The organism is Naasia lichenicola (genome assembly GCF_004801885.1).
GTDB classification, from domain to species: Bacteria; Actinomycetota; Actinomycetes; order Actinomycetales; family Microbacteriaceae; genus Naasia; species Naasia lichenicola.
The window spans coordinates 1-111,509 of sequence record NZ_SSSM01000004.1; the positions used below are offsets into that span (position 1 = coordinate 1).

Here is a 111,509-nt window from a genome sequence, read left to right on the forward strand (position 1 = left end):
CGGTCACCGACAACTCCGGCTACACCGGCACCTGGAGCTCCCCCGTCTCGATCGTCGACCCGACGGCGGCGACGAGCCCCGGCGCTCCGACGTTCAGCGGCACGACCGGCACCGCGACGACGATCAGCTGGACGGCGCCGCCCGGCGGCGCCACCATGTCCGGCTACAACGTGTACCGCGACGGCGTGCTCGTCGCCCAGACCACGGGCACCACCTACACCGACACGGGGCTGGCACTCAATACGACGTACAGCTACTACATCCGAGGCCAGGACGCGGCCGCGAAGGACGGCAGCGGGCTGACGACGCCGTCGCCATCGCGCAGCGTCAGCACCCTCGGCTTCGACACGACCCAGTGGTACCAGATCAAGAACGTGGGCAGCGGTCTGTGCCTCCGCGGCCCGGCGACGGCCAACGGCACCCAGCTCGAGCAGACCGCCTGCGCGACCGCGACCAACCAGAACTTCCAGCTGATCGCCACCACGAACGGCTATCACAAGATGCTCATCCGCACCGCGAGCGGCGTCGGCTGGGACGTCACCGACAACTCGACCGCGGCGGGAGCCCTCGTCCAGCTCTGGGGCTACACCGGCGGAGCGAACCAGCAGTGGCTCCCGACCAGGCAGAGCGACGGCAGCTTCCAGTTCGTCGGCCGGCAGGTCGGGCTGTGCCTCGACGTCGTGGGGCAGTCCATCGCCGAGGGCGCCAAGATCCAGCAGTCCACCTGCAGCGCGACGAGCACGTCGCAGCGCTTCACCCTGGTGGTCGCGCCGTGACCCGGGCGGCCGCGGCCGACCCGACAGTACGACGGCGCCGGTCCGTCGGCGCCCTGCTCGCCGTGCTGTCCACCGCGGTGCTGACCGGACTGCTCATCACCTCCGCTCCCGGGGCCGCCGCCGGTGTCACGACCAGCTCCTCGACACCGGGATCCGTGATGGTGAGCACCGATGGCATCACCTGGTCGCGCAGCCTGCCCGCCGGCCTCTTCGATGGATCACTGCTCGTGCCGGGAACCCCGCAGAACCGCACCCTCTACGTGCGCAACGACTCGTCCTCCTCTGCGATCCTCGAGATCGACGCGGTCGACGCGTCGAGTGCGTCCGCCGGCTTCCTCGACCAGCTCCGACTCTCCGTGGTCTCAGGGTCCACCGCGTCCGCGATCGCCCTCACGGCGGCGGAGAATTGCGCCCCGGTCACGGCCGGCATCGTGATGGAGCCCGGCGAGAGCCTTCCCCTCGGCCTCGCGCTGGAACTCGTCGACGCCGCGGGCGAGCACCACGGCAGCATCGCGACCGTCCAACTGCATGTGCTGCTCCGCGAGGCGGGAGCGGCATCCATCAGCGCATGTCCGACACCCGCTGCCCGCCAGTCGTTCCCCTTCGTCGGCCCCGCGGGGCTCGCTGCCACCGGCTCGTCGAGCGGCCCGATGCAGGCGCTCGCCGCAGGCACGGCGGTGGTGGGGATCGTCGGCGGTGTCGCACTGATGGTCGGATCGCGTCGAGTCCGACCGAAGTCGGCGGCGCGACGGTGAGCGGCCGGCATCGCCGCGAATCCCGACTGCCGTTCCGCGGCTCCGTGGCGGCGATCGGACTGGGCATCAGCTGGGGAGTGCTCGCCCTCGTCGTCGGGCTCGGACTGGCGACCGTCGTCGTGCCCTTCGCGACCGGGTCGACACCGCTGACCGTGCTCACCGGATCCATGCAGCCGACGCTGCCACCCGGCACCCTGCTCATCGTCCGGCCGACCGAGGCCGCCGACATCCGGCTCGGCGACGTCCTCACCTACCAGATCCGTTCCGGGAGCGACGAGGTCGTGTCGCACCGGGTCGTGGAGGTGCGATCCGTCTCGGACGGCAGCTTCGCGTTCATGACCAAGGGCGACGCCAACGACATTGCCGACGTCGAGCCGGTGACCGAGGGACAGGTGCGCGGCACCACGTGGTACAGCGTCCCGTTCGTCGGATACCTGGCCACCGCCATCTCGGGCGGCGGCCGGCAGTGGCTCGCGCCGCTCATCGGAGTCGGCCTGGTCGGCTACGCGTTCGTCCAGGTCACCCTCGGCCTGCTCACCGCGCGCCGACGTCGCATCCGCCTCCAGGCCGAAGCCAGGCGGGACCCGGCTGCGGTTGTCCCCGAGACGCCAGGGGCTCCGGCGACCCCCGCGCCCACGCCCGTTGCGGCGGCGACGACGACCACACGACCGATCGCGATCCTGCGGGCGTGAAGCGCATCTGATGCGGACGACATCGGCCCGTCAGCGCGTCACCGTGCTCGCGGACCCACGGCAGCGGAGGCGAGGAAGTCCTCCCAGCTGAGCCCCTGATCTGTCGCATGATCGGTGAGATTGGCTCCGGCGCTGAACGCCTTCGACGCGGTTCCGGGAGTGCCGACCCGCAGCAGCGGACGTCGACGACCAGGGCGGCGAGATATCCGCGCACCAGCTCCTCCATCCCGTAGGCCCGCCGGCCGCCGACCTCCGTGACGAGCCCTGCGGGTGCGCCGAGTGCCAGCTCCGCCAGGCGACGCGCCACCACATCGGCGTCAATCGGCTGGAAGCGCCAGCCGGCGGGCACGGGGACGATGGGCAGCGCCGCCATCGCGCCCACCGCCAGCAGGGTCAGCTCGTGGAACTGGGTGGCTCGCAGGGTGCTGTGCGGGATGCCCGACTCTGCGATAGCGACCTCCGCCGCGCGCTTCTGCTCGTAGTAGCCGAACATCCCGCGATCGATCGCGGACCGCACGGGGATCCGGTCGGCGCCCACGACCGAGATGAACACGATGTGCCCGACGCCTGCTCGGAGGGCGGCCGTCACCAGCGTCCGCGCCTTGAGCCCGTCTCCCTTTCCGCTGCCCGCGCAATGGATGACGGTTCGCACGCCGGCGATCGCTTCGGGCAGCCCCGCGCCGGACGACAGATCGGCGGGCAGGAAGTCCGCGCCGCTCAGACCCGTCCCTGCCGGCGTGCGGGCGGTGATCCTCACGGGATGTCCGTCGGCGATCAGGAGCCCTGCGACCCGGCGGCCGAGGTTGCCTGTGCCGCCGGTGATCAGAAGCGGGGTGGATCGGGTCATGGCCAGTGCTCTCCTCAGCGGCTCGGGATCGACTCGTCACATTCGCGCGACGGACGGGGTCCTAGAGGTATGACCCCGCCCGCGGAGAGAATGTGACGACATGGACCACACCGGCGACCTGACCGCCGCATTCGAGCTGCACCGACCACGGCTGCGCGCCATCGCCTATCGCATCCTCGGATCGTCCGGGGATGCCGACGACGCGGTCCAGGACACCTGGCTGCGACTCAACCGGGACGACCGCAGCGGTGTCGAAGACCTGGGGGCGTGGCTCACGACCGTCACCGCTCGCGTCGCGCTCAACCAGCTCCGCGCCCGCACGGCCCGCCGGGAGTCCTCGATCGAGCTGTTCGTGCCCGACCCATCGGTGCAGCCGTGGCCGGAGTCGCCAATGGGCGGGGATCCCGAGCGCGAGGCGGTGCTCGCCGACAGCGTCGGTCTCGCCATGCTCGTCGTGCTCGAGACCCTGACTCCGTCCGAGCGCATCGCATTCGTGCTGCACGACATGTTCGCCGTGCCGTTCGAGGAGATCGCGGTTCTGCTCGAGCGCAGTCCCGCCGCCGTCCGACAGCTCGCGAGCCGTGCTCGCCGTCGCGTGCACGGTGGAGCTCCCGCCGCCGATCCGGATCTCGGCCGCCAGCGGGAAGCGGTCGACGCGTTCTTCCGCGCCGCCCGTGCGGGAGACTTCCGCGCTGTGCTTCAGATCCTCCATCCCGACGTCGTGCTCCGATCCGACGGCGGCGCGAGCCGGACTGCGATGACGATGACCATCCGAGGCGGTTCCACAGTGGCGTCGCAGGCACTCATGTTCGGCCCGTTGTCGCCATTCGCGACGCCCGCTCTGGTCAACGGCGCAGCAGGCGTCGTGGTCGCCCGCGACGGCCGGCCGCTCTCGATCATGGCGTTCGGGGTCTCAGGCGGGCGGATCGGCACCATCGACGTGCTGGCCGATCCGGACCGCCTGGCGGATGTGCTTCGCGAGTGGCCGGGTTGAACGCCGACTCCTCCACGGGCCGCCGCTCACTTCTTGGGGTCGTTGCCCCAGTTCATCAGCGAGTAGCGCCACCGGGTCTCGGTGATGTCACCCGACGGGCGCTGGGCCGAGTGCCGCGAGACGTATCCGCTGACCTTCTTCATGTGCGCGTAGTCGTCATCGGTGAGATCCGCGACCTTCTTGCCGAGGATGCTGATGATGTGCCGGCCCGATGCGTGACCGACGGACTCGCCGCCGTCCTTCTGGCCGACCTCCTTGGACTCGTCCGTGTCGAGCCACTTCTCGAGTGCCGACGCGGTCATGTTGACCGCCTCGTGGAAGTCGGCGCGGATGCTCTTCTGCTCGTCGCTCTCGGTCATCCGACCATTCTGCAATCGCTCGAACCAGGCGGAAAGCGGTTCGCGGGCACTCTGCAGTAACGACAGATCCTCAGCACCTCGCGCTTCAACCGCCGACGCTGAAGATCGGTCCGCTCACTCGACGCGGGTGGCGACCCTCTCGCACAGGGTGACCCACTCCCCCTCTGGCCGGTGCTCCCAGTGGTGGGTCTGCTGATGGCCATGGGCGCTGAAGGTCACGGTGGCGCGCTCGTTCTCGCCGGTGAAGGTCCAGGTCAGCCCGTCCTTCGCCAGGGAGTACTGGTGGGCGAACCCGTGGTTCTCGACGCTCCAGGAGAAGTAGCCGCCGCGGTCGGGATCCCAGCCGAGAAAGCTCATGGTGTGGAAGGGGCCGTTGGCGCGCTCATCCTGCAGCACGAAGAACTCGCCGACGTGCCAGCGTGCGGAGTGGATGCTCTTCCAGGGCGAGGCGGTGCCGTCGGGAGCGTAGGAGGTACCCTCCGCATGCCATTCACCGAGGAACGGCGCCAGTGCGCGGTGGTGTTCGAAGACCTCGTCGTCTGTCATGGACAGATCGTGCGCCCGCAACCTGAAGCCCAGGCGAACGTCGCGGCCGCCCAAGGGCGATTCCTTCTCTGCCGCTAAAGTGCGGGGATGAAGGTCACAGGGGTCACCGTGAGCATCGGTGTGCAGGATCTGAAAGAGGCGGTCGAGTGGTACCGCCGGGCGCTCGCGATCGAGGATCCCGCGATCGAGCCCGCCCCCGGAGTGGTCGAGCTGGACCTGGGCGGCGGAAGCTGGCTGCAGTTCATCGCGGTCCCCGCCCTGCCGGAAGAGGGCCGGGTCACGCCCTACTTCACAATCGAGGACGTGGCCGGCGAGCACGGGCGGATGAGCGCGCTCGGCTTGACGGTCACCCCATTGACCGAGGTCGAGGGCGTCGTGGCGTACTTCGACCTGACCGACCTGCACGGGACGCAGATCGGCTTCGTCACCGTCTTCGACTGAGCCGGTCGAAACACGGTTGGCGGCTTCGCGCCTCGCGCTGCAGACACTTCAGCGACCCGCCGATGTTTGCATTTGTGTAACTTTGCGGTGGATGCAAGAATAGCCGAGCGATCGACTAGTCCGTTGGAACGGGACGTCCATCGCGGATCTTCAGTCGACCGCATCAACGCGCGGCTGGAGAGGACCTCCGCCCCGTGCGCACCCGTGCGCGCCGCGGCGAAGGAATGGATCGCCATCGGCCGCCGATCCTCGCATCAGGACGCGAGCCGCGCTCGCATGACAGAAGGACTGCGATGACCGAAGCAATCGCCGAGAAGGCGCTCCACACGGAGCCCGTCGGGCACTCCAACGGACGGCCACGTGCCAACAGCACGCTGATCATCATCTATCTGGCGCTCGGAGGCCTGTCCTTCGCCGTGCTCCAGTCCCTTGTCGCTCCGGCGCTGGCGACCATCGGGAACGACCTCGACGCCTCGACCACCGACGCCAGCTGGATCCTCACCGCATACCTGCTGTCCGCCTCGGTGCTGACCCCGATCCTCGGCCGACTCGGCGACATGGTCGGCAAGCGGCGGATCCTGATCGTCGTGCTGTCCCTGCTGCTCGTCGGCACGGTGCTCGCCGCCCTTGCACCCAATCTCGGCGTGCTGATCATCGCCCGAGCCCTGCAGGGCGCCGCCGGCGCGGTGATGCCACTGTCCATCGGCATCGTCCGCGACGAGCTGCCGCGCGAGCGGGTCAGCGTGACCATCGGCCTCCTCTCGGCCATCTTCGGCATCGGCGCCGGCGTCGGCATCGTCGCGGCCGGTCCGATCGTCGAGAGCCTCAGCTGGCACTGGCTGTTCTGGCTTCCGCTGGTCCTCATCGTCATCGCCCTGATCGGCGTGATCTTCGGGATGCCGGAGTCCCCGGTCCGCAAGCCCGGCCACCTCGACTTCCTCGGCACCGGCATCCTCAGCATCTCCCTCGTTGCACTCCTGCTCGCGGTCAGCGAGGGCGAGACCTGGGGCTGGGGATCCTTCGCGACCATCGGACTGCTCGCGCTCGCCGCCGTCGGCCTCGCCGTCTTCGTCATGGTGGAGCTGCGGGTCAAGGAGCCGCTGATCGACATGCGCCTGTTCCGCATCCGCGGCGTCTGGACCGCTCATGTCGTGGCGCTGGTGTTCGGATTCGCGATGTTCGGCACGTTCGTGCTCGTCCCGACGCTGCTGCAGCTGCCCACCCAGCTCGGCTACGGCTTCGGCTTCGATGTCTCGAAGGCCGGCCTCTTCCTGCTGCCGACCGTGCTCGCCATGATCGTCCTCGGACCGGTGACGGGCATCGTCGTCCGCCGGGTCGGCCCCAAGCCGCCCATGCTGATCGGCGGAATCGCCGTCACCGCCGCGTTCATCATCCCGGCGATCGGACACGGGGAGATCTGGCAGGTCGTGCTGTCCGGCATCCTCACCGGCGCGGGCATCGGCCTCGCCCTGGCCTCGACGTCGAATGCGATCATCGAGAGCGTGCCGGCCACGCAGACCGGCGAGGCGATCAGCGCCAACACCATCGCGCGGAGCATCGGCAGCAGCGTCGGCACCGCCGTGATCGCCGCCCTGATCACCTCGCACAGCACCCCGCAGGGCCTGCCGCTGGATGACGCGTTCACCATCGGCTTCTGGGTCTGCGCGGGCGTCGGCGTACTGGCCATCCTGGGCGCGATCGTGGGCCCGTCGCTCAGCAAGAGGCGCGAGCAGGCGCGCCTGCTCGGCATCGAGGACGACACCCTGGCGGCCGCGCACTGACCCAGCACTGATCACACACCGGCCCAGTGGTCGGACGCGGGAAAGCCCGGAAGTCGTGGAGGACTTCCGGGCTTTCCTGCGCCTCGCGGCAGCCGGTCAGCTGGTGGAGCGCTTGCGCCTCTGCCGCAACAGGTTGATGGCCAGCGAGCCGACGGACAGCACGACGATGCCGATGAGGATGATGTCGATGTAGCTCGACACGAAGTCCGCAACTCCCGGTATCTGGCCGAGGAAGTATCCGGCCACGATGATCAGCAGCGTCCAGGCGGCTCCGCCGACGATGTTGTAGATGAGGAAGCGGCGGTAGTGCATCCGGGCGGCGCCTGCTGCCACGGGCGCGATCGTGCGCACCACGGGGACGAACCGGGCGATGGTCACGGTGCGCGCGCCGTACTTCGCGAAGAAGGCGTTGGTCCGCTCGAGGCTCGCCTTGCTGATGAGCCCGGCCTGCTTCCGCTCGAAGACTGCCGGGCCGGCTCGATGGCCGATGAGGTACCCGAGCTGATCGCCGAGGACGGCCGAGACGATGACCGCGCCGATCACCACGGGCAGCGGCACATCCAGCACGCCGGAGAAGGTGAGCACCCCGGTGAAGAAGAGCAGGGTGTCCCCGGGCAGCACGAAACCGATCAGCAGACCCGTCTCGACGAAGATGATGGCGCAGACCACGAGCAGTCCCCACGGGCCACTGGATTCGATGATGCTCTGCGGATCGAGAATGCCTCGGATCATCAGGCTGCTCCTGGAAGGTCTGTGGTGGTCATCTGGGTCGTTTCGCGCCGCGCGCTGACGACGGCGACGAGGACGACGGTGATCGCCGCAGCGATGAGGGCGACGGCTCCCGAGCCGACGCCGAGGCCGCCGCGGCCGTGATCGACGCCGATCCAGTCCGCGAACGAGGCACCGAGTGGGCGGGTGACGATGTACGACGCCCAGAACGCTGCGACGGCGCCGAGCAGTCGCAGCCGGTGCGCGACGCCGGGCAGGGCGATGACGACGGCGAACAGCACGCCCGATCCCAGGTACCCGAGCTGGAGGCTGTGCGCCGTCCAGTCGCCGAGCGCCGTGCCCAGCGCGAAGGCGGCGATGACCGTCGCCCAGTAGAACAGCTCACGGCGGCGGGAGGTGATCGAGTGGATCGAGATGGTGCCCTCCACCCGCTTCCAGGCGGTGAGGATCGCCCCGACCAGGACGGCGAAGAACGCGGTGGATGCGAAATACGGGACTCCTGCGACGACATGCGCGACATCGGCGATCATCGTCCCGAAGATTCCCACCATCGCCACCACCAGCCAGTACTTCCACGCCACATATCGAGGGGCGCGCAGCTGCAGGACCAGGGCTGCCGCGAAGAGGGCCGCGGTGATGAGGACCACGAGAACCGGCTCGAAGCTGACGACGAGGTAGTCGGATGCCGCCTCGCCCATGCCCGTGGTGAGCACCTTGATCACCCAGAACAGCGCCGTGATCTGAGTGACCTTGCTGAGGAGGTCCGACCGGAGCGTGGACTCGCCGGATGAGGTGGACGCAGGCATCGGTCCCAGTGTGCCCGCCCCCGGCTGACGAACGGCCGCAGGGCGCGCTTCGAACCTGGCAGGGCTGGAGGGGCGCGTCATGCAAAGAGACCGGCTTCTTGTCTGGCTCCTAGCCTCTTGAACGGATCCTGTCGGCTTCGGCCGCGAGTCTTGCCCGGAAGGTCTGTGACCTCGAAGGCGAGCCGGCGGACGGAGTGACGAGGAGACGAGCTGCATGCAGACGGACCAGAGGGAGCGCACCACCGCGGCGCGCCATCGCGAGGCGACGGGCTACGAGCCGCAGGCGGCGGCGTCCGGATGGTGGCGAACCCTGCGCAGCGGGATCTCCGTCGCCGTCGCCGGCAGCGCCCTGGCCTTCGGGCTGTATCTCGGGATGACGGGGCCGCTCGTCTCTCCCGTCGCCTCCACCGCTGTCGACGCGTCAGCCCCCGTCGCGGGCGCAGCGGGCGGCGCGGCCGCCGACGCAGCGATTCCCGAGGCCGCCGATCAGGCGACGACGGATGGGTCGGCAACGACTCAGGCACCCGGACGCGATGACGACGACGGACGGATGCAGCTCGCCGACGATCGAGGCGACCGCCATCACGGCGGTGGCGGACGGTGAGCGCCTTCGACGGTCGCAGCGCAGTGCGCGACGGACGATCCGCCGCCGCGTCGGCACGGCCCGGACGGCGGATGTCGCCCGGCGCCCTGCTGACGCTGATCGGCACGGGGGCCGCCACCGCCGCGGCGCTGGGCTTCATCGGCGCTCCGACGCCGATGAGGCTCGACATTCCGCTCATCGCCCACCTCGCGGGCCTGCTCGCCGGCTACGGCGTCGTCGTCATGGTCGCTCTCATGTCACGGGTTCCGGCGCTCGAGCGCGGCGTCGGCGCGGACCGCATGGCACGGTGGCACGGTTGGGGCGGTCGCCTGGTGATCGCGCTCATCCTCATCCACGGGATCGCTGCCACGATCGGCTGGATGCAGCTGCGGGGCCTGGACGCCCTGAGCGCGATGGTCGAGGTGATCGGCTTGCCGTGGATCGGCGCCGCGACGGTGGCATCAGTGATGCTGCTGGGAATCGGCTACGCCTCGATGCGCGCCGCTCGCCGCAAGCTCGGCTACGAGAACTGGCATCTGATCCACCTCGCGACCTACGTGGCGATCGGGCTGTCCTTCCCCCACGAGCTCGCCGGCCCGGACCTCGCGGGCATCCCCGTCTTCCAGGTGTTCTGGAGCCTGCTCTACACCATCAGCTTCGGCCTCCTCCTCCGCTACCGGGTGCTGGAGCCGCTGCTGCAGTTCCTGCGCCACCGCATGCGAGTGGAACGGGTCGTCACCGAGGCGGACGGGGTCACCAGCATCGTCATCCGGGGTCGCCATCTGCCGGAGCTCCAAGCGGAATCCGGACAGTTCTTCCGATGGCGCTTCCTGACCCGGACGGGCTGGCGGGCGGCCAACCCGTTCTCCCTGTCAGCGCCGCCCAGCGAGCATCACCTCCGCCTGACCGTGAAAGCGGTCGGCGAGAGCACCCGCGCCATTCAGACCATGAAGGTAGGCACCCGGGTCTTCGCCGAAGGCCCCTACGGCGCGATGACCGAGCATCGCCGCACCGGCTCGGGAGTGCTCCTCATCGCCGGCGGGGTGGGCATCACCCCGATGAGGGCCCTGTTCGAGAGCCTCGATATCGACGGCGACCAGCTGACGCTGCTCTATCGCGCTTCGAATGAGGCCGAGATCATCTTCCGAGACGAGCTCGAGGAGATCGCGATCCATCGGGGAGCGCACCTCATCTACGTGCTCGGTCCGTCGGCCGATCCGGCGAACGCCATGTCGGGCCGCAACCTCGCGGGATGGGTGCCGGACCTGGCCGATCGGGACGTCTACATGTGCGCCTCGCCACGATTCTCGGAAGCCGCTCGTGCTGGGCTTCGAGAGGCCGGGGTGAGCGCCAGTCGGGTGCATCAGGAGGAGTTCGCGTTCTAGCGCGGACATCGAAGACTCCTGGGCTCGTGCACCCCGGGACATGAATCCGGTCACACGGTCGCGACGTCGATGGGGCGAGCACGTCTCCATTCCAGCCGTTCAGCTGGTCGGCGCACTGCCGTGCGCACTTGGCCGACTCGGACGAGCAGGCCGCCGCATCGAGCGGGATGCGGCGGCCCTTGTCGATCGGGCAACTAGCTCGTGAAGCCGATGTCCTCCATGTGCAGGCTCAGGGTGGGAGTGATGACCGATCCCGTCACGTTCTTGTTCATGAGGTAGTTGATGGTCTCGTAGTGTGTGAACACCAGAGGTGCATCCTCTGAGACGATGCCGCGGATCTGGGTGTACAGATCCATCCGCGCATCCACGTCATCGCTGGCGGCCGCCTGGTCGATGAGCGCATCCACGTCGGGGTTGGAGTACCCGGTCGTGTTGATCGGGCCACCGGACTTGATGACCAGAGAGTAGAAGTTGTCCGGATCGATGGTCCGCTCCTGATAGGCGCTCGTCATCTGATAGTTGAGCGAGCTGTAGTCGTCGTACCAGGCGGAGACGTCGACCGCGTTGATCGTCATGTCGATGCCGATCGCCTTCAGCTCGTCGCGGATGACCTGTCCGGTCTTCAGCAGCTCCGGATAGTCCGAGAGGCCCAGGTACTCGACGCTCAGTCCGTCCGGGTATCCGGCCTGGGCGAGCAGGTCCTTCGCCTTGTCGACGTCCGTCTCGGCGCCGAAGATGTTGCTGTCGTCGTACCAGCTGGATCCGGTCGGGACCTCTTCGAGCCCGTCCTCACCCGTGCCGAGGTAGGCGACGTCCTTGATGTCGTCCCGGCTGATCGCGAGAGCGACTGCCTGGCGGACCAGCGGGTCGTCGAACGGCGCGACCGTCGTGTTGAGTGCGAGGAAGTCGGGGATTCCGGCTGTCGCGCTCGTGACGTAGGTGAACCGCGAGTCCTTGCTCAGTGTGCTGACCTGCTGCAGCGGCACGGCATCCGACCAGTCGATCTCGCCGGCGGACAGGGCGTCGATGCGGCTCTGGTCGTTGGCGAGGAAGCTGAACGTGATGGTGTCGAGGTGCGGCTTGTCGGCCTTGAAGTAGTCCGGGTTCTTCTTGACGGTGATGTGGTCGCCCTGCACCCATTCGACGAAGATGAACGGTCCCGTGCCGACCGGCTCGCGGGCGGGGTCAGTGCTCTCGATCGCCTTCTGGTTCACGATCTCGCCGTTCGTGGCGAGGTTGGTGAGGAACGGACCGAAGGGCGCCTTGAGGTGGAACACGACGGTGGTGTCGTCGACGGCCTCGACCGAGTCGATCTGCTCGTACAGGCCGGCGTACGCGCTGGCCGTATCGGGGTTGAGGATGCGGTCGAACGTGTAGACCACATCGGCGGAGGTGAACTTCTCGCCGTTGTGGAAGGTCGCGTTGTCGACGAGCGTGAACGTCCACGTGGTCGGATCGGTCTGCTCCCACTTCGTCGCCAGGTCGGGCACGAACTCGCCCGACTCGTCGAGGTCGATGAGCTTGGAGAAGATGCCCTCGTACACCTGCGCGCCGGTGTAGATGGAGGAGGTGGCCGGATCGAGCACGTCCGGCTCGCCGCTCAGTGCGGCGCGCAGGTCGCCGCCGTCCACGATGGCGCCGCTTCCTGAACCGGTGCTGGAGGTGCCCGACGAGCTGCAGCCGGACAGGAGGAGCGCGGCGGCGAGAGCCGCGGCGCCGAGCGGTATTCCGAGCCGGGCCAGCCGGCGTGATCGGTGCTGTGTGTGCATGTGAGTGCTTTCTTGGTGGGGTCTAGCGCGAGGAGGTGCGGACGAAATCGAGGAACGCGGCGTTGAAGGGGTCGGGGCTCTCCCACAGGCAGGCGTGGCCGCCGGGAACGGTCCCCCACGCGGATCCCGGCAGGGCTTCGTGCAGACGACGCGAGAGTCGGACGGGAATGAGGATGTCCTCCTCACCCGCGAGCACGAAGGTGGGGACCGTGATCGCGGAGAGACGATCCATCGCGTCGTGGGTCTGGATGACGTGCAGCTGGGACAGATAGGCCTCGAGCGTCATGTCGAGCGCGGCCATGCCCTCGGCGAACTCGGCTGCATCCTCGGGACGCTCCTCGAAGAACGGGCCGGTGAACGCCCAGAGCGACACATCCCGCATCACGAACGGCACATCGACGACCGTTGCGAGGTCGGCCCAGAAGCCGAACATCTGCAGGCAGAACGCGTCGGGCGTGCCGTAGGTGCAGGCGAAGGTCGCCGAGACGAGATCCGTGCCGTAGTTGATCGCGTACTCCTCGGCGATCATTCCGCCCATCGAGACGCCCATGAGATGGAAGCCGGTGATGCCGAGCTCGTCGACGAGCGCCTTGGCGTCGTCGGCCAGCATGCGGGATGTGTACGGCCCGACCGGCTTGTCGCTGGCGCCGATGCCGCGATTGTCGAACCGCAGCACGCGATATCCGGCCTCGAGGAAGGCGGGCACCTGGAAGTCCCACGACTCGAGCGCATCGGCGAGGCCGTTGATGAGCACGATGGTCTCTGCGTCTTCCGGGCCTTCGAGCAGGTAGTTGAGGGTGATGCCGTTGACGTGGGCGGTGGGCATTGCGGTGCTCCTAGTTCTCTGGGGTGGGGGCCGGTGCGGCTATGGGGATGGCTGCGAGCAGGGTTCGGGTGTAGTCGTGCGTGGGGCGGCGCATCACCTGATCGACGTCTCCGGTCTCGACCACTACGCCGTGATAGAGGACGGCGATGCGGTCGCTGACGTGCTCGACGACGCCGAGGTCGTGCGTGATGAAGACCGAGGCCACGCCCAGGTCGTTCTGCAGATCCATGAACAGGTTGAGGATCTGCGCCTGCACGCTGACATCGAGGGCGCTCACCGGCTCGTCGGCGATGATCAGGTCGGGCTCGCTGGCCAGCGCCGCCGCTATGCCGACGCGCTGCCGTTGCCCGCCGGACAGGCTGCCGGGCAGGCGCGAGGCGAAGTCGGGGTTGAGCCCGACACGGTCGAAGAGGTCGAGTACCCGGCGATCGCGGTCCGCCGGGGTGCCGATGCGGTAGCTGTCCAGCGACTCCCGCACACTGCGCCCGACGGTCCACCGTGGGTCGAGACTGCCGTATGGGTCCTGGAAGACGGGCTGCACCCGACGGCGCACCGAGGACAGGGCACGCGGTCCGAGGCCCGCGATGTCCTGGCCGTCGAAGACGACGCGGCCGGAATCGGGCTTGGTGAGGCCGAGGATGCACCGGCCGAGCGTGCTCTTGCCGCTTCCCGACTCCCCCACGATGCCCAGGGTCTGACCCTTCTCGACCGTGATCGAGACGTCGTCGAGCGCGTGCACACGGCGGCGAGCCCACGGCGGACCTCCGGTGTAGAAGGTCTTGCTGAGGCCCTCGACCCGCAGCAGCTGATTTCCGGGGCTGCTCGCTGACCCATTCCCTCGATCGGTCACTGTGCCGCCTCCGCTTCTGCGACGGCTTCCGATTCGTGCAGGCTCTCGACGCTCCACTGGGCGGGGACGACGGGCAGCCGGGTGCCCCGCGCGACCCGGTTGGGCGATGCCGCGAGGAGCGCGCGCGTGTACGGATGGGTCGGCCGGGCGAACAGCTCGTGGGCTGTGCCGACCTCGAGCAGCCGACCGGCGTACATCACGCCGACCCGGTCGCAGACCTGCGCGACCACGCCGAGGTCGTGCGTGATGAGCAGCACGGTGGTTCCATGATCGCGTCGGAGACGGTCGATGAGCTGCAGGATCTGGGCCTGGATGGTGACGTCGAGCGCCGTCGCCGGCTCGTCGGCGATCAGCAGCTGGGGGTTGTTGGCGAGCGCGGCGGCGATGACGATGCGCTGACGCATCCCGCCTGAGAGCCGGTGCGGGGCGTCGCCATAGCGACTGGCGGCATCGGGGATGCCGACCTCGGTCATCAGCGCGATCGCCTGCTCCCTGGCCGCGCGTCGGCCGATCGCGCGATGGGCGCGGATCGTCTCGGCGATCTGGTCTCCGACGGGCCATGTCGGGTCGAGGCTGGCGGAGGCATCCTGGAAGATCATCGCGACCTCGTCCCCGCGCAGCGCACGCAGGTCGGATTCGCTGAGGCCGAGCACGTCGCGGTCGTTGACCCGCACGTGGCCGCGAACTGTCGCGGACGACGGCAGGAGTCCAAGGACGGTGTTCGCCAGGGTGCTCTTGCCGGAGCCGCTCTCGCCCACGATCCCGAAGATCTCGCCGCGACGCAGGGAGAGGGAGACGCCATCCACTGCCGGAGCGGAGGCCGTCGGCCCATCGCTCCGGAAGGCGACCGAGACGTCTGTGAAGTCGAGCACGGAGTCCGATGCCGTGGTCATTCGGCCACCCCCTCAGGATCGAAGGAGCGTCGCAGACCCTCACCGAGCAGCGTGAAGCAGAGGACGGCGACCACGATGGCGAGACCGGGGAAGATCTCGACCCACGGCGCCTGGAGCAGCACGTCTCTGCCGTCGGAGAGCATTCCGCCGAGCGACGGGGTGGGCGGCTGGGTGCCGAGGCCGAGGAAGCTCAGGCCCGCCTCGAGCTGGAGCGCGAACGCGGCGAGCACCGACGCTTGCACGATGACAGGGCCGAGGGCGTTGGGAGCGATGTGACCGATCAGCACCCTGAAGTGACTGGAGCCGCGCGCCCGCGCACCCGCGACGTAGTCGTTGCGGGTCACGATCAGGGCGCTCGTGCGCATCACGCGAGCCAGGATCGGCAGGTAGATGACCGCGATCGCGATCGCCGCGACGACGCTGCCCGGGCCGAGGATGGCGATGAAGGTGATCGCGAGCAGCATGGCCGGCAGCACGAGGATCATGTCGAGAACACGGGAGATCGCGGTATCCACCCAGCGGCCGAAGTAGCCGGCGAGCAGGCCGAGAGGGACGGCGATGATCATCGACGCGAGGACCGCCGAGATCGACACCGCCAGGCTGGTTCGCAGGCCGTAGATCACCCGGCTCAGCACGTCGCGGCCGAGGGCGTCGGAGCCGAACGGATGGGCGAGACTCGGGGCGCCGAGCACCTCGTCGACGACGACGGACTCGGGATCGTGCGGCGCGATGAGCGGCGCTGCGATGGCGATGAGCACGAGCACGCCGAGCACGATCGCCCCAGAGATCAGCAGTCGGGTGGAGGTGCGTCGCTTCGCGGGCCGATGGCTGACTGCGGTGGCGGCCACGAGCGGTGCCTGGGCGGTCATGTCGCCGCTCCGTCCGCGACTCGGGGATCGAGCCATCCAACGATCAGATCCGTGACGAGCGAGACCATGATGAACGTGGTCGCGATCGCGAGCACGCCGATCTGGACCGTCGGGTAGTTGCGCTGGGTGATGGCGGTCACCACGAGGCGCCCGACCCCGGGCAGCGCGAAGAGCTGCTCGACGATGATCGCGCCGCCGAGCAGCACGCCGACCTGGATGCCGATCACGGTGACGATGGCGGGCGCGGCGTTGCGCAGCGCGTGACCGGCGACGATGCGACGGGTGCGGATGCCCTTCGCCCGCAGGAACGTCACGAACGGGCGGTCGAGCACGGAGGTCACCGCGGCCCGCGTCGTGCGCAGGATGTAGGCGGCCTCGCCGATCGCGAGTGTGAGCACCGGAAGGATCATGTACCGGATGTTGCCGGCGGGGTCGTCGGCGAACGGCACGTAGCCCGATGGCGGCAGGATCACCAGGGTTCCGGCGAACACGAGGACCAGCAGGATGCCGAGCCAGAAGTCGGGAATGCTGATGCCGAAGACGACGAAGCCCTCCGTGAGCCGCTTCACCCACTTCCCGCCCGTCGCGGCCCGGACGCCGAGAGGCACGCCGATCAGCACGGCCAGCAGCATGGCGAGGCCGGCCAGCTCGAAGGTCACGGGCAGCCGCTGCGCGAGCAGGTCGGAGAGCGAGGCATGGCTCACGATGTCGGTGCCGAGGTCGCCGCGGAAGATGCCGCCGATGAAGTCGCCGTACTGGAGGAGCCACGACTGGTCGAGACCAAGCTGGTGACGCACCTGTTCCACGTTCTCGTCGGTGGCGCGGAAGCCGAGCATCGTGCGCACCGGATCGCCGGGAACGAGCCGGATGATGAGGAACACGATGATGCTCATCACGAAGAGCACCGGCACGGTGAGCGCCAGCCGGCGCAGGACGAAACCGAGGCGGGAGGTCACGACGGATCTCCCGTCGGCTCGAGCTGAGCGCGCGCGACGAGGTCGCGGATCAGGTCCTCCGACAGGGTGAAGTGGTGGGCGGCGATGTCTGCGGCGAGCTCGCCGTCTCCGCCGATAACCGCGGCCACGAGCTCCTGGTGCTGGACGATGGCCTTCCTGCGCACCTCGTCGGTGTACGGCTCCGCGCCGAGGTTGAGGCTGACGCGCGCCCGGAGGTCCTCGGACAGCTCGACGAGGATCGGGTTCTGCGTCGCCTCGGCGATCGCGCGGTGCAGAGCGGAGTCCGCCTGGCGGGAAGCATCGTGATTGGGGGCCGCCAGGTAGGCGTTCAACGCCTTGGTGATCGCCTGAGCGTCAGCGGGGGTGCAGCGCCTGGCCGCGGTGCGCGCGATCACCGGCTCGAGCAGGGTGCGGGCGTCGAAGAGCTTCTCGAACTCGTTCCAGGACGGCAGCAGGTGTCGACGCACGTGCTCCGCAGAGGTCGGCCCCCAGTCGGCGAGCACGAAGTAGCCGCCATTTCGCCCACGGCGCACGGCGAGGTAGCGCGACTCGGTGAGTTGCTTCAGTGCCTCTCGGACCGTTGTCCGCGAGACGCCGAGCATCCCCGCGATCGTTCGCTCGGGGGGAAGCTGCTGCCCGGGCACGTAGACGCCGAGAGCGATGGCCGTGACGAGGCGGTCCACGACATCGTCGGCGATGTGGCGCGCGACGATGGGCTCGCTCAGCGGGCCCAGTGGGATGGACGGGTCGATGGCGACCGTGGTCGGCGTCGAGGGTTCAGGCGTGGTCGTGCCGGAATCCGCAGTGGAGGTGCTCACGCGGTCGCCTCCGTCTCTGCGAAGCGGGCGAGGAGGAAGCGGGCGAGGGTCCGCGCGCCGTCGACGATGCTCTGGAGTTCGACGGATTCGTCCACTCCGTGCATGTCGTGCGCGATCGCGCCGAAGCAGACGGCAGGAGTGCCGAAGTGGTTGATATAGGTGCGGGCGTCAGTCGTGCTGCCCAGGCTGAACAGTCTCGGCTCGTCGCCATGAGCGTCCAGATGAGCGGCACGCAGATCCCGGACCAGCGGATCCTCCTCGTCGAGGAGGTAACCCGACGCCCGGAAGCCGGACGCCCGCACGACCGGCTGAGCGGGGAAGTCACTGTCCTCGTCGGTGACCTTCTGGATGAAGGCGCGCAGCTCGCGCTCTGCCCGAGCGGGATCCCAGCTTCGGGGGAAGCCCATCCGCAGGCCGAGCGTCGCCCTCGACGGCGCCGACGAGTTCCAATCGCCCGCCGTGATCCGTCCGAGATTGAGGTTGTAGGGGTGGTCCGTGTCTGGGAGCGCCGGATCGGGCTCCGCGATGGAGAGGTCGGCCGACCAGGCGCGAAGGGCTGCCACGAGGCGCATTCCAAGGTCGATCGCGTTGCTCGTCGAGTCGGCGGATTCGGCGTGGCTCGCATGGCCGGTGACCTCGACCTCGAGCCATAGCACTCCCACTCCGCCGAGCATGAGGCCGAGATCGGTGGGCTCGAGCAGGACGACCTCATCGGCGAGGACACCATGCTCACTGGCTGCGTTCAGCGCTCCGTTGCCGGTGCACTCCTCCTCGATCACGGCCAGGAATCCGAGACGACGTATCGAGAACAGGTCCGGGGCCACATCCTTCAGCGCTCGAAGCGCAAGCATCCCGATCGCGAAGCCGCCCTTCATATCGGCGGTACCTCGGCCGTACATACGTCCGTCCCGCCGATCCGGTTCGAATGGGGCCGTTCTCCACAGAATGGAATCCGTTGCCGGCACGACGTCGATGTGACCGTTGAGCAGAAGCGTGAGCGGACCATCCCCTGGGGTCCGGCCCACCACTTGGTAGCGGCCGGCGGCGTTGCCCGTCCCATACAGGTCCTGCGGGCGCGGGCTGACTCCCCCGCGAGGATCGCTGAACGGCTCGGCAGGGAAGGGCAGGAGCTGCACCTCCAGCCCTATAGCCGTCAGTTCGCGCGCGAAAACGTCCAGCGCCGTCTGCTCGGATCCGACCAAACTGGGTGCGCGCACCAGGTCCTCGAGAAAGGCGAAAGCCGATTCGGTGTGTGCGGCGATGGCCGCGTCGAGAAGGTTCAGCATCGTGTCCAAAAGGTCTAGTGTCTGGACGTTATACCGTTACCCATCCTCGCCGGGCAGCCTCGCCCAGGAATTCACGACGCCGAAACAGTCGGATACATCGGCGAAACACAAGCCGATCGAGCCTGGCCGTCGCGCACTGGCACTCGCGCCCCGGTGCCTTTGGGGAAATGCAAAAAGCCCGGAAGTCGTGGAGGACTTCCGGGCTTTCGTGCACCCCCCGGGACTTGAACCCGGAACCCACTGATTAAGAGTCAGTTGCTCTGCCAATTGAGCTAGAGGTGCGTGCGGTGCCACTCGGGCGAACCGACCGTCAACATTACCATGCGCGAGAGCCGCAAATCGCATGCTCGACGGCGCAGGATGCCGGGCTTCGTGCTGGATAGAGTGAAATCTCGACACCCGATCCTGTGGATCAGGGTGACAGGCGAAGGGACGATCCATGACGGACACCGCACGACTCGAGGTCGGCGACGCGGCACCCGAATTCGCACTGCCCGACGAGACCGGCAGCACCGTCTCGCTGGATCAGCTGCGCGGCCAGAAGGTCGTCGTCTACTTCTACCCGGCGGCCATGACGCCCGGCTGCACGACCGAGGCCTGCGACTTCCGCGACAATCTCAACTCGCTCGCCTCCGCCGGCTACAAGGTGATCGGCGTCTCGAAGGACGAGCTGCCCGCGCTGGTGAAGTTCAAGGAGCAGGAGAACCTCAACTTCCCGCTGCTCAGCGACCCCGACCTGGCGGTGCACAAGGCGTATGGCGCCTACGGCGAGAAGTCCCTGTACGGCAAGACCGTGACAGGTGTGATCCGCTCGACCTTCGTGCTGGACGAGCGCGGATCGGTCGTCCTCCCCCTGTACAACGTGAAGGCAACCGGACACGTCGCCTCACTCCGCAAGAAGCTCGGCATCGACGCGTAGCCTGCGACCTTCGGGGCCGCGTGCCTGTGCATCTTCTCCTCGCCCGAGGGTCAGGCGATGGACTCCACCACGGCATAGCGTCGACTGCGGAAGTGTCCGACCAGGGCGAGCAGCACGCCGGCCGCCGCCCACACGGCGAGCACGGTCCACGGGAACGCGGTGTCGGCCTTGGGGAAGTAGGACAGGTCCCGTAGGAGCGTCGCGCCGGCTCCCGGCGGGAGGTACTGACCGACGGCACCCCATGGCTCGGGCAGGAACTGCACCGGCGAATTGGACGACGAGATCGGATTGCCGATCAGCAGGAACAGGACAGGACCGATGGCGATGCCGGCCCGTCCGACGAGGGCCGCGACGCCGACGATGGTGCCGCCGATCGACAGGAACGCCAGCGCGAGAGCGGCCATGTTGACGAGTACGTCACCCTGCAGGATTCCGAGCCAGCCCTGGAGGATGCCTCCGGCCACGGCGCCCGCCGCGATCACGTAGATGGCCAGGGCGACCAGTCGGCGCGCGACTCCCGCCACGGCGAGAGTGAGGCCGATGCCGCCGATCATCCCGCCGATCACCATCGGGAAGGAAGCAGCCGCGAGCCCGACGCCGCGCGGGTCCGTGTCGGCGAGGGGCACGACATCGGTGACGGCGACGCTGATGACCGGCGCCTGGGCGCCTGACGCCGCGGCCTGCGCCTGGGCTGCGGCGTTCGCCTGAGCCTGGATGGAGCCGGCGATCCCGGTGAGGAGCTGGCTGACGACCGCGCTGCCGGCGGATGTGGTGAGGACCTCGGGCTCCTTGCCCAGGACGATCGCGCCATAGACCGCACGGGTCTCGATCAGCTCGCGGGCCTCGGCCTCGTCGTCGGCCGTGCGGAGGTCGAGCACACCGGGCTGATTCTCGTCGACGGCCGCGGTGAAGGCCTCGACCTGAACATCGGGGCCGACGATCGCGACGGGCAGGTCTTTCACCTCGGAGGTGACGCCCGGCCAGCTGAAGGCGAGGACGAGCACGCCGACGATGACCGCCATCAGCAGTCCGACGACGGGGATGCGCTTCCATGGTGTGGGCGCAGGTGCCCGATTCGCTGTGGTCGGTGTCGCGTTCGACATCCTGGTCTCCTCACTATAAAAAACGAATGCTCGTTCTTTATAGTGAGGATGGCGAGCCCCGTCAAACTCGCCACATCCCATCGACAGAATGGACCGCATGCCCCGCGTCACGGACGAACATCGAGCTGCTCGGCGTGAGCAGATCGCCGAGGCAGCGCTGCGCGCCTTCGCCGAGCGAGGGTTTCAGCACACCTCGATGGCCGACATCATGGACGAGGCGGGACTGTCAGCGGGTGGCGTCTACGGCCACTTCGCCAGCAAGCGAGAGATCGCGATCGAGGTCGCCGGGCGCGTGATGAGCGCACGCTCCGCCGAGATCGAGTCCGCGCGGGTGTCCGATCCCCTGCCCGAGCCCAGCGAGCTGATCGGCAGAGTCGTGCGATCGATGCGCGGCGAGCTGCGCGACAGCCGGCTGATCCTCCAGCTCTGGGCCGAATCGTCCATCGATCAGGAGATGCGCGAGATCGTCGCCGCCACCTTCGCGCGGCATCTAAGGCAGTCGATGACCGGCTACTTCACGGAATGGGCCCGCCAGAACCGCAGTCTCCCCGACCCCGAAGCAGTGCGGTGGGCCGACCTCGTGACGCCCGCCATCATCGGGATGATCCAAGGCTTCATCGTGCAGAGCGCGCTGCTCGACGACTTCGACGAGCAGGGCTACCTCGCCGCGATCGCGGAGCTGCTCCCCCACTGAGGCGGCGGCGCGACAGATCAGACGCGGCGGGTAGCCGCCACGACGCTCGGCGTGAACAGAAGAACCAGGGCGATCAGCGCCGGCACCAGCAGCGCCCATCCGACCGACGGCACGGCGAGGATGCCCTGAAAGCAGCCGATGGCGCACGCGATCTGGATCAGCTGCCAGGTGACGACGGCGCCGCGGATCCACGGCCGGGCTCTGAAGGTCGCGATGGTCAGCGCGACGAGGAAGATCGCGGCGATGACGGCGATCCCGATGAGAGCGATCGAGCCGCCCGAGACGGCGGCTCGACCGTCGATAATCTCGAGGATCAGGTAGCCCACGAGCGCGATGGAAGCGATCGCTTCGAGGCCCAGAACCACCCCCAGCGCCTTCAGGAGGACGGGCGCGACGACCCCGTCCGACATCGGTTCAGTTCCACTCACAGCGGGATCCCATACAAAGCTATTGATACAACGTTGCCCATATGCAACCATAAGTGAGGTCGTTTTCGATGCCCACACAGACGTGGGGCGCTCGGATCAGATGGTTTACCGAACATTCCGTCGCCGAGACAAACGACTGATCACCCCCCGATCTCCGGTCGATCGACCGTTCTGTCCGCACGTCTGAAGGAGCACCACCGCATGGATTGGCGCGACAAGTCCGCCTGCCTCACCGCCGACCCCGAGCTGTTCTTCCCCGTGGGGAACACCGGGCCGGCCGTCGACCAGATCGACAAGGCGAAGGCCGTGTGCGCTCGTTGCACCGTCACCGAGACCTGCCTCCAGTACGCACTGGAGACCGGCCAGGACTACGGCGTGTGGGGCGGCCTGTCGGAAGACGAGCGTCGCGCCCTCAAGCGCCGCGCAGCGCGCGCCCGCCGCGCCTCCTGACACCAGGCCCGCCAGCCCCTCCGCGCCCGCCTGCTCTGCTCCGCATCTCCACGGATCAGGCGATCCTCACCGGTCAGGCGATTCTGCGATTTCGAGCCCGCTTCAGGCGATTCTCACCTGAACCGCGTCCGAAGGCCTGAACCGTGAAAACGGCAGGTCGGATCCCGCGGGCAGCCTAGGCGGCGGTGACCCAGCGCATCGGGATCTCGATCGTGACCTCCGTGCCGCGGCCCACCATGGTGTGCCAGTCGATGGAGCCACCGAGCTCGCCCTGGATCAGGGTGCGCACGATCTGGGTTCCGAGGCCGGATCCGACCTTGCCCTCGGCGAGGCCGTTGCCGTTGTCGCGCACGAGAACCGTGAGGGTCTCGTTGTCCCGGGTTGCTCGGATCTCGACGGTGCCCTCGCGACCGGCGAGTCCGTGCTCGACCGCGTTGGTGACCAGCTCGGTCAGGGCGAGCGCGAGCGGTGTCGCCGATGAGCTCGGCAGCACGCCGAAGGTGCCGACCTTCTGCGGATGCACCTTGGTGCTGTGACTCGACGCGACCTCGGCGACGAGCAGCAGCACACGCTCGAAGACCTCGTCGAAGTCGACGTTCTGGTTGAGGCCCTCGGAGAGCGTGTCGTGCACGACGGCGATCGAGCCGACCCGGCGCATGGCCTGGATGAGGGCATCGCGCGCCTCATCGGTCCGCGACCGTCGGGCCTGGATCCTCAGCAGCGATGCGACCGTCTGCAGGTTGTTCTTCACCCGGTGGTGGATCTCGCGGATCGTCGCGTCCTTGGTGATGAGCTCCTGCTCCTGATGCCGCAGCTCGGTGACGTCGCGGCAGAGCACGATGGCCCCGAGGCGCTCGTTGCGATGTCGGATCGGGATCGCCCGCAGCGTCACGGTCACCCCGCGGGAGTCGACATCCGTGCGCCACGGAGCTCGCCCGGTCACCACGAGCGGCAGGGTCTCATCGACGGTGTGCTGCTCCTCGGCGAGCTCGGTCGTCACCTCGGCCAGCGACTCCCCCTCGAGCTCGCCGGTGAAGCCCATCCGGTTGAACGCGGACAGGGCGTTCGGGCTCGCGAAGGTCGTGATGCCGTCGACGTCGAGCCGGATCAGCCCATCGGACGCGCGTGGCGCCCCGCGACGCGGGCCGGACGGTGCTCCGAGGTCGGGGAAGTCGCCGGCGGCAATCATCCGAAACAGGTCGTCGGAGCACTCGTTGAAGGTGAGCTCCTGCCGACTCGGCATGCGCGTCTCGCTGAGGTTCGTGTGTCGGGTGAGGACTGCGATCGGCACGTTCGTGATCGCGAGGCCGCTCGGCGAGATGCGTCGCTGCACCGGGACCGCGCGCACCCGGGTGGGCGTCTCCTCGAACCAGTCGGGAGCGGACGAGTCGATGATCCGACCGCTCTCGAAGGCGTCGGTGACGAGCGCCTTCCACTCGGACTTGATCCGCTGCCCGACGAAGTCACGGTAGAAGAGGGTCGCGGAGCTCGACGGACGGGCGTGCGCGACGGCGATGAACGACCCGTCATCGGTCGGCACCCAGAGCACGATGTCGGCGAAGGCGAGGTCCGAGAGCAGTTGCCAGTCTCCGACGAGCAGATGGAGCCATTCGACGTCGGCGGCGTTCGAGCGGCCGCCGGTCGCGACGAGTTCACTCAGCGTAGGCACGGCCCCAGCCTACGACCGCCGCTCGGAACGAAGATCCGGGGCGCCCGGGTGGCGGCGGATGGAGGAGCTTGCCTCGCCCGCCGAGCGCGCGCTCATCTGGGAACCCCGATGAGACGGCTCCGACCGCCCCAAAGCATCACCGCGAGGTGAGCAGGCGCTCCAAGCCCTCCCGAAGGTCATCGCGGTCCGGCAGCGGCGAGTACTTGCCAGCGCGCGTGAGGTAGACGCGGCAAGTCAGTCCTGTCGGCTCGCCCTCGTCGAACGGAACCACTTCGACACCGTCCACTCTGATGGTCGGCGATCCGATGAAGCCGAGCGCTGCGGCATCGCCCTCCGACTCGACCCAGCGCTCCTCGATGGGCTCATCCGTGCGGCCGAGCGCATCCAAGGTCTCCCGCAGCCGCGTCCGCGCATCGTCGTGCGACGGGCAGCCCGACCAGATCAGTAGCTCGACCGCCATGGCGACTACTTCGTGCGGTGCAGCAGGAAGTCGTTGAGCGCGTCGGTGAACGTGCGGTCGATCGGCTTGGGCGTGCCGTCGACGGCGCGGATCGGTGCCGCGTGCCGCACGCTCGACAGCAGCCACGCGGCGTCGGCCTCGTGCAGAGCTGCGATCGGCAGCAGCTCGTAGGCGACCTCGAGTCCTTGGGTGACTGCGAAATCGAACACGTCGCCTTGGGTCGTTCCGGCCAGGATGCCGAGGTTGGTGCCGGGGGTGACGAGCCGGTCGCCGAACCGCAGCAGAATGTTGGACGTCGAGCCCTCGAGCAGATAGCCGTCGGAGCTGACGAAGACCGCGTCGTCCGCATCGCGTCGGTGCGCCTCGCGGATGACCGCGCGGTTCACGGCGTAGGAGAGCGACTTGGCGCCCTGGAGCAGCCAGGGGGAGGTCTGTCGGACGTCGTGGCGGTAGCCGCGATCCAGCAGCACGACGCGGATCCCCTCGGACCGAGCAGTGGCGCGGCCGAGGGCGGGAGCGGCGTACGCCCATCCGGTGGGCCGGTCGTCTCCCTCGATCCCGCGGGTCATGATCGTCTTCACGTACGCCTCGTCCACCGGATCGATGGCCGCTGCGGCAGCCTGGACCGCGTCGCGCCAGGCATCGGCGTCGGGCTCGGGCATCTCGAGGATGCCGGCTGACTTGGCGAAGCGGGCGATGTGCGCGTCGAGGGCCTGGATCGAGCCGTAGCCGACGCTGATCGTCTCGAAGACTCCGTCGCCGCGGGTGACGCCGAGGTCGAGCACGTTGACGAGCGGCTCGTCTGGCTCGACGAACCGGTGCGCGGGCGCCCCGTCGACATGCGCCGGTGCGGCGAGAGAGGGGCGGTTGAGCAGGACGAGGGCTGTGGATGGCACTCCCCCATCCTTCACCCGATCGCCGGGCCGAGCACACTCGACCGGGTCGGCGCTCGAGGGTGGCGTCGACTCCGCGCTCAACCGTGCCTCGAGCTCAGCGCCGTGGAGTCCAGCCCGAGGGCAGCGGGCCGTCGATCGAGGCGCGCTCCCGATCGACTGCGGCGGACCAGCCCTGCGCCGCGTCCTGCCCATCCATGGCTCCGCGCGCGAGGCGGAACCCGACATCCTCATGGGACATGCGGGGCGCTCCTCCGCGTCGGGTGCCGGCCCGCACGCTGAATGCATCGTCGGCGAATCCGCCGCCGCGGAACACGCGATAGCTGTCGTAGCGGGCGGGATCGAGCAGGTCCCAGCACCACTCCCACACGTTGCCCAAGATGTCGAAGAGGCCGTTGAGATTGGGCAGCTTGGCGCCCACGTTCTGCGGCGAGCTCACGCCATCGGCACTCGTCCAGGCCACCTCGTGGAGCGGCCCGTAGGTCGCGCCCGTCGATCCGGCCCGGCAGGCGAGCTCCCATTCGGCCTCCGTCGGCAGGCGGTACCCGTCGGCGTCGACGTGCCAGGTGACGTCCTCGCCGTCGAAGCCGTACGCGGGATCGAGTCCCTCCCACTCCGATGCGGCGTTGCAGAAACGGATGGCCCGCAGCCAGCTGACCTCGACCGCCGGCCGTCGCGGATGCACCGACGGCACATCCAGCAGCTCGGCCAGCTGCTCTTCCGTGACCGGGAAGACGCCGATCTCGAATGGCTCGAGGTCGACGCTCCAGCGCAGCATCCGGCGCGCGTCGTGCAGGGTGACAGTGCCCCCGGCGATCCGGGCGAGCTCGATCTCATCCACCGAGGAAGCCTGACATACGGCGCCGACGAGAGGTCTGCACCGTCTGCTGATCAGGCGTGCGCGAGCGGACGGGACCATCGCCCCCGCAGCTTGCGAGCGGTCTCAGGCACGTTCGCTGCGACGAGCTCCGCAGACACGAAGCGTGCGATGGCCGCGACGGCCGGAGACCGAGGCGCGGCCTCGCGGACGGTCCTGCCCGTCAGCAGCGCCGCGTCGTAGGCGACCGGGTCGCTTGGGACGAGGGCCGCATCGCGGATGCCCCCGAAGCGCAGCAGCGACGCGGCGATCTGCGATCCGGGATTGAGACCGACGGCGCTGGCACGCACCTTGTTGACGATCACACGGATGCGCTCGGCGTCGGCGAGCTCAAGCAGATCGACGTGCGCCCGCACCAGGCGCGAGAGTCCGATGGGATCCGCGCTGCCGACCGCGACCACGAGATCCGCTTCGGCGAGGGCGGCGAGGGTCGCCGCGTTCCTCCGCGGCGCGAAGAGGTCAGTGTAGGCGGCGCTATACGTCGGAGCTAGGGCGGCTACTCCGGCACAGCCACGATGGGTTTGAGGACAAAGAACAGGAGCCGCCTCTTCGTGTCAATCTCGACAAGCCGCCTAAATTCGCCTGATGACCAGGGCCATGGGTGACCTGACTTCGCGAGCCCTTGGATGTTTTCCATGAGTAGCTCCAGCTCTTCGACGCCCCTCCGCTCGCGCCTGATCACGTTGCGGAAGTCTGTCGCCTGAATCCGCATCATCTCTTTGCGGCGACCTTCGAGAGTCAGAGGCAGCTCCTGCGGGATGTCCTGTACCGCTAGCGCGTAGATGATCGCCTCCGTGGTTCTCGACGAAGGCAACGAATAGGCAGCACGCCTGATGTCGCGGCGCAGCTCTTCGGGAGAGTCGACCTCGAACGCCTTCAGCATCTCGGGACCCATCTGGGCGATGTGCTCGTGGGTAGCCCCAGGACCGGTCGCCAGCTTGCGCAGGAACTCGAGGCGCGCGGGGACATCGACCATTTATGAATGGTACCGCGTTGATTGGCATGCTTGCCAATGGCAGTAGTGCCAATGTACCCTCCCCAATAAGGAGGTCGTGCGATGACCAATACGGATCGTCTGAGACAGAACGTCGACGAGATCAAGGAAGCTCTCGCCTCTCAGCTGGATCCACGGCAGACGCTCGCCTCCGCTCTACCCAAGCCGCTCCCCCGGCGGCACCCGATTAGAAGGAGCAGTCCCGTGTCCCTCGTTCCAAACATCTCGTCGCTCCACGGCAGCAACCCGTTCCAGTCCGGTCACAGCTTGAGCGCGCCCCAGCTCAGTCCTCGCGCTTCGAAGGAGATGGAGAAGCAGACGGACCGGCTGGATGTCGCAGCCGAAGCCGCCATCTACGAGGACACGCAGATGCGCCGGGTCCGCTCGAATCGCGCTGAGATCGCCGAGCAGGAGGCTGCCGACCGCTCCTTCTATTTCCAGAACCGCATGCGCGACGCTGCACAGGTTGCCGACATCGTGCTGAACCAACCGAACGAAGCCCGCGCCAGCTACTTGGAACCCATGGCGGAGCTGTTCCGGGACATGGAGCTGGGCATCTACCGACGCACGTTCCTCTGATGGACCGGCTCATCGCGAGCATCACTCCGTCCGAGTTCGTGGCTGTCTGCCTGATCGTCGCGGTCATCGCCGCCCTGTTCGCCATCGCGGCGTGGAAGCTCGGCGCGCTCCTGGGCAGGAAGGCGGGCTTCGAGCGTGCCAGGCAGCTCTACGAGCGGGATGCCGTCCTATGGCGCATGCACGATGCGAACTACTGCGCGAACCTCGAGGCGCATCACCGCTTCATGAACCTGCTCAGGGCACTCGAGCAGATGGATGAGGACGTCCGGTGAAGCGCTTCTACAGCTCGATCTTCGGCATCGCGCTGCTGGTCTTCGGTGCCTTCGTCCTCTTCGACGCCATCGTCATGTTCGTGATCGTGGGCATCTCGAGGTACTACGTGCAGGTCGCGATCGGCGCATTCGTTGTCATCGCGATCTTCGTCGCCTACCGAGTCATTCGTAACCGATTGGCGCGTAAGGCGTTCTTTTAATTCGACGCGCTCCGTGTCAAAGTAATGCCAGATGTGGATGACACTTCTGGCATTACTTCTTCCTTCACTACTTCTCCCACCGGGGGTACTGATCTTGAAGTTGCAAAGCCAGAAGCAATTCGACCAGCAGCGGATCGGTTACACGCTGGGGTTCCCTCCTGATCTGACCGGCGCGCGAATGGCTGTGTGGATCGGATCCCTCCGCGGACTGATGCCCGGCAAGCTCGCCCGCGCATTCGGAATGCCCTCGATCTGCTTCGAGACCATTGGCACGAACTCCGGGATCATTCATCGCTTGCTCGTGCCGGCTGCAGATGCTGACTACATAGTCGGGCAGCTCCGAAGCCTGATCCCGGGCATCAACGTCACCCCGGACCACGACCGTGTCCGTGAGCAGTGGGTCGCCGGCATCTCCATCCGCATGTCCCGACCAATGCAGCCGATGATGCCCACTTCAGCGGAGGACATGTCGACGAGCCTCCTCGCTTCCATCGCGACCCTCGGGGACAAAGAGTCGGTGATGATCCAATGGGTCATAACGCCCGCCCCGGCGAAGATGCCACCGCGGTCCGAGGGCGCAGCGTCCGACCAGTTCGGCATCCTCCGGGCGTTGTCAGGTCGGATCACCGCGAGCGCTGAAGAACTCGAGCAGCGACGGACCAAGCTGCAGGAGCACAACGTCCTCGCTGCAGGTCGGGTCGTGTCCCTTGCCGAGACCAACGCACGTGGGCGACATCTGGTGGACCGAGTCCAGAAGGCGCTAGCCGGCATGCACACCAGCTCGAACCGCTTCAAATCCAAGCCGCTCGACCTGTACGGACTGGCTCAGGTGAACGAGGCACGCACGCCGATCCTCTTTGACGCCCAGTTCTCCGTGACGGAAGCGGTTGGGATCTTCGGATGGCCTATTGGTTCGCCTTATGTCGCGGGACTCCCCCGGGGCGCTGCCCGACACCTTCACGCCACGGCTGAGATCCCGCAGACGGGCAGGCTGATCGGGGTATCTAACGTCCCGGGGAACGAGCGCCCCGTCGCAGTCGGCTACCACGAAGCCCTCAGCCACACGTTCATCGTTGGCGGCACCGGATCCGGGAAGTCAGCGCTCATGGCGAACCTCTTCGCCCAGGACGTGGCGCATGGATATGGGGCGATCGTCATCGACGTGGGCGGCAGCGAAAGCCACGAGACCCTCTTCTCGCGCGCACTCAGCTACATCCCTACGGAGCGGATGCAGGACGTGATCATCGTCGACCCGAAGAACGGGGCAAACCGACCCGTCAGCTTCAATGTCCTCGATCAGGGCGCTCCTGGCGTGGTCGGGGATCAGATCACGCAGCTGTTCGAGCGCATCTACGGCGACTCGAAGTCCGGCGTCTGGCTACCCCAGCTGATCTTTCACGGGCTATGGACCCTTGCTGCTGCCGGCGGGTACGCCTTTACGGACATCATCCCTCTGGTCACCCCCGGCGCGAATGAACTTGCTTGGGCGGACGACATCAAGCGCTCCGTGAAGGACCGCGACCTGCAGCTTTTCTGGCAGCGCTGGGACAACATGCCAGAAGCGACCCGAAACACCTACGCGACTCCCCTGCTCAACCGCGCGTGGCAGCTAGCAAGCCGCCCCGAGACCCGCCACATCATTGGGCAGTCGAAGTCGAGCTTCCAGATGGACGACGTCATCAACCAGAACAAGATCCTGCTCGTGAACCTCGCGGGTATCCCGTCCGAAGCCGCGAAGCTCATCGCCTCTCTATTCATGGACGCGCTCTGGAACAGTGCCCAGCGGTTCACCCCGAGCAAGCCGAACTTCCTCTTCATAGACGAAGCGCAACTGCTGAAGCTGCCGATGAATGTGCAGTCGATGTTGCAGCAGGCAAGGAAGCACCGTCTCGGCGTAACGGTCGCGACCCAGAACATCGAGACCCTCGACCCGGATGTGCAGACTGGCGTGCTCACCAACGCCCTGACAAAGGTGATCTATCAAACCGAGGGACGAGCTGCCCGCCTATGGCAGGGAGAACTCGGCAGGAAGTACTTCACCGAAGAGGACCTTGCCCGCATCGGCAAGTACGAGGCTGTGGCGAAGATCGCCACGGAATCCAGTGGATCGAGCGCGCCGATCACGCTGAAGGTGACCGCTCCCCTGCCCACGACAGGCAATGACCACCACACCGTGCGCCTCAGTTCCGCGACCTATGGGCGACCGGTTGAGCAGGTCCGATCCGAGATCGAGAACAGACGAGCGCCAGCGCCAACTCCTGAGGACAAGCGACCGCCGATCGGCGAGTGGTAAACGCAAGAAACCCCGTCCAAATCACGGACGGGGCTTCTTGCTATTGCTTGTGTCTAGTGCGCTTCGTTGTACGCGTCGATGATCGACGACGCGATACGTCCGCGTGCGCTGACCTGGTGACCGTTCTCGGATGCCCACTGGCGAATCGCCTGCAGGTCCTTGTTCCCGGACGACTTAGCCGGCGCCGCGGCAGGCTTGCGACCGCCACCGTTACGGCGAGCTGAATCGATGTAGTCGCTCAGCGCCTCCCGCAGCTTGTCTGCATTCTCTTCGGACAGGTCGATCGAGTAGTCGATGCCCTCATAGCCGAACTGGACAGTCTTCGTAGCCGGCGAACCATCAATGTCGTCCAGCAGTTCAATAACGTGCTTCTGCACCATAAGAGCCTCCCTAAAGCTTGAAATAAACGATATGGGCAAATACTCGTCTTTGCAAGTTGGTACGCCTAGAAACGCCTGAGAATAGGTCATAGGTGCGTATATGAAGGGCGTTCGATGGTTCTAGACCTGAAAATAGCCCATCAGGTCAAGACGCGCCGTGTAGGCAGTCAGGGGAAGCCCCGTTGCAGGGGTATTCACCTTTGCGTATACCGCCGTGCCTCCGTTTAGCGCTGCTCGAGCTGATGCGAGGGTAAGCGCGTTCGAGGATGTCAGCCCGATACCAGCCAAGGTTCCCAACAGACCCTGGGATGCGGCGATGTCGGCGTAGTTCGGTCCGGTGGCACCCACCGCTAGCTGAGCCTGGGTCAGGACGTTGCCAGTAAGCGAGAGGATCTCGACATGCACGCCAATCACGACGAAGCGGAAAGATGTCGGAGCTAATGTGTAGATGAGAGTCGACCCGGTCGCAGCTAGATTCACTGGCGCGGTTCCTCGAAGTACGCGGAGCGCGTCCGTAGGGAACCAGCCGGAGCCGTTACTCCGATAGAACATCGTCGTGTCTGATGCGTAAGCCAGATCACCGGGGCGCCCAGTGGTCGCCATCATGTTCGCCTCGCTGTCCCAGACCTGATTCTGCCCGTAGTACTGGACGCCTACACCCATGGCTAGTTGTTTCCGATCACGATCCAGTTAGCGCCGTTGCTCTGGACACGGACGTACTTGTATTGGGTGCTCAAGCTATAGGTACTGGCTCCGTCGATGGTCTGGCTAGACGTGGTGACGACCGTTATCACTCCAGTACCCGAGTTCTTGATGAGGTACTCGCGCCCGGCGATGCCTGCGGAGGTAGGAAGCGTCGCGTTCACCGTTCCACTCGTGAAGTCGACCACCGCGTCACTGGCACCCAAGGTGTACGCCGCCGTCTTCACAATGTAGGCAATCGCAAACGAACCCGCTGATTGCAACGTCGAGTGAGGGGCACCAGCTTGCCCAACCACTAGCCGTTGGTTGACGCTGTCAGCTACGACGTATGTCGTGTTACTTGCTTGCTTCAGCTGAAACGAAATAGTGCTGTCGCCCCCGGGACGGAACACGAGAGCACCAGTCCCCTTGGTTTTGATCGTCCCTTGAACGTTCGTATCAGACCCCGTAAAAATCAGTGACGGCGAGATACCAGCTGCCCCATTAGCCATTTGTAGATAATTGACCGCTAAACCCGCTGCAGGAAGTGATAAGGCTATGGCGCCTGTCGTGTCATTTATTTGTGCAATAGCGGGTGTCGTGATGGTAGGCGAAGACGCAAGAACCAGGGCACCACTTCCGGTGGAGGTAGAACCGCCAGATCCTCCTTGAGACACCGACAAAGGTGTCGTCAATCCACTCAGACCTGTAATGTCCGAATTGGCTCCCTTGGCAGCTTTTGATCCGACCTGAGTCTGCAAAATGGCATCGGCTGAGTCAACATACAGCTTTGTTGCTGCATGGAGGTTCACCGTGGGCGCCCCCGAGAGAAGGACCGGCACAGAAAAGTTTGCAGCAGTGCTATCCACGACGACCCGGTCAGTAACGGAATTCAAGGAGTTGCCTGAAATACCTGGCGTTGGAGTCTGCAGTCGGATGACGGCCGTACCGGATCCTCTAGATTCAGACGCTACCAGGAGCAGTTCTCCGGCGTCTTTGTCTACGGCATCCAGTGCCGGCTGACCACTATAGATCTTGTGATTGAAGCCCGGGAGACCTGAGCCTCCAGAGCGGGCTACTCCAGTGTTACGGGGCGTATCACCGGCGTAGGTAAGCCCGTCTGCAGTTTGAACGCCCGCCGGAGCCCCAACAATAAGGCGACCACGTTGCGAGCTTGTAAGGCGCATACGCTCTTCCTGTATTTGGGTGGTGGTACCGCTTGACGTGTCGCGCGAAGTCCAGAAACCTACGTATCCCAGTCCAGAGTTTCCTGTTCCTATTCCAGACTTGATGTCCACATGACCGCCACCAAGGTTCGTGCCTCCGATAACGGAATCAGCCGCCTTAATTATGAGTGAGCCGCCAGCGCCAATCTTCGATTGCCCTATACCGATGGCGTGATCGCCCACGTCGCTAAGTTGTATATCTTGCCCTAACCCAACGTTTGCATGGTAAGAAATCTCATCGGAGAGACCAGCTCCCCCAGGCGTCGAGATAGGCGTAGTAGTGTTGAGGATTCGATTTCCAAGGAAGCTAATCCCGTGAACGTCATACAAATAGACACCTGTATCAGAGCCGTCGATGATGTTCTGACTTACAATCACATCTCGAAGATGCTGAAGGTTGATACCCCTAGTGAGATCAACGCCGCCTTCCTTCGTCCCATCCACCTGATTGTTCGCAATGATGACGTTCCGGGTATAGGAGACTGCCCCCTCATCTTGCCCCTGAACGTAGATGTTTCCACCAATCACATGGTTGTGGGTGATGGTCAGGAATCGACTTTCTTCTGTTTGACCGACGTTGCTGTCCGTGAAAACTACGATGCTGGCTCCGCGCCCCGACCCCCCGGGACTTAGCACATTATTCGAGACGGTCACGTGATAATGCGGAATCTTCTCGCCACCAAGCGTGATGAATCCGTCGACGACATTGTTGGCAATAACGAAGCGCTTTTGAGCAACGAGGTTGATAGCCGACGGCGAATACGTGAGTCCGAGATCACCCTGGCGAATGAAGTTGTTCTCAATAATGACCTGGCTGATCGTGGAGATCGAATCGTCTGGGCCACCAAAAATTACGTCCCCGTTTCCTCCTCCTACCAAGCGGTTGTGGTGAATCCAGATCTTGTTTGAGTCTGCCAGGTTGTTGTTCTTGATCGAAAGGCATGTTCCTGGCGTATTGAGAACCTGACAGTGGTCGACTTCCACTATGCCGCTACCATTGGCGATGTTTATGATTTTGTCGGAATCAATGCTATTGACACCATTGATAAAGAGATTGGATACGCGAGCGTTACTGATATTGCTAATATTTATTGTGCGCCCGCCACCAGGGGTAGGCGTTAAGACTGTCGCGACGCCCTCTCCCGACAGCCACACGTTGCTCCGCATGCTGATGGCACCGTTCATTGAATAGTTGCCGGCGCGCAATACAACTCGTCCTCCACCAGCTGCACTGACCGCGCTTATAGCAGTATTGATGACCGTGTGGTCATTAGTGCCACTCGTGCTGTAATCCGCTGCAATACCTGTCGGCGCGACAATCTTCGATACCGTCCGGGTTCGTACAATAGGCGACGATGCAGAGCCCGCGAGGTCACCCGCTAGTCGAACCAATCCTTTGACTGATGACGTGGCGTCTCCCGGCAGCGCCGATGCTTCGGCTAGACCTGTCACGACCCCTGTACGTCCATTGACGCTCTGAACCTGGCCATCCTCACCCCTAGGCCCTTGCACACGCGCCTGCACTTTGAAGATCGGCGCCGCCTTGACCTGCGCCACGATCTTCATAGAGCGGATAGAGCTACCCACTAGGAGCTTCCCCGTGGAGGAGTCACCTCGACTTCTACAGAGTCGAAGCGGAATGTGGTCAGCTTTTGGGCTGCGCTGAGGTACCGCCCGTACCAGTAGTACTTTCCGACTGGAATCAACGAGCTATTTGGGACGCCCGCCTGGCTCGACAACTCGAAGTCGAACGATGTCACGTCAGATTCGAACGGTCCGAGCGAGGACGTGATGACCGCCGATGGATCTACGACCGTATCGCTGGCGTTCGCACCCCTCGGAATGACAAAGAGGTAAGCGGACCCTCCCGTTACGTCCCCGAACAGAGCGGTAGCCGGGACCGGAACCGTCTGATCGTCTCCGCGGATGATCTCGGGAGGCTTAGCCATCTAGTTGGATGCCCCGTCGTTTTTCTGCACGTTGAGCGCCGCAAGCACGTTGATCACGGCTACCTCACCGCTCCAGAGGGCGACTTCGAGGGATCCGATGTAGTCCTTGGCTAGGAGATAGGCAATGACCGGCGTGCCGAGCGCGGTTGCGACATATAGGACGACGCGGACCTTGGGAGGGATGCTGACTTGCATACTCACCCCGCTACCACTTCGTAGAGCCCTGGCTTCAGGGTCGTGGCGGATTGGGACTTGCTGCCCTGGATGCCTTGAGCCACCTGGTCGCGCTTGAACCCATGTAGGTCGTTCATCACAGGGGTAATCAACTCGATCGACTGGTGCATGTCACCGTTCCATGCTTCGGATGCGATGACCGCGTCCTTGTACTTGGTGGCGTCGATGCCCTTGGCTTTCCAGCTCTTCAGGTCCTCGTACTCTTCGTATGAAATTGAGATCATGCTTCCTCCTCTCGAGGTGGTTAGTTCTTGCCCGACGAACGTCGCGACGCTGCTCAGGTGGCAGTACGTCACGTATGAGTCGCCCACCCGCACCGTGACGTAGTTGCCCCATTGGCTCCCGATTCCCACGGCGACTACGGTGCCCGGCTGAAACTCGTACGGCGTCGGGTCGATGTCCTTCTGGCAGGCGATATCCGTGCCCGCTTGTATGTGCAGGTGAGGACCGCCGGTCACCCCGGTGTTGCCCGTGTAGCCGATGATCACGCCACCGATGACGATCGGCGTTCCGACTGGACACGCTCGATCGTTCCCGCGGTGGTACTTGCCCACTGAGCCTTTAGGTCCGTAGAAGACACCGTCCGTTGCTCGGTAGCCGAAGGTCACTGGGAAGTCATTGGCGATCATCGTCCGCCTCCCTTACGACTCTTCAAGTCAAGAGCGTGGAAGAGCAACGCGAGCGAGAAGAGCGACGAGAGGACAAAAGGAAAGAGCGCAGGCGGGCTTGGAAGCGTCAGCGTGTAGAGGACGGTGGCGATACAGAGCATCGCCGCGAACGTCAGCCGGAGGAACCCCTTCTGCCAAGCGATGATCGCGGTGAGCAGGTATGGAATCAGGCGTAGTGCGATCAGCAGAGTGATCATCGCGCGGCTCCCGATCCGATGAAGAACGTGATGATGCCGGCTGCGCCCGCGGTGATGATGCCAGCTGCCTTGACGAGATCCTTGTTGTCGTACCACTTGCGCTGAACGGTGAGGTTCTCCGCCTTGATGTTCTGGATCGTCGGGTGCTTCGCCATGTAGTCCTCTTGCCACTTGGCTTGGCTCTCCTGCAGCTCGGCGCTGCGCTCGAGCTTGTTCACGCGCCCGTTGGTCTTATAGGTCTGCGTCTTGATCTCAGCGACGTCCGACATCAGGACTTCCTGGTTGATCGTGAGCGCCACGAGCTTGTCCATGATGTCTCTGCCCGAATAGCCGATGTCCTCGCGGTTGTGCTCACTCATGAGGGCTGCCTCTTCAACGATCCGGCGAAGTAGGTGAGGAATGCACCAGCCTTGACCTGATTACCCACAGTCCCGGAGATTCGAACCTCGACGTAGTCTCCAGCGACCAGCTCGATATCGTCGGCTACAGCACTGGAAAAATCGAATGTAGCGCTGGCTAGTACCTCCGTTCCCCTACTTGTTTCCGAGCCGTTCTTGAAGAGGGAAATATACAGAGCGTTTCCGCTGGCAATGTTGTGGTTCACGGCTGCTTTGAATTCATACGTCCCCGTGTGCTGGGCAGTGAAGCGGTAGGTGCTGGTGCTGAAGTTGTTCAGGGTGTCGCGATTCTCGGCATCGAGGTGCACGACGTCGCCGCTTGCTCCAAGCGCGTAAGCATTGGAAAGATACGCGCGGAAGTTTGGCTTCGTAGATGCGGGAGCGAGGATCCGATCGTTGTACAAAACAGCGACCGCTGAGCCGTTCGTGACGACCTTCGCGACTAGCAGGTTGTTCGCTGGGGTCGCGGGTACGGAGGAGCCGTTCGCGAGCGCTGAGTACTGCACGACACCATTTAGATCGATGTAAACGTAGGTGTCTTTGCTTGCAGTAAACGCATACGAAGTCACCATAGCCGTTGTAAGACGCTTTCCGGCTATGTAGGAAACAGCTGCACTCATCGTGGCGTTTAGACCGGTGAGCGGGCTCCAGACACCGCCAGAGGCAACAAAATCACCCATTGATTCGTACAGGCGTGTGTAAGGACTGGCTTCTGCCGTCATGGCAGAGCCGGGAATCGTGCTAGCGGTGAGCTTAGTTCCGCTGAGGGTCGAGACATTGGTATCATCAATGCCGCCATTGACGACGACTGCCAACGCGTTGGCACCCTGATTCACCGACTCAGCGGTTATCTCATCATTCGGATCAACTTGAGGAACGGAGGCTAATATAGCTTTGTCTCGTGAGCCCGTCCTAGTTATTCTCAATATAGCAGAATGCACCGGGCGTGAAAATAGGCGAGGGGTCTATTCTTCGCTTATTCCACCGCCATAGAGCAGGGCATTGCTTTGAGATCCTTGGAGACGAGCCCGTAGCGCCGCAAACTTCGCAGCCGCGACCCGCGGATTATCAGTTAATTGAGGTAATGCCTTAATGAGGGCTGCCGCGTCGGCGTCTGACACCGTGCCGCTACCGTTAATCGCCTTAGCGAGCTGTGACGTCGCGGACTCGGCGAGTGACGTGTATGCGGCTGCGTTGTCGTCCAATCCAGCGTTGCCGAGGAAGGTCTGGACCCGCCCACCGATTTGTCCGCCGCCGCTACCAGCTTGTTGGAACAGTCCTTCGAGCTGGTCGAGTGTGCTGAGTCCGTTCGATGATGTCGCGAGAGCCTGTCCTGTCGTGGCGCTCAGACTTCCGAGACCAGGCGCCTGTTGGGATGATTCCCAATCTGTCGAGAGCGCGTAGAGCTGCTTGAGTTGCGCAGCCGCTTCTTCGTCCCCGGCGGCAAGTGCCTTCGTATATGCCTGCGCAAAGTCGGCACTAGATGCGCCAAATGGGTTCTCTTGTTCCTCGGGCGGCGTCGTGGCTGTTTGGTCCAAGGTGCCCGCGGGGTTCGTAGTGAAGCCTGGTTGGATCGTCGGGTCGATAGGCATGGCACCGGCATCGGACTCTGGATCGGTCAGTGCGTTCACGGCGATGCGAGAGCCGCCCTGACGGGCGATTAGTGGCACCACGCCTTGCGTGCCGGCTACGCCTGCAAGCGCGTCGGTGAGACCTCGAACCGCCGGCTTAGCCCCGCTTCCTCCGACGAGATCTGCAGCGGTGCGCAGTGTTGTGCCGGCTACTCGTGCAGCCGGATTTTTTAGGACGTTTGTCGCGGCGCCGCCAAGGGTATCCAGGAGCCCGTTGCCTCCCCCTGCAAATGCGTTTCCAACTCGTCCGCCGAAAGTCATCGCGTTGCGCTCGCCCTCATCGATTATCTTGCCGACCTTGACAAATGGAGCAACTGAACTGCGAAGCTCATCCACTGTTTTGGAGCCGAAAATGTTGTCGTCGACGTACTGGGTCCATTTCGGGTTATCCGGGAAGAGACCAGTGAGAGTGTCGCGAACCTTCGGCGTCAGAGCGGAAGCAACACCTCCGTTCGCACCCGCGCCAACGAAGAGGCGATCCTCGAGTTCGTCACGTACGAGCTTCAGGACTGCTGCCTGATCGAGGCGTTCCGGAGTGCTGAGGCGATAGTTGTCGCCCTTACCGCTGAGATTCGCAATGCGCTTCTCGAGCGCGCGGATGACGCCGATCGAGGCGTCCGGATCAGCTCCTGTAGCGAGTGAACCTGCCGGTCCCCCGTTGAGCTTGCCCATTTGCGCCTTGAAGATCTGACGAACCGACTTGGCATCTGCGTCCACAAGTCCGTTGTTCGAAATAGCCTGCTCAAGTACCTCGTCGAGTCCGGAGGTGTTGACGCCCTTCGCGGTGCCTACGGCATCCGCGGTTGCCTTGGTGATGATGCCGCTGCCGCCTGTTATAGCCGAGGCGATGCGCTCTGCGTCCGCAGGCTTCGTGATACCTGCGCCGGCAAGAGTCGAGATGGTCGCCTTCGGGTCCGTAGATCGCGCGAATGGTTTCGAGATGGTGCCGTACTGCGAGGTGAGAGCGTTGTCGCCCAAAGTGCGTAGCCGACCGGCGAGCGACGTCTTGGCAGCGGTGCCACCGGTCGCTTTGACCGCAGTGTTCACAGCTGCTTTGGATCCCACCCCACCCAGAGCCTTGATGCCTGCGCCCGCGAGCTTGAGACCGCTTCCTATAGGCAGGGATGTAACGCCACCAAGTAGTGCTTCGCCAGCTACGCCCTTACCTAGATCCGCTTCACCTTCGGCTGAGTTCTGCAGCACCTTGCCTCCGGCGGAACCCCCGGCTCCTCCGATCAGTGCTCCCACGAGCCCGCCGATCGCCGTACCGAGTCCCGGAACCACTGAGCCGAGCGCAGCGCCTGCTGCGCCGCCTGCCAATGCTCCTCCCGAACCGCCCAGTGTGGGAATCAATGACGTGAGAAACGTTCCCTTCTTCTTTTTAGGTGTGGCTACGCCTGTCGCCCAGTTCGGGTTCGCCTTAGCGATGAAATTCGGATCGTTTTGCATCATGCACCTCCCAAGATGTAGCTATATCGCTGGACGTCGACAGGGTTGAACTGCCCGATGCCGGTCTTGACCTGGTTGGAGTTCTTGAGGATCGCGGCTGAGGTCTTGTCGCCCGCCTTAGCCATCATCTGGATGACGTTGATGATCGGCTGATTGGTAGCCGTGGCGTACTGCGCCGCCGTGATCGGCTGACCGGATGCGTTCACGAAGTAGAATCCGCTTGATGCGCTCTTGCCATCGTTGAAGCCGTACTGGGCAGGCGGCTTGGCAGCACTTGTCGTTGCGGTCTTGTCGGTGCCCGTCAAGTACGCACCGATACCGGCAGTCGAGCTGGAGGCTGCAGCAGCTGCGGACTTCTGCAGCGCGTAGCTCAGATCAAATTGGCGCTGTTGCTCGGCAAGAGTCGCCGCGCTCTGGTCGGCGCCGATCTCGTTATCCCGGATGCCTTGCGCCTGGCTGACAGCTTTCAGCTGCAGATCGCTGAGGGACTGAGCAAGCGTGGTGGCTTTCGCAGCGCCTGTGGCTTTGAGACCGGCGACGGCTGGTGCGAAGTCGGTGGCGGCATACTTTGCCTGCTCCCCCACGGGGATGCCAGAGAAGCCAAGACCACGCGTTCGAGCGCCGTTCAATATGTTTTCGTTGGCGACGCCGAGTTTGGCTTCTGCCTGAGCGATGCCAGCCTCTGTCTCACCCGGGACGGCATCGAGTTGAGACTGTACGACCTTACGACTGGGATCGTAATAGGGGTTCAATTCAGCAAGGATCTGATCGAGGCTTCTTGCCACTCAATATTCTCGTAAAGCCCGTCCTAGTTATACTCAAAATAACATAATGGACGCGTACTGAATAGTGCTACGCGCTGAGATCGAACGCGATATCCGACGGATTGGTCGAGAGTGCATCCTTTCCCGGCTTGGCTACCTTGAGGATGCGATTGTTCAGGCTGTCCACGGCGCCGTAGATGCCGATGTTGCCGTCAGTCCCCTTGATCATGAAGCCATAATCACCGTTGGGCATCTTGCCGATCGTCATTCGGTCGCCGCCAAACGACTTGGCGATCACTTCGAGATCGAGCTTGGCGAAGTTCGAGTTGGAAGTGCGAATAATCGAATTTGTATCCGCGCCATTGATCTGCTGCAGTCTATTTGCCATCAGACTAACCTTTGCACTTCGATAGCCAGAATCTCACTGTCAAATTCCACGGGCTCGCGCGCAGCATCGTGCTTATAGCGACGCTGGAGGCGCTTGAACTCTACGGGAATCGACAGGAAGGTTGGCTCGACGTTGCGAGTTCCTGAGTAGCGGAGACCTGAATTGAAGCGACGACCAGTGTTATAGCGAAATCCGCCACTCAGCTCCACGTCGAAGTAAATAGGAGCCTCTTCCATGTCTTTCGTCCAACCCGCCTGTATGGAATACTGCCCACTCGTCGAAAGGAAACTCGGACGCCACTTTGTTACTCGCTTTGGGGTACCAGGGTTGTCAAAGCTGCCGTACGAGGTCCTCAGCTCGAAGGCGATTGCGTCGCCCATATTGTGGTAGTCATTGCTTTGGAGCTCTCCATAGAAGAGCGCAGCGACCCTATTGCTTGCTTGGATGAAGACGTCGTCCTGAGCGTATTTGGAGAACGTCCGTCCGATCGGGGTGTTGACGTCGCGACTCTCGAGCTTGCCGAGCAACAGGTTGAAGACGAAGCACTCTTCGTTGTCGGAGGCGCCATTCGGTTTATAAAAGATGTAGAGACGATTAAGATAGATATCGAGCTTGATCGTGGTCTTGTCGGCGATGTCCAGGTACTCCTGGAGGAACGCCTTAGCGATGTTGTCCTCACCGGCACCGTTGTCCTTCCAGATCCCTTCGTGATCCGCGTAATACATGAAGTTCGCATCAAAGACGAGCGACTCCTGACTGAATGTGCCGCGCTGACTCGCTGCCTCGTCAAGATTGAAGGTGTCGTCGGTCGATCCGAAGAGCGAAAACTTGTTCCTGTGGGCGAAGAGGTAGAGCACTCCGTTGAGCTTTCCGAACGCCGTAAGGGAGTCGGATGCCTTCGGGGCAGGGGCGTACAAGAAGTCGGTGCTCGTGTAGGTCAGGTAGTCGCCGAAGTTGCTCCAGAAGCCGCGGCTGCCATCCTCGACGTCGTTGAATAAGAGCAACCCCTTGTGCTCCATGATCAGATCAGGGATATAGGGAGCGTTGGTTAGCTCTGTCCAGCCAAGGGTCGCAAGGTCGAGCTTCCACGGCTTCTCCTTGCCGTTCACTAGATAAAGCGCATCCTGAACCATCGCGAAGCGGTACCTGGTCGCGGTCGAGTTGAAGTCGTCCTTGAGCGGCGTCGTGGCTCCAGTAACGTCGTCGACACTGGAGATCGTCGACCCGTGGGCTATGACCGTGAGTGTCTGACCGTTCGGGCGGTAGGCACGGAACGTCCCTTTGGTCGGTGTTGATGTCGCGCTCGAGAGCTTGACGTTTGCAGCGAAAGCTTGCGGACTCCAGTTGCCGGCATTGCCAACGAGTGCGGTAGCGCCCGTGGCGGTCGTTGATAGTTCGTAGGCTCCGGACCGGGCGTTCTGGAGTGAGACAGTCATCCAAAGGGTGGTGCCACTGCTCGCCGACGGAGTTGAGATGAAGTACACGGGCACGTAGTCGAAAGTCGAGGCAACGTCTGCAGGCGCGATCGAGCTGCGGCAGAGCAGGACGCCCGGGACCCCACCGGCGTCCGAGTGGATCTCGACGAGCACGACGCCCGAGCTTGATGGGGTGCTTCTGATCCGGACTTCGGCTTTGGTGAGACGCTGTGACGAGCCGCTCATTGTGAGCCTCTGAGAGACGCTCTGCGATGCGTTGACCTCTATGACTGACGGATCAGCCACAGATGTGACGGAAGCCGTCACGGACTCTCCCACGGGTACTGAGTAGCGATCGCAACCGCGTCGTGTCTTGTACCTCCCGATCTTCACGAAGCGGGCGTCGATCGCCTCGATGAGTTCCGTAGGCGCGACGTCGTCATTGTCTTTATAAGTATTGCGACCACCCTTGAAGCTGATCTGGTTGGTGATCGCCTTCCGGGTAGTAATGGACGGGATGATCGTCCGGTAGCCGAACCTAGATTTCCGCACCGCGCATCCTCGATGAGCGGACCTTGCCAGGGGCACGCTTGCGAAGACCGTAGCGCCCCAGAAGGTCTTCGCTCAGATCTTCGCATTGACGGTCGTAGACCGCAGCGATGTCGAAGTTTTGGCGATAACGCTCCACACCAGCCAACCCGCCTTTGATGAGGATGTTCTTGAATTCAACGGGAAGCTGAGGCTTGTCCTCAGTGCTGTCCTCGAGACGCTTGGGCGCGATGCCATGGCGCACCCGAGCGATGTACTCACGGTCGGTCGGGCAGTTCCAGTAGATCTCGCCTGCGTAGTCGGTGTAGCTCGTCGGTCTACCAGGTCTGCTGGTATCCGGCATCGGGTACTGCTCAAAGAAGAGATCCGGAGCCAGATATAGAGGATGGCTCGTGCTGTTTGTTGTCGCGTCGGTCAGCGTGATATCGATGATGTCCTGGTGGTCGCTCTCGTAATCAAGGGTCACCGTGTCGGCGCTCATCTCTTCGTCGAAGATGTCCTCGGTAAATTTGAAGCGGTGGTGTCCGAGGACTTCATCAGACTTGTCCTGGATGTACCGCAGCACTCGATCCCGAGAGAAGGTGGGATCCTTCGCATCGTCGATAATCGAATCAATGACATTGGCGGTCGAATAGTCTGCCATTTAGCATCCGTGAGCCCGTCCTAGTTCCTTTGAATATAACAAAAAGAAGCGGTCCTGCATATAGGACCGCTTCTGTGGACGCTAGCTTTGGCTAAGCCTGGCGAGCCCAAGTTCCGATCACTGATTCGACGATCCAACCAGTTACGCCGGTCGTGCCGGTGCCGCGCAAGGTGATGAGATCACCGTACTTGTTGGTCGTTTTGTCGGAGATCAGATCCTTATTCACTGTGGCGGTGTATCCGTTTCCGGTTACTCCGTCCGACGCGTTCGGATCGATCGTGACAGTCGGTTGATTACCCGAAGTCGCACTCTGTCCGACGTGAATTGTGAAGGTCAGACCCGCTGTGCTCGCTGGCAGCGAGATAACTGCATCTGATTGCACGTCCTGGACGATGCCTGAGTCAGCTGCGGTAAGGGTCTTGTTGCCCGTCACTGCTGCCGACAGGAAGCCTTTGCGAGTGTTGTTGATTACTGGCATTACTTGCCCTCCTCGGCTTTGTCAGCCTTGTTACGAGCTTCGGCAGTCTTTTTGGCATCGAACTGGAAGCCGAGGCGCACGAATGCGTCGGCTTGCGGAACGTTCAAAGCCTCGAGTTCTTCACCTGACTCTTTGTGGACGTACACGCCCACAACGTTTGCTTTTTCACTTGCTTCAGTTGCCATGATTGATGGTCTCCTTGCCGATTAGGCGTTCTTGTGGACGCGTATCGCAACGCCCTTGTTCTTTGGGATGAAGGCGTCGTAGTAACGGCGACCTTCCGCAACTGCGCCGTCGACACCACGGACTTCAGTGAGCACGCGGACCATGTTGAACTTGGTCGGCGCAACGAGAACCTGCCTATGGACGGTCAGGTAGTCGATGTTCGCTGGGAACCACGAAGTCGGGATCTTCACCAACGTGTTGCCGTCCACGGTGCCGATGATTCCCTTTTTGAGGTCGTCATAGGCGTGGTCGCAGCCCTTGATGAAGTTCTGGTCCAGCTTGAACAGGTTGTACGTGGTTGGCGTCAGGTAGGTGACACGGTCTTCTGGCGCGACTTCAGCATCGTCGAGTGCAGCCTGATCAGCGAGGAACGTCGTGTAGGCGTTGGTGCTGTTGAGGGCGGCGGTCGCTTGCTTTTGGTTGTTGGCTACCGCGTACGCGACAAGCACTGCAAGGCGGTACTTGTCGGTGTTAGGAACTGACACCTGGCGGACTTGGCGCTTGACGGCGGTGTTAGCTTCTTGGATCAGCATGCTGTCCTCGAGGTTGCCGCGGTCGACGCTGAAGGTAAACGACTTGTCCTGGGACATCGTGAACTCTTGTGTGCCGGTTCCGAGTTCGATCAGCGAGCCGAAGCGCTCGGTTCCGTTACGGATGTAATCGACTTCGTCGACGACATCGACGGTGTAGATCGTTACGGTCTTCACACCTGTGAACTCAAGGCGAATGCCCTTGTTGATGATCATGTCGGTCTTCGACTCAGTAAAGAACTTTTCGTCGAGGACCTTCAGATGCGCCTTTGCATAGTTTTGTGACATTTGGGGTTACTCCATAAATTAATCGTCTGCGAGCAACGCCTCCATAATCGGATCACGTTCAGGGGTCTTACCTGATGCCGCGTTTCCGGAAACGGGAGTAGTTCGTTGCTTGTTCGCAAGCGTCGTGAGCGCTTCATGTCCCCCCTGCTTTTTGATCGCAGCCGTATCGACAGGCGTTGCCGCCGATGCGAGTGTGCGCAACTGATCAAGGGACAACTTCCCTCCGGTCAGCAGCTCCGCGATGTCAGGGTTGTCCTGTACGTATTGCCCCATGGCTTGGTCCTCTTCAGCAGTCACACCCTTCTCGGCTTTCCAAGTGTTGATGGTGTTCGCGTTCTGAAGATTGCGAGCTATGTGGAGTGCCTCAGTGGCTTCAGACGCACCCTCTGGTGCTGGCGTTGCTGATGTCAGCTTGCGCGCTAACTCTGATGCCTCCTGGCTCTTCTTGGTCATCGCCTGCTCTGCCTCGCGGTAGGACTTGGTCGCTTTCGCGAGCCCTTCTGGCGTGCTGATGTCGATGCCCTTCTTCAGCCAATACGCTGCGGGATCGTCTTCCTCGGTGGCTGCACCTTGTGCTGGATCAGCGGGCGCGTCGCCTTCGTCTTCAGACGGGTCATTGATTGGTTCGGTAGTCGTTGGGACCGCCGTTGGGTCTGTCGTCTCGATGCCTTGTGCTGGATCAGCGGGCGGAGTCTCGACAGGCTCAGGGGTTGTGGTTTCACTCATTGGAACCTGCTCCTTTGCTTGCTTCACCCCTCTCTATTGGTGGAGAGGTGCTGCCGGAGTAGGAGTTCAACCAGGTGACGGGCCGGGTTAATTGATGTATCTCCTACTCACGCAGCACACCTACACGATGGGGACCGCCTCCTTTGAGGATCGCCGGGACAGGGCGTCGAGCACGCGCTTCTTGAACGTCGGGCTTGTCGTGACTTTTCGCGCGATTGCGAAGTAATCCAGCTCGCTCTGGATCGTGGCAGCGATAGTGCCCGAATGGGCGCGGAACGTCTCAGTGAGAGTGACGTCCATGACGCTTGCGAGGTGGCGCGCCTTGGCATCCCTGAGACGCTTCAGGTAGTGCTTGCCGAAGTCGCTCTCGGCGAACGCCGTTGCTTCTGATGCGCGCTTCAACGCGCTGACATCACTGTCCATCTGGAACTCCTGGCGGCACCACGGCAGGCGCAGGTGCGGCATTTGGAAGCATCGGTTGCGCGGGCGCGGTCATGATCGCCTGCAGGTCCCCCTTATCGATGTTGAACATCTTCGGGTAGAGGCGCTTCTTGGCTTCCTCCAGGTTATTCGTCGGGTCCTGGATGAGGATCTGATAGCTCTCGCGCGCCTGTTCCATCTGCTCGCGCTCCTTTGACTTCGCTTCGACATCAAGAACGATGCGCGGCTTCCAATCCTCCTGATAGTCCGCAGGATCGAAGATCGCAGCGCCAGGCGGCAGATCGATGCCGTATTTCTCGAGCATCGCTGCGCGGTCCTGCTTGGCATCAAAGGTCTCGACGACAAGCGGGCGATCGACGTTCAGCTGGATGAGCCTGAAGAGGATGTAACCCCACCAGTACAACCCGTCCTTCTCGAAGATGCGGGCTTTGCTCTCGATGCGCTGACCGGTGCCGGCAAGTTGCGCGTTTACCTCTGTAGCAGTGATGTCGCCCTTGGCTTGTTGACCTTTGGCGATCTGATCGATGGCAGTGGTCTCGCGGATCTCCGCCTTGATGTTCATCCGGTTATTGAAAGAGTTCGCCGGGAGCACAGGTGTATCGCGGTCCTTAAGAGATCCGGGCTTGAACGGGTACACGATGTCGGGATCGTTGGTGATGAGGTCGATCCAGTCTTCGTACTCAGGGTCCAGCTCCTTTTGTGGGGCGAGCTGCCGGATGATGTAGTCAGCTTCCATGTTGGTGAAGTCGTTGAGCAGTTCCTGCTCCTTGGCGATCGACTCGATCTCGCCCTTGGCATAGAAGAGCGACTTGCGGCGCAAGTTGCGGAGGAAGAAGAACGGCACAAGCCCTTTGGCTTCTGACGTCGCACGGCTCTTGACCGCGTCAGACTCCTTCTCGTAGGTCTCCATGTCCGGATAGCCCTGGACATCGACATACCCCCCGGATTCGAGCTTCGCGTCGATCTCCGCCTGGAAGCGTTTTTCGAGCAGCATCTGATGGCGCTCTTTGTATGGATTGACGATGTTTTCGATGACGTCGGTGCGGTTGCGCATCGTGACGACGCGGTCGATGTCCCAGATCTCGATCAACTCGTCTTGGTCGTCTGCAGCGCTGCCGAGAGTGGATCCCGCGAACATCTCCTTGACGGCTTTGTCGTCCGGTTGCCCGTTGTTGATGCCGCCTGGAGCGTTCGTGATCGACTCCAGATTGAAGCGAGGGATCAGTTCGCCGTATGTCTTGCTATTGAGATCGGTGTCCACGACCTCGTACGTCTCGAGAGTGCCCTTCCGTACGTGGTAGCGGCGCCCGGCGTATGAGCCAGCCTTCTGGAGGTCTGCAGGCTTCTTGATCGTCGGATCGACGATGGCATCGCGCATGGCGAAGCTCTCAAGCTCGGGGTGATCAATGTCCCAAGCCAGCATGTGCGCGACCATCCCGTCGATGAAGGTTTCGCGATAGTCCTCCTCGAGCTCAAGATCCCACTGCCCCTGATCCCAGTACTCCTCGACGAGTGCGTTGAGAGGCGCCGGATCGACACGCTTCATCGGATCGCCAGACTCGTAGTCGAAGCGGAGGTTCGCGTTGTTGAGCGCGCTCGTCATGGTTTCGATGGTCTGGTAGGTCATCGGGACGAAAGTGTCCGTTGTGCCCTTGTAAGCAGCGTCAACGCGCTCGTTGTCGTAGAGCTTGTTCGCGCGGTCCCAGCGTTTGTGCCAGTTCGACCGCTGGTATTCGTAAGACTCGTCGTAGCGCTTCAGAGCCTTGACGAGGACGGGGTCATCGGTCGGAGCATCATCAGCAGGACTCTTGATCTGCTTCCCTGTTGTCGATGTCCTTTTCGCGCTAGCCATTCAGTTGATATATCCCCATTTAAATCCCCCTAAACATAACATGTGCCCAATGGCTTGAATAGTCCTATTCGGCGTCCCGCTCGGTCACAGTGCCACCTAAGTCGCTCGGCAGGAATGTGATGACCTGGCGAACCTTACAGCTGCGCATGCGCTTGTTTAGATAGATAATCTTGAACTCCGTCATTCGCCCTTCGGCGTTACGAAAACGCAGTACGTCACCCCTCTTGAAGCGGTCAAATGCCGCATCGGTCAGGTCTTGCCCAATATCTTCGATAATCTTTTTCATACTCACCTCCTGCTGCGATATGCACCGCGTTTAATTTCCGGCTTCTTGCGACTAATGCGACTCTTCATGAGCGCATAGCGCAACATGTCGTAGTCGTGATCGTCTGCGCCCGTGTCCACGTCGTCGACCTTATGGCGGTCGTACGGAAGATCAGGCAGGGTCGTGATCATGCTTGTACAAGTCGAGAAGACCTGAAGCATTGGGATGCCGTCTGCCATGGGTTGGAGTGCCTTGTGCACTACCTCGAGCCCTGCCTTGCGATCGTTGACCGCCGGCTGCCACTTCACACCTGCTGCTTCGTAAAGCTCAGCGATCGACTTGCCCTGCTGATCGTTGTGATCGGCTGAGCCGTTCCATATCGCTGGGTCCGCCATCCCATAGCGGATGTCTTCCCCAGCCTCGAGATCCTTGATGACGCTCGCCTTGTAGTCGATCGTCTTGTACTCATCCAGACGAAACTCCCGGTACATGAAGACGTGCTCCGAGGCGGGATCTTCGGCGAACCATCCGACACTGTTGTGGTTGCCGTAGTCGGTCGACCGCCAACGCTTCCAGTGATCCGGGATCGCGAAGGGATCGACCACGTGGGTGCGCCTGGACCACTCAGTGAAGACCTGACCGGCGAACATGTCCCAGTCGCCGTATCGCAGCGCTTTGCGTAGCTGGGGGTCTGAGATCTTCTGCAGCTGCTTGTTGTAGTCGGTCCTGAAGCGCTCGTCCGGGTGATCGTCCAGCGAAGCGGGGATGAAGACGCGAGTCGTGAACGATCCGTCAGGGAGGCGGATCTCCTGGACTTTGCCCCACTCCCCTATGTCGATGTAGTGCTTCTTCACCCAGCCATGCCCTATGCCGCCCGGGTTTGTTCCTGCCATAAAGATCACAGGCCATGCAGCGTTACTCGTGCGATTACGGGTCTGTAGATACTCGATCCAGTCGAAGGGGAATTGGGTCAGCTCATCGACGCCGATCACTGGCATCTCGGATCCCTGGTAGCGAAACATGTCGGACGCGTTGTCCAGATAGTTAAGCGTGATGCTCGAGCCGTTCTCAAAGACGTAGGACCTGCCCTCGTACTCAGCGCTCGCTTGCCCGTGATAGACGATGTGCCCCGCCTTCATGTAGTCGCGGGTCTGCTTCATCAGCTCGGGGCGGATGGTCTTGTTCAACTCCGGGATCGTGCGGCGGAACAGGTTGATCGGGATGCCTGGGTACTCGAGCGCGAGCGTGATGCTCTCCGCCACGATCGCGGCGGTCTTCCCTCCCCCAGCTGCACCGCCATAGAGCTTCTCGTCAGCTACAGCCGTGTGGAACGCCGTCTGCCGATCGGACGCTGTGTAGTCAGGAACCTTAAGGCTCGGCATTGCCCGTCTTTGGACGCGGAACATCGTTCACGAATGAGACGTTGCCCGTGTGGTTGTTCTCTACTTCGGTTCTGTCCTTCCAGCCCCAGTTGTTCTTCAGGCTGAAGGCTGCTCCCGCTTGGGCTCTGCCGAAGAGCTGAGACTCGGCATACTCGTGGCAGCGGTCGTAGGCAGCCTGTATCGAGCCGATAAATTCGTCGCGCTTCTTGTAGTTGATCAGGGTGTCGCGGTCGATGCCGAGAGACCTGGCGAGACCTGAGACTGTGTATGGCTTCTGCTCCGTGATGCGCAGCCGGCTATCAAAAAGCATGTTGTCGTGCGAGTCGCGCCCGACTTCAACGAGCGTCTTCTCGGTATGAGGATCGCACTCGGCGAAGTAGTTCTGGATAGCGAGTTCGAGATCCTCGACGGTCTTGAATTTGAGCGGACGACCAACAGGATTCGGTTGTTCCGAATCGTTATCCTGCGCTACTGCTGGGTCCTGCTCCGCTTCCATATCGTGCCCTTATTTATGCACAACTATTGCGCTTTTACAAGGACGAAAGCACTTCCCTTCCACGCCCGCGCAACTCCCCCGCTGCGTTTATTTTTTACAACACTTAACAGGGGTGGAGAGGGTACCCCCACGGCAGGGAAGGGGGTTTGGCTAAGGGGCTAGGTGCGACTCAGGGGTTGGGGAAGGGCACACCCCACAGGCGACCCATACGTTCACACCCCTAGACGGTGAGTGCCTCCTCGTGCTGCTTGTGCAGAGCTAGCAAGTGACGCACTCTCTCTTCCCATCCAGCGAACTCTTCTTCGCGGTAGAGACTGTCCACGTAAACGTCGATCGCATCGTGTGCCTTGCGCAGCTCAAAGGGCATCAGCACGTCGTCGTAGAGATTGGCGAGGGACTCATTCGGGTAGGCAGCTCGGGCGTCAAGGACCGCCTGCCCAAGAGCCTGCAACTTGACGATGTGCTGGTCGGTGAGCTTCGGGAAGATGAAGTTGTTGTAGACGACATCCTTCGAGTAGCGGTACCGACTTTCGAGCCTGCCGCCCACCAGCCGCATCCAGTCCATGTGCATCTGGCTGGTCAGGACCGCGAACAGTTCGAGCGTCCCGTCTTGGATCGCGAGGTTCAGATTCGTGGTCACGACGCCGGGCTCGAAGAAGCCCATGGGCACGTAGCGCCGCGACTCACTGGACACGCTGGGGATGAGTAGGAACGGGAACTTCGGCGACTGGGTGCGCTGCGCGAATAGGTGCGGGATCGACGCCAGTTCGGGACGGGCGGACTTCGCGCGGTTCGCCTTGTTGGCTTCCACCCGTGAGTAGACGAGCGGCATCGCTTTCAGCTCGGACGGCGAGATCCCTTCCAGCCACAGCGCGTAGCGATCTTCCTTCCGGATGAACTCGCGCGCTCCATAGCAAGGCAGGATCCAAGCCGCGGCTGCTGGTTCGTGAGCGACCAGGTAGTCGCGCTCTTCAGTCGACAGCAGCAGGTTCCCGTCGTCCGCCGGCATGTTGCCAAACGCCATGGGAAGCATCGAGCTGATCTGGTTCTCGCGGTTGCTCACCACGTACTCGTCGCCTTCGATCAAGTACGGGCTGATGGATGGCACCAAGCTCAGCACGGGCTCGCCCGTGATGTCCGGGTACTCGTACAGCTCCTTCTGTGCCTTCGCCTTGCGTCCGAAGCCCACGATGACGCAGTGGACCCGGGCAATCCCCTTCGCACCATTCGTCCAGCGGAAGGTCCGGTGGGCGAAGTTGATGTGCGCACCGTTTGCGAGCAGCTTCTTCCAGAGAATCCCGGGCTGCTCCCCCTGGCTGATCGAGCTGGTGGACACGAATGCCACCTGGATGTCCGGGTTCACATCGAGGAACTTGTCCGCCTTGATGTACCAGCCAGTGACGTAGTCCAGGAATCCCGACTGCTTGTAGCCCTTGGCAACCGCCTTCAGCTCAACTTTCTGGGGCTTGCTCATCACCCGCGAGCCGAGGAAGGGCGGGTTGCCCATGATGAAGTCGAGCTGGTCAGGCTTTACTACATCGCCCCAGTCCTTCGTGAGCGCGTTCGCCCACACGATGTTCGCGCCCTCAGTGAGTGGAAGGCGCGTGTAGTGCTCGCCGAGCTGCTCACTGGCTTCCATGTTCATCTGGTGGTCCGTGAGCCACAGAGCGGTCCTGGCGATGAGCGCAGGGAACTCTTCGATCTCGATGCCGTGGAACTGCTCCACGCGTACCCTGAGCAGCTCAGTGACGTCCAGCAGAGCGGTTCCGCCCGCCATGGCTGCCACGACGCGGTGCTCGAGCCGGCGCAGCTCCCGGTATGCGATCACGAGGAAGTTCCCGCAACCACAAGCTGGGTCGAAGAAGTTGAGGTTGGCGATCTTGTCGTGGAAGGTGTCGAGCCGAGCGAGGCGGTTTGCACGGACGCGCTTGTCCTCTTTATCCTCCTGCTGGGTGCGGGAGCGACGGCGGACCAGAGGCTCCAGCTCCGCGTAGAGGTCGTCGAGGAAGAGCGGCTTGATAACCCGGAGGATGTTCTCCTCGCTCGTGTAGTGCGCGCCGATGTCGTGACGCTGGTCCTCATTCATGACGCCTTGGAACATCGCGCCGAAGATTGCGGGGCTGACCTTGGACCAGTCAGGGCGCGTAGCCATCAGAAGGCTGAAGCGGGTCGTGGTGTCGAAGTCAGGTATCGGGATCAGCTCGGAGAACAGACCACCGTTGATGTACGGGAAGGCGGCGAGGTCATCGTCGAGGGCTGTGGAGCGTTCCTCTGGCTTCGTGTTGAGCACCTCGAACAGCCGCGACATCTTCGGACCGAGATCGGTGCCGTCCACCTGCGTGCGATTGCGGATGTAGTTCTGGAACTGGTTCAACTCGAAGATCCTCGAGTCCTCCGCGAAGAGGCAGAAGACCAACCGGACGAGCAGCAGCTCGAGCTTGTGCCCCCGGTACCCGGTCGCCTCGATCGCGTTGTGGAGTGCAGCCATGCGCTCCGCTGCTTCCCGGTTGACCGGGTTCTGCTCCTCGTACTTTTGAGGCGCCTCGTCGACGAGGATCGCGAACTCTCGGACGTGCTTCGGCAGATCCTCGAGCGGGAACGTGACGACCTCGCGGGTTTCGAGGTCCAAGATCTGGAACACCGAGAAGTCGCACGTGACGATGATGTTCGGAAGGTCGTAGTTCGTGAGCCCGTCGAGGTAGCTGAGCGCCTGCCCTTGCGCCTTCGACAGATCGCGACCGGAACTCTTCTGCTCGACGAGCATCTTGCCCGGCAGGAACATGTCGATGAAGCCGTACTTTTTGCCGGCTAGCTTGACCGCGTACTCGAAGTAGCCGCCTGCCCGCTTGCGGTTGATGCCGAAAACCTCGAGGAACTCCGTCCAGAAGGTTTGGGACTCACTCGTCTCCCGGGTCTCCCCTGCCCACTCAGTCGCGAACTTCGCTGCTCGGGCTGTGATCTCGTTCCAGGCAAGGTGCACATGGCGATGCTATCCAGCGCCTTGAGCGTTCGACAGCGATCAGGGTGCGAAGCGCTCGTCCATGGCTCTCGTGAGCTTGATGGCTATAGCGCCCATCAACTTCTGCCGGCGAGGCGTTATCCGGTGGACCTTCTCCACTTCCGCGAGCCAGTCATACATGTCCACGATCATGCCGGTCTCGACCTTGTCGCTGGAGTAGTCGAGCCTCAGGACAGCGAGGAGGATCGACTCCAACTCGACGTCGTCCGGGTGGGGCTCACGCTGTTCCATCACCGCCCTTCGTGGCGAAGCCGAGGCGCTCGTCGATCAGCAGGCACATGCGGAACAGGTTGCGTGAGATGCGGGTCTGACGTTCTAGGTCCTTCGCGAAGTCCGGACGCACACCCTCGAGCCATTCGAACAGGTAGATCAGGCGGGCGGTCTCAGTGCGCTTGGCGCGATCACCCATCCCCTCGAAACCATCGAGGATGTCGTCAATCGCTTCATCGCGTCCCCAAACGTTGTCGCTCTCCATATCGCCGCTGACTATGAGCCGGAGCTGCGGATCCGTCAAGACCTACAAGCGCTCCACGGCAGCCGCCCACACCCACGCGTCCCGGTAGTTGCCGTCGCCGATCCCCCAGTGGACATGCACTGCCCGGCTGGTCCGCTCACGGGCTTGTCCAAAGACCTTCGCGATCCGCCCATCGTCGAACGCCATCCAAGCGCTCACCTCATAGATGGCAGTCACCGGCTTGATGGGATCGTGCTCGAAATCGAGCTGTGCCGGCGTGAGTGAGATGGGCAGGGCAGTGCGCAGCTCGGCAGCCTTGTTGGACCGGTACGTCTGCAGCTGCTCGCCGTATCGCTTATTGCTTCCCACCGGTCGAGTAGAACATACGTTCGAATGACGCGCCAACCCTCCGCGCCGATACCCTGCTCTCGTGAGTGACGATCAACCGCACCCCGTACGTAAGCGGGTATCCACAGCAGCCCGCTGGCTGACGGATGAGTCTTTTTGGAAGGACGTCACGACCCGGACGATGGCGGGACTCATCGTGGTCTTCGTCGCTTGGGGAGTCGGTGTCGCGTCAGGCGCGTTGTCTAGCGTGGAAGGGCAACATGCCTTCAGTAACGTGCTGCAGCTCGTCTTCATATTCATCGGGGCGGTGTTCGCGGTCTATTTGGTCCGACGAGGCACGGACAGCACGCTCCGAACGAGAGTCTTGGGGACCATCTTCGTCGTATGCGGGGCACTGGTGTTCATTGTCACCGGTCTACTGGTCTTGGACTTCGTAGCGCGGGAGATCGTCGGCAGTCCCATTGGAGGATTCGGAAACGTCAGCCAATAGGGACCCCCTTCCGCAGCTAAGCGGGATCTGCAGGTCAGAGCTTCTCGTGGTGTCCCTTGAGACCGTTCGCTTCCGCGACTACTAGGTAGGGGCTTCCCGATACTTGCCGCGCACCGCATAGACCAGGGTGACGTTACAGGGGTCATTGCCCAGTCCATTACGTGACGTAACCTACTGGGATATCAGAGCCTGGCTTTAGCGCAGCCGGCAAGTATCTACTCCGATTTTGAATAGATCGGGAACTAGGGTCAGAAGTATTTGCATAAGAGAAGAGACCTGCTAAAATAGATGGCAGGTGAACGAGTCAGCAACCTCTCCGATAATACGGGGAGGTTTTCTTATACCCCCGACTGACAAGTTGGTGAACGAGTCAGCGGTTACTTCTGATTATGAACGAACGCGCGTAATTTGCAACTATTGCCAAAAGCGCCCGAGTACTTGATACTCAGGCGCAATGGGTAGTAATGAATCTAAAAGCCTCTTCCGCCGGATCCCTGTTCCGGATTTCAAGATCCCCCGGGCTGCCAGTGAGATCGAGCGCGAACGCCTCGATAACCTAAGCCGGCACGTGAACCTGAGTTGGCGATCACAGCAGGGCACAGTAGGCGATCGAGCAGATCGCTACCGTAAGCGCCGAGATGGCGACAATAAAAAAGAGGCTGCCGCTTAGGGCAGCCTCTCGCTTTTTCAGGTACGGACTCTGTGGACCGTTGTGATTGGTTCGCTGGGGCGGGTAGCTAAGCCTTCGCATCTTGCAGCTCGAGAATGTACTCGATCAATTCGCTGACACCCCAGTCCTGCAGCTCGTCGAAGTCGTAAGTCATACGGCGAGCCCTTCGATGTCACCATCCCATGGCGAACGGACGCCGGCGATGACCTCGCCTATCGCCTGACGACTGAAGAAGGTCTCGACGTTGCTGATGTGATGGAAGACGGAGTAGACCCCGTCGCTCAACCTGCTGGCTTCTTTGCTGCTGCGTATACGGTTCCCATAAAGACTGACGTCCACTATGTCGCCTTCGTCCAGACGACGGAGGCTTTCTTCTACTGACGAAGTTTCTAGTAGTACAGCCATTACAAGCCCTCCGGCACGTCTATCACCGGGTCATACTCGGGATCCCAGTTCGCCTCGAACTCGAACATCCATGGTCCGTATAGCTCATTCAACTCCGCCTCGAATGCCTTTGGGGTTCCCTGAGGCAAGTGCAGGCAAAAGTATTGCTTCGTCAGCTCCACCATTTTGAAGTGCATCTGCATCTTCACTGTTTCGAGGGTGTAGGTCGCGTGGGCGAACCCCCCGTACTTCGCGGACAGCTTGATAATGTCGACCGCCGCCGCGGCGATTTGCTCTTTTGAACCCGGACGGAAATACACTTTCAGTTCATGGGTTGGGTTGTACGGTTCTTCTCTCTTTTCTGTCATATTATCCCCTGGGCATAGCCCTATTTATTTACTCTCTTAGTATACCATTTACAGGGGTGTTAGTGAATACTTTTAGAGAAGAATATCGGGGAAATTGCTTTGTAGCGCTACCCGGAATAGGGCGTGTGATTCTGCCGGCTGCCGGCGAATCGTGTCGGCGATCTGTTCCTCCCGCAGCCGATCCGGGACAAGGAAGAGAACAGGCGGGTAGACGTCGAGATGCGCCGTCGTGGCGTGCTGGTATGCCGTCCAATAGCGATCGAGCTTGTCGGCAATCTGGCGTTGCCGCTCGGTGCCTAGATCCACTTCGATCCACAGCGCAAAGCTCGGCTTATTCGGACGCCCGATACGGACGAATAGGTCAGGCGTGAGGCGAGTACCGGCTATGAAGCGATGAGCGTCGTCCTCAACGTCGTAACGCTCGATCGTGAGTCTCTGATCCTGTTCCGCCTTATTCAGGGCTACAAACGCATCTGCGACGGCTAGGGCGTGATAACTCACGGATCGCAGCGGGAAGTACCGACCTTCCCGCCCGCATAGTTCCCAGCCCGTAGGTCCCAACTGGTAGACGTATTGACCGCTACCTGCCCCGCTGCCGCCTATCATCTTGCGCTCTATACGGACGAGGTACTTATCCCGCAGCAGGCGGGTGAACGCACGATCTAAAGGCGTTTGAGACGCGTTGTCCGCGAAAAGCAGACTCCGCACATGCGAAGAAGCGAGCTGTCCGAAACGTCCTACGGACAGCACGATTGCCTTGTCGCGGTCGTGCGTCAACATGTTCTGAGCATGACAGGTTGAGCCCCTGCGTCAAGGCGCCCGCGTTCCCTGCAATCACGGGCGATGTGGGTGGGTCGGACCACACGTCACCCACACGTCCGCCCACACACCAAAACGGAGGGTCAAAAGCGTTGTCAATTCCGCTTCGTTTAGGTATTTACTAAATCAATTGCTTGGTGCATACTAAGCCCCAGAACGAAAGCAGAGCAGTTTGGCTCCATCGCAACTAGTTCGAACATTTCTAAGTCATCGCGCAACCTGGCTACTCGATGCCCACCCTCGAGTAGCTCGTCCTGCAGCAAGCAACTAATAGTTGTTAGGCGTTTACAGCCGCTGCAGGCGTCCAGGCTGCCCGATGACGGAAGGGGGATATACGCATAGCGAAGGAATACATATGAGCAAGATTCAATGGTGGACCAAACCGCGAACCCTCGGGGGCGCGCTCAAGAACACCACACATAAATGGAGCCCAGCGTTTCGGGCAGCGGTTCAGGAACTGGCTAAGAAGGAGGGAATCTCCGCAACAGCCGTCATCGAGAACCTCACGCTCCGGAACGGCAAGGCATTCATCGCAAAGCGCAAGCAACTAAATATACGAGTCAAAGCACTCGGGGGGATAATCAGTGAAAGCACGAGCAACAGACGGGATCTCGATCCTATCGATACCGACTAACGATCAAACAGAACAGAAAGTACTTGAGCTTCTAGCCAACGCACGAGCGATTCGCCGCGACGGTAAGAAGAACAAGCGCCTGCATGCACCGCTGTATGGCGGCGGAGCCTACGCACCGTCTCGTCCGCAGCAGTTCAAGCACGACGAGTTCCAATCAGTACGACCGAAGAAGGTCATCAAACTCAACCGCATGGGCGGGAAGCTGCAGGTCATATGGCCAGTGAAATAAACGCCGAAGGGCACGAGCTGATCGCAGCTGCGCTCGTCAAAGTGCAGGGTCAGATCCCAAACATCGCCAAGAGCAAGACAGCAGGCGCCGGCACATATGCCTACAAGTACGCTGACCTCGGTTCAATCTGGGAAGCCATTCGCAAGCCGCTAACGGATGCTGAACTGGCTGTAACCCAGTTCCTCCAAAGCCGCGACAACGCGGACTGGATGGACACCACGATCTGGCACGCAAGCGGGCAAAGCCTTACGAGTTCGATCCTGATCCCACTCGAGGGTAAGAAGCCCCAGGACGTCGGCTCGATCATCACCTATTACAAGCGCTATGCGCTAGGTGCTGCGCTCGGTATCGCGACGGAGGAAGACGACGACGCCCAATCCGTAGCCACGCAGAAGCCGTCTGAACGTAAAGCACCTCCAGCTGCCAACCCCGGACCTTCCGACGAGATCCTTGACGAGATCCGTGAGCTGTCACAGAAGCTCAAGCTCACACCTGAGCAGATCCGAAAGACCAACGCGCTCATCAAGACGGAAGCCAAAGCGCTGCAGATCCGGGATGAGATGAAGGATCGGCTATCCAAGCTCGACATCGCGCCACCGGAGCAAACGGCATGACCTGCCAGTTCTGCGTAACCCGCCACCGTATGCGCGGCTCAACGCTCTGCTTCCACTGCAAGTCCACGTACGACTGGGAGATCACCAAGCTCCTCTTCGCACTCACCACACCAGTAACGGGCATCGCCCAAGGAGAACCAATGAATGAGTCAACTCACTAAACGAGGAAAACCTCGACAACGATCAGCACCAATCACCCGTAGCCGCTTCCATGCCGTCAGGCGTGACATCGCCGAGTGGAAGCGTGCCGGCGAGTACAACGCAGCGCGATTGGCATCTGCCCTCGGGCTCAGCGTTGAGTCACTAAACAGCATTCGTAGAGCCAAGAGCTGGAAGGACTTCGAGAAGTCGAAAGCCGATCGCCTCGCTAAGAAGGTGGCGAAGGAGCAGTTGCGGGCGCCACACATTCACCACCAGGAGGAGCTACCTCTCGAAACCAAGGGTTCGCTCTTGGACCGAACGGCAGCTAGGAAGCTGATCGACGAGGGGCTGAGCGAGGTCAGAGCGAGCGTCAAGAGCTCAAACAGGGCGGTCGGAAGTCTCGAGAACGAGGTTAACGACTTCAGCGATTACATCCGCAACCGCATGAACACTGTCGAGAAGCGTATCGAGCGTCGGGTCCGGTTCCTCTACCGCGGCGTGCTGGTACTCGCAGTCCTGCTACTAGTGGCGTCCATCGTAATCGCCTGGGCGAGCACATCGTGGAAACCCTAATCACCCTCGGCATCCTCTGGGGAGGAGCCATGGCAGCTGCAGCGGTGATCCTCTGCTTCGCCATCTTCTACCTAGCTGGTCTGATCGTGACGGCAGCTAACAGAGTGATCCGAGCGACTGGCGCCTGGAGGATGCGTCAGACGGAGCGGACAGCGTGACCTTGGCTGAAGCGATCGTCTGGGGTGCCTTGTGCATCTCGATCGCGATGATCGTCACGGCGGGCATAGGAGCCATCGCAGGATTATCAGCGCGGAGTAGCACCTAAACAATCAGGACTAGAGCGCAGCAGTTCCCCTGGCAAACAGTGAGGGTCTCGAAGGCAGTGCGAATGCACCAGCAACTGAGAACGGACGGCAGACGTGTGCGTCCGCAGGACCCAAGACATGTGCGGCGACCGGATCGAACTCCAAATTGGAGCCGGGGAGATGCTGCTGGGGAAGCTCCTGCGCTCTAGACATCGCCCGCAGCACTACAGCCGCGGCACACGAACACAAGATGCTCGACGGTCTTCGACCAGCTCGTGCAGCGGATGAGACAGGGCACAGCCTTGTAGTTCCCGCACACCGAGCACCAGTGCTCCCGCAGTCCCCGCTCCGTCATGGATGCCAGGACGACGGAGCGCAGCAGGTCAGGTCGAGTGATCGCCGCTCGCGTAGGGCGGGGACCAAGCCGATCTCGGATGAGCCTCTGCACCTGTCTCACCGAGATCCGCAGGTCAAGTCGCTCCTGAATCCAGGAGGCGGACTTCCCGCTCTGCGCGTAGGCGATCACTTCGTCGAGGTCATAGTGCATTTGTGGAATCAATTATAAACGAAAGGAGGCATATGAGCCGAAGAGTAGATGGCATCAACATTGATCGCGTTTTCTGGAACGGCGAGCCAGCAGAAGCGAAAGTAGTAGAAGTTATAGTGGCAAAATCCCCACGCAGCACCTGGTGGTGCGCGAGTATGGCGGGAGAAAAGCATCGAGCGATCGAGATAACGCAACACGGCAAGACGTTTTTTCTGAGCGATGACCGCGACAGTCGATTGAAGATCACGACCGGAATGGGCTCGCCTCGATTTGGTCACAAGAGTCTGCCGGTCGAGCGCGTTGTAGGTCCAGTGTCGCAATAGCGACGAGCCGCACAACCTACCTTTCACGCCACCTGCAACAGGGGTCGTGACGCACAACACACTTATGACAGGAATCGCGAGAAAAGCGAATAGCTCAAAACCTTGATTCTCGTCACGAAAAGTTGCGTCGCTAGCCTTCTTTGACATCGACTGCGAGCGATGTCAAACGAAGCCGGCGACGTGACTTATCCACAACTTGCAACCACAGGTTGCATGCACCATCAACAATTCAGTGAGTACATGGCGACGCGAGTTGACAACTAACCAAAGTTTCAAATACGCCTCGCGCCGCCAACGCCCGATCGGAAGGCAGCCAAAAGAGTAATCTGCGGCGCCGTGAGGCTTTCGAGCTGATCAAGTGGTAGGTCATGCCGATCGGGGACATGCGCTCACTGAATGACATAACTAAATAGAGGAGATCACATATGGAACCAACACAACTGGAGCAGATACTCGGGATGGCAATGGGTTCAGCATCGACGCTGTTCATGTCCAACCCTCAGCCGGGCACCAAACAGGTAATGCCGCAAGCGGAACTGCTCGACATCGCGGCGGAGGAGCGCAGTCTTATCAAAAAGCTCATCTTCCATGTCATTGGCGAAGATGAACCTATTCTGATCCCCGAGAAGATCTCGCCCATCTTCGATGAGGTAAGCGAGAAGCAAGCCATTGACGCCGTCCGCGGGATCACGGATGCCCTGGCGCGCAATAGCTTCAGACGCGATCTGCGTGAATCGGTCGAGGCGCTATGAGCGAATCCCTCAACGAACAGATTGCTCTCAAGTTCGCCGGTCTCTCAGACCACGAGCTAGCGAAGCGGATCGAGAAGGCACCTGACTTCGGCTACGACGATGAAACCGTTGAGCTGAACCGTCGGCTTGCCCTTGGCGGTATGGCTTGGCGCTGGGCGCAGGGTGACCAGCACGTAGAGATCTACGTCCCGGCAGTCGAAGCAGCCCAACAGCTCAGCGAGCCAGATCTCATCACTCTGATGACGACGCTCGAGACGTCCAGCACTCCCCTAGCGGCAGCAGCTCGCGACGAGTACTTCAAGCGCCGTGGGGAGGTGATCGACGCAGCCATCGAGGCACGACGCCTAGAGGATCTGCAATGACCTGGTGGCAGAGGCTGATGCATGAATTTGGACGCTGCCCGAAGGAGAAGCTCGGCTATCGCTGCAGCGGTCACTTCGAGACAAATGAGTGCGGATGGGAGAAGCGCTCGTGAGCCGGGTGACCAAGTTCCGAGCTTGGCAGCCTCACGCGTCGCTGCACCTTAAGCCTGGGATGTACCTAGTCGACGACATGGTTTGGTACCTCGAGCAAGACGGCAGGACTCTAGGCGGCGAGGTCTTCCTCACCAGGCACCTTGGCACGTCTCGCAGCAGCGAATTCTTCGAAGACGTCGAGATAATGCAGTTCACCGGTCTCATAGATAAGAATGGGGTGGAGATCTACGAAGGCGACATCATCGACTCGGATCACAACTTCGGAGGACCGTTTGGAGCAACGGTCCATCGAGGCACCATCGTCTACGAGCACGCACGCTACTTGATCAAGACTGGAATCGTCGGCAACGATCTGACCACGCTCTATCGGGCGAATTGGAAGATCGAAGTCATCGGCAACATCCACGAGAATCCTGAGTTGCTCAGTGGTGGAGAAGCGTCGTGAGTGTGCGCTTGGTGGACGACGAGCAGGAGATCTTCGAACTCCTATTCGCCGATCCTGCCTTCACCGAAGCAGTCAATCGCAACAAGAACGGTGTGTTCCTGCTGGGAGCCAACGGCAAGAAGCGATACATCAAGCAGCTCAGCGTCGAGTCTGACGGAGCTTCAGAGGTCGGTGATGACGCTTGAGCAAACCCGCCCACAACTCGACGTTCCCAAGTCCCGCGAACTACTCGAAGGTCTGCTGACCCTCCCAGGCTCAACTGGCGAGAGCTACCGACGCTTCCACAACTACAGCCCACGCAACATCGGCTTCCTCGCACTGCAGGGCTGCCCGCCCGAACCGGTCGCCACCTTCAAGAAGTGGCAGGAGCTGGGTCGTCAGGTCCAACGCGGCGAAAAGGCGTACTCGATCCTCCGTCCCATCCAGATACGGATCGAGGACGCGAAGACCGAGCAGGTCAAGCTGATCAAGCGATTCAAGGTGGTCCGCGCTCTCTTCGCAGTGAGCCAGACCGACGGCGAGGAGCTGCCGGCATACGAGCCGCCTGAGTGGAGCACAGAGCGCGCCCTTGGGAAGCTCGGCATCAGCCTGGTGCCGTTCCAGAACTTCGATGGCAACATCGGCGGCTACGCACGGGGCAAGGAGATCGCGATCAACCCGGTCGCACCGTTCCCGCTGCGCACAACGATCCATGAGATCAGCCACGTCGAGCACGGGCATACGACACCAGAGCATCTGCAGCTCTACGCGGGACATCGCGGCACGTACGAGTTCGAGGCGGAAGCCAGCGCCTACGTGACCCTCAACGAGATCGGCGCGCTCGACGAGCAGACAGCCACCGTGAGCCGGGGCTATGTGCAGGGATGGCTCGGAGAACAAGAACCAGCTGAGGAGTCGCTACGACGCGTCCTCAACGTAAGCACGCGCGTCCTGGAGGCAGGGTACGCGGCAGAAGAAGGAGATCAATAGATGGCAGGAACGAAAATGGGGGGGGTATTAGCCGCCCGTATCAATATGGAGCGTCACGGCAAGGACTTTTACAAGTTGATCGGGGCTAAAGGTGGGCGCAACGGCGCGGGTCCGGACTACCGCAAGGGCGGACCGCTCGCCACTGGATTCGCAGCTCATCCCGACCTTGCTCGGATCGCAGGCGCTAAGGGTGGACGTATATCCAAACGGCGTAAGGCGGACGCGTAAGTGCCGAGGTACTACCGCATCGGCACCGGGCGCTTCGCTGGCATGTGGCACGTCCGCGACTATCGCGATGGCAAATACTTTCACCTCGGGAGATTTCGCACGGAAGAGGAAGCCCTAGCGAAGATTGCAAGCCTTGACAATCAGCCCGACTAGATCAAAATAAGGGCGGCAGAGCAGAAGACGCGGGCGTATCAGTTTCCCCTCGCGTCGTGGCTCTCACTGGGGTGCGCGTCAAACCGTGAAGACGTGGTAACTGCCGAGCGAAAACGCTATTAGTACTAGGCGACCTCCCCCTTGATTTATCTATGACCACTCAACCAACTATCAGCCGCGGCAAGATCCGCCTATGCAAGGTCTGCGGCAAGCAGATCGTTGTGTACAACACGACCCACAACAAGTGCGCGGACTGCTTCTACAAGAACACGAAACCGGTCGCGCAGAGGGGCAAGCAAGCCCGCCTCTGGGAAACGTTCCGCGACAAGGTCGCCCATCCCTACCTCGATAAGAAGTACGGACGTGCCTGCGTCGACTGCGGTGCCATGCCCGGCATGAAGCCGGACGGCACTCCTCGACATCACGACGTCGACCACATCAAGAACAAGGGCAGCCACCCGGATCTGCGCTTCGACGTCAAGAACTTGGCGTACCGCTGCCGGTCGTGCCACATACGGAAGACGGACGGCAAGCCACCGATCGCGAGCAGCACGCTGTAGCCAACCGGCTCCAGCGCACATCCTCACGATCAAGGAGTCGTCATGCACGGCATCGTCATCCCCGCGGTGGAGCACATCCTCCCCCACGTCACACGAGTCCAGGGCTATCGGGACATCCAGTCCGTAGTCCGGGGACCGTTCGAGAGCATCGAGATGGAGGACCCCAACTTCGAGATGCTCGTCAACGAGGAGGGGAAGCTCACTCTGCTCCCGACCAACAGACGCGCCACCCTGCTCATGTACGTCCACAACCCCAAGCTGGCGGAACGGGACATCATTTGCGGGGACGCCCTATTGGTCGGTCCGACCGATCACATGGGCGAAGGCACCGACATCCCGCAGGAGATCGCGGATCTGATCCTCGGTCGCCAGCTGTTCGACATCCAGATGCCGGACGACGATCCGGACACCATCAAGACCGTCGAGCACGGCTTCACCAACTGGACGAACGCCTACGCGGCGGTCGTCCGGCTGCGGAGACACTACGACCGGGACTTCAAGGTAATACCCGCTTGATCGAGAGTAAGTCCGCTACCAATCCAGGTGGCGGACTCTTTCAATTAACGGGCAAGGTGATAAAATAGAAGGGCAAATGAATAGCAACGCCCTACACAATTACCTGATCAAATCCACGGAAGCCAGCGAGGTTCCGTTGAAGGTGAGCGATAAAGGTGCTATCAAGCGCATCGCAAAGATGCTGTAGACGGGCAAGCTTGTAGCTCAAAGTTACATAGAGCGATGGTCGCGAACCTAGCGTACGGGTGTGGTAATCCCGTCAAGCTTGTCCATCTACATCTTCCAATCGATCTTCACCCGTTCCGGGTCCAATGTGAACCGATTCCCGTCTACCGAGTAGGCGGGTCTTTTCGTTGCCGGCATGATCTCGATGCGTTCGATGAGTAATTCGATCAGCTCGCGCCGCCAGCCATCGGGGTTCGCATCCCAAGCAGCCCTGACTGAGTCACCCGGCTTTAGGTCGAGCGTCGCCTTCGGACGGCGATGCTTCTGGATCTCTCGGTCTACAGACTCGAGCCGCTCAGCTACGCGGGCACTCGCCCGCTGGTACGCCGGCTTGTCGAGCGTGCCATCGGCGTAGTCGTCGATCATCTGCTGCGCTCGAATCGTCAGCTGCTCGTGCTCGCTCAGGAGCGCGCGTACGGAGCGTTGGTCAACGGAAGAAGCAGCGATCAGCTCGGAGAGCAGGGGCGTGTCCAGGCGTGCGCATATGAGTTCACGGACGAAGTGATCCAGCGGCGGACTCTGCACCATGCAGCCGCCACAGCCGGCACCCTTCCGATCGGTCTCCGTCTGAGTCCTGCATTGATAGGTGCCGACCAGCCCTGAGCTGAAGCTCTTTGTCATGCCGTAGAGGTAGCCGCCACACTTCCCGCAGTGGAGCATCCCAGTAAGGAGGTAGCGACGATTCGACGGACGCTGCCGGGTCTGCGCCTTGCGATGCTTCGCCATCGACTGGATGGCTTCCCATTGGTCGCTACTGAAGATCGGCTCCCACTGTCCCGGGTAGCGCGTTCCCTCTACCTCTCTATAGCCGGCGTTCCGATCGCGCTGCAGGAACTTCTTGATCTGATCCGGGTACCAAGGCTTCCCGACTCGGGTGAGGGTTGCGGTCTCGTTGAGTCGCCATGCGATCTCCCGATAGCTGTAGCCGTTCATGAACAGCTCGCCCATCTTGCGGACGACCGTTGCTTCGACTGGGTCGAGCGTCATGCGGTCTTGGCTGTACCCGTACGGACGAACGGGCGCGCCATATGGCTTGCCATCGATCGCGTTCTGCAGAAGCTTTCGGCGGATGCGATCTGAGTGGGTCTGACTTGATTGCTGGGCATCCGCGAACCGCAGCGCATTCATCAGCACTTGGCTCATGTCGATCTCGCCGTCCATCACCGTGGCGATGAAGAACTTCTGCTTCTTGTGGATCTCCATCAGGCGCACCAGGTCCCTCAGCTGGCGCGTTATGCGGTCCACCTTCCAAGCAACGAACCCGTCGATCTCACCCGATTCGAGATCTGCCAGGAGTCGCTCGAACTCCGGACGAACGACGTCGTCCTTGTAGGCGCTCATGCTGTTGTCGGTGTACTCCCTCAGCACATCCCATCCACGTTGCGCAGCCAACCCTCGATTGTCGACTTGCTGCCTTTGGACACCAGCACCCTCACCATCCCGGTCAAAACTTATACGCGCATAGACTCCAATCATGGGTTTCATCAGGTAGTTTCCTCTTTCTGGGCATGATTATGAGCCGGTCGGTCTCATCCGTCAATACCGACGTATGGCACGTCGTAGGTTCGCTGACGATCTCCTCGTCGCTCTCGAGGTTGAAGCCGACGTCGACGATCACGGTGTCGACCCAGCTCCGGCATCGGCGGAGAGCCGTCGTGACGCGATCGGCCGAGAGCTCGGTCCAGCGACTCGGACGTCCGATCCCGGTCAGCACCGGGATGATCCGCGATCCCACCGAGTAGGGCTGGGCGATCCGCTCCAGCTGCGCCAGGTCGAGAGCGTCTGCTCCTGCGAGCCGACAGGCGGCAGCGAATCCGGGCGCCTCATCGAGCAGTCCGAGCGACGGCGCGATCGTTCCGCCATAGCTATCCGCGTCGACCAACGCGACGCGCTCCCCTCGCGCCGCCAGCTCGGCGGCCAGCGACAGGGCCGTCGTGGTGCGCCCCGGACTGCCGGCCGGACCCCAGACGACCACGATGCGACCGCCCGCTCGAGCCGGCGCCTCCGCGCGCTCGCGGGCGATGGAAGGCGGCTCGCCCTGCAGCACCGACTGGATCTCCTCCCAGCCTGCGGAGGATTCTACGACCTCATCGAGGCCGAGCTCGGCGAGGTGCGCACGATCGCTCGCCGACGAGGCGAGTGCGACCACCCGCACCTTGGCGACGCCGGCGACTCGCAGCACGGTCGGGGTGAGCACGGGCGCAGCGACGATCGCGCCCTCGGGACTCTGCCCTTCGATCGCAGCGATGAGCTCGAAGCTGCCGGCGGGACGTGCGATGAGCTCGTGACCGGCGTCGAGCAGCGATCCGATGATGCGGTCTTCGACGTCGGCCGCCAGGGCCAGCACGATGCGCATCGATCAGCCCGCGACCAGCGGCTGGCTCACCGGCACGACCGAGATCGCGTCGGAGTTGGCGATCGCCTGCAGCACCCGCGCGACCGCGGTCTTCGGGACCAGCACCTCGACAGCATGCGAGTCGGCATCGAGGATGAGTCCGGACGCCTCGACGATCCGGACGACGGTGGCCGATCCCACCAGCACCGCCGGCGGCGCGTAGCGACCCGAGTTCTCCTGCTCGGCGGCCGACCAGAGGTCGATGACGGTGCCCGCATCGACTCCCCGGGGCAGCTCGCTGGACGTCCGGATCACGATGGACGCGTCGCGGATGCTCGTCGGCGCTCCCACGGCGGCGATCGGCACGAGCTCGCCGGCGGCGACCGAGCGGGTAACCATCACCCCTCCATCCGGAAGATCGCCGTCGGAGAGGTAGCGCCCATCCGCTCCGCCGAGTCGCACCTCGATGGTGGTCAGCTGATCGGCCGTCACCAGATCGCCCGCGGCCAGCGGCTCGGCCGCCGCGTAGACCGCGACGGTCCGTTCGGCGGATCCGACGACGAGCACCACTCCCGTCACCGAGCCGACGACCAGCAGGATGCCGAGGACGAATCTGACGTCGAGCCAGAACCGCGGGCGGCTCGCCCCGCCCACTCCAGTTCGCGGCGATCCGGCGCCCGATCCCACAACGCGCCCTGGTCGCGCACCTGGTGCGCGGTTGCCTCCGCCAGCCATGCCGTTCCCTTCGATCGAGAACCATGCTGACCTGGTGCCCGAATCGCCGCTGAAGTTATCCACAGGAGATCCCGCGGATCCGCCATCTGCTCCATCACGCGTGGTCAGACGCGGACCGCGAGGATCGCGGCGAAGCTGACGATCTCGATCGCCGTGAGCGCCGCCGCCCGGCGCGGAAGACCCGGCTCGTGCAGAGCGAGATCCAGATGGTCGCGGCCGACCCGGTCGATGGTGCCCTGCAATCCACCGGCCAGGGTCAGGAGCTCGAGCGGCACCCGCCTCCGACAGAGGTCGCGGAGCATGAACGCCAGCCCGAGCTTGGCCGTCAGCCCACGCTCTTCGGCGACCACCTCGACCTCGGCGAAGCGCGCGGTCGGCGGATCGAGCACGATGCCGGCGATCGCGCCGATCGGCACCACGATCTGCGTGGTCCGGATCGCGTCGTCGATGATCCGGCCGCTCAGCCAGTCCCGTCCGAAGGTCAGCGGCATGACCCGCAGGAGCTCACCAGACCCGAGTCGGATTCGCAGCGGCCGCTCGGGCTCGGCTCGAGCCATCGCCTGCAGCCGATCGCGCAGCACCAGCCGCCCCCGCCTGAGTCGCTCCTCTTCGGCGCGCGCGCCGGATTCCTCGGCGGACAGCCCGTCCTCGAGCTGCCCTTCGAGGTCGTCGAAGAGGTTGTCCCAGCGCATGGAAGCGAACGGTAGCCGGTCGATTCGGAACCGGGAGGGAGTTATCCACAGAGCAGGAATTGGAGCTGGACAGCCACAAGAGGGAGTGCTTCTATGTCGCCACCCGATGCGATCCGCCGCACCTCGACCCGGTCCCGACACCCTACTGGACACTCCGGCGGCTCTCTTTGGCGACCGTTCCGCAGGTCCCCACCCGAACTGGAGTCGCTATGTCCATGCCTCGAACGCCATCGTCACGCAGCACGCGCCGTCCGATCGGGCCCGCGGCGTCCCGGTCCAAGTCCACGCACAACATGACCTCCGACGACGAGCTCTTCGGACCGCAGCCGACTCCGATCGCGGAGCTGGGAGACCCCGAGCGGGTGCTCCGCTTCCTCGCGCTGGCGATGGTCGAGGTCGATGAGGGCGCCCGTGAACTCGACCAGATCGCCCACATCCTCGACGAGAGCGTCTACCGCCGTCTGATGGGCCGCGCCGCGCTGCTGCATCGCGCACGGCTCCTCGAGCGAGGACCGTCGACGCGCATGCGCCCCACCATCACCGTCGGTCGGATTCACGCGCGGTCGCCACGCGAGAACGTGCTGGAGGCCGTCGTGATGGTCACCTACAACGAGCTGACCCGAGCCGTGGCCGTCCGCCTCGAGGGCGTGGACCACCGCTGGCGCGCGATGGCATTGGACATCCTCTGACGCCACAGCGCCCATCCGCCGTGCTGGTGGGAACGTTCGTTGCCTCAGGTGACCCGAATGGCGGGTCATGGGACGGCGAGGTGACCTGAATGGCGACCTTCAGGCCCTAGTACCCACCCTTCGGGTCACCTCGCCAACCACCCGACGCAGCGCGCTTGATGGCGGGAGCCGCTACTTGCGCTTGTCGGCGGCCCGACGCTCGGCGCGGTTGACCGGGGCGGGAGCGGGAGGCTGACCGCCGCTCTGCTGGCCGAATGCGCCGCGCGCTGCCGGAGCCGGACGTCCACCAGCCGGCGGGCGCTGCCCCTGCGGGGCGGGACGCTGCGCGGGGGGCGGTCCCGGCTGCGCGAATCCGGGCGCGAGCGTCTGAGCCTGGCTCTCTTCGCGCTGCTGGGCACGAGCCGTCGCGGCGCGCTCCAGCTGGCCGCGCTGGTTGCGCACCTCGACGCCACCTGCATCGCTCGGAGCGGAGTAGCTGAGGTTCTGCGCTGGCGCGGCGGTCCCACCGAGGCCCTTGGCCTGCACGACGGGCTGGGCCACGAGGCCCGGTCCGCCGAGGTTGGGCGTGACCTCGACCTCGAGGTTGAACAGGTAGCCGACGGTCTCCTCGCGGATCTGCCCCATCATGTTCTGGAACAGGGCGAAGCCCTCGCGCTGGTACTCGACGAGCGGATCGCGCTGCGCCATGGCGCGCAGGCCGATGCCGTCCTTCAGGTAGTCCATCTCGTAGAGGTGGTCGCGCCAGCGGCGGTCGATCACCGAGAGGACCACTCGACGCTCGAGCTCGCGCATGGCCGGCGCACCGAGCCCGGACTCGCGCTTCTCGTAGGCGATCCGGGCGTCGGAGAGGATCTCGCGCCGGATGAAGGTGCGGTCGACGCGGCCCTTGGATCCGGCCTCGGCGAGCACCTCGTCGATGGTGATCGTGATCGGGTAGAGCGTCTTCAGCTCGGCCCACAGGGCGTCGAAGTCCCAGTCCTCGCTGTTGCCGCCCGAGGTGTGCGAGTCGAGCACGTCATCGACGACGCTCTCCAGGAACCCCTGGGTGCGCTCGTGCAGGTCGCCGCCCTCGAGGATGCGCCGGCGGTCGGCGTAGATCGCCTCGCGCTGGCGGTTGAGGACGTCGTCGTACTTGAGGACGTTCTTGCGGATCTCGGCGTTGCGCGCTTCGACCTGCGACTGGGCCGATCGGATGGCCCGGCTGACGACCTTCGACTCGATGGCGAGGTCGTCGGGGACTCCCCCGCGACCCATCAGCGCCTCGGCGGCACCCGCGTTGAACAGGCGCATGAGGTCGTCGGTGAGCGACAGGTAGAAGCGGCTCTCGCCCGGGTCGCCCTGGCGACCGGACCGGCCGCGCAGCTGGTTGTCGATGCGCCGCGACTCGTGCCGCTCGGTGCCGAGCACGTACAGTCCGCCGGCGGCGACCACGCGCTCCGCCTCCTTGCCGACCTCGGACTTCACGCGGGCGAAGACGTCATCCCAGGCGGCCTCGTACTCGTCGGGGGTGTCGATGGGCGAGAGACCCTGGTTGTGCATCTCGGCGACGGCAAGGAACTCGGCGTTGCCGCCGAGCATGACGTCCGTTCCGCGGCCGGCCATGTTCGTGGCGACAGTGACCGAGCCGAGACGGCCGGCCTGGGCGACGATCGCGGCTTCGCGGGCGTGGTTCTTGGCGTTGAGGACTTCGTGGCGCACGCCCTTCTTGGCGAGCAGGCGGGAGAGGTACTCGCTCTTCTCCACGCTGGTTGTTCCGACGAGCACGGGCTGGCCGGACTTGTGGCGATCCGCGATGTCCTCGACGACCTGCGCGAACTTGGCCTGCTCGTTCTTGTAGACGAGGTCGGGCTGGTCCTGGCGCTGCATCGGCCGGTTGGTCGGGATGGGGACCACGCCGAGCTTGTAGGTCGACATGAACTCGGCGGCCTCGGTCTCGGCCGTTCCGGTCATGCCGGAGAGCTTGGAGTAGAGGCGGAAGTAGTTCTGCAGGGTGATCGTGGCGAAGGTCTGGTTCTCGGCCTTGACCTCGACGCCCTCCTTGGCCTCGATGGCCTGGTGGATGCCCTCGTTGTAGCGGCGGCCGGTCAGGATGCGGCCGGTGTGCTCGTCGACGATGAGCACCTCGCCGTTCATCACGACGTAGTCCTTATCCTTCTTGAACAGGGCGGAGGCCTTGATCGAGTTGTTGAGGAACGAGATGAGCGGGGTGTTCGCGGACTCGTAGAGGTTGTCGATGCCGAGGTGGTCTTCGACCTTCTCGATCCCGGGCTCGAGCACGCCGACGGTGCGCTTCTTCTCGTCGACCTCGTAGTCCTCGCCGGGCAGCAGGCGCTTGGCGATGTTGGCGAACTCGGTGAACCAGCGGTTGGCCTCGCCGGACGCCTGGCCCGAGATGATCAGCGGCGTGCGGGCCTCGTCGATGAGGATCGAGTCGACCTCGTCGACGACGGCGAAGTAGTGGCCGCGCTGCACCAGGTCGGCGGGCTGCCAGGCCATGTTGTCGCGGAGGTAGTCGAAGCCGAACTCGTTGTTCGTGCCGTAGGTGATGTCCGCGGCGTACTGCTCCCGGCGCTCCGCAGGGGTCTGACCCGAGAGGATCACGCCGGTCGTCATCCCGAGCGCGCGGAAGACGCGGCCCATCAGCTCGGACTGGTAGCTCGCGAGGTAGTCGTTGACCGTGATGACGTGCACCCCGCGCGAGGTGATCGCGTTGAGGTAGGCGGGCAGGGTGGCCACGAGGGTCTTGCCCTCGCCGGTCTTCATCTCGGCGATGTTGCCCAGGTGCAGCGCTGCGCCGCCCATGACCTGGACGTCGAAGTGGCGCAGGCCGAGTGTGCGGGTCGATGCCTCGCGCACCGCGGCGAAGGCTTCGGGAAGCAGCTCGTCGAGCGATTCGCCGTTGCCGTAGCGCTCACGGAGCACGACGGTCTCGTGGCGGAGCTCGTCATCCGTGAGGTGCTTGAAGTCCTCTTCGAGCTGGTTGACCTGCTTCGCGTAGTTCTCGAGCCTGCGCAGGATCCGGCCTTCGCCGACGCGGAGGACCTTTTCGAGTACGGATGCCACGTGTCTCCTTGGTGATGTGCCGACGGCTGGAATGCCATCACGCAGAGATCACCCCCGACCCCTGCAAACGCCTGAGCGTACCAGCGTTACCTATCTGTAATCCCGGCGCAGAGCCGCGCCAGCGGCGACAGCCGGGATGGTGAGCGGGTCGCGCACGCTTGCGCGACCCGGACGAACCATGCGGGAGGCGGCGCGTAGTTGGGCCCTCGGAGCCTCCCAGCCACAGACGTTGGTCGAGGAGGCCGTTCACGGCCGTCTCGAGACCGGCTGCATTCGGCAACCGGTCTCGATACGGCGCTGGCGCGCCTACTCGACCAACGAGGGGCAGACCTAGCGGCGCAGGGCGCGGGCCGCGGTGGCCACTTCCTGCAGCTCGTCGGCTGCGGCGTCGAGGTGGATGACACCGTAGTCCCAGCCCTTGCGCCGGTAGACGACGCTGGGGCGGTCGCTCTCGGAATCGATGAAGAGGTAGAAGTCGTGCCCGACGAGCTCCATGTAATAGAGGGCGTCGTCGACGGTCATCGGCGTGGAGGCGAACACCTTGTGCCGGATCACGACGGGCGAATAGTCGTAGTCGTCGACGGGGGCGCCGTCGTCGGTGTGCAGCGCCGCGTACTGCTCGGCGTTCAACGAGGACAGATCCATGGCGGCCGTGAGCACGGGTGGCTCCTCGACGGTACGGCCGATGGTGGTCTGCCGTGCGGAGTCGCTGATCGATCCCGTCTGCGCGTCGACCCGGCGCAGGACTTCCGCGTCCGCGGGTTCGACGTCGACGAGTCGGAAGTCTCGATGGTCCACCGACCGCATCGTCGTGGGCCGGTGCTGGCCGCGATGGACCTTGCGCCGATCCTTCGCCCGGCGCAGCCGTTCCATCAGCTTGTCAAAGGCGAAGTCGAACGCCGCGTACTTGTCATTCGCGCCCGCTTCGGCGCGCACCACCGGTCCGGGACCGATCAGGGTCAGCTCGACGCGGTCGTCGCCCGCCGTGCCGTTGGTCTCGTGATGCCGGCAGAGCCGGATCTCCAACGCCAGGGCCCGTTCGGCGAGCTGCTCCACCTTGGCAGCCTTGTCCTCGACATGGTCTCGGAACCGATCGGTGATCCCGGCCCCACGTCCGGTGATGGTTATGTCCATGCTGACCTCCCGCGATCGAAGCGCTCGCCCGAACGGTCCCCCGACGCGTGATTTGGGTCCGCTTTCTGTGCGAGCGAGCTGATCTTCGTCGAGGACGGGCGATCTGGAACGCCTTTCCCTGAACCTAGTCCGGCGTCTCGCCACTGTCACTGGGCAGGACCTGGGGATCCCTCAACACGCCCCTATTGGGGCGGCCGACGGGGGCGCGGTGCAGAGCTGTCGAGGCGACGGTGGCGGCGCCCAGCACGCACCCGCCTGCAGCTCGGATCGCCCGGGAAGCCTCAGTGATGCTGGCGCCCGTCGTGAGCACGTCGTCCACCAGGATGAAGGCTCGACCCGACAGATCGGCGCGGGCAGCCATGCTTCCGACGAGGTTGCGGTGGCGCTCCTCCGCCGAGAGGGATGCCTGATCGCGGACCGATCGGACGACGCGGAGGGTGGGCGAGGACGGCAGACGGGCTGCGTGCAGTGCGAGCTGGACCGGTCGATAGCCGCGTCGGCGGATGGCGGCACGTGAGCTCGGCATCGGGGTGAGCTCGATCGGCCACTCGCAGTCGGCCGCGATGGCGAGCGCTCCGCTCACCGCCCAGCGGAGCGCGCCGCCGATGGCGTGCGCGGCATCCGTTCGGCCGGAGTCCTTGAACGCCACGACGATCGCGGCCACGACCCCGTCATAGGCCGCGGCACTGACAACGTCGATCGTTCCGATCCGCCGGTGCAGCAGCGGCTGGACGAGCGCTGCGGCGCAGACCGTGCAGACGGCGCGGTCGGGCGCTCCGCAGCCGCTGCAGTCCACGGGCAGCACGAGCGCGACAGCATCGAGCAGCGCACCGAGGGCGATGCGCCAGGCGGCGGCGGTGTCAGGCGGGCGCATGGGGAGAGGATGCGCTCGGAAGCACGGCGGAAGGGGCCGTCGGTCGGATCTGTGCGGAACTCGTCCCGGAGCGCGCCTGGGGACGAACGCCGTCGTCGAGGCGGATCGGGCTCAGCGCTGGGTCGCGAGCAGCTGCACGCCGCTCACCGTCGCCTGCCAGTTCGTTCCGCGCAGCACCTCGACATCGCCCGACTGGGTCAGCACTCGCAAGCCGTTCTGGCCGTTGCCGCCCACCACCGAGACGGCGTCGGTGAGCCGCGGAAGAGCGGTGCTCGGGCCGCCGATGTCTTGGAGGATCACTCGGTAGTCCGCCTCCCCCACCCGCACCAGGGTGGCCACCGATGACTCGTCCACCCACGTGGTCGTGATTCCGGTCCCTGCGGGCAGCACGAGCTCGTAGGCGTCATCGGAGAGGGTGAAGGGCGAGCCCTGCTCGTCCCGGATGATGCCGTAGACCCGCAGCACCGACGCTCCGCCGATGTCGAGGAGAACAAGCAGTCGGGTGCTGTCCCGCGAGACCGCCATCGATCGGATCGCGGTCGCGTCAGTCCATGGCACCTCGATCGGGGTCGCAACACCCTCCAGCGTGACGGCCCGCAGGTTGGCGGGGTCGGTCGATGGGACGCTCCAGACGATGCCGCCGCCGTCGAGACCGGGTGCGATCAGATCGGCTCGATCATCGACGAGCGCCGCCGCACCGGTCGCGCTGACCGCCTGCACGCCGCTCGGAGTCAGCACCGCCGCGCTGTCGAAGCTGGTCGGCATGGTCACCGCGATCGGCTGAAGTCCGGCGATCGCCTCGCCGATCGGCCCGAGCGAGGTGGTGGTCGAGCCCCCGACCAGGCCGAAGGTCCCGTTGCTCAGCACGAGCGGTCGCGCGTTGACGAGTGGCTCCAGGACGGGCCCGCCCTCGCCGAACTCGGGGATCGCCACGTTGCGACCGTCCACGTTGATCCGGACGGAGGCGATTGAGCCGCCCTCCAGGGAGCTGGCGAGCTGCAGCTTCATCCGCTGCTGGGTGATGGAATCGGCGGTCGCGACGACGTCGTTGAGCTCGACGTCCGCGATCCCTCCGGTGGTCGGCACGGACTGCCGGGCGAGCCGGGTACCCGGGGGGAACGCGGAGAACACCGATTTCAGCAGCGGGGCGGCAGGCCCCGCGAGCAGCGCCTCGACGATGCGCGTGGGCGAGTCGGCGGTAGAGGGGAACCAGCGCAGGTCGGGCACGAGATAGTTGTACGAGGAGTCGTAGAAGTAGAGCGCGCGCTGGGCGAAGAGGGTCTCGAACTGCTGGCGCAGCAGCACGACGCCGTCGGGCGCATCGCTGATCCGCCACTGGCCGTCCTCCTGCACCAGGGTGAAGCCGAGGTCGAACGGGTCGCCCTCGGCGAGCTCGGTGTAGCGGCCGGTGGAGTCGACCGAGGCGACGGCGGGCACCACGAGGTGGACCTCTCCTTCGCTCTCGAGCACGGTGGTGGCCTGCTGGTGCACGAGGACGGAGGCGGACGGATCCCAGGTCGTCGCGAATGCGGCGCTCAGGTACTGGCGGGCGACCTTGTAGTTGTCCTGCGGGCCGGTGCCGGCCGCGATGAACCCCTCGACGATCTCGGTGGCGGCCGCCCCGTCGGTCGGTCCGCTCGGGCTGAAGACGGTGGAGGGGGGAGCCTCGGCGTCGGCACGATTGCCGGCCTGGACCGATCCACTGAGCGGGATCGTGGCGCAGCCCGAGAGTGCGATCGCACCGGCGAGCAGCCCGCCGATCAGGGTGAGCATGCGGGTGCGTCCTCGCGAGCGGCGGATCGGTCGGCAGATCGGTCGGTCGCTCATCGTGCGTCCTCCGGTGCGTGGGGCGCGTCGTCGGGCGGGAGCGGCAGCGGGGACGACTCGATGGGCGCGCGCGGCGAGCGCGGCAGGGTGAGTCGGAAGCAGGAGCCGCGTCCTTCGGCCGACCAGACGTTGAGCCAGCCCGCGTGCAGGGTGGCGTCCTCGAGGGAGATCGCGAGGCCGAGGCCCGTGCCGCCGGTGGTCCGCTGACGGGACGGGTCGGCGCGCCAGAAGCGGTCGAACACCCGGTCCGCGTCAGCACGGGTCATGCCGATGCCATGGTCGCGGACGGCGATCGCGACGGCCGTGGCATTGCTGTCGATGGTGACGGTGATCGGCTTGCCCTCGCCGTGCTCGATGGCGTTGCCCAACAGGTTGCGCACGATCCGACGGATCCGCCGCGCATCCATCTCCGCCTCGAAGTGCCCACCCGGAGCCACCAGCTCGACCACCGATCCCTTGCGGTCGGCGAGGGTCTCGACGGTGGCGATCGCCTCTTCGGCGAGGTGCACGAGGTTGACGGGCGCGAGCTCGATGTCGGCGGCGCGCGCGTCGTAGCGGCTGATCTCCAGGAGGTCGGACAGCAGCGACTCGAAGCGCTCGACCTGGGTGTGCAGCAGCTCGGCGGTGCGGGCACTGGTCGGATCGAAGTCGCCGCGATTGTCGTAGAGCACGTCGCCGGCGAGCCGGATGGTGGTCAGCGGGGTCCTGAGCTCATGCGACACGTCGGAGACGAAGCGCTGCTGCACCTGGGAGAGCCCGGCCAGCTGCACGATCTGGCGCTGCAGGCTGTCCGCCATCCCGTTGAACGACCTCGCCAGGGTGGCGATCACGTCCTCGCCGCGCTCGGGGATTCGCTCTTCGAGCTGTCCGGCCGCGAGTTTGCGGCTGGTCTCCGCAGCGACCCGGATGGGTGCGATGACCGACTGGACGACGATCCAGGTGACGCCTGCGATGAGCATGATGAGCGCGAGTCCGCCGATCAGCAGCGTGTTCTGCACGAAGGAGAGGGACTGCTGGACGTCGGCGAGGTCGTAGAGCAGATAGAGCTGGTAGGTGCCCTGAGTCGGGACGTTGACCGTCGATCCGACGATCAGCCCGGGATGCGGAGCGCCGGCTGCGGGGATGCTGACCGACTGGTAGTACTGGTCGTCCTGCCCCGTCGACACCTCGTCCTGCAGCTCGTCGCTGAGCAGGGTGGCGGTGCCCCGGGTGGACACATTGGGTACGGCGAAGTTGACCTGGGTGCCGGGGGCGCGCTGCAGCGCGATGCCTGCGTTGGAGGTTGCGATGGACTCGACCTGGGTGAGCACCTGCAGCTGGAGCACCGACAGCGCGCTGCCGTCGGCCGCGGTGGTGGAGTCGAACAGGCTCTGCGCGGCGTCGACGGCGCGATCCGATTCCGCCCGCACCTGATCGACGCGCGCCTGGAACAGGCCGTTGCCGATCGTGTACGACATGTACGTGCCGGTCGCGAGGAGCGCGATCGCGGACAGCGCCACGGTGATCGCGACGATCCGCACCTCGAGGGAGCGCCGGAACGCGGAGGCGATCGCCGACCCCACGGTTCGAGGCAGTCGGGTGAGGGCCGAGAGTCGGATGCCGAGCGGGATCCGGGACAGCCCGGCGGAGCTCGGCGGGATAGTCATGGCGCGGGGTGGATCAGGCGGGAGCGCCGGCGCGATAGCCGACTCCGCGGACCGTCATGACGATGCGCGGGTTCTCGGGGTCCTCTTCGACCTTGGCGCGCAGGCGCTGCACGTGCACGTTGACCAGGCGGGTGTCCGCCTTGTAGTGGTAGCCCCAGACCTGCTCGAGCAGCATCTCGCGGGTGAAGACCTGCGAGGGCTTGCTGGCCAGCGCGAGCAGCAGGTCGAACTCGAGAGGGGTGAGGCCGATACGCTCGCCGCCACGACGGACCTCGTGTCCGGCCGAGTCCACGACCAGGTCGCCGACCTTGAGCATCCCGCTGTCGCTGGAGTACGGACGCAGCCGGGCGCGGATGCGGGCGACCAGCTCCTTGGGGTTGAACGGCTTGACGATGTAGTCGTCGGCGCCGGACTCGAGGCCGCGCACCACGTCGGAGGTCTCGGACTTCGCGGTCAGCATGATGATCGGAGTGCCGGATTCGGCGCGGATCTGCTCGCAGACGTGGATGCCGTCGATGCCGGGCAGCATGAGGTCGAGCAGGACGAGGTCGGGGCGGACGTCGCGGAACACTCCCAGCGCGCGGGACCCGTCGGCGCAGAAGCTCGGCTCGATGCCCTCGGTGCGCAGGACGATTCCGATCATCTCGGCGAGCGCCGTGTCGTCATCGACGACGAGTACACGGGCGGGCGGGGCGGCGGGATCGGTCATGCTGTGCCGATTGTAGTCCGCGAGACCTGTGCCGGCACGGAGGGCCGGGCCGGGGATCTTCCGCCGGAGCGTCCGCGGCGCGCCTGGTGGTGCCGCGACGTCGTCCCTGATCAGCGCGCGAGTCCGCCCGACGGCCGTCGGACGGAGCGAGCATCCCACCCTGCGCCCGTTCCCTGCGTCGGCAGGAGCGCATGTGACACGATTGGGCCATGACCAACGCGGGCGACGGCAACGGCTGGCAGGCTCCCGGCGGCTCGTCGGACAGTTCGTCCGAGAGCGGGCGCGAGGGATCCGGCGCGACTGCGCCGGCCGACCCGCCCGGCGCATCCGCTCCCGAGCAGCCGCGCTACGGGCAGTTCGCGCCGCCGACCGGCTATGGCGCGCCGACCGCCGGCTACGGCGCCCCGGCCGCCTCCGATGCTCAGACGTACGCGGCTCCGGTCCTCCCCAGCGCGCCGGTGGGCTGGACCCCACCGCCCAAGCCCGGCATCGTCCCGCTGCGTCCGCTCGGATTCGGCGCCCTGCTGGCCGCACCCTTCCGCTACCTGCGTCACTCTCGCGGCGTGCTCGGCTTCGCTCTCCTGCTGCAGGTCGGCCTGCTCGTGCTCATCGGGCTGATCGGCGTCGCGGTGTTCTTCGGAGGCTTCAATCGGATCACCGACTACACGGATCCCGACCAGAACCCGCTGATCGCCGGATCCATCGCAGCGAGCATCATCGCCGCGATCGGCTACCTCCTGCTGAACCTCGTCGTCTCCGCCTTCATCCAGGGCGTCGTCGTCGTGGACATGTCGCTCGCCGTCCTCGGCCAGAAGCAGAGCCTGCGCCAGCTCTGGCAGCGCGTGAAGCCCTCGTTCTGGGCGCTCGTGCGCTGGACGCTGCTGCTGTCCGTCGCCGTGATCATCGCGCTGCTCGTGCTCACCGGCATCGTGCTCATCGGTGTGGCGATCGGCGGCGTCGGCCTCGCGATCAGCATCGGAGTCACGATCCTCCTCGCCCTCGGCGCGATCGTGCTCGGTGTCTGGCTGTTCGTCAAGTTCTCGATCACCCCCAGCATCATCGTGCTCGAGCGCTCCAAGGCGCTGCCCGCCGCCCGCCGCTCGTGGGCGCTGACGACCGGCTACTTCTGGCGCACGCTCGGTGCCCAGCTGCTCACCGCGGCGATCATCTACCTGGCGTCCTACCTGATCAGCATCCCCTTGGGACTGCTCCAGTTCGTCGGCCTGATCATCGATCCGACCGGCAGCAGCGGCGCTGCCATCGCCGTCATCATCGTCGTCTACGTGCTGTCCACCGTCGTCAGCCTGCTGATCGGCACGGTGGGCGCCCTCGTGCAGGCGGCCCTCGTCTCGCTCATCTACATCGACCTCCGGATGCGCAAGGAAGGCCTCGACCTCGTGCTCCAGCGCCACGTCGAGCAGACCGGCTCGAGCACAGCGAACAGCGCGGGGAGCAGCACCGGCTACTCCGACCCCTCGGCGGCCGGTACACCCGCCGACCCGTACGCCCCGCTCACGCGGGAGTTCGCCTGATCGCACCGGTCGCCGTTCCGCTCGAACCGGATGGCGACCAGGGCAGGCAGTGGCTCACCGACGAGCTGAGCAAACAGGTCTACCAGGCGGCAAAGCCGACCCCGTTCGACCTGGCGGCCCAGGCGATCTCCGACTGGTTCAACTCGCTGCTGAGGAGTGCGGGACAGGCGCAGGGCGCCATCGGACTGGTGCTCGTGGTGATCCTCATCACCGGCATCATCGTGGCCGCCTTCTTCATCTTCGGACGGCCTCGACTCAGCCGCCGGAGCGGGGTCGCTGCCGAGCTGTTCGGTGAGGACGACGCCCGCGGCTCGGCGGAGCTGCGCCGCTCGGCCGAACAGGCTGCCGCGGCGGGCGACTTCACCCTCGCCCTCGAGGAGCTGTATCGAGCGATCGCGCGCGGCCTCGCCGAGCGCACCATCGTGGAGGTCTCCCCCGGCACCACAGCCCGTGGATTCGCGCGGCGAGCGGGAATCGCGTTCCCGGCGGAGGCGGCCAGGCTGGCGTCATCCGCCGAGGACTTCGACGACGTCCGGTATCTCGGCCGGACCGGAACGCGCGAGCAGTACGAGCGGCTTCTGGACCTCGACCGCACGCTGTCGACGGCCCGTCCCAGCGCTCTCGAGGCCGCGAGGTGAGCCTGTTCGACGGCGGGACGGCGACCGCGACGGCGCCCACGGTGTCGGTGACGTCCGGCTCGTCCGACAACGCGGCGTCGGCATCACCGCGGCAGGCCTTCCGCCGCGCCTCCTTCTGGATCGTCTTCGGCGCCATCGCGATCGTGGTGGGCATCATCAGCACGATCGCGGCGGGCGGGGTCACGCCGACCGATCGATTCGGCGCGGACAACGCCGGCCCGACGGGCGGCCGCGCGCTCGCGGAGGTGCTGAGGCAGCAGGGCGTCACCGTCACGGCGGCCGGTTCGGCCGACGAGGTCACGGAGCTCGCGGCCGATCCCGCCGACACCACGCTGATGCTCTACGACACCAACGCCTTCCTCACGTCGCAGTCCGCGGCGGAGCTGCAGGGCGTCGCGGATCGGATCGTGCTCGTCGAGCCGACCGCGGATCTGCTCGACGTCTTCGCGCCGGATGTCGCGACGGCCGGGTCCCCGGACGTCGGAAGCGACGCGTCCTCCCTCGCGGCCGCGTGCTCGGTTCCCGCGGCGCAGCGCGCGGGCAGTGTCACGGTGGGCAGCATGAGCGTCCAGCCGCTGGATGACTCCGACTCATCGCAGACCCAGTTCTGCTTCCCCGATGATTCCGGGCGCTACCTGCTGGCCCAGCTGACCGCCGGCTCCACGACCGTGACGGTGCTGCCCGACTCCGAGCCGTTCACGAACGAGCAGATCACCCGATCGGGCAATGCGTCGCTGGCGCTCAGTCTGCTCGGCGAGACGGATCAGCTCATCTGGTACCTGCCCGGGCTGGGCGATCTGGCCGGCGGCGAGGACGTTCCGACCGTGGCCGACCTGACGCCGGAGTGGGTCACCCCGATCCTGCTGCTGCTGATCGTGGTGTTCGTCGCCGCGGCGGTCTGGCGAGGTCGGCGCCTCGGGCCTCTGGTCATCGAGAACCTGCCCGTGGTCGTCCGCTCCCGCGAGACGATGGAGGGTCGGGCGCGGCTCTATCAGAGATCGTCGTCGCGGGGCCGGGCGCTCGACAACCTCCGGATCGGCACCATCGGTCGAGTGGCCACCATGCTCAATCTCTCGCGCACCTCGTCGGTCGACGAGGTCGTCGATGCGACAGCCGCCCTGCTCGGCGAGCCGGCGTCGATCCTTCGCGCCCTGCTGCGCGACCTCGAGCCGGCCACCGACGCCGACCTGGTCCGGATGAGCGACGAGCTGCTCCGCCTGGAGCGCGCCGTCCGCCGGGCGACCAGCCCTCTGGGGCCTTCGTGATCCGCCGCCGCCTCCCCGCGTCCTCTCCCCTCCCGTCCACTTCCACGGATCAGGTGATTCTCACGAATCAGGCGATTCTGCGATTTCGAACACGGATCAGGCGATTTTCACCTGATCCGGGATCAAAGACCTGATCCGTGACACTCCCCGAGAACGAAAGAATGACTACATGAGCGTCGAACTCCGTCAGCAGCTCGAGCGCGTGCGCACCGAGGTCGGCAAGGCGGTGGTGGGCCAGGACGGCGCCGTCACCGGGATGATCATCGCGCTGCTCGCCCGCGGGCACGTGCTGCTCGAGGGCGTGCCCGGTGTCGCGAAGACGCTGCTGGTGCGCACGCTCAGCCACACGCTGCAGCTCGACACCAAGCGCGTCCAGTTCACCCCCGACCTTATGCCGGGCGATGTCACCGGATCGGTCGTCTACGAGCCCTCGTCCGCGGGCTTCGTGTTCCGCGAGGGACCTGTCTTCACTAACATCCTGCTCGCCGACGAGATCAACCGCACGCCTCCGAAGACGCAGTCCGCACTGCTCGAGGCGATGGAGGAGCGTCAGGTCTCGGTCGACGGTCGCACGCTGCCGCTGCCGACGCCCTTCATGGTCGCCGCCACGATGAACCCGATCGAGTACGAGGGCACCTACACGCTGCCGGAGGCGCAGCTCGATCGGTTCCTGCTCAAGCTCGTGCTCGACCTGCCGCCGCGCGACACAGAGTTCGAGGTCCTCCGGCGGCACGCTCGTGGCTTCGATCCGCGCAATCTGGACGCCGCCGGCGTCACGGCGGTCCTCGGTCCCGCCGAACTCGCCGCGGCGCAGAAGGCGGTCTCGGCCGTCGGCGCCTCGGACGATGTGATCGGCTACGCGGTCGACCTCGCGCGCGCGACTCGCAGCTCGCCGTCGGTCAAGCTGGGCGTCTCGCCGCGTGGCACGACCGCCCTGCTCGCCGCATCCAAGGCATGGGCGTGGCTGCAGGGCTTCGAGAGCGTGACACCCGACCACATCCAGGAGATGGCGCTGCCGGTGTTCCGTCACCGCCTCGCTCTCCGCCCCGAGGCCGAGCTCGAGGGTGTGTCGGTCGATGCGATCCTGCGCTCGATCCTCGCCCAGGTCCGCGTCCCGATCTGATCCGATGCCGTCCATCCTCATGAAAGCGGCGACCGCCGGCGCTTCCTCCTGTTCGTCGGTCGAGGAGCGCCTGCCGGGCGCGTCTCGAGACCGGCTGCCGTCGTCGAACGCTCGGCACCCGAACGTCGCGTCGACCGCCGAAGCGCGCTGATGGCGGTCACCGGCAGATTCGTGCTCTTCGTGCTCATCGGCATCGTGCCGGTGCTCGCGTTCGGAGTGCTGTTCGACGCGGGAGGTGCCTCGCTCGCGATCTGGCTCCTGGTCAGCATCCTGCTCGGCGTCCTCGATCTCGCTTTCGCCGCGTCACCCCGCACGGTCGGCGTCGAGCGCACCCTTCCCTCGCGGATCCGACTCGGCGAGAGCGCGGACGCCCGGCTGCTCGTCACGAACAACGGATCCCGCACCCTCCGCGGGCTGGTCCGCGACGCCTGGCAGCCGTCCGCTGGCGCCAACCGCACGCGCTTCCCGATGACGATCCCCGCGGGCGAGCGGCGCGCGGCCGACTTCACCCTCGTCCCGTTCCGCCGCGGCGAGCGCCGCACATCGCAGGTGACCGTGCGCTCGAACGGACCCCTCGGACTCTGGGCCCGCCAGGCGACCCTCTCCGCGCCGGGAGCCGTGCGCGTGCTGCCGCCGTTCAACTCTCGACGGCACCTGCCGTCCCGGCTGACGCGACTCCGCGAGCTCGACGGTCGGACGAGTGTGATGGTGCGCGGACAGGGCACGGAGTTCGACTCCATCCGCGAGTACGTCCGCGGCGACGACGTGCGCTCGATCGACTGGCGCGCGACCGCTCGGCGCAGCAGCGGACCGGACGGATCGGCCCAGCAGGTGATGGTGCGCACCTGGCGCCCCGAACGCGATCGCCGGGTGGTAATCGTGATCGACTCAGGACGCACCTCGGCCGCGCGAGTCCAGGACGAGACGCGGCTCGACACGGCCTTCGAGGCGTCGCTGCTGCTCGCCGCCCTGGCCACCCGCGCCGGCGACCGGGTCGACATGTTCTCGTACGACCGCCGAGTGCGCGCCCGCGTGCAGGGAGCGGTCGGCGCGGAGCTGCTGTCCCGGATGGTCGATGCGATGGCGCCCCTCGAGCCCGATCTGATCGAGACCGACTGGACGGCCGTTCCCTCTCAGGTCCGATCGATCAGCTCGCAGCGCTCGCTGGTGGTGATCCTGACGTCCATCGAGTCGGCGGGCGCCTCGAGGGCACTGCTGTCGATGCTCCCCCAGCTGACCCGTCGGCACGTCGTGGTCGTGGCATCGGTCGTCGATCCGGAGATCCTCGCGAGCACAGGTCAGCGCGGCGATCGCGAGGAGGTCTACCGGGCCGCCGCCGCCGAGCGATCGCTGCTGGACGGCGAGCGCGTCGCCGCCGCCATCCGCCAGCTGGGCGCAGAGGTCGTCACCGGCGCACCCGCAGACCTGCCCCCGGCGCTCGCCGACCGCTACCTGGCCCTGAAGGCCGCCGGCCGCCTGTAGTCGCGAACGCGTCGCAGCAGCCGGCCGCCTTTCCTACCGTCGGTCACCTTTCAATCTCTCTCGGCCACCTTTCGTACCGTCGGCCACCTTTGGATCCCACTCGGCCACCTTTCGTACCGTGGGCCAGGTTTACAACCCGTGCCGTCGGTAGGAAAGGTGGCCGAGCGAGTCCCCGAGAAGCCGATCCGCTCGGCCTCAGCCCTATCGGGCGAGGAGGCCGGCGATATCCAGGATCGCGCCCAGCCCGAGGGAGATGACGGTGGCGAGCGAAACTCCCCCGACGGCGAACGCGGTGATCGACAGCGCGAGGACCCATCCCTCGGCCTTGGGCCTGTCGACCGTCTCGACGTCCTGCAGCACCTCGAGGTCCCCGAGCTCGACCAGCTGCTCGCCGGTGGGATCGACCCCCGCGGGACCCGCCTGCTGCGCGGAGTGCACGTGCATCTGCGGATCGACCATCAGCCGGCCGTCAACTGTCGCGCGCCGGATTCGAACTCGTCGATGTCGCCCGTCTGCCCAGCTCGGTAGGCCCGCCCGCCGATGACGATCATGTAGAAGAGGAACGCTCCGAGCGCGAGGGCGCCGATCGCGACCTTGATCTGCCAGGGCCACGGCTGAGGGGTGACGAAGCCCTCGATGATGCCCGAGACGAACAGCACGATCACCAGTCCGATGGCGACCGAGAACAGTGCGCGCGCATCCTCCGCGAGCGCGCGTCCTCGGGTGCGACCGCCCGGCGCGATCCACGCCCAGAAGATGCGCAGCCCTGCAGCCGCCGCGACGAACACCGCCGTCAGCTCGAGCAGGCCGTGCGGAAGGATGTACTGGAAGAAGGTGTCGCCCTTGTCGTAGGCGAACATCACGCCGCCGGCGGTGCCGACGTTCTGCGCGTTGGACAGCACCACATAGGGCACCCATACCCCGGTGATCCCGAAGGCCACGCACTGCGCGGCGATCCAGGCATTGTTCGTCCAGACCTGACCGGCGAACGACGCCGCAGGATTCTCGCTGTAGTAGTCGGTGAAGTCGTTGTTCACGAATGCCTGCAGATCGGTGTTCTGGCCCAGTGCGGCGAGCACCCGCGGATCGCTGGCGATCCAGAATCCCCAGATAAAGGCGACGATCACAGTGACGGCGGCGACGGCGGCCGTGATCCAGCGGATCCGGTAGAGCGCAGCGGGCAGCTGGCCGGCGAAGAACAGGGGCAGGGTGCGCAGGAGGTTGCCGCCGACTCCGGTGAACCGCAGCCGTGCGCGGGACAGGGTGACGGACAGCCGATCGCCGATCAGCGTCGACCCGGCCGTGGTCTTGATGGCGGAGAGATTGGTCGCTCCTGCCTGATAGCGCTCGATGAGCTCGTCGGCCTCTGCGCCGTGCAGGTCGCGCCGCCGTGCGAGGGCGGCCAGGCGATCCCACTCCTCGCGATGCGCAGCGGTGTACGCGTCGAGGTCCACGCTTACGATGATAGGCATGCCCGATCGTCTGGACGGCCCCTCGATCGCCGATGACGAGGTGATCGTCGGCGAGGCGGTCGCGCTCGACGTGCGACCGGCGAGCGTGATCCTGCGAGCCGCGGGCGCCCTCATCGACATCGTCGCCGCCGGACTGGTGCTGCTCGCCTTCTTCACGGGCATCGGATTCGTCGTGCAGTTCAACTTCGACAACGCTCTGCTGGCGGCGCTGGCGATCACGATCATCGTGACCGTGCTGATCATCGTGCCGACCGTGGTCGAGCTGGTCACCGGCGGGCTGTCGCTCGGCAAGCTCGCGGTCGGCGTGCGGATCGTGCGCGACGACGGGGGTGCGATCGGCTTCCGCCACGCATTCGTGCGCGCGCTGACGGGAGTGCTGGAGTTCTGGTTCACGGCGGGCGGGCTGGCGCTGCTCGTCTCACTGCTCAATCCGCGTGCCAAGCGGCTGGGCGATCTGCTGGCCGGAACCTATTCGCAGCAGGAGCGGGTGCCCAAGACGATCGAGCCGATCTGGGGTGTCCCCGAATCGCTGCAGGAATGGTCGCGGCTCGCCGATGTCGGCCGCCTGCCGGATCGGCTCTCCCGGCGGATCGCCGCGTTCCTCGGTCAGGCGGGTCGGATGACGCCCTACTCGCGCGGCCGGATCGCCGCCGACCTCGCGGCCGAGGCGTCACCATGGGTGTCGCCCCTGCCGGCCGAGCTGGAGCCGGAGCTCTTCCTCGCCGCCGTCGCGGTCCTCCGCCGCGAGCGCGAGGCAACCGGGTACGCCCTGGAGCGGGACCGTCTGGCCCGCCTGGATCCGGTCCTGACCGGCAACCCCCACGGCTTCCCGAACCGCTGACCTCTTCCTGCGTTCCGGCCGAGTGTGCGCGCACGGGGTCAGCATGGCGCGCAGCGACAGGCTTCTCCGTGTCATAGGTCGCGAGCGGCGCCCGAAGGGTGCCCGAGCGACCGTATGGGGATGGCGTGCGGAATCCACCATCCGCGTCAGGCATATGGCGGTTCATTAGCGTCGCTAATGAGCTAGGCTAATGATCGAGATGACGACGATCGATCCTGACGACAACGAGCTGCGAATGCTCATCCAGAAGGTCGCACGGCGGATCCGGGCGAATCGCGGAGACGCCGACGTCACGGACACCCAGCTCGCGACAATGATGCGCATCACCCGGGAAGGTCCGACGACGCCCGGACGGCTTGCGGATCTCGAGAAGGTCAGCCCCCCATCGATGAACCGCACTCTCAATTCGCTCGAGGATCGTGGGCACATCCTGCGCACCCCCTCCCCCGATGACGCCCGCAAGGTGCTCGTCGACCTGACACCCGCCGCCCGCGACCTCATCGCCGAGACGAAGCGGCTGCGCGCAGAGTGGTTCAGCGCCCATCTCGATGTGCTGACCGAAGTCGAGCGCGCCCAGCTTCGCGACGTCCGCGACATCCTGCGGAAGCTGGCCGATTCGTGAGCGTGTGGTCAGTGGAGGTGAACGGATGAAGGCGATGTTCGCGTCGCTCAGCTGGGCGAACTACCGGCTCTGGTTCGCGGGGGCACTTCTCTCCAACATCGGCGCGTGGATGCAGCGCACGGCGCAGGACTGGATCGTCCTGACCGAACTGAGCGACCACAACGCGATCGCCGTCGGAATCACGATGGCTCTGCAGTTCGGCCCGCTCCTCTTCATCGCACCATTCGCCGGAGTGCTCGTAGACCGGATCAATGGGCGGAAGCTGCTCGTCATCACGCAGACGGCCCAGGCCGTGCTGGCCGTCGGACTCGGCGCCCTCGTCCTGTCCGGCCTCGCCCAGCTCTGGATGGTCTTCGTCTTCGCATTCCTGCTCGGCGTGGTGACGGCATTCGACAATCCCGCTCGCCAGACCTTCGTCGGCGAACTGGTGCCCGCGAAATCGCTGCCGAACGCGATCGCGCTGAACTCGGCGTCCTTCAACTCCGCTCGCCTCATCGGGCCGGCCATCGCGGGCGTCTCGGTCGCCGCGCTCGGCGCGGGCTGGGTGTTCGTCATCAACGGCGCGACCTTCGCCTTCGTGCTTCTCGCCCTGTGGCGACTCCGCACCGACGAGCTGCGGGTCGTGGCGAAGGCCCCACGCGCTCGTGGACAGATCCGCGAGGGGATCCGGTACATCCGTGGCCGCTCCGACCTCGTCGTCGTGCTGATGATGACCTTCCTCGTCGGCACCTTCGGGTTCAACTTCCCGATCTTCACCAGCACGATGGCGAGCATCGAGTTCGGCACCGATGCCGACGGCTTCGGCTTCCTTCTCTCAGCACTCGCGGTCGGCTCGGTCGCCGGCGCGCTGCTCAGCGCACGTCGCGAGCGGCCTCGGGTCGCCGTGGTCGTCGCGGCGGCAGGAGGCTTCGCTGTCACCATCCTGATCGCCGCCCTCGTTCCGAGCTACGCCACCTTTGCGATCGCCCTGGTGTTCGTCGGCCTCTTCTCGTTGACGTTCTCGACGAGCGCGAACGCATTCGTGCAGACGTCCACGGCGCCCATCATGCGCGGACGGGTCATGTCGATCTACATGGCGATCTTCGCCGGCACCACGTTCGTCGGAGCACCGATCGTCGGAGGTATCGCAGACACGCTCGGACCCCGGTGGGCGCTCGGCGTCGCGGCCCTGTCAGGATTCGCGGCACTCGGGATCGGGATCGTCTGGTTCGTGATGCGCCGTCGGCATGCGGAGGACTCGGGCGGACCGGCAACGGATCAGCCCGTCGGATCGAAGGCCAGCGCCGCGCCCGCTGTCACGACGGTCGCCGAAGCTCCGGTCGCCGAGGACGAGCATGCCGTAGTCCCCTGATCCGGCCGAAGGCGAGCACCGAGCGATCGATGAATGGGCAACCGGCCGGATGAGGCGAACCCTCAGCCACGCACCGGCTTTGCCGCTCGGATCACTCCGAGCGGCAGATCTGGTCAGCTCGCTGGACGATGCTCAGTAGCGGTAGTGATCCGGCTTGTAGGGTCCGGCCGGGTTGATCCCGAGATAGTCGGCCTGAGCCGGGCTGAGCTCGGTGAGCTGCACCCCGAGAGCGGCGAGGTGGAGACGTGCCACCTTCTCGTCGAGGATCTTCGGCAGCACGTGCACACCGACCGGGTAGCTCTCGGGAGAGCCGAAGAGCTCGATCTGCGCGAGCACCTGGTTGGAGAACGAGTTGCTCATCACGAACGACGGGTGTCCAGTGGCGTTGCCGAGGTTCATCAGTCGCCCCTCGGAGAGCACGAGCACGCTGCGTCCGGTGGGCAGACGCCACTCGTGCACCTGCGGCTTGATCTCGATCCGCTCTGCCTGGCCGCTCGCCGCAAGGCCCTCGAGTCCGGCCATGTCGATCTCGTTGTCGAAGTGGCCGACGTTGGCGATGATGGCGAGGTGCTTGAGCCCGAGGATCGAGTCGAGCGAGACCACGCCGGCATTGCCGGTGGCGGTGATGAGGATGTCGATGTCGCCGATGACGTTCTCGAGCCGCTGGACCTGGAAGCCGTCCATCGCCGCCTGGAGGGCGTTGATGGGGTCGATCTCACTGACGATGACCCGGGCGCCCTGGCCGCGAAGCGCCTCGGCTGCGCCCTTGCCGACATCGCCGTAGCCGCAGACGAATGCGACCTTGCCGCCCATCAGCACGTCGGTCGCGCGGTTCAGGCCGTCGGGCAGTGAATGCCGGATGCCGTAGACGTTGTCGAACTTGCTCTTGGTGACCGAGTCGTTGACGTTCATCGCGGGGAAGAGCAGCTTGCCGTCGCGAGCCAGCTCGTAGAGGCGGTGGACTCCGGTGGTGGTCTCCTCGGTGACGCCGCGGAGGTCGGCGGCGATCCGGGTCCAGCGATCGGAGCTGCGGTCGAGCGAGCGACGGAGCACGTCGAGCACGATGATGAACTCGGCGGATTCCGTGTCGGCGGCCTCGGGCACGCGGCCGGCCTTCTCGAATTCGACGCCCTTGTGCACGAGCAGCGTCGCATCGCCGCCGTCATCGAGGATCATGTTCGGCCCCGACCAGGTCTCGCCGGCGGCGGTCGCCTCGTCGCTCCAGTCGAAGATCTCCTCGGTGCACTCCCAGTACTCGGCGAGTGTCTCGCCCTTCCAGGCGAAGACAGGGACGCCGGCGGGCTGCTCGACGGTGCCGGTGGGGCCGACGACGACAGCGGCAGCTGCCTCGTTCTGGGTGGAGAAGATGTTGCAGCTCGCCCAGCGCACCTGCGCACCGAGGGCCACGAGTGTCTCGATGAGCACGGCGGTCTGCACGGTCATGTGCAGCGAGCCGGCGATGCGCGCGCCGGCCAGCGGCTTGCTCTCGCCGAACTCGGCGCGAAGCGCCATCAATCCGGGCATCTCGTTCTCGGCGAGGCGGATCTGGTGACGGCCCGCCTCGGCCAGGCCGAGGTCGGCGACCCGATAGCTGAAGCTGACGGCGGTGGGCGACTCGGTCGACGTGATGCTCATGGGCACATTCTCGCAGACCCGCCCGACATGGGCGCTGGGTGGAAGAGCGGCCGACAGCACATCGACGGAGCACGTCCCGAGCCGCGTTCGACCCGATGTCCGAGGGTCCATCTAGCTTCGAGATGAGCAGGACAATCGAACGCATGTACTAATAGACTGATCGAACGAGCTGAGGGGCGCACATCATGATCACCACCATCAACTGGAACTGGCTTTTCGAGACCACCACCGATGGCGAAGGGGCGCTGGCTGTCGCACTCGGCGTGGGAATCGTCGAGATGCCCGCCGTCGAGACGGCAGTCGCCGCTCTCCGCACGCGGGAGCTGCAGGCCGCCTGAGCCGGTCTCGGGCGCGGCAAACTCAGCGGCCGCCACCGAGGTCACGGTGAGGGACAGTGCGGGGCTTCAGACCGCCTGGTCGCGGAGGTCGACGTACCTGATGATCTGCCAGCCCTGCGGGGCCGACAGGCGCTCCGCGTGACGGGCACACAGGTCGTAGCTGTGCGGCTCGGCGGTCTGACTGAGCGGGCCGAGAACGGCCATCGAGTCCGCGTAGACGTACGTGAGGGTGGCCACGGCATCGCCAGGGCACCCCACGCGCGAACACGGACGATTGCTCATCGTGACCAGGATACGCGCCGAGCCCGCCCGAGTACGCTAACCACATGGCCCGGTCTCGCTCCGTCTCGTCGCGAGTTCGCGCTCCGCGGGCCCGCGGACGCGATCGTCACGGCCGTGGCCTGCGCTCGTCGGTGACCGGCCCGCACCTGCCGATGCTGCGTGGGCGGATCGATCTATTCGAATCGACCGTGGCCGACACCGCCGAATATCTGCGGGGCTTGTGGCCCGAGCTCTCGTCGGCGACCTTCGAGGTCGCCGGGCTCCCCCGCGCCGTCTCGGGTCCCGGCATCGACCGCTGGCTGGTGATCCCCGAGGAGAGCAGGATCATCCTGTTCCGCCTCCCCATCGAGCGCCTGTCGAAGCTGCACATCAATGACGAGGCGCACATGCGGATGATGATCGAGGGCTGCGTGCTCCGCGCGGTCGGCGAGCTGCTGGGTCGCGACCCATGGGACCTCGCGCCCGACCGCTTCCGCCACCACTGATCGGCGGCGGCCAGGTCCGCCGGCTCGTCGCTATCGCGGGTGAAAGCGTCAGACCGCGGGGGAAACGACCTCCGCGAGAAGGCCGGTGCACCCGCGACAGTCGAAGGCCCATCCGGTTCCCCACAGGCCGCAACGTGCGGTGTCTCTGCACAGATTCGATCCGTGGCCGCAATGACAAGCGTCCTATAGAGATCCTCATTGAATGCGTTCTCTGCCGAGCACAGCCGACGGCCTCCTCGTCAGCTCCGACCTGCTGCGGCTGGGCTTCGGACCGAAGACTCTGCAACGGGAACTGGTCTCCGGTCGCCTCTACCGCGTGCGACGTGGCGCCTACTGCCTTGCCGAAAAGTGGAACGCCTTGGACGAGCGTGGGCGTCATCTGTTGCGGATGCGCGCCGTGCGTGCTGGGATGAGGCTGGAGCCCGTCTTCTGCGACGTATCCGCCGCCATGGCATTGGACCTGCCCTGGCTGGGTCCGACCGGCGACGACGTTCACATTTGCTCGGCCGCCGCTTCGGGCGGTCGCTCCGAGAACGGCGTGCGACGGCATCCGCACGACCTCGAGGGCATGGAGATCGTCGAAGCCGACGGTCTCCTGGTGACCGGAGCCGCTCACACCGTGGCAGCCCTGGCCGCGCGCCTCCCCTTCGCGCAAGGGGTGGGCATGGTGGATGCCGCCCTCTCGCGAGGAGACGGCCACCGCGCGACACCGGACGAGCTGAGTTCGGCGATCAGAAGATTGGGGCCGCGCTCCAACGCTCGAGGCGCCACCGCGGCGTTCGAGTTCGGCACTCACCTGTCGGGCTCGTTCGGGGAGTCCTACTGCCGTGCGCTGATGCACGAACTGGGCTATCCGACTCCTGAATTGCAGGTGCCGTTCTTCGACGAGCGAGGGCGTATCGGGATCGTCGACTACTGGTGGCCCGAGGCGCGGGTGATCGGAGAATTCGACGGCGCGGTCAAGTACCACCGCGCGGACATGCGCAACGGCTCCAGCCCGTCGGAGATCGCCTGGCGAGAGAAGCAGCGCGAAGACAGGCTCCGTCGTCAGTGCGACGGGTTCGTGCGGGTGGTCTGGGCGGAGACCATGGATGCGTCCAGACTCGACGCCGTCCTGCGCGCGTCAGGTCTTCGGCCGGATGCGCGGGGGAAACGACCTTCCCGCGGGTGACGTTTCTCTCGCGACATGTCCGTTTCACCCGCTGAGCCGCGAGCTGCGGCTGCCGCCCGCGATGGGTCGGGAGACCTCAGTGGTAGACGGTGAGCGGAGTGGCCAGCGGATTCGCCTGGCGCACCGGGTAGGACGCGAGCGCCCCGTCTCCCTGGAAGCTCACGGCTCCTCGCACAGAGGCCACATTGGACAGCGTGTAGAAGGTGACGCCCACATCGACGCTGACAGCTCCGCCGGCTGGGACGGCGATCTCCTGCGCGGTGCCATCGGCGGCCGTCAGGGTCACAGAGGTGTCCGCGTCGCCCGAGTTGACGAGGGAAAGGCGCGGCGCGGGCCCGCCGGCTACTGCGAAGGTGGTGTCCTCTTCGAGCTCAGATGCGCTGGCGAACCAGGCCAGGTCGATCCGCTCCCCATCGACGATGGTCACGTCCGCGCCGGAGCCCGATACGAGCTCACCGCCCTGGGAGACGGTCGTCTCCTCCTCGTCCTCCTCCTCCTCGTCATCCGATTCGGACGAACTGTCGTCGGGAGGTGAGACGACCGACGCGCGGACGGCCGTGACGATGGGCACGTTCGACTTCGCGGTCACCGTGTAGGTGCCGTCGGTCAGGCCAGGCAGGAGGATGTCGGTGACGGTTCCGGAGCGTGCGGTCACCTCGAGCGAGGTGCCGAGCGCGTCCGCCGTGTCACCGGTGACGCCGACCGTGACCGTGGCGTTGTCCGCGCCCGGCACCATGACGCGGAGCGTCGTCTCGACATCCTGGGATCCGCCCACCTGCGCGCGCTGATCGCGCGCGGCCGAGGTGGCGACCCGGACGCCGGGGATGATCTGGGTGCGTGACGGTGTTGCTGACGGACCGACGAGGTCGACGCCACCCGGCTCCAGGCCGCGGACGATCGACTGCTCGAGCGTGGCCGAGATCAACCCGCCGGTGCTGTCGATGCGCATCGCCAGCTGCGCGTCGCCCGGTGCGTAGCCGGACAGCGGCAGCACGCGCTGCGTATGGGGAGCGATGATCAGCTGACTCAGGCCACCGGCCTCGACGGGACCCTCGACGCCGTACAGGTAGATGTCGACGGTCGCGGGCACAGGGCTGGGGTTGGCGAGCAGGAGCAGGCTGGTGCGGCCGGTATCGGTCGCACCCGCGACGATCCAGCTGGTGGCGCCGCCCTCATTGCAGGAGATCGCCGCGAGTCCGAACGCATCGCTCTCGAAGGCGGTCTGGGCCTGCGCTCCGGAGAGCAGATCGGACGCGACGGTGGCGGTCGTCGAACTGAGCAGAGCGGAGGTCTGGCCCGACTGGGAGGACACCACATCGACGTCCTGCAGAGGGCTGGGCGTGAGGGTGGCGGCACCCGAGGAGGAGACCATGTTCGCCGCCCCGAATGCGTTCACGGTCGTGGCGCCCTGACCGTTCGCGTCACCCAGGCGCAGCAGCGGCCCTGGGCAGACGCGCTCCTGGCCGACGGAGACGGGCGTGATCTCCACGCCTTCCGCACTGGTGTCGAGGGTGGGCAGGGGCAGCACCGAGGCGCCAGCGATGAGCACGAAGGCGGCGCCGAGCGCGACCACGCCGCTCGTGACCCGGCCGGTGATGACGAGGGCTCTATTCGCCACGACGCCCCTTTGCGAGGTTGGTGGGGGTGAACTGGAACTCCGCCGTGTCGACGGGGTCGTAGGCGTTGACGATCGCCGGAGTCCGGCGGACCGGCTCGGGGGCCGATGTCGGCACCGGCGCCGTGATGGGTCGGATGGGCGCATCCCAGCCGGTGGGTCGAACCGGCTGCACGGTCCCCTTTGCGGCGCGAACGCCCCGCAGTCCGGAACCGCGGCGGGCTTCGCGCTCGGGGCGCATCCGGTCGGCGAGATCGCTGGTCGGCAATGCCAGAAGAAGGGTCAGCAGGAGCACGAGCGCCTGAGCGCCGAGGATGAAGACCCCGGTCGAGGTCTGGAGGTTGCCCGGTCCGCTCGGCGCCGCCGTCGGCAGCCCTGCGTCGAGACCGACGAACCGCCAGAGGGATCCCTCCGTCGTGCGGGTGACAGGGCTGAGCAGGGAGTTGCCATCGAGCGCGGCGGCCGCTCGGTCGTGCATCGCCGCGGTGGCCGCGGTCGGCGGCGCCAGCAGCACGAACCCGACACGGAGCTCTCCGAACGCGGTGGTGAAGTCGTAGCCGCTCGTCGAGGACAGGTTGCCCCCGAGCTCCGACAGCAGCTCGTTGTCGTCAGAGAGGTTGTCCCCCGCCGTGCTCGCCAGCGTGGACTGCTGATCGAGGGTGCCGCCGAGGCCGCGCTCGAGTCCGACCTCGACGCCGTCGCCTGGCTGCGCGGCGAGGGTGAGGGTTCCGAGCGTCGGATCGGCCACCGCTTCGGCACGTACGAGGGCGGGGAGACCGCGCCCGCCCGACCCCACCAGTGCGGTGCCGAACGCCGATGCGCCGAGCATCGGAACGGTGGCCACGAGAACCCCGATCACGGCGACCGTGCCGAGCAGACCGCGGAGGGCACGGGCCGCGACGGCCTCGTTAGCGCCGAGGGTCAAGACGGCCGCGGCGAGCATCCCCATCCAGTAGAGGCTCAATCCGGGGCCCGGCCACAGGGTGACGGCGTCGGCCCCGATGCTCGCTACCGCGATGCGGCTGGCGGCGACGGCCGTCACGAAGCCGAGGCCCGCCATGCCGAGCGAGGCGATCGCCTTGGGCGTTCCTCGGAGGAAGGGGGCGGCGATTCCGACCACGAGCAGCGGCAGCAGAAGGACGCCGACGACGAGTCCCGGCGCGATCGCGCCGAGGCCGAGCGTGTCCAGCACGCCCTGCCAGCCCGTGCTCGATCCGCCGGGCACGCCGATGACGAGGTGCAGCGCCGAGGAGACCTGAGGAGGAAGGAAGCCACTGGCCAGCGGCGTCGGAGCAAGGGTGATGCCCGGATCGGCGAGTGCGCCGAGGGGATTGCCGCGCACGATCTGCTGAGCGGTGAGCGGCAGGAACAGCACGGCGACGGGGAGCGGAAGGGGCAGCAGCCGGTGCCAGCCGCGGCCGTGCTTGCCCGCACTGGCGAAGATGAGCACGGAGACGAGCCAGAGCGCGGTCAGCGCCGGCAGCAGCGAGGGCGCGGAGGCTGCCACCGCTGCGGCCAGCAGGGCTGTCGTCGCGGACGCCGACCAGGAGCGTCGCGCGGAGAGCGCCGCGAAGACGAGCCAGGGCAGCAGCAGGTGCACGAGGACGGCGCCGATCCGTCCCTCGTCGAAGGAGATGAGGAACGGCGGCGCGAGGGTCCAGAGGACGGCTGCGACCACGCGCAGGGTCGGCTTGGGCGTGAGTCGGGCGGCGGCGAGCCAGGCGCCGGCGGTGGCGATGGGGAACGCGGCGAGGAAGAGCAGGACGATGCTGAGCGACGGGGACCAGAACGTGAGAGTGCCGAGCAGCGCGAGTATCCAGCTGAACGGATCCGCTACGCCGACGAAGCCCGCATCGACGGAGCGCCAGCCGTAGCCGACCTGACCCCAGACCTCGCCGATGCTGCCGAGCGGGAGGATTCCTCCGCCGGTCAGCGAGGAGGCGCCGATCAGCGGGATATGCACAGCGAGGCCGACGAGTGCGGCGATGACCACGGTCCACGCGCCACCGCCGGTGAAGAACCGCAGCTCGTGACGGCCGGCGCGTTTGATGATGGCGGCGTCGTCCCGCGCGAGCCCGCGACGTCGACGCACCTCCGCCCACGGCAAGCGGAGCGAATCGGTGGCATTCCAGCTCACAGTTCGAGCGCGGGCGAGGCGGCTGCGCGCGCGGACGACCGACGGGATGGCAAGCGCCGCGCCGATCGCCGCGACGAACTCGCCGATCACGCTGCCGGGGCGCTTGCGCAGCAACTGCCCGATGGCGCGCACTAGGGCGAGCGGAAGCAGGCTCAGCCAGTGCAGGGGTGTGGCGACCGCAGGCGAGTAGACGAGGCGGCGGTGCAGCTGGGCCGAGCGGGCGACACGGGCGCGCTTGCCGCGAGACGCTCGAGGACCGAGCATCTTCGACCCTGGCGCACGACGGCCGGCAGAGAGCACCTTGGCGCCCGGGACGAGGGTGACGCGGTGACCGGCGAGGCGCGCGCGGACGCAGAAGTCGAGGCCGTCGTCGGTGGCGGGCAGTCCGGGGTCGAAGCCGCCGAGCTTCTCCCAGACCTGGTGGCGCACGAGCATCCCGCTGGAGGAGACGCCCATGACGTCGCTCAGCCGGTCGTACTGCGACTGGTCCAGCTCTGGCTCGGCGACCTCGACGGAGGTGCCGAGCGGGGTCATCGTCTCGCCGAAGGAGTAGATGTAGCCCGGATCGGCCCACTGCATGAGCTTGGGTCCGGCCACGACGACCGACGGGGACACCTCGACGGCGTGGACCAGCATTTCGAGGGCGTTGTCCGCGGGCGCGTTGTCGGCGTTGAGCAGCCACAGCCACTCGTGTTCACCCGTCGGTGTCGCGATGGTGCGGGTGGCATGCCAGGCGGCTCCGCCGAAGCTCAGCCTGGACGGCGCCGCGATGTGCTGAGTAGGTCCTGAGCCCGAAGGCGACCCGGTGACGCGCGACTTGACGCCGGTGTCGACCACGATCGTCTCGTGGACCGTGAAGGTCTGGCGCGCGACGGCCTCGAGGGTGCGCTCGAGATACTCGCCCCCGTCATGGGCGACCACGATGATCGTTACTTTCGGCCGCACCATGCCACGGTAGGCGTCGCCCGCCAGCGCCCCGGGCCGACACCCCGGGCAGCCGCGAACTGCCCAGTTCTGTCGCCCGGACGGCCGCATAGGTGGCAGAACTGGGCAGCTCGGCCTTCGATTCGCTCGCTTCAGTCCCTTAATCCACGAAGGACTCCCTCGAACCCGAATCGAGGGAGTCCTTCGCTGTGGCGAACCCGCTAGGCGGGAGCCAGCTGTGTACCGGAGTGTGACCGCCGGAAGTATGTGGGCCTCAGACGGCGCGCTTGCGGAGCTTGCGACGCTCGCGCTCGCTCAGGCCGCCCCAGATGCCAAACCGCTCGTCGTTCTGGAGTGCGTACTCGAGGCACTGCTGCTTGACCTCGCAGCTCGTGCAGATCTTCTTGGCCTCGCGAGTCGATCCGCCCTTCTCTGGGAAGAATGCCTCAGGATCGGTTTGCGCGCAGAGCGAGTCGGCCTGCCAGGCCAGCTGGTCGCTGTCGTCGACGTGGGTCTTGCGGACTCCGGGAACGCCTAGGCGAACCGGGTCGACGAACCAGTCCTGTGGGACCCCGGTCCGCTGCTCGGAAATCGTCATATGTAAAAGTCTCCCCATCGGCAAGTGACCTGGGTGGTCGAATGCGTCTGGGGTAATTACAGCGGTGTGATTAGTCGCACGTCAAGCCGCAGATGGTAGCTCCGGCTCCGAAGGGACCCGGATCAGCCGCGCCGCTAACACTGGCGAAACACATCTGCAACTCAGCCCCCGTTCGGGAGCCATGCAATCCGTTGCGACACGCGCGGAATCCGCACCTGAAAGTCCGTTTCAGTCAGGAATTCGTCGAAAGGCCCTGCCCCCCGTATTGGGGGCCATACCCCCCAACGGGATGTCACCCGCCATTCGGCGTGTCTGAACCCCGATCCGGGGGACAAATCAAGTGGGCGCCGTCGAAAGGTGTCTCGAAAAGTGAGCAAAAAATGTGCGGGAAATCATCTGAGGCGTCCATGCGAAGCGGCGTGTCGGAGGTGCGCGAAGAGATTGAGATGCATCCCCGGGTCGAATGGTGTCAACAGTGTCACGAGCCGCAGACATCGCCGCGGGACGTCGATGATCGACGGATCCGGTGGCCGCGGCTTCGTCTGCCTCGGATCAGCGTGCGCCTCCTTCGCGGGCTGTCGCTCTGCGCACTCGAGTGGCAACGTTGAAGGCGCGATGCGGGGGTGTCGCGAGGGTCGACATATAGGGGGATCGAGCGATGACCGAGGCAGGACTTCCGCGCTTCTCACCTACGACTGTTGGTCAGCTGACGTCTGAGGACGCCGCGCGGGCTGTTGCCGCTCGGGAGGATCGGCTCGCTGGACTTCGTGTGATCCGCACGCTCTTCCGGATCATGCTTCCCGTCTACTTCATCATGATCCAGATGACACGGGACCAGGGCTGGGTCAGCAACGGATCCATCGGACCGGAATTCGGCGCGATACTCCTGCTCGTTGCACCCGCCATCGTGGTTGCACTGGCCGCCTGGCTGGTCTTGCGCGTGCGACAGGACGTCGGTTCGGACCTGCATCGCAGGCTGCACTCGGCCGCAACGCTGGATGCGAGCGTCGCGATCATGTTCGCTCTTCTCGCGTTCGCCGCCGCGACCACCGTCGTCGCAGCGCTGCTCGGGCTCATGAGCGCGAATGGACTCGTCGACGCCTACTACGCCTACGCGATCGGTCTCGTCGCACTGATCGCTGCAGGAGCCCTGCTCTTCCTGAAAGCCAAGCGCGCGCTGTAGAGCGTCTGATCGATCTCATCCATGGAGACCGACCGACCGAGGCGCCCAGCGCCGAACGGCAGGCGAGCCGCTCGTCAGTTCGGCGACCCGCGCGTGAGCTCGCGCTGCATGTCGCGCAGTGCGAGACCGACGAGGAGCGTGGCGAAGACGGCGGAACCTGCCCGTTGGAAGGCGAGAGCAACGAATGCACGTACCGAAGCGGCGGTTGGCGGGACGATCGAGATCACAGCTCTCTCCTCATCGAACCATCCCGCGGACACGCTAGTAGGCGTACCTGTGACTCGAAAGGTCGACTTCTCAACCGACGCCGCACCGTCGCCTCCTCTGACGGTCGCGATGCGCATCGTCGGCGATGCGTCATATAGTCGCGTTTCATGAGCAACATCCCTGCCGGCTGGTATCCCGACAACACCGACACGAGCCTCCAGCGGTATTGGGACGGCACCGCCTGGACGCAGCACACAGCCCCTGCGGCGCCACCAGCACCTCCGGCGTCGGCCGCCTCGGGAACCGGATACGAACGGTCGACGTTCACCGCTCCGACCGCCGCCGCACCCGTAGAAACGGGCACTCCCGTTACAACCCCGCCGTATGCGAATTCCGCATCGGTCCCTCCGTATGCGGCTGCCGTCCCCAGGGGCGCCGCGCACTCCCCCGCGACCGCTCCTGGCGCCGCGCGGCCCCGCCGCGCGTGGATCCCGATCGTCATCATCGCGGCCAGCGTCGTGGTCCTGCTGGTCATCGCAGGCGGGGTGTTCGCCGTCGTCAATCTGATGAATCGCGGCCTGCCGACTCTGGCCGACAGCTCCGCCACTCCCGTGCCGACGTCACCATCGGACCCGACTCCTTCAGCGGCCCCTGAGGACACAGGCGATCTGTTCACCGCCGATGACCTCACGGTCTTCGCAGTCGGCAACGCCCTGTTGCCTGCAGACTATGAGGCGTTCGATTCGAGCTTCACCGACGCGACCGCCGGTGACGGTCTCGCCACCGCGGACAGCGAATGGTTCGAGTACAACGGTGCTCCGGCCGAGTGCGAGGACCTCAACTTCTATGAACCCCTCACGAGCTCTACCGACGCGGGATCACTCGATCCGATCGCCGCGGTGGGCGCCTATGGAACGGACACCGACGCGCTCGAGGCGCACGCACGCGTGTTCCCCGATGAGGCCGCCGCGTTCGCTCAGCTCGCGAACACCGACGCCGAGATCGGGCTATGTGCTGCGGGTTACGGAACCGACAATTTCCACGCGGACTCGGTCGCGCCCATCCGCACCGATCTGCCGTCGGGTATCACCGCGACCGGATGGCAGGAGCAGGGCTTGAGCAACGGCGACGCCTACTACTTCGAGACAGTCGAGATGCAGCGCGGCAATCTCGTCGTCCGCGCCAACTGCTATCTGCCCGCCGAGGGCGGAGGAACATCCGACATCTGCGGGATCTGGTACGACCAGGTTGCAACGGATCTGCTTCAGCTGACCAGCGGATCGGAGACGTAGGGATATCGAAGCCGCGCGGGTGGACTCGGCCACCCGCGAAGCTCCCGCTGAGGACAGTTGAACCCGTTCCCTGTCCTAAGCGGCGTTGCGGCGGGCGTCCCAGGCGCTCTGGACCATCTCGGCGAGGGTGTGCCGCATCTTCCAGTCGAGATCGCGTGCGGCCAGCTCGCCACTGGCGACGATGCGCGCCGGGTCGCCCGGACGCCGCGGTGCGACCTCGGGCTCGAAGGCGATCCCCGTGACCTCGGCCATGGCGGACATGATCTGCGCCACGGAGACGCCGTCGCCGCTGCCCAGGTTGTAGACCCGCTCCACCGACTCGCCGGCCTCGAGGCGCTGGGCGGCCGTCACATGCGCGAGGGCGAGGTCGGCGACGTGGATGTAATCGCGCACGCAGGTGCCGTCCGGAGTCGCGTAGTCATCGCCGTAGATGCGCGGCGTCTTGCCTGCGAGCAGCGCCTCGAAGACGAGGGGAAAGAGATTGTGCGGGCTCGCGTCGTAGAGATCGGGATAGCCCGATCCGACGACGTTGAAGTAGCGCAGCGACGTGTGGTCCAGCTTCGTGGCCTTGGCCTGATCGCGGAGCAACCACTCGCCGATCAGCTTCGACTCGCCGTACGGCGATTCGGGAAGGGTCGGCGTCTGCTCCGTCACCAAGTCTGTGTCAGGAGTGCCGAACACCGCGGCACTCGAGGAGAACACCATGTTCGTCACGTCGTGGTCCTGCATGACGGCGAGCAGCTTGGCCATGGCGGTGACGTTCTGGTCGTAGGTATGCAGAGGCTTCTGCACCGAGACGCCGGCGTACTTGAAGCCGGCGAGGTGCACGACTCCGGTGATGTCGTGCTCCTCGAAGGCACGCATGAGCAGGGGCCCGTCGAGCAGGGTGCCGTGCACGAGCGTGACTTCGGGCGGGACGAAGTCGAGGAAGCCGCTCGACAGGTCGTCGAACACCACAGGCTGGATGTCGGCCTCGATGAACGCACGGACCACGTGGGCCCCGATGTAGCCGGCTCCGCCGGTGACCAACCATGACATGCGGTCAGCCTATCGACGGGCGGCAGGAGGCCGACGAACGGCGGGCACCTACCGGCGGACTGCTCCCGCGAAGTCGGCGTAGTCGCTGTGCGGCTCGTCGTCGCGTTGGCGGTAGCCGTCGCGCACGGCCATCGTCACCGAGGAGGCGATGCCGATGAGAGCCAGTAAGAGGAGGACTGTTCCGAGAATCAACATGGCAGAAACGCTACGCATTGCGATTTCTCGCCAACACTGGCAGGCTTGCCGCCCACCAGCACATTTCGGCCACATCGGAGGATGCAGTGCTCAAGAAGATCGCCGTCGTCGCCCTGCCCGGAATGCCTCCCTTCGAGTTCGGGGTGGTCTGCGAGGTGTTCGGCATCGACCGCACCGAGATGGGCGGCCCTGCGTTCGACTTCCATGTCGTGACGGCCGAGCCGGGTCCCGTTCCGATGAGCCACGGCCTGCAGCTGGTCGTGCCGACCGGCCTCGGGGAGGCGGCCGACGCGGACCTCATCGCTATTCCGGCGTACTACTGGACAGGCTTCGATCCGCGCATCCTCGACCTCATCCGCGACGCAGCCGCTCGCGGCGCCTGGGTGCTGAGCGTCTGCAGCGGTGCCTTCTACCTGGCGGAGTCGGGGGTGCTCGACGGGCGCCGGGCGACGACGCACTGGATGCACGCCGAGAAGATGGCCGCTCGCTACCCGCTGATCGATGTCGACCCCGACGTGCTCTTCGTCGAGGAGGGCAACATCGTGACGGGCGCGGGCACCGCGGCCGGCATCGATGCCGCGCTGCATATCGTCCGCAAGGAGCTCGGTGCGGGGGCTGCGAACGTCATCGCCCGCCGCATGGTGGTGCCCCCTCAGCGCGACGGCGGACAGTCGCAGTACATCGCCCAGCCGATGCCGGAGTGCCAGTCCGACTCGTTCGCCGAGGTCATCGACTGGATGCTCGAGAACCTGCATGAGGAGCTGACCATCGACCAGCTCTCACGCAAGGCGATCATGTCGACCCGCACCTTCGCGCGCCGCTTCCGCGCGGAGACCGGCACCACACCCGCTGCCTGGCTGAACCGGCAGCGCATCATCCGCGCACAGCATCTGCTCGAGGTGTCGGATTCGAGCCTGGAGCAGATCGCCCAGCAGACCGGCTTCGGATCGTCCGCCGTGATGCGCCACCACTTCGTCAAGGTGCTGAAGGTGAATCCGCTCACCTATCGGCGGACATTCGGCGGTCGGCCGGTCGTCGATATCGCTTCCGTCGATGCGGTCGAGTCACGCGAGAGGATCCCTCAGCCCGCCTGACTCGTCTCGCACCGGTGTCCCCTCTTCGGGGCACCGTGCAGGGTAAGTGTGTGTCGCGAGCCTGCCCCAGCGTCACCAATCATTAGAAATGTCGCGTGCTCATCATCGCGATCCTGCTCACCTGGTGCCTCGTCTCAGTGGGGCTCGGCCTCGGGATCGGGCACGCGATGTCACTGAGCGAGAAGAGTCGCCCTCGCCTCACGCGGTCGAACTTCGACTCCGCGGCCTGACGGCCACTTCGGATGCCCGACGGGCCATAGTGATGCCTGTCCGGCAAGGGGTCTCAGTCCCGACGCCATAGGATCCAGGCGGGCCTGCCCGCTTCGCCTTCCTACCGATTCGTGGTCGCGACGAAGGCGACACCTGATCCGCTGAAGGTCAGCGCGCCCTCGTCCGGAGTGATGAAGGCGGACTCGCCGCGCTCGAGCATCGTGGATGTCGCAGCGCCGACGATCGCGACGCTGCCCTGGACGACGAGCACGATTCCGGGTCCGTCAAGCGGGAACGTCGCCTCTGCGCCGCCGCTCAGCTGATGGCCGTGCTTCTCGGCGGCCGCGCCGATGGTGATCCGGGCGAGAGCGAAGTCGGGCACATCGGGTCGGAAGATCTCCATTCCCGCTCCTCCGTCCTCCGCCGGCCAGATGGGCGCAGGAAGCGGCGTGAACTGAACGACGTCGAGCAGTTCGTCTGTGTCGATGTGCTTCGAGGTCAATCCTCCGCGCAGCACATTGTCGGAAGCCGCCATGATCTCCACGGCGAGCCCGGCCAGGTAGGCATGCACGTTGCCGGATGGCAGATAGGCGGCCTGCCCCTGCGGAAGGGTGATGCGGTTGAGCAGCAGCGCAACGCCGATTCCCGGGTCGCCGGGGTGCCGCTGGGCGAGCTCGGCGATCGTCGCGTACTCGCGGGCGAAGCTGGAGACTCGGGGCGCTTCGGACGCGAAGCGTGAGATCGCCTCGATCGCGAGCTTCGAGCCGTCGGATCCGCCGAGCAGCCAGGCCATCGTGCCCCTGAGGGCAGCTGCCGGGTCGGGGTCGTCGAGCTGCGCGCGGAGCTGGCCGAGCGCAGACAGCTCGAGCTCCGACCCCAGCGCCGACGCGATGGCGACGAGCTCCTCCACGAGCAGCTGGGTGTGACTGAGTTCGCGGAAGCCGGCGAGCGCCTCGAACGTGTCGCTGAGCGCAAGGGTCAGCTCAGGCTTGTGCAGGCGGTCCTTGTAGTTGCGCGCCGGATCGTCGAGGGAGATGCCGGCCGCGTCCTCCCGGTCGTAGCCGGCCTCGGCCTGAGCGATCGAGGGGTGGGCCTGGATGGACAGCGGCTCGTTTGCGGCGAGCAGCTTGAGCAGGAACGGCAGAGTGTCGCTGGTGCGGGCATCGCCGAGCGCGCGGGCGGGGTCGGCGGCGATCCAGGCGTCGAGGGTGGCCATGCCATCGCTCTGCGTCGTGTCGACGATGCGGCTCGGCCAGGCCGGGTGAGCGCCCAACCACAATTCGGCTTCAGGCTTCCCCGACGGCTGATGCCCGAGCAGTTCGGCGATCGCCGTCGTCGAGCCCCATGCATAGTCCCGCGGGACGTTGGTGATGCCGAGGAACATGAGCAACCTCCAGGTCTGTGCCGTCGATCAACCTACTCGGCGACAACTGGAGAAATCACAGTGAGCACGGCGTCGGCCGCCGCGGCGAGCTGCTCGTCGGAGAGGGTCCCATGGTCGTCATGCAGCGCGAGCCATCCGTCCGAGGTGAAGACATCGGCGAAGGTGTATCCCTCGGCGGTGGTGCGCAGCAGCACCGACCCTCGGCTCATCGGCAGCGATCGACTCGTGTAGCCCGGCTGGGCGACGATGAGCGGCTCGGTCCAGCCTGCTCCGGGGAGCATCTCGACGGAGAGCCCCGGATCTCCGTCGTCCCACGAGCAGCGCAGCGGGTGCTGCGAGGCGGTGGCGTAGTAGTAAGAAGGCGTGGCGCCACCCGGCTGGTCCGTCGCGGATGGCTCGACCCCCGCCGCATCGATGGCGTCAGCGACGGATCCGTCCGGATCGAGACCATCGCACGATTGCGGAAGCACCCACGTGCTCGCCTGAACCCACGGAACGCGCGCCAAAGTGGTCAGGTAGGCGCCGCTCTGTTGGGCCAACTGGAGCAGGGCCACTGACGGATCATCGACCGAGTCCGAGTCGATGGCGAATTCGATGTGCACCCAGTCGACGCCCACCACGAAGTCGCCGACACACGTGTCTCCGACGCTCACGTCGTAGCAGTCGTACGTCGAGTCAGCGGTAGTGGCGTTGCCCTCGTCCCAGTTCGCCGGTGCCGCAGCACCTCCGCCGAGCAGCACGTCGATGATGAGCTGCCCACCATCTTCTGCTCCATCGGTCCAGCTGCAATCGGCCCATCCGGCCTGGATGGCCGCGGCGCTCAATACATCGAAGACCGCGGTGCTGCTGGGATCGCCGCTGAATGCGAGATCGCCGAAGATGCTGACGCGCGCGCTGGCGGCCAGCGCCTCGCAATCGATCGCGTCAATCGCGGTCGGATCGGGGTCGATCATCGGCTCCTCGGAGGGAGTCGGCGTGGGTGTAGGAGTCATCGAGGCGGTGGCCGTGGGGCTGGGCGCGGGCGCTGCCGCCGAGCACCCGGCCAGCATGAGCGCGACCATCGCTGCACCCACTGCCACCGCTCGCCGACCTCGCACGGCTACATCTTCACCAGTCGAGACCTCATTCCCTCGGCCAAATCAAGGAGTTTTTCGATTCCATGCCCTCCGATCTGCATGAGCTGGTGGCCGGGATGCCGAAACTCCTTGATTCGGTCAGGGAGTCCGCCGGGCGACAGGATGAGCACATGCAGATCAGGCGGATCCACCACATCGCGGTCATCAGCACGGACTACGAGAGGTCGAAGGCGTTCTACATCGGCATCCTCGGCTTCACGCTGAAGTCGGAGGTCTTCCGGGCAGAGCGCGACTCGTGGATGGGCGACCTCGCACTGAACGGCGAGTACATCCTCGAGCTCTTCTCGTTCCCCAACCCGCCCGCCCGTCCGACCGGCCCCGAGGCCGTCGGACTGCGCCACCTCGCCTTCGAGGTGGACGACGTGGAAGGGTCGATCGCCGAGCTCACCGCGAAGGGTGTGCGCTGCGAGGAGGTGCGGATCGACCCGCACACCGGACGCAGGATGGCATTCTTCTTCGACCCAGATGGGCTTCCGCTCGAGGTCTACGAGGCCTGAGCGACCACTCCCCGCTGTCAGGCGCCCCAGTCGACGATGATCAGCGGCCCTTTCGTCTGGGTGTCGGTGACGATCAGGGAGAGCGACAGGCGCTCGCCCGCAGGAGAGTCGAGCTCCCATGACTCGGACGAGACGCCCTCGTAGACCTCACCGGCTATCTCGACCCTGTCTCCGGTATAGCCGTTCGCCTTGGCGACCGCGGCTATGGCATCGAGATCCTCCCGTGTTCCTCCGTAGAGGTAGGCCCAGGTGAAGGGGTTGTCCGTCGTCGCGCCGAGGACCTCCGTGCACGACGGTTCAGGGAGGAAGGCTGGCATGCCCGCCTCGTAGGCGTCCACCAGCGTTTTGGGGAAGTCGCCTTCCCGCGGCGCCGGGCATGGATCGAACGCCTTGACGAACGTCGGGCCCGGAGTGGACGCAGTCGGCGTCGGCGACGAACTGGCGCCGTTGTCGCGAGCCAAGTTCGCGGACGCCCAATCGGAGAACTCACCAGCCGACACGTCTTCCACGACAGGATCGCCGCCGCCGGGGTTCGGAATCGTGGTCCGCTGGTTCGCGCCGATCGTCACCGACGTTCCGTCGGTCAGGGTGAACTCCACTTCGCCGTCGAGAACGGTGATTTCGCAGGCGGGTGCGTCAGTGCATTCGACGGCGAAGGCCGTTCCATGCACGGCCGCGACGCCTACGGGGGTCTCGACCTCGAATCTCGCGTCTTCGGCCACAAGCTTTTGCACCCGATGCCAGGTCTGGCCGACCTCGAGAGAGACCGCGGTGCGCTGCGCGTCGGAGGAGGAGAGCTCGAGGACCGTGAGGTCGGTGCCCGGCCCGACCCGGGTGAGCGAGTCGTCGGCATACCTCAGCTCGGCCAGGCCCGCAGAGTCGGTGATGACGTGATCGCCTGCCACGGCCTCGGTCGACTGGGTGATCGAGCCGCTGGAAGCGGAGGAGACGAGTCGCACATCCGTGCCGAGAACGCTCACCCGAGCGGTCGCACCTCCGGAATCGGATCCCGAACCTGCGCCGCAGCCGGTCAGGGCGAGAGCAAGGACGACGAGAAGTGCGGGAACTGCGGCGATGCGACGCATGGTCTTCTCACTGTTCGGGGGCAACCGGTGGCTGAGCTTGTCGAAGCCCGGTCGAGTGGGCTTCGACAAGCTCAACCGTCGGGAAGGTTCAGTGGCCGATCTTGGCCGCGTGGCCTTCGACGTCGTCATCGACGAGCGGGCGCGTCGGCTGGTTGCGGAAGTCGTGCCCCTCGACGTCGTCTCCCTCGATGATGCGACCGGACTTGAGGGAGTGACCCTCGACGTCATCCTCATCGACCAGATGACCGCGGACTACGCCGTGGCCCTCGACGTCATCCTCATCGACCGCTCCGTTGAAGCGCGCTCCGTGACCCTCGACATCGTCCTCGTCGATGATTCGGCCGTGCGCGGCGGCGTGACCCTCAACGTCGTCCTCGACCAGGTGGCCGGTACGAGCGGTGTGACCCTCGACGTCGTCCTCCTCGACGACGCGACCGCTCCGGGCGGCATGACCCTCGACGTCATCCTGCTCGACGATGTGGCTGGGCTTGAGGCCGTGGCCGGCGACGTCGTCGGTGGTGTCTTCCGGGGTGGTGTCGGTGTTCTCGTTCATTGCTTCGTTCCTCTCGATGGGGTGTCGCTGGGTGCGATAGATGAAGTGTGCGTGGTGGCGCGAAGCGGAACTGTCGGCTGGCGAACACAAATTGTGTTCAGTTGCCGACCGGCGGAGATGTTCATGCTCACGCCTCTGCTCGAACGAGATCCGGATGGGTCCGCCGCAGGCGGACCATGGATGGACCGAGCAGCAGCAGTGGCTGACGCTGCGGCTCGACCGCGGCCACGAAGTCCTCCGCGCTCAGTCGCCACACGATCGCCGACGTCGCGGCCACCACGGTGGCCGTTCGCGGGATCGAGGTCAGCACGCCGATCTCCCCGACCACATCGGGCGCGGACACATCCGGGATGCCCGCAGCCGTTGACGAGGTGACGGACAGCCTGCCCTCGGCGAGCACCCAGAGCGCGTCCGCGTCGTCGCCCTCGCGGATGAGCAGGTCCCCTGGCGCGAGGTGCGCGACCTGCATGGCGCTGGCGAGACGCTCCTTGACCGTCCGCGACGACGGGGCGAACAGCCGGATCGCCTCGAGCAGCCGCACCCGATGATCGAGCAGGGTCGTTCGCGCCGCGGACGCGCGATCCACCCGGAGCAGCAGCGGCGAGAGTGCAAGCGCGACGGCGGAGAAGCCGACGCCCATCGCGATGAGCGCCGTCTCGATCGAGATGCTCGACAGCAGAGCCGCGGCCCCGATGCTTCCGATCACGCTGGCAAGCAGGGCGGCGGTGTCCTGCAGGGACAGCACTCGACTGAGCAGTCCTGCCGACACCTCTCGCTGGATGGCAGTGAGCGCCACGACGTCCACGATCACCATGCCGATGCCGGACAGCAGCTGCAGGCCGATGCCGACGGCCGCAACGTTGGTGAACGCGGTCAGCGCATAGGGGATCGCCTGCACGAGCACACCGCCGACGATGATGGGGGCGAGTCGGCGGGCGCCGCTGAGCCGATCCGCGACGACCGCGCCGATGATCCCGCCCACGGCCATGCCGGCGAGCAGGTAGCCGTATCCCTGATTGCCCATGCCCAGGTGCTGACTGATCGGGATGTAGATGACCGTGTACGCGCCGCACAGCATCGTGTCGAGCGCAGCGAACAGCAGCAGCACCGCGGCGGTCGGGGTTCGGCGAAGCGCTCCGACGCCGTCGAGCACCTGGCGGACCAGTCGCTCGCCGGGGGCCGCGTCTCCCCTGCTGCGCACGCGGAGGCCGAGCGCGAGCGCCGCCGCGGCGAAGTAGCTGATCGCATTGATCGAGACGCCGATCGCGGGCTCGCCGATGAGGACGAGCAGACCGCCGATCGCGGGGCCGATCACGATGACGATGTTGTCCAACCCGGCGTAGAGCGAGTTGGCCGTCGGCAGGTTCTCCTCGTCCACGACCTCGGGGGTCAGCGCCCCGGCGGCGGGCCCATACGGGCTGCGCACGATCGACGCGACGATGGTCAGGACCAGGATGACGATCACCGGTCCGCCGCTGATCACGATGCCGACGACGGCGAGGCCGACGACGCCCGACAGTAGCGCGGAGACCACCATCAACGTGCGGCGATCGACGCGGTCCGCGAGCACTCCGGCGAGCGGGGCGATGAGGAGGCCCGGGATCCAGCCCGCCGCGGCCATCGCCGCGAGCCAGCCGAGCGACCCGGTCACCGAGTAGACGTAGACGTCGAGGACGACCTGGGCGACCCAGCTGCCGATCGAGTTGATGAACGACGAGGTGATCAGCAGACGGAAGTCGTAGAAGCGCAGGGCGCCGGCGTAGCGGTCCATGCGGATGCCACCTTGCTCCCGGCGTTCGACTGCTGCGGCTAATTCCCCGCTGATCAGGAAGTGTGCTGACATTGCATACTTCTGCGCCGATGGTCCCACATAGATAACCCTCAGGGAAAGAGCGAGAATTCGTGCACCTCGGCGCGCTGCGGACGCTTGGTTGTCAGCACCGTCCCCCGCACACCAGACTGACGCCATGACCGACCCGACCCCCGAGCTCGTCGCACTCGTCGCACGCCTGGGCAATGCGATGGGCGTCGCCACCCGACCGTCCGCACTCGAAGCCGAGCTCGGCCGGGCGACGGCCGGAGTGCGGGCGCTCTTCGACGCGGCCGCGACATCCTGCGCACTGATCGAGGAGTCGGGCGATGAGATCCGCTTCATCGCGGCGAACGGCATCGGCGCCGCCGCGATCACCGGACGGTCGATGCCGATCGAGCGCGGGATCGCCGGGTGGGTCGCCATGACCGGCCAGCCCATCGCGATCGCCGACGTAGGCGTCGACCCGCGCTTCGCCCGCGATGTAGCGGAGGAGACGAACTACGTTCCGACCTCCATCCTCGCGGCTCCCCTGCTGGGCGACGACGGCGAGGTGCTCGGCGTGATCGAGGTGCTGGATCCGCGGGCGACGAACGAGAACACGAGCCGCGACCTGGACGTGCTCGGCCTCCTCGGCTCGCAGCTCGCCGCCACCGTGCGACTCTCCCGCACCTACGACCGCCTCGGCTCCGTGCTCGTCACCGCTCTCGCGGGCGCGACCGGCGCCGCGGACTTCGGCCAGACCCTCGACGCGCTGGTGGAGTCGGTCGACGACAGGCCACTCGCCGAGCTCGCGCGAGCCTTCCACCAGATCGCCGAGACGGGGTCAGCGGGCCAGACGTTCGCGTTGTCCGTGCTCACGGCGGCCGTCGACTACTCCCGGCGCCGCGCGTGACGCTGCCCGAGTGGTCGTCTGCGTTCAACGACGCGGTGCTGCAGCCCACAGTCGCACTGCCGCTGCCCGCCCCGACGCAGGATTGGGCCTTCGGCGAAGCGACCGGCGCCGGTGTGAAGGTCGCTGTGATCGACAGCGGCGTCTCTGCCGAACATGAGCGGGTCGGCGGGCTGGCCGGCAGCGTCGCCCTCGAGGTCGATGACGACTCCCCCGAGGGATATCGGATCGTCGACGGGCCGCATGAGGATCTCTACGGGCACGGCACCGCCTGCGCCGGCATCATCCGCGGACTCGCCCCCGAGGCCGATATCTACAGCGTCCGGGTACTCGGCAAGAACCTGACCACCCGCGGTGCGCTGTTCGCGGCCGCGATCCGCTGGTGCATAGACAATGGGATGCAGGTCGCCAACCTCAGCCTGAGCAGCCGCAGCGAGCAGTGGTTCGGCCCCCTGCACGCACTCGCGGACGAGGCGTACTTCCGCAACCTCATGCTCGTCTGCGCCGCGAACAACGTGCCGGGCCCGACCTATCCGTCGCAGTACGCGTCGGTGTTCTCCGTCGCGGCCCGCGAGGGGCACGATCCGTTCTCCCTCGCCTACAACCCGCGTCCGCCGGTCGAGTTCGGGGCGCCCGGGATCGATGTGGACGTGGCCTGGACGACAGGCAGCATCACCGCGACGGGTAACAGCTTCGCGGCACCGCACATCGCAGGGCTCGTCACCCTGCTGCTGTCGAAGCACCCCGAGCTCACCGTGTTCCAGGTCAAATCGGTGCTGCACGCCCTGTCGTCGAACGCTCGGTAGCGAGTCCCTAGGGACGCTTGTAGCCGTGGCCCTCGACATCGTCGTCCAGCACGACCGGGTGACGGTAGCCGTGACGCTCCCCGAGGTCCTCGGCGAGCGGCCGACGGAATCCGTGCCCCTCCACGTCATCGTCGATCATCGGCCGGCGGTATCCGTGCCCCGCGACGTCCTCCTCGAGAATCGGTCGCTTGAATCCATGGCCCTCGGTGTCATCCAGCGGGTCGATTCGGATGTTGGTCTCGTGCTCGCTCATTGTTCGGTTCCTCTCCCTTTCGCGGTGTTGCGATAGGAGCAGTGTCCACGCGGCTGCGGCAGGCGGATGTCCGCGGGCGAACACACCCTCAGTCCGATCCCCGACGTCCGATCTCCTTCGCCGGATGCCCGCCTCCGATCGATCGCAGGAGGTCGCCCACGCCCGATTCCGGCCCGACTATGGCGGCAGGGCGTGAAGAGGAGTTGTCTATCCGACAGACGCAGCGTGCCGCCGCCGACCGTCATCAGACCACCGGCGTCGCACCCTGAGGTCGTCGCACCCGCGACGACAGGAGAGGACAGAGCGATGAGCACACCCGAGAGCACCCCGCAGGAGCCGACCGACGACGTCGAGGAGCAGTCCACGAAAGCGAAATCGGTCGACGAGGACGACGACGTGAGCGGTCACTTCTCGTTTCAGCCGAACCATC

122 protein-coding genes, 1 tRNA gene and 1 pseudogene (1 of these 124 running past the window's edge) are annotated in these 111,509 nt (G+C 65.0%); 46 read left to right on the forward strand and 78 right to left on the reverse strand.

Annotation, left to right across the window (positions count from 1 at the left end):
* The 3 genes from E6C64_RS08295 to E6C64_RS19410 form a co-directional block, all read left to right on the forward strand.
* The coding region (locus E6C64_RS08295) for an RICIN domain-containing protein (protein ID WP_199240999.1) at positions 1–776 on the forward strand (776 nt) is incomplete at its 5' end.
* Complete coding sequence (locus E6C64_RS19005) at positions 773–1,531, forward strand: hypothetical protein (RefSeq protein ID WP_158437774.1); 759 nt, start codon at positions 773–775, stop codon at positions 1,529–1,531. The genes E6C64_RS08295 and E6C64_RS19005, both read left to right, overlap by 4 nt.
* Positions 1,528–2,223 carry a signal peptidase I gene (locus tag E6C64_RS19410; protein ID WP_158437775.1) on the forward strand — a complete coding sequence of 232 codons (696 nt, stop codon included), beginning with the start codon at positions 1,528–1,530 and terminating at the stop codon, positions 2,221–2,223. Before E6C64_RS19005 ends, E6C64_RS19410 begins: the two co-directional genes overlap by 4 nt.
* A gap of 415 nt (positions 2,224–2,638) precedes the next feature.
* On the opposite strand, the pseudogene E6C64_RS19415 reads toward E6C64_RS19410, so the two are convergent.
* Positions 2,639–3,070 (reverse strand): annotated as a pseudogene (locus E6C64_RS19415) (SDR family oxidoreductase); the annotation flags it as partial.
* Positions 3,071–3,170: 100 nt separating this feature from the next.
* Between E6C64_RS19415 and E6C64_RS08310 the strand changes: the two are divergent.
* Positions 3,171–4,064 carry a sigma-70 family RNA polymerase sigma factor gene (locus E6C64_RS08310; protein ID WP_136426990.1) on the forward strand — a complete coding sequence of 298 codons (894 nt, stop codon included), beginning with the start codon at positions 3,171–3,173 and terminating at the stop codon, positions 4,062–4,064.
* A 26-nt stretch (positions 4,065–4,090) separates the two neighbouring features.
* On the opposite strand, the gene E6C64_RS08315 is transcribed toward E6C64_RS08310, so the two are convergent.
* Both E6C64_RS08315 and E6C64_RS08320 read right to left on the reverse strand, forming a co-directional pair.
* A complete protein-coding gene (locus E6C64_RS08315) occupies positions 4,091–4,423 on the reverse strand; it encodes a DUF3140 domain-containing protein (protein ID WP_136426991.1) in 333 nt (110 codons plus the stop codon).
* A 114-nt stretch (positions 4,424–4,537) separates the two neighbouring features.
* Entirely contained in the window at positions 4,538–4,969 is a 432-nt protein-coding gene (locus tag E6C64_RS08320; RefSeq protein WP_136426992.1) for a DUF1579 family protein, read from the reverse strand.
* Positions 4,970–5,056: 87 nt separating this feature from the next.
* Here E6C64_RS08320 and E6C64_RS08325 point away from each other — a divergent pair, with 87 nt between their 5' ends.
* Positions 5,057–5,410 carry a VOC family protein gene (locus tag E6C64_RS08325; protein ID WP_136426993.1) on the forward strand — a complete coding sequence of 118 codons (354 nt, stop codon included), beginning with the start codon at positions 5,057–5,059 and terminating at the stop codon, positions 5,408–5,410.
* Positions 5,411–5,703: 293 nt separating this feature from the next.
* The gene (locus tag E6C64_RS08330; RefSeq protein WP_136426994.1) at positions 5,704–7,191 is read left to right on the forward strand and encodes an MFS transporter; all 1,488 of its coding nucleotides are present in this window, start codon (positions 5,704–5,706) and stop codon (positions 7,189–7,191) included.
* 96 nt (positions 7,192–7,287) lie between these two features.
* On the opposite strand, the gene E6C64_RS08335 is transcribed toward E6C64_RS08330, so the two are convergent.
* Together E6C64_RS08335 and E6C64_RS08340 are read right to left on the reverse strand one after the other, a co-directional pair.
* Positions 7,288–7,923, reverse strand: coding sequence for a DedA family protein (locus tag E6C64_RS08335; RefSeq protein ID WP_136426995.1), 636 nt, complete (start codon positions 7,921–7,923; stop codon positions 7,288–7,290).
* Entirely contained in the window at positions 7,923–8,726 is an 804-nt protein-coding gene (locus E6C64_RS08340) for a COG4705 family protein (RefSeq protein WP_136426996.1), read from the reverse strand. Before E6C64_RS08340 ends, E6C64_RS08335 begins: the two co-directional genes overlap by 1 nt.
* Positions 8,727–8,940: 214 nt before the next feature.
* On the opposite strand from E6C64_RS08340, the gene E6C64_RS08345 reads away from it, so the two are divergent.
* Positions 8,941–9,330 (forward strand): hypothetical protein, encoded by a 390-nt coding sequence (locus tag E6C64_RS08345; RefSeq protein WP_136426997.1) that lies wholly within the window; start codon positions 8,941–8,943, stop codon positions 9,328–9,330.
* Positions 9,327–10,694, forward strand: coding sequence for a ferredoxin reductase family protein (locus E6C64_RS08350; protein WP_136426998.1), 1,368 nt, complete (start codon positions 9,327–9,329; stop codon positions 10,692–10,694). The genes E6C64_RS08345 and E6C64_RS08350 overlap by 4 nt, the downstream gene beginning before the upstream one ends.
* 194 nt (positions 10,695–10,888) lie before the next feature.
* Here E6C64_RS08350 and E6C64_RS08355 read toward each other — a convergent pair whose 3' ends face one another.
* From E6C64_RS08355 to E6C64_RS08395, 9 genes are all read right to left on the reverse strand, one after another.
* On the reverse strand, positions 10,889–12,463 hold the full coding sequence (locus E6C64_RS08355; protein WP_136426999.1) for an ABC transporter substrate-binding protein: 1,575 nt from the start codon (positions 12,461–12,463) through the stop codon (positions 10,889–10,891).
* Between the two features lie 22 nt (positions 12,464–12,485).
* The gene (locus E6C64_RS08360; RefSeq protein ID WP_136427000.1) at positions 12,486–13,289 is read right to left on the reverse strand and encodes an alpha/beta fold hydrolase; all 804 of its coding nucleotides are present in this window, start codon (positions 13,287–13,289) and stop codon (positions 12,486–12,488) included.
* Positions 13,290–13,299: 10 nt separating this feature from the next.
* Positions 13,300–14,139, reverse strand: coding sequence for an ATP-binding cassette domain-containing protein (locus E6C64_RS08365; RefSeq protein WP_158437776.1), 840 nt, complete (start codon positions 14,137–14,139; stop codon positions 13,300–13,302).
* A complete protein-coding gene (locus tag E6C64_RS08370) occupies positions 14,136–15,032 on the reverse strand; it encodes an ABC transporter ATP-binding protein (protein ID WP_136427001.1) in 897 nt (298 codons plus the stop codon). The genes E6C64_RS08365 and E6C64_RS08370 overlap by 4 nt, the downstream gene beginning before the upstream one ends.
* Positions 15,029–15,901 (reverse strand): ABC transporter permease, encoded by an 873-nt coding sequence (locus E6C64_RS08375; protein WP_136427002.1) that lies wholly within the window; start codon positions 15,899–15,901, stop codon positions 15,029–15,031. Before E6C64_RS08375 ends, E6C64_RS08370 begins: the two co-directional genes overlap by 4 nt.
* Entirely contained in the window at positions 15,898–16,857 is a 960-nt protein-coding gene (locus E6C64_RS08380; RefSeq protein WP_136427003.1) for an ABC transporter permease, read from the reverse strand. The genes E6C64_RS08375 and E6C64_RS08380 overlap by 4 nt, the downstream gene beginning before the upstream one ends.
* Complete coding sequence (locus E6C64_RS08385) at positions 16,854–17,675, reverse strand: FadR/GntR family transcriptional regulator (RefSeq protein WP_136427004.1); 822 nt, start codon at positions 17,673–17,675, stop codon at positions 16,854–16,856. The genes E6C64_RS08380 and E6C64_RS08385 overlap by 4 nt, the downstream gene beginning before the upstream one ends.
* Positions 17,672–18,961 (reverse strand): M20/M25/M40 family metallo-hydrolase, encoded by a 1,290-nt coding sequence (locus E6C64_RS08390; RefSeq protein ID WP_136427005.1) that lies wholly within the window; start codon positions 18,959–18,961, stop codon positions 17,672–17,674. Before E6C64_RS08390 ends, E6C64_RS08385 begins: the two co-directional genes overlap by 4 nt.
* Before the next feature lie 209 nt (positions 18,962–19,170).
* Positions 19,171–19,243 (reverse strand) — tRNA-Lys (locus E6C64_RS08395).
* Between the two features lie 157 nt (positions 19,244–19,400).
* Here E6C64_RS08395 and bcp point away from each other — a divergent pair.
* Positions 19,401–19,880, forward strand: coding sequence for a thioredoxin-dependent thiol peroxidase (gene bcp / locus E6C64_RS08400; RefSeq protein WP_136427006.1), 480 nt, complete (start codon positions 19,401–19,403; stop codon positions 19,878–19,880).
* 50 nt (positions 19,881–19,930) lie between these two features.
* Here bcp and E6C64_RS08405 read toward each other — a convergent pair whose 3' ends face one another.
* The gene (locus E6C64_RS08405) at positions 19,931–20,983 is read right to left on the reverse strand and encodes an ABC transporter permease (RefSeq protein WP_136427007.1); all 1,053 of its coding nucleotides are present in this window, start codon (positions 20,981–20,983) and stop codon (positions 19,931–19,933) included.
* A 97-nt stretch (positions 20,984–21,080) separates the two neighbouring features.
* Between E6C64_RS08405 and E6C64_RS08410 the strand changes: the two genes are divergently transcribed.
* Positions 21,081–21,677, forward strand: a complete 597-nt coding sequence (locus E6C64_RS08410; RefSeq protein ID WP_158437777.1) for a TetR/AcrR family transcriptional regulator — start codon at positions 21,081–21,083, stop codon at positions 21,675–21,677.
* 17 nt (positions 21,678–21,694) lie between these two features.
* On the opposite strand, the gene E6C64_RS08415 is transcribed toward E6C64_RS08410, so the two are convergent.
* Complete coding sequence (locus E6C64_RS08415) at positions 21,695–22,105, reverse strand: hypothetical protein (protein ID WP_136427009.1); 411 nt, start codon at positions 22,103–22,105, stop codon at positions 21,695–21,697.
* Between the two features lie 201 nt (positions 22,106–22,306).
* On the opposite strand from E6C64_RS08415, the gene E6C64_RS08420 reads away from it, so the two are divergent.
* Positions 22,307–22,555: a WhiB family transcriptional regulator gene (locus E6C64_RS08420; protein ID WP_136427010.1), complete on the forward strand. Its 249-nt coding sequence runs from the start codon at positions 22,307–22,309 to the stop codon at positions 22,553–22,555.
* A 175-nt stretch (positions 22,556–22,730) separates the two neighbouring features.
* On the opposite strand, the gene E6C64_RS08425 is transcribed toward E6C64_RS08420, so the two are convergent.
* The 6 genes from E6C64_RS08425 to E6C64_RS08450 all read right to left on the reverse strand — a co-directional run bounded on the left by E6C64_RS08425 (position 22,731) and on the right by E6C64_RS08450 (position 27,430).
* A complete protein-coding gene (locus E6C64_RS08425) occupies positions 22,731–24,224 on the reverse strand; it encodes a sensor histidine kinase (protein WP_136427011.1) in 1,494 nt (497 codons plus the stop codon).
* Positions 24,225–24,360: 136 nt separating this feature from the next.
* The gene (locus E6C64_RS08430) at positions 24,361–24,684 is read right to left on the reverse strand and encodes a DF family (seleno)protein (RefSeq protein WP_136427012.1); all 324 of its coding nucleotides are present in this window, start codon (positions 24,682–24,684) and stop codon (positions 24,361–24,363) included.
* A gap of 5 nt (positions 24,685–24,689) precedes the next feature.
* Positions 24,690–25,580, reverse strand: a complete 891-nt coding sequence (locus E6C64_RS08435; RefSeq protein WP_136427013.1) for an aminodeoxychorismate lyase — start codon at positions 25,578–25,580, stop codon at positions 24,690–24,692.
* Between the two features lie 94 nt (positions 25,581–25,674).
* The gene (locus E6C64_RS08440; RefSeq protein ID WP_136427014.1) at positions 25,675–26,418 is read right to left on the reverse strand and encodes a formylglycine-generating enzyme family protein; all 744 of its coding nucleotides are present in this window, start codon (positions 26,416–26,418) and stop codon (positions 25,675–25,677) included.
* A 50-nt stretch (positions 26,419–26,468) separates the two neighbouring features.
* Positions 26,469–26,855: a CpaE/TadZ family protein gene (locus E6C64_RS08445; RefSeq protein ID WP_136427015.1), complete on the reverse strand. Its 387-nt coding sequence runs from the start codon at positions 26,853–26,855 to the stop codon at positions 26,469–26,471.
* 95 nt (positions 26,856–26,950) lie between these two features.
* Complete coding sequence (locus E6C64_RS08450; protein WP_136427016.1) at positions 26,951–27,430, reverse strand: hypothetical protein; 480 nt, start codon at positions 27,428–27,430, stop codon at positions 26,951–26,953.
* 81 nt (positions 27,431–27,511) lie between these two features.
* Here E6C64_RS08450 and E6C64_RS19010 point away from each other — a divergent pair, with 81 nt between their 5' ends.
* Genes E6C64_RS19010 through E6C64_RS08470 form a run of 4 tightly spaced genes read left to right on the forward strand, consistent with a single transcriptional unit; the run spans position 27,512 to position 30,792 of the window.
* Positions 27,512–28,027 carry a hypothetical protein gene (locus E6C64_RS19010; protein ID WP_158437778.1) on the forward strand — a complete coding sequence of 172 codons (516 nt, stop codon included), beginning with the start codon at positions 27,512–27,514 and terminating at the stop codon, positions 28,025–28,027.
* A complete protein-coding gene (locus tag E6C64_RS08460) occupies positions 28,027–28,299 on the forward strand; it encodes a hypothetical protein (RefSeq protein WP_136427018.1) in 273 nt (90 codons plus the stop codon). Before E6C64_RS19010 ends, E6C64_RS08460 begins: the two co-directional genes overlap by 1 nt.
* Entirely contained in the window at positions 28,296–28,499 is a 204-nt protein-coding gene (locus E6C64_RS08465; protein WP_136427019.1) for a hypothetical protein, read from the forward strand. The genes E6C64_RS08460 and E6C64_RS08465 overlap by 4 nt, the downstream gene beginning before the upstream one ends.
* A gap of 31 nt (positions 28,500–28,530) precedes the next feature.
* Positions 28,531–30,792, forward strand: coding sequence for a type IV secretory system conjugative DNA transfer family protein (locus tag E6C64_RS08470; RefSeq protein ID WP_136427020.1), 2,262 nt, complete (start codon positions 28,531–28,533; stop codon positions 30,790–30,792).
* 53 nt (positions 30,793–30,845) lie between these two features.
* On the opposite strand, the gene E6C64_RS08475 is transcribed toward E6C64_RS08470, so the two are convergent.
* From E6C64_RS08475 to E6C64_RS08600, 26 genes are all read right to left on the reverse strand, one after another.
* On the reverse strand, positions 30,846–31,172 hold the full coding sequence (locus E6C64_RS08475) for a histone-like nucleoid-structuring protein Lsr2 (protein WP_136427021.1): 327 nt from the start codon (positions 31,170–31,172) through the stop codon (positions 30,846–30,848).
* A 120-nt stretch (positions 31,173–31,292) separates the two neighbouring features.
* Positions 31,293–31,835 carry a hypothetical protein gene (locus E6C64_RS08480; protein ID WP_136427022.1) on the reverse strand — a complete coding sequence of 181 codons (543 nt, stop codon included), beginning with the start codon at positions 31,833–31,835 and terminating at the stop codon, positions 31,293–31,295.
* 2 nt (positions 31,836–31,837) lie between these two features.
* Complete coding sequence (locus E6C64_RS08485) at positions 31,838–34,636, reverse strand: hypothetical protein (RefSeq protein ID WP_136427023.1); 2,799 nt, start codon at positions 34,634–34,636, stop codon at positions 31,838–31,840.
* A gap of 392 nt (positions 34,637–35,028) precedes the next feature.
* Positions 35,029–35,223: a hypothetical protein gene (locus tag E6C64_RS08490; RefSeq protein ID WP_136427024.1), complete on the reverse strand. Its 195-nt coding sequence runs from the start codon at positions 35,221–35,223 to the stop codon at positions 35,029–35,031.
* A 2-nt stretch (positions 35,224–35,225) separates the two neighbouring features.
* A complete protein-coding gene (locus E6C64_RS08495) occupies positions 35,226–35,891 on the reverse strand; it encodes a M23 family metallopeptidase (protein WP_136427025.1) in 666 nt (221 codons plus the stop codon).
* A complete protein-coding gene (locus tag E6C64_RS08500; protein WP_136427026.1) occupies positions 35,888–36,127 on the reverse strand; it encodes a hypothetical protein in 240 nt (79 codons plus the stop codon). Before E6C64_RS08500 ends, E6C64_RS08495 begins: the two co-directional genes overlap by 4 nt.
* Complete coding sequence (locus E6C64_RS08505) at positions 36,124–36,486, reverse strand: hypothetical protein (protein ID WP_136427027.1); 363 nt, start codon at positions 36,484–36,486, stop codon at positions 36,124–36,126. Before E6C64_RS08505 ends, E6C64_RS08500 begins: the two co-directional genes overlap by 4 nt.
* Positions 36,483–37,466, reverse strand: a complete 984-nt coding sequence (locus E6C64_RS08510; RefSeq protein ID WP_136427028.1) for a C1q-like domain-containing protein — start codon at positions 37,464–37,466, stop codon at positions 36,483–36,485. Before E6C64_RS08510 ends, E6C64_RS08505 begins: the two co-directional genes overlap by 4 nt.
* Positions 37,467–37,490: 24 nt before the next feature.
* The gene (locus E6C64_RS08515) at positions 37,491–39,608 is read right to left on the reverse strand and encodes a hypothetical protein (RefSeq protein WP_136427029.1); all 2,118 of its coding nucleotides are present in this window, start codon (positions 39,606–39,608) and stop codon (positions 37,491–37,493) included.
* Positions 39,605–40,390 (reverse strand): hypothetical protein, encoded by a 786-nt coding sequence (locus tag E6C64_RS08520; RefSeq protein ID WP_136427030.1) that lies wholly within the window; start codon positions 40,388–40,390, stop codon positions 39,605–39,607. Before E6C64_RS08520 ends, E6C64_RS08515 begins: the two co-directional genes overlap by 4 nt.
* Before the next feature lie 67 nt (positions 40,391–40,457).
* Positions 40,458–40,757, reverse strand: coding sequence for a hypothetical protein (locus tag E6C64_RS08525; RefSeq protein ID WP_136427031.1), 300 nt, complete (start codon positions 40,755–40,757; stop codon positions 40,458–40,460).
* The gene (locus E6C64_RS08530) at positions 40,757–42,724 is read right to left on the reverse strand and encodes a hypothetical protein (protein ID WP_136427032.1); all 1,968 of its coding nucleotides are present in this window, start codon (positions 42,722–42,724) and stop codon (positions 40,757–40,759) included. Before E6C64_RS08530 ends, E6C64_RS08525 begins: the two co-directional genes overlap by 1 nt.
* Positions 42,711–43,364, reverse strand: a complete 654-nt coding sequence (locus E6C64_RS08535; RefSeq protein WP_136427033.1) for a hypothetical protein — start codon at positions 43,362–43,364, stop codon at positions 42,711–42,713. Before E6C64_RS08535 ends, E6C64_RS08530 begins: the two co-directional genes overlap by 14 nt.
* Before the next feature lie 91 nt (positions 43,365–43,455).
* Positions 43,456–43,842: a hypothetical protein gene (locus tag E6C64_RS08540; protein ID WP_136427034.1), complete on the reverse strand. Its 387-nt coding sequence runs from the start codon at positions 43,840–43,842 to the stop codon at positions 43,456–43,458.
* Positions 43,842–44,027 carry a hypothetical protein gene (locus E6C64_RS08545; protein ID WP_136427035.1) on the reverse strand — a complete coding sequence of 62 codons (186 nt, stop codon included), beginning with the start codon at positions 44,025–44,027 and terminating at the stop codon, positions 43,842–43,844. Before E6C64_RS08545 ends, E6C64_RS08540 begins: the two co-directional genes overlap by 1 nt.
* A 21-nt stretch (positions 44,028–44,048) precedes the next feature.
* Positions 44,049–44,885 (reverse strand): hypothetical protein, encoded by an 837-nt coding sequence (locus E6C64_RS08550; RefSeq protein ID WP_136427036.1) that lies wholly within the window; start codon positions 44,883–44,885, stop codon positions 44,049–44,051.
* An 18-nt stretch (positions 44,886–44,903) separates the two neighbouring features.
* Positions 44,904–45,611 carry a hypothetical protein gene (locus E6C64_RS08555; RefSeq protein WP_136427037.1) on the reverse strand — a complete coding sequence of 236 codons (708 nt, stop codon included), beginning with the start codon at positions 45,609–45,611 and terminating at the stop codon, positions 44,904–44,906.
* A gap of 120 nt (positions 45,612–45,731) precedes the next feature.
* A complete protein-coding gene (locus E6C64_RS08560; RefSeq protein WP_136427038.1) occupies positions 45,732–46,034 on the reverse strand; it encodes a hypothetical protein in 303 nt (100 codons plus the stop codon).
* The gene (locus E6C64_RS08565; protein ID WP_136427039.1) at positions 46,024–47,904 is read right to left on the reverse strand and encodes a hypothetical protein; all 1,881 of its coding nucleotides are present in this window, start codon (positions 47,902–47,904) and stop codon (positions 46,024–46,026) included. The genes E6C64_RS08560 and E6C64_RS08565 overlap by 11 nt, the downstream gene beginning before the upstream one ends.
* Positions 47,905–47,968: 64 nt before the next feature.
* A complete protein-coding gene (locus E6C64_RS08570; protein ID WP_136427040.1) occupies positions 47,969–48,190 on the reverse strand; it encodes a hypothetical protein in 222 nt (73 codons plus the stop codon).
* A gap of 2 nt (positions 48,191–48,192) precedes the next feature.
* Entirely contained in the window at positions 48,193–49,551 is a 1,359-nt protein-coding gene (locus E6C64_RS08575) for a terminase large subunit domain-containing protein (RefSeq protein WP_158437780.1), read from the reverse strand.
* The gene (locus E6C64_RS08580) at positions 49,538–50,047 is read right to left on the reverse strand and encodes a terminase small subunit (RefSeq protein WP_136427042.1); all 510 of its coding nucleotides are present in this window, start codon (positions 50,045–50,047) and stop codon (positions 49,538–49,540) included. Before E6C64_RS08580 ends, E6C64_RS08575 begins: the two co-directional genes overlap by 14 nt.
* Before the next feature lie 220 nt (positions 50,048–50,267).
* The gene (locus E6C64_RS08585) at positions 50,268–53,027 is read right to left on the reverse strand and encodes a DNA methyltransferase (protein ID WP_136427043.1); all 2,760 of its coding nucleotides are present in this window, start codon (positions 53,025–53,027) and stop codon (positions 50,268–50,270) included.
* A 39-nt stretch (positions 53,028–53,066) separates the two neighbouring features.
* Positions 53,067–53,297 carry a hypothetical protein gene (locus E6C64_RS08590; protein WP_136427044.1) on the reverse strand — a complete coding sequence of 77 codons (231 nt, stop codon included), beginning with the start codon at positions 53,295–53,297 and terminating at the stop codon, positions 53,067–53,069.
* Positions 53,284–53,580: a hypothetical protein gene (locus E6C64_RS08595; RefSeq protein WP_233255519.1), complete on the reverse strand. Its 297-nt coding sequence runs from the start codon at positions 53,578–53,580 to the stop codon at positions 53,284–53,286. Before E6C64_RS08595 ends, E6C64_RS08590 begins: the two co-directional genes overlap by 14 nt.
* Before the next feature lie 3 nt (positions 53,581–53,583).
* Entirely contained in the window at positions 53,584–53,889 is a 306-nt protein-coding gene (locus E6C64_RS08600) for a hypothetical protein (protein WP_136427046.1), read from the reverse strand.
* A gap of 61 nt (positions 53,890–53,950) precedes the next feature.
* Between E6C64_RS08600 and E6C64_RS08605 the strand changes: the two genes are divergently transcribed.
* On the forward strand, positions 53,951–54,358 hold the full coding sequence (locus E6C64_RS08605; RefSeq protein WP_136427047.1) for a hypothetical protein: 408 nt from the start codon (positions 53,951–53,953) through the stop codon (positions 54,356–54,358).
* Positions 54,359–55,178: 820 nt separating this feature from the next.
* Here E6C64_RS08605 and E6C64_RS19520 read toward each other — a convergent pair.
* The 3 genes from E6C64_RS19520 to E6C64_RS08615 form a co-directional block, all read right to left on the reverse strand.
* Positions 55,179–55,313 (reverse strand): hypothetical protein, encoded by a 135-nt coding sequence (locus tag E6C64_RS19520; protein WP_269846371.1) that lies wholly within the window; start codon positions 55,311–55,313, stop codon positions 55,179–55,181.
* Between the two features lie 119 nt (positions 55,314–55,432).
* The gene (locus tag E6C64_RS08610) at positions 55,433–55,780 is read right to left on the reverse strand and encodes a hypothetical protein (protein WP_136427048.1); all 348 of its coding nucleotides are present in this window, start codon (positions 55,778–55,780) and stop codon (positions 55,433–55,435) included.
* 72 nt (positions 55,781–55,852) lie between these two features.
* Positions 55,853–56,560 (reverse strand): replication-relaxation family protein, encoded by a 708-nt coding sequence (locus E6C64_RS08615; protein WP_136427049.1) that lies wholly within the window; start codon positions 56,558–56,560, stop codon positions 55,853–55,855.
* Between the two features lie 623 nt (positions 56,561–57,183).
* Between E6C64_RS08615 and E6C64_RS08620 the strand changes: the two genes are divergently transcribed.
* The 3 genes from E6C64_RS08620 (at position 57,184) to E6C64_RS08630 (ending at position 58,790) form a co-directional block, all read left to right on the forward strand.
* Complete coding sequence (locus E6C64_RS08620; protein ID WP_136427050.1) at positions 57,184–57,462, forward strand: hypothetical protein; 279 nt, start codon at positions 57,184–57,186, stop codon at positions 57,460–57,462.
* Positions 57,447–58,076, forward strand: a complete 630-nt coding sequence (locus E6C64_RS08625; protein WP_136427051.1) for an ERF family protein — start codon at positions 57,447–57,449, stop codon at positions 58,074–58,076. The genes E6C64_RS08620 and E6C64_RS08625 overlap by 16 nt, the downstream gene beginning before the upstream one ends.
* Before the next feature lie 144 nt (positions 58,077–58,220).
* A complete protein-coding gene (locus E6C64_RS08630; protein WP_136427052.1) occupies positions 58,221–58,790 on the forward strand; it encodes a hypothetical protein in 570 nt (189 codons plus the stop codon).
* Between the two features lie 800 nt (positions 58,791–59,590).
* Here the strand turns inward: E6C64_RS08630 and E6C64_RS08635 are convergent.
* Positions 59,591–60,052 carry a hypothetical protein gene (locus E6C64_RS08635; RefSeq protein WP_136427053.1) on the reverse strand — a complete coding sequence of 154 codons (462 nt, stop codon included), beginning with the start codon at positions 60,050–60,052 and terminating at the stop codon, positions 59,591–59,593.
* 278 nt (positions 60,053–60,330) lie between these two features.
* Between E6C64_RS08635 and E6C64_RS08640 the strand changes: the two genes are divergently transcribed.
* The 7 genes from E6C64_RS08640 (at position 60,331) to E6C64_RS08675 (ending at position 64,004) form a co-directional block, all read left to right on the forward strand.
* On the forward strand, positions 60,331–60,657 hold the full coding sequence (locus tag E6C64_RS08640; protein WP_136427054.1) for a hypothetical protein: 327 nt from the start codon (positions 60,331–60,333) through the stop codon (positions 60,655–60,657).
* Positions 60,654–61,019 (forward strand): hypothetical protein, encoded by a 366-nt coding sequence (locus E6C64_RS19210; RefSeq protein ID WP_199240990.1) that lies wholly within the window; start codon positions 60,654–60,656, stop codon positions 61,017–61,019. The genes E6C64_RS08640 and E6C64_RS19210 overlap by 4 nt, the downstream gene beginning before the upstream one ends.
* 94 nt (positions 61,020–61,113) lie before the next feature.
* Positions 61,114–61,578, forward strand: coding sequence for a YopX family protein (locus E6C64_RS08650; protein ID WP_136427055.1), 465 nt, complete (start codon positions 61,114–61,116; stop codon positions 61,576–61,578).
* Positions 61,575–61,763 carry a hypothetical protein gene (locus E6C64_RS08655; protein ID WP_136427056.1) on the forward strand — a complete coding sequence of 63 codons (189 nt, stop codon included), beginning with the start codon at positions 61,575–61,577 and terminating at the stop codon, positions 61,761–61,763. The genes E6C64_RS08650 and E6C64_RS08655 overlap by 4 nt, the downstream gene beginning before the upstream one ends.
* The gene (locus E6C64_RS08660) at positions 61,753–62,547 is read left to right on the forward strand and encodes an ArdC-like ssDNA-binding domain-containing protein (RefSeq protein WP_136427057.1); all 795 of its coding nucleotides are present in this window, start codon (positions 61,753–61,755) and stop codon (positions 62,545–62,547) included. The genes E6C64_RS08655 and E6C64_RS08660 overlap by 11 nt, the downstream gene beginning before the upstream one ends.
* Before the next feature lie 533 nt (positions 62,548–63,080).
* Complete coding sequence (locus E6C64_RS08670; protein WP_136427059.1) at positions 63,081–63,488, forward strand: hypothetical protein; 408 nt, start codon at positions 63,081–63,083, stop codon at positions 63,486–63,488.
* Between the two features lie 42 nt (positions 63,489–63,530).
* A complete protein-coding gene (locus tag E6C64_RS08675) occupies positions 63,531–64,004 on the forward strand; it encodes a DUF3846 domain-containing protein (protein WP_136427060.1) in 474 nt (157 codons plus the stop codon).
* A gap of 273 nt (positions 64,005–64,277) precedes the next feature.
* Here E6C64_RS08675 and E6C64_RS08680 read toward each other — a convergent pair whose 3' ends face one another.
* From E6C64_RS08680 to E6C64_RS08695, 4 genes are all read right to left on the reverse strand, one after another.
* Positions 64,278–65,714: a recombinase family protein gene (locus E6C64_RS08680; RefSeq protein WP_136427061.1), complete on the reverse strand. Its 1,437-nt coding sequence runs from the start codon at positions 65,712–65,714 to the stop codon at positions 64,278–64,280.
* Positions 65,674–66,585 carry a CpaE/TadZ family protein gene (locus E6C64_RS08685; protein WP_136427062.1) on the reverse strand — a complete coding sequence of 304 codons (912 nt, stop codon included), beginning with the start codon at positions 66,583–66,585 and terminating at the stop codon, positions 65,674–65,676. The genes E6C64_RS08680 and E6C64_RS08685 overlap by 41 nt, the downstream gene beginning before the upstream one ends.
* Positions 66,586–66,588: 3 nt before the next feature.
* Complete coding sequence (locus tag E6C64_RS08690) at positions 66,589–67,218, reverse strand: SAF domain-containing protein (protein ID WP_158437781.1); 630 nt, start codon at positions 67,216–67,218, stop codon at positions 66,589–66,591.
* A gap of 185 nt (positions 67,219–67,403) precedes the next feature.
* The gene (locus tag E6C64_RS08695) at positions 67,404–67,991 is read right to left on the reverse strand and encodes a hypothetical protein (protein WP_136427064.1); all 588 of its coding nucleotides are present in this window, start codon (positions 67,989–67,991) and stop codon (positions 67,404–67,406) included.
* Positions 67,992–68,284: 293 nt separating this feature from the next.
* Between E6C64_RS08695 and E6C64_RS08700 the strand changes: the two genes are divergently transcribed.
* On the forward strand, positions 68,285–68,680 hold the full coding sequence (locus E6C64_RS08700; RefSeq protein ID WP_136427065.1) for an Rv3235 family protein: 396 nt from the start codon (positions 68,285–68,287) through the stop codon (positions 68,678–68,680).
* 171 nt (positions 68,681–68,851) lie between these two features.
* On the opposite strand, the gene secA is transcribed toward E6C64_RS08700, so the two are convergent.
* The 6 genes from secA to mtrA all read right to left on the reverse strand — a co-directional run bounded on the left by secA (position 68,852) and on the right by mtrA (position 77,933).
* Entirely contained in the window at positions 68,852–71,743 is a 2,892-nt protein-coding gene (secA, locus tag E6C64_RS08705; RefSeq protein WP_136427066.1) for a preprotein translocase subunit SecA, read from the reverse strand.
* A gap of 330 nt (positions 71,744–72,073) precedes the next feature.
* Entirely contained in the window at positions 72,074–72,877 is an 804-nt protein-coding gene (gene hpf, locus E6C64_RS08710) for a ribosome hibernation-promoting factor, HPF/YfiA family (protein ID WP_136427067.1), read from the reverse strand.
* Between the two features lie 124 nt (positions 72,878–73,001).
* Positions 73,002–73,751, reverse strand: a complete 750-nt coding sequence (locus E6C64_RS08715) for a ComF family protein (RefSeq protein ID WP_136427068.1) — start codon at positions 73,749–73,751, stop codon at positions 73,002–73,004.
* Positions 73,752–73,862: 111 nt separating this feature from the next.
* Positions 73,863–75,578: an LpqB family beta-propeller domain-containing protein gene (locus E6C64_RS08720; RefSeq protein WP_136427069.1), complete on the reverse strand. Its 1,716-nt coding sequence runs from the start codon at positions 75,576–75,578 to the stop codon at positions 73,863–73,865.
* Positions 75,575–77,224: an MtrAB system histidine kinase MtrB gene (mtrB, locus tag E6C64_RS08725; RefSeq protein WP_136427070.1), complete on the reverse strand. Its 1,650-nt coding sequence runs from the start codon at positions 77,222–77,224 to the stop codon at positions 75,575–75,577. The genes E6C64_RS08720 and mtrB overlap by 4 nt, the downstream gene beginning before the upstream one ends.
* A gap of 13 nt (positions 77,225–77,237) precedes the next feature.
* Entirely contained in the window at positions 77,238–77,933 is a 696-nt protein-coding gene (gene mtrA, locus E6C64_RS08730; protein ID WP_136427071.1) for an MtrAB system response regulator MtrA, read from the reverse strand.
* A gap of 209 nt (positions 77,934–78,142) precedes the next feature.
* Here mtrA and E6C64_RS08735 point away from each other — a divergent pair, with 209 nt between their 5' ends.
* The 5 genes from E6C64_RS08735 (at position 78,143) to E6C64_RS08755 (ending at position 83,973) form a co-directional block, all read left to right on the forward strand.
* Positions 78,143–79,465 carry a hypothetical protein gene (locus tag E6C64_RS08735; RefSeq protein ID WP_136427072.1) on the forward strand — a complete coding sequence of 441 codons (1,323 nt, stop codon included), beginning with the start codon at positions 78,143–78,145 and terminating at the stop codon, positions 79,463–79,465.
* A gap of 194 nt (positions 79,466–79,659) precedes the next feature.
* The gene (locus E6C64_RS08740) at positions 79,660–80,103 is read left to right on the forward strand and encodes a DUF4129 domain-containing protein (protein ID WP_233255520.1); all 444 of its coding nucleotides are present in this window, start codon (positions 79,660–79,662) and stop codon (positions 80,101–80,103) included.
* Entirely contained in the window at positions 80,100–81,368 is a 1,269-nt protein-coding gene (locus E6C64_RS08745; protein ID WP_158437782.1) for a DUF4350 domain-containing protein, read from the forward strand. Before E6C64_RS08740 ends, E6C64_RS08745 begins: the two co-directional genes overlap by 4 nt.
* Before the next feature lie 169 nt (positions 81,369–81,537).
* Positions 81,538–82,491 carry an AAA family ATPase gene (locus E6C64_RS08750; RefSeq protein ID WP_136427074.1) on the forward strand — a complete coding sequence of 318 codons (954 nt, stop codon included), beginning with the start codon at positions 81,538–81,540 and terminating at the stop codon, positions 82,489–82,491.
* 150 nt (positions 82,492–82,641) lie between these two features.
* Positions 82,642–83,973 (forward strand): DUF58 domain-containing protein, encoded by a 1,332-nt coding sequence (locus E6C64_RS08755; RefSeq protein WP_136427075.1) that lies wholly within the window; start codon positions 82,642–82,644, stop codon positions 83,971–83,973.
* 201 nt (positions 83,974–84,174) lie between these two features.
* Here the strand turns inward: E6C64_RS08755 and E6C64_RS08760 are convergent, their stop codons facing one another.
* Both E6C64_RS08760 and E6C64_RS08765 read right to left on the reverse strand, forming a co-directional pair.
* A complete protein-coding gene (locus tag E6C64_RS08760) occupies positions 84,175–84,432 on the reverse strand; it encodes a hypothetical protein (protein ID WP_136427076.1) in 258 nt (85 codons plus the stop codon).
* Positions 84,432–85,427, reverse strand: a complete 996-nt coding sequence (locus tag E6C64_RS08765; protein ID WP_136427203.1) for a stage II sporulation protein M — start codon at positions 85,425–85,427, stop codon at positions 84,432–84,434. Before E6C64_RS08765 ends, E6C64_RS08760 begins: the two co-directional genes overlap by 1 nt.
* Positions 85,428–85,443: 16 nt before the next feature.
* On the opposite strand from E6C64_RS08765, the gene E6C64_RS08770 reads away from it, so the two are divergent.
* The 3 genes from E6C64_RS08770 (at position 85,444) to E6C64_RS08780 (ending at position 88,259) form a co-directional block, all read left to right on the forward strand.
* Positions 85,444–86,286: an RDD family protein gene (locus tag E6C64_RS08770; protein ID WP_136427077.1), complete on the forward strand. Its 843-nt coding sequence runs from the start codon at positions 85,444–85,446 to the stop codon at positions 86,284–86,286.
* Between the two features lie 199 nt (positions 86,287–86,485).
* Positions 86,486–86,908: a MarR family winged helix-turn-helix transcriptional regulator gene (locus E6C64_RS08775; RefSeq protein ID WP_158437783.1), complete on the forward strand. Its 423-nt coding sequence runs from the start codon at positions 86,486–86,488 to the stop codon at positions 86,906–86,908.
* A 25-nt stretch (positions 86,909–86,933) separates the two neighbouring features.
* A complete protein-coding gene (locus tag E6C64_RS08780) occupies positions 86,934–88,259 on the forward strand; it encodes an MFS transporter (RefSeq protein WP_136427079.1) in 1,326 nt (441 codons plus the stop codon).
* A gap of 132 nt (positions 88,260–88,391) precedes the next feature.
* Here the strand turns inward: E6C64_RS08780 and ahcY are convergent, their stop codons facing one another.
* Positions 88,392–89,894 carry an adenosylhomocysteinase gene (gene ahcY, locus E6C64_RS08785; protein WP_136427080.1) on the reverse strand — a complete coding sequence of 501 codons (1,503 nt, stop codon included), beginning with the start codon at positions 89,892–89,894 and terminating at the stop codon, positions 88,392–88,394.
* Positions 89,895–90,079: 185 nt separating this feature from the next.
* Between ahcY and E6C64_RS19015 the strand changes: the two genes are divergently transcribed.
* A complete protein-coding gene (locus E6C64_RS19015; RefSeq protein ID WP_158437784.1) occupies positions 90,080–90,232 on the forward strand; it encodes a hypothetical protein in 153 nt (50 codons plus the stop codon).
* 66 nt (positions 90,233–90,298) lie between these two features.
* Here the strand turns inward: E6C64_RS19015 and E6C64_RS08790 are convergent, their stop codons facing one another.
* Positions 90,299–90,514 carry a DUF3499 family protein gene (locus tag E6C64_RS08790; protein ID WP_136427081.1) on the reverse strand — a complete coding sequence of 72 codons (216 nt, stop codon included), beginning with the start codon at positions 90,512–90,514 and terminating at the stop codon, positions 90,299–90,301.
* A gap of 44 nt (positions 90,515–90,558) precedes the next feature.
* On the opposite strand from E6C64_RS08790, the gene E6C64_RS08795 reads away from it, so the two are divergent.
* Both E6C64_RS08795 and E6C64_RS08800 read left to right on the forward strand, forming a co-directional pair.
* On the forward strand, positions 90,559–90,999 hold the full coding sequence (locus tag E6C64_RS08795) for a metallopeptidase family protein (RefSeq protein WP_136427082.1): 441 nt from the start codon (positions 90,559–90,561) through the stop codon (positions 90,997–90,999).
* 202 nt (positions 91,000–91,201) lie between these two features.
* Positions 91,202–92,170: a type IV toxin-antitoxin system AbiEi family antitoxin domain-containing protein gene (locus E6C64_RS08800; protein ID WP_136427083.1), complete on the forward strand. Its 969-nt coding sequence runs from the start codon at positions 91,202–91,204 to the stop codon at positions 92,168–92,170.
* Positions 92,171–92,246: 76 nt separating this feature from the next.
* Here E6C64_RS08800 and E6C64_RS08805 read toward each other — a convergent pair whose 3' ends face one another.
* The 3 genes from E6C64_RS08805 to E6C64_RS08815 form a co-directional block, all read right to left on the reverse strand.
* Positions 92,247–93,788, reverse strand: a complete 1,542-nt coding sequence (locus tag E6C64_RS08805) for a DUF5719 family protein (protein WP_136427084.1) — start codon at positions 93,786–93,788, stop codon at positions 92,247–92,249.
* Positions 93,778–96,867: a glycosyltransferase family 2 protein gene (locus E6C64_RS08810; RefSeq protein ID WP_158437785.1), complete on the reverse strand. Its 3,090-nt coding sequence runs from the start codon at positions 96,865–96,867 to the stop codon at positions 93,778–93,780. The genes E6C64_RS08805 and E6C64_RS08810 overlap by 11 nt, the downstream gene beginning before the upstream one ends.
* A 253-nt stretch (positions 96,868–97,120) precedes the next feature.
* Complete coding sequence (locus E6C64_RS08815) at positions 97,121–97,444, reverse strand: WhiB family transcriptional regulator (RefSeq protein WP_136427086.1); 324 nt, start codon at positions 97,442–97,444, stop codon at positions 97,121–97,123.
* Positions 97,445–98,102: 658 nt separating this feature from the next.
* Between E6C64_RS08815 and E6C64_RS08820 the strand changes: the two genes are divergently transcribed.
* Positions 98,103–98,627: a hypothetical protein gene (locus tag E6C64_RS08820; RefSeq protein ID WP_136427087.1), complete on the forward strand. Its 525-nt coding sequence runs from the start codon at positions 98,103–98,105 to the stop codon at positions 98,625–98,627.
* Positions 98,628–98,701: 74 nt separating this feature from the next.
* Here the strand turns inward: E6C64_RS08820 and E6C64_RS19020 are convergent, their stop codons facing one another.
* A complete protein-coding gene (locus tag E6C64_RS19020) occupies positions 98,702–98,854 on the reverse strand; it encodes a hypothetical protein (RefSeq protein ID WP_158437786.1) in 153 nt (50 codons plus the stop codon).
* 147 nt (positions 98,855–99,001) lie between these two features.
* On the opposite strand from E6C64_RS19020, the gene E6C64_RS08825 reads away from it, so the two are divergent.
* Positions 99,002–100,126, forward strand: coding sequence for a DUF2510 domain-containing protein (locus E6C64_RS08825; protein ID WP_136427088.1), 1,125 nt, complete (start codon positions 99,002–99,004; stop codon positions 100,124–100,126).
* A gap of 75 nt (positions 100,127–100,201) precedes the next feature.
* On the opposite strand, the gene galE is transcribed toward E6C64_RS08825, so the two are convergent.
* Both galE and E6C64_RS19025 read right to left on the reverse strand, forming a co-directional pair.
* Positions 100,202–101,164 (reverse strand): UDP-glucose 4-epimerase GalE, encoded by a 963-nt coding sequence (gene galE / locus E6C64_RS08830; RefSeq protein WP_136427089.1) that lies wholly within the window; start codon positions 101,162–101,164, stop codon positions 100,202–100,204.
* Between the two features lie 48 nt (positions 101,165–101,212).
* On the reverse strand, positions 101,213–101,359 hold the full coding sequence (locus tag E6C64_RS19025; protein ID WP_158437787.1) for a hypothetical protein: 147 nt from the start codon (positions 101,357–101,359) through the stop codon (positions 101,213–101,215).
* An 86-nt stretch (positions 101,360–101,445) separates the two neighbouring features.
* Between E6C64_RS19025 and E6C64_RS08835 the strand changes: the two genes are divergently transcribed.
* Positions 101,446–102,453, forward strand: coding sequence for a GlxA family transcriptional regulator (locus E6C64_RS08835; RefSeq protein WP_136427090.1), 1,008 nt, complete (start codon positions 101,446–101,448; stop codon positions 102,451–102,453).
* A gap of 95 nt (positions 102,454–102,548) precedes the next feature.
* Positions 102,549–102,683, forward strand: a complete 135-nt coding sequence (locus E6C64_RS19525) for a hypothetical protein (protein ID WP_269846372.1) — start codon at positions 102,549–102,551, stop codon at positions 102,681–102,683.
* 101 nt (positions 102,684–102,784) lie between these two features.
* On the opposite strand, the gene manA is transcribed toward E6C64_RS19525, so the two are convergent.
* Entirely contained in the window at positions 102,785–104,047 is a 1,263-nt protein-coding gene (gene manA / locus E6C64_RS08840; RefSeq protein ID WP_136427091.1) for a mannose-6-phosphate isomerase, class I, read from the reverse strand.
* 32 nt (positions 104,048–104,079) lie between these two features.
* Positions 104,080–105,126: a hypothetical protein gene (locus tag E6C64_RS08845; protein WP_158437788.1), complete on the reverse strand. Its 1,047-nt coding sequence runs from the start codon at positions 105,124–105,126 to the stop codon at positions 104,080–104,082.
* 167 nt (positions 105,127–105,293) lie between these two features.
* On the opposite strand from E6C64_RS08845, the gene E6C64_RS08850 reads away from it, so the two are divergent.
* Positions 105,294–105,680: a VOC family protein gene (locus tag E6C64_RS08850; RefSeq protein ID WP_136427093.1), complete on the forward strand. Its 387-nt coding sequence runs from the start codon at positions 105,294–105,296 to the stop codon at positions 105,678–105,680.
* A 17-nt stretch (positions 105,681–105,697) separates the two neighbouring features.
* On the opposite strand, the gene E6C64_RS08855 is transcribed toward E6C64_RS08850, so the two are convergent.
* The 3 genes from E6C64_RS08855 to E6C64_RS08860 form a co-directional block, all read right to left on the reverse strand.
* Positions 105,698–106,834, reverse strand: a complete 1,137-nt coding sequence (locus E6C64_RS08855) for a FecR family protein (protein WP_158437789.1) — start codon at positions 106,832–106,834, stop codon at positions 105,698–105,700.
* Positions 106,835–106,853: 19 nt separating this feature from the next.
* On the reverse strand, positions 106,854–107,318 hold the full coding sequence (locus E6C64_RS19030; RefSeq protein WP_158437790.1) for a hypothetical protein: 465 nt from the start codon (positions 107,316–107,318) through the stop codon (positions 106,854–106,856).
* Positions 107,319–107,445: 127 nt separating this feature from the next.
* Positions 107,446–109,161 (reverse strand): MFS transporter, encoded by a 1,716-nt coding sequence (locus E6C64_RS08860; protein WP_158437791.1) that lies wholly within the window; start codon positions 109,159–109,161, stop codon positions 107,446–107,448.
* 124 nt (positions 109,162–109,285) lie between these two features.
* Here E6C64_RS08860 and E6C64_RS08865 point away from each other — a divergent pair, with 124 nt between their 5' ends.
* Positions 109,286–110,023, forward strand: a complete 738-nt coding sequence (locus E6C64_RS08865) for a GAF domain-containing protein (protein ID WP_136427096.1) — start codon at positions 109,286–109,288, stop codon at positions 110,021–110,023.
* Positions 110,020–110,826, forward strand: a complete 807-nt coding sequence (locus E6C64_RS08870) for a S8 family serine peptidase (RefSeq protein WP_136427097.1) — start codon at positions 110,020–110,022, stop codon at positions 110,824–110,826. The genes E6C64_RS08865 and E6C64_RS08870 overlap by 4 nt, the downstream gene beginning before the upstream one ends.
* 7 nt (positions 110,827–110,833) lie before the next feature.
* Here E6C64_RS08870 and E6C64_RS08875 read toward each other — a convergent pair whose 3' ends face one another.
* Positions 110,834–111,079 (reverse strand): hypothetical protein, encoded by a 246-nt coding sequence (locus E6C64_RS08875; RefSeq protein WP_136427098.1) that lies wholly within the window; start codon positions 111,077–111,079, stop codon positions 110,834–110,836.
* Between the two features lie 306 nt (positions 111,080–111,385).
* Between E6C64_RS08875 and E6C64_RS08880 the strand changes: the two genes are divergently transcribed.
* Positions 111,386–111,509, forward strand: partial view of a hypothetical protein gene (locus E6C64_RS08880; protein WP_136427099.1) — the 5' portion only. 68 nt of this gene lie beyond the right edge of the window; 124 of the gene's 192 nt are visible here — the first part of the coding sequence; its start codon is at positions 111,386–111,388; its stop codon lies off the right edge, out of view.

Coding starts and splice junctions, on each gene's coding strand:
- E6C64_RS08615 (WP_136427049.1), bottom strand. CDS start 56,560: ATGTTGACGCACGACCGCGACAAGGCAATCGTGCTGTCCGTAGGACGT.
- E6C64_RS08320 (WP_136426992.1), bottom strand. CDS start 4,969: ATGACAGACGACGAGGTCTTCGAACACCACCGCGCACTGGCGCCGTTC.
- E6C64_RS08490 (WP_136427024.1), bottom strand. CDS start 35,223: ATGCAAGTCAGCATCCCTCCCAAGGTCCGCGTCGTCCTATATGTCGCA.
- E6C64_RS08560 (WP_136427038.1), bottom strand. CDS start 46,034: ATGGACAGTGATGTCAGCGCGTTGAAGCGCGCATCAGAAGCAACGGCG.
- E6C64_RS08775 (WP_158437783.1), top strand. CDS start 86,486: ATGACGACGATCGATCCTGACGACAACGAGCTGCGAATGCTCATCCAG.
- E6C64_RS08790 (WP_136427081.1), bottom strand. CDS start 90,514: ATGAGCAATCGTCCGTGTTCGCGCGTGGGGTGCCCTGGCGATGCCGTG.
- E6C64_RS08335 (WP_136426995.1), bottom strand. CDS start 7,923: ATGATCCGAGGCATTCTCGATCCGCAGAGCATCATCGAATCCAGTGGC.
- E6C64_RS08405 (WP_136427007.1), bottom strand. CDS start 20,983: ATGTCGAACGCGACACCGACCACAGCGAATCGGGCACCTGCGCCCACA.
- E6C64_RS08410 (WP_158437777.1), top strand. CDS start 21,081: ATGCCCCGCGTCACGGACGAACATCGAGCTGCTCGGCGTGAGCAGATC.
- E6C64_RS08795 (WP_136427082.1), top strand. CDS start 90,559: ATGGCCCGGTCTCGCTCCGTCTCGTCGCGAGTTCGCGCTCCGCGGGCC.
- E6C64_RS08820 (WP_136427087.1), top strand. CDS start 98,103: ATGACCGAGGCAGGACTTCCGCGCTTCTCACCTACGACTGTTGGTCAG.
- E6C64_RS19210 (WP_199240990.1), top strand. CDS start 60,654: ATGAGCGAATCCCTCAACGAACAGATTGCTCTCAAGTTCGCCGGTCTC.
- E6C64_RS08635 (WP_136427053.1), bottom strand. CDS start 60,052: ATGTCAAAGAAGGCTAGCGACGCAACTTTTCGTGACGAGAATCAAGGT.
- E6C64_RS08420 (WP_136427010.1), top strand. CDS start 22,307: ATGGATTGGCGCGACAAGTCCGCCTGCCTCACCGCCGACCCCGAGCTG.
- E6C64_RS08370 (WP_136427001.1), bottom strand. CDS start 15,032: ATGACCACGGCATCGGACTCCGTGCTCGACTTCACAGACGTCTCGGTC.
- E6C64_RS08570 (WP_136427040.1), bottom strand. CDS start 48,190: ATGAAAAAGATTATCGAAGATATTGGGCAAGACCTGACCGATGCGGCA.
- E6C64_RS08865 (WP_136427096.1), top strand. CDS start 109,286: ATGACCGACCCGACCCCCGAGCTCGTCGCACTCGTCGCACGCCTGGGC.
- hpf (WP_136427067.1), bottom strand. CDS start 72,877: ATGGACATAACCATCACCGGACGTGGGGCCGGGATCACCGATCGGTTC.
- E6C64_RS08815 (WP_136427086.1), bottom strand. CDS start 97,444: ATGACGATTTCCGAGCAGCGGACCGGGGTCCCACAGGACTGGTTCGTC.
- ahcY (WP_136427080.1), bottom strand. CDS start 89,894: ATGAGCATCACGTCGACCGAGTCGCCCACCGCCGTCAGCTTCAGCTAT.
- E6C64_RS08610 (WP_136427048.1), bottom strand. CDS start 55,780: ATGACAGAAAAGAGAGAAGAACCGTACAACCCAACCCATGAACTGAAA.
- E6C64_RS08460 (WP_136427018.1), top strand. CDS start 28,027: ATGGACCGGCTCATCGCGAGCATCACTCCGTCCGAGTTCGTGGCTGTC.
- bcp (WP_136427006.1), top strand. CDS start 19,401: ATGACGGACACCGCACGACTCGAGGTCGGCGACGCGGCACCCGAATTC.
- mtrB (WP_136427070.1), bottom strand. CDS start 77,224: ATGACTATCCCGCCGAGCTCCGCCGGGCTGTCCCGGATCCCGCTCGGC.
- E6C64_RS08695 (WP_136427064.1), bottom strand. CDS start 67,991: ATGCGCTGGGACAACCTCTTCGACGACCTCGAAGGGCAGCTCGAGGAC.
- E6C64_RS08685 (WP_136427062.1), bottom strand. CDS start 66,585: ATGCGCATCGTGCTGGCCCTGGCGGCCGACGTCGAAGACCGCATCATC.
- E6C64_RS08555 (WP_136427037.1), bottom strand. CDS start 45,611: ATGAGTGAAACCACAACCCCTGAGCCTGTCGAGACTCCGCCCGCTGAT.
- E6C64_RS08875 (WP_136427098.1), bottom strand. CDS start 111,079: ATGAGCGAGCACGAGACCAACATCCGAATCGACCCGCTGGATGACACC.
- E6C64_RS08515 (WP_136427029.1), bottom strand. CDS start 39,608: ATGATGCAAAACGATCCGAATTTCATCGCTAAGGCGAACCCGAACTGG.
- E6C64_RS08780 (WP_136427079.1), top strand. CDS start 86,934: ATGAAGGCGATGTTCGCGTCGCTCAGCTGGGCGAACTACCGGCTCTGG.
- E6C64_RS08640 (WP_136427054.1), top strand. CDS start 60,331: ATGGAACCAACACAACTGGAGCAGATACTCGGGATGGCAATGGGTTCA.
- E6C64_RS08325 (WP_136426993.1), top strand. CDS start 5,057: ATGAAGGTCACAGGGGTCACCGTGAGCATCGGTGTGCAGGATCTGAAA.
- E6C64_RS19030 (WP_158437790.1), bottom strand. CDS start 107,318: ATGAACGAGAACACCGACACCACCCCGGAAGACACCACCGACGACGTC.
- E6C64_RS08660 (WP_136427057.1), top strand. CDS start 61,753: ATGACGCTTGAGCAAACCCGCCCACAACTCGACGTTCCCAAGTCCCGC.
- E6C64_RS08760 (WP_136427076.1), bottom strand. CDS start 84,432: ATGGTCGATCCGCAGATGCACGTGCACTCCGCGCAGCAGGCGGGTCCC.
- E6C64_RS08575 (WP_158437780.1), bottom strand. CDS start 49,551: ATGCCGAGCCTTAAGGTTCCTGACTACACAGCGTCCGATCGGCAGACG.
- E6C64_RS08360 (WP_136427000.1), bottom strand. CDS start 13,289: ATGCCCACCGCCCACGTCAACGGCATCACCCTCAACTACCTGCTCGAA.
- E6C64_RS08625 (WP_136427051.1), top strand. CDS start 57,447: ATGGCCAGTGAAATAAACGCCGAAGGGCACGAGCTGATCGCAGCTGCG.
- mtrA (WP_136427071.1), bottom strand. CDS start 77,933: ATGACCGATCCCGCCGCCCCGCCCGCCCGTGTACTCGTCGTCGATGAC.
- E6C64_RS08540 (WP_136427034.1), bottom strand. CDS start 43,842: ATGCCAGTAATCAACAACACTCGCAAAGGCTTCCTGTCGGCAGCAGTG.
- E6C64_RS08330 (WP_136426994.1), top strand. CDS start 5,704: ATGACCGAAGCAATCGCCGAGAAGGCGCTCCACACGGAGCCCGTCGGG.
- E6C64_RS08375 (WP_136427002.1), bottom strand. CDS start 15,901: ATGACCGCCCAGGCACCGCTCGTGGCCGCCACCGCAGTCAGCCATCGG.
- E6C64_RS08355 (WP_136426999.1), bottom strand. CDS start 12,463: ATGCACACACAGCACCGATCACGCCGGCTGGCCCGGCTCGGAATACCG.
- E6C64_RS08480 (WP_136427022.1), bottom strand. CDS start 31,835: ATGGGTGTAGGCGTCCAGTACTACGGGCAGAATCAGGTCTGGGACAGC.
- E6C64_RS08450 (WP_136427016.1), bottom strand. CDS start 27,430: ATGGTCGATGTCCCCGCGCGCCTCGAGTTCCTGCGCAAGCTGGCGACC.
- E6C64_RS08525 (WP_136427031.1), bottom strand. CDS start 40,757: ATGGCAAATAGACTGCAGCAGATCAATGGCGCGGATACAAATTCGATT.
- E6C64_RS08650 (WP_136427055.1), top strand. CDS start 61,114: ATGGGAGAAGCGCTCGTGAGCCGGGTGACCAAGTTCCGAGCTTGGCAG.
- E6C64_RS08800 (WP_136427083.1), top strand. CDS start 91,202: ATGCGTTCTCTGCCGAGCACAGCCGACGGCCTCCTCGTCAGCTCCGAC.
- E6C64_RS19010 (WP_158437778.1), top strand. CDS start 27,512: ATGACCAATACGGATCGTCTGAGACAGAACGTCGACGAGATCAAGGAA.
- E6C64_RS08550 (WP_136427036.1), bottom strand. CDS start 44,885: ATGTCACAAAACTATGCAAAGGCGCATCTGAAGGTCCTCGACGAAAAG.
- E6C64_RS08500 (WP_136427026.1), bottom strand. CDS start 36,127: ATGATCACTCTGCTGATCGCACTACGCCTGATTCCATACCTGCTCACC.
- E6C64_RS08750 (WP_136427074.1), top strand. CDS start 81,538: ATGAGCGTCGAACTCCGTCAGCAGCTCGAGCGCGTGCGCACCGAGGTC.
- E6C64_RS08470 (WP_136427020.1), top strand. CDS start 28,531: ATGTGGATGACACTTCTGGCATTACTTCTTCCTTCACTACTTCTCCCA.
- manA (WP_136427091.1), bottom strand. CDS start 104,047: ATGTTCCTCGGCATCACCAACGTCCCGCGGGACTATGCATGGGGCTCG.
- E6C64_RS08755 (WP_136427075.1), top strand. CDS start 82,642: ATGGCGGTCACCGGCAGATTCGTGCTCTTCGTGCTCATCGGCATCGTG.
- E6C64_RS08310 (WP_136426990.1), top strand. CDS start 3,171: ATGGACCACACCGGCGACCTGACCGCCGCATTCGAGCTGCACCGACCA.
- E6C64_RS08770 (WP_136427077.1), top strand. CDS start 85,444: ATGCCCGATCGTCTGGACGGCCCCTCGATCGCCGATGACGAGGTGATC.
- E6C64_RS08390 (WP_136427005.1), bottom strand. CDS start 18,961: ATGCTGAACCTTCTCGACGCGGCCATCGCCGCACACACCGAATCGGCT.
- E6C64_RS08580 (WP_136427042.1), bottom strand. CDS start 50,047: ATGGAAGCGGAGCAGGACCCAGCAGTAGCGCAGGATAACGATTCGGAA.
- E6C64_RS08630 (WP_136427052.1), top strand. CDS start 58,221: ATGAGTCAACTCACTAAACGAGGAAAACCTCGACAACGATCAGCACCA.
- E6C64_RS08505 (WP_136427027.1), bottom strand. CDS start 36,486: ATGAGTGAGCACAACCGCGAGGACATCGGCTATTCGGGCAGAGACATC.
- E6C64_RS08345 (WP_136426997.1), top strand. CDS start 8,941: ATGCAGACGGACCAGAGGGAGCGCACCACCGCGGCGCGCCATCGCGAG.
- galE (WP_136427089.1), bottom strand. CDS start 101,164: ATGTCATGGTTGGTCACCGGCGGAGCCGGCTACATCGGGGCCCACGTG.
- E6C64_RS08850 (WP_136427093.1), top strand. CDS start 105,294: ATGCAGATCAGGCGGATCCACCACATCGCGGTCATCAGCACGGACTAC.
- E6C64_RS08720 (WP_136427069.1), bottom strand. CDS start 75,578: ATGAGCGACCGACCGATCTGCCGACCGATCCGCCGCTCGCGAGGACGC.
- E6C64_RS08475 (WP_136427021.1), bottom strand. CDS start 31,172: ATGGTGCAGAAGCACGTTATTGAACTGCTGGACGACATTGATGGTTCG.
- E6C64_RS08430 (WP_136427012.1), bottom strand. CDS start 24,684: ATGGCGGTCGAGCTACTGATCTGGTCGGGCTGCCCGTCGCACGACGAT.
- E6C64_RS08340 (WP_136426996.1), bottom strand. CDS start 8,726: ATGCCTGCGTCCACCTCATCCGGCGAGTCCACGCTCCGGTCGGACCTC.
- E6C64_RS19025 (WP_158437787.1), bottom strand. CDS start 101,359: ATGTTGATTCTCGGAACAGTCCTCCTCTTACTGGCTCTCATCGGCATC.
- E6C64_RS08315 (WP_136426991.1), bottom strand. CDS start 4,423: ATGACCGAGAGCGACGAGCAGAAGAGCATCCGCGCCGACTTCCACGAG.
- E6C64_RS08700 (WP_136427065.1), top strand. CDS start 68,285: ATGACCTCCGACGACGAGCTCTTCGGACCGCAGCCGACTCCGATCGCG.
- E6C64_RS08680 (WP_136427061.1), bottom strand. CDS start 65,714: ATGAAACCCATGATTGGAGTCTATGCGCGTATAAGTTTTGACCGGGAT.
- E6C64_RS08590 (WP_136427044.1), bottom strand. CDS start 53,297: ATGGAACAGCGTGAGCCCCACCCGGACGACGTCGAGTTGGAGTCGATC.
- E6C64_RS08670 (WP_136427059.1), top strand. CDS start 63,081: ATGACCACTCAACCAACTATCAGCCGCGGCAAGATCCGCCTATGCAAG.
- E6C64_RS08565 (WP_136427039.1), bottom strand. CDS start 47,904: ATGGCTAGCGCGAAAAGGACATCGACAACAGGGAAGCAGATCAAGAGT.
- E6C64_RS08735 (WP_136427072.1), top strand. CDS start 78,143: ATGACCAACGCGGGCGACGGCAACGGCTGGCAGGCTCCCGGCGGCTCG.
- E6C64_RS08860 (WP_158437791.1), bottom strand. CDS start 109,161: ATGTCAGCACACTTCCTGATCAGCGGGGAATTAGCCGCAGCAGTCGAA.
- E6C64_RS08545 (WP_136427035.1), bottom strand. CDS start 44,027: ATGGCAACTGAAGCAAGTGAAAAAGCAAACGTTGTGGGCGTGTACGTC.
- E6C64_RS19015 (WP_158437784.1), top strand. CDS start 90,080: ATGATCACCACCATCAACTGGAACTGGCTTTTCGAGACCACCACCGAT.
- E6C64_RS08825 (WP_136427088.1), top strand. CDS start 99,002: ATGAGCAACATCCCTGCCGGCTGGTATCCCGACAACACCGACACGAGC.
- E6C64_RS08535 (WP_136427033.1), bottom strand. CDS start 43,364: ATGGCAGACTATTCGACCGCCAATGTCATTGATTCGATTATCGACGAT.
- E6C64_RS08495 (WP_136427025.1), bottom strand. CDS start 35,891: ATGATCGCCAATGACTTCCCAGTGACCTTCGGCTACCGAGCAACGGAC.
- E6C64_RS08675 (WP_136427060.1), top strand. CDS start 63,531: ATGCACGGCATCGTCATCCCCGCGGTGGAGCACATCCTCCCCCACGTC.
- E6C64_RS08715 (WP_136427068.1), bottom strand. CDS start 73,751: ATGCGCCCGCCTGACACCGCCGCCGCCTGGCGCATCGCCCTCGGTGCG.